General features: G+C 68.8%; 109 protein-coding genes and 3 tRNA genes (1 of these 112 running past the window's edge). 54 read left to right on the top strand and 58 right to left on the bottom strand.

Going from position 1 to position 110,563, the window contains the following annotated elements:
• From ACWHMB_RS08615 to ACWHMB_RS08595, 5 genes are all read right to left on the bottom strand, one after another.
• Window positions 1-819, bottom strand: partial view of a molybdopterin molybdotransferase MoeA gene (locus ACWHMB_RS08615; protein WP_377479833.1) — the 5' portion only. The gene continues 456 nt to the left of window position 1, outside the view; the window shows 819 of its 1,275 coding nt (coding positions 1-819); its start codon is at window positions 817-819; its stop codon lies off the left edge, out of view.
• Window positions 820-897: 78 nt separating this feature from the next.
• The gene (gene mobB / locus ACWHMB_RS08610; RefSeq protein ID WP_377479836.1) at window positions 898-1,428 is read right to left on the bottom strand and encodes a molybdopterin-guanine dinucleotide biosynthesis protein B; all 531 of its coding nucleotides are present in this window, start codon (window positions 1,426-1,428) and stop codon (window positions 898-900) included.
• A gap of 68 nt (window positions 1,429-1,496) precedes the next feature.
• On the bottom strand, window positions 1,497-2,924 hold the full coding sequence (gene thrC / locus ACWHMB_RS08605) for a threonine synthase (protein WP_377479839.1): 1,428 nt from the start codon (window positions 2,922-2,924) through the stop codon (window positions 1,497-1,499).
• A gap of 43 nt (window positions 2,925-2,967) precedes the next feature.
• Complete coding sequence (locus ACWHMB_RS08600) at window positions 2,968-4,320, bottom strand: homoserine dehydrogenase (protein WP_377479843.1); 1,353 nt, start codon at window positions 4,318-4,320, stop codon at window positions 2,968-2,970.
• A gap of 43 nt (window positions 4,321-4,363) precedes the next feature.
• Entirely contained in the window at window positions 4,364-5,638 is a 1,275-nt protein-coding gene (locus ACWHMB_RS08595; protein ID WP_377479846.1) for a pyridoxal phosphate-dependent aminotransferase, read from the bottom strand.
• Between the two features lie 79 nt (window positions 5,639-5,717).
• Between ACWHMB_RS08595 and ACWHMB_RS08590 the strand changes: the two genes are divergently transcribed.
• The 3 genes from ACWHMB_RS08590 to ACWHMB_RS08580 all read left to right on the top strand — a co-directional run bounded on the left by ACWHMB_RS08590 (window position 5,718) and on the right by ACWHMB_RS08580 (window position 8,564).
• Window positions 5,718-6,113 (top strand): Mth938-like domain-containing protein, encoded by a 396-nt coding sequence (locus ACWHMB_RS08590; RefSeq protein ID WP_377479849.1) that lies wholly within the window; start codon window positions 5,718-5,720, stop codon window positions 6,111-6,113.
• Window positions 6,114-6,263: 150 nt separating this feature from the next.
• Complete coding sequence (locus ACWHMB_RS08585) at window positions 6,264-6,740, top strand: peroxiredoxin (protein WP_293221461.1); 477 nt, start codon at window positions 6,264-6,266, stop codon at window positions 6,738-6,740.
• Window positions 6,741-6,887: 147 nt separating this feature from the next.
• Window positions 6,888-8,564, top strand: coding sequence for a PhoH family protein (locus ACWHMB_RS08580; RefSeq protein WP_377479852.1), 1,677 nt, complete (start codon window positions 6,888-6,890; stop codon window positions 8,562-8,564).
• 42 nt (window positions 8,565-8,606) lie between these two features.
• On the opposite strand, the gene ACWHMB_RS08575 is transcribed toward ACWHMB_RS08580, so the two are convergent.
• From ACWHMB_RS08575 to ACWHMB_RS08555, 5 genes are all read right to left on the bottom strand, one after another.
• Complete coding sequence (locus ACWHMB_RS08575) at window positions 8,607-9,305, bottom strand: ABC transporter ATP-binding protein (RefSeq protein ID WP_293221465.1); 699 nt, start codon at window positions 9,303-9,305, stop codon at window positions 8,607-8,609.
• Window positions 9,305-11,131, bottom strand: coding sequence for a branched-chain amino acid ABC transporter ATP-binding protein/permease (locus tag ACWHMB_RS08570; RefSeq protein WP_293221467.1), 1,827 nt, complete (start codon window positions 11,129-11,131; stop codon window positions 9,305-9,307). Before ACWHMB_RS08570 ends, ACWHMB_RS08575 begins: the two co-directional genes overlap by 1 nt.
• Window positions 11,132-11,150: 19 nt before the next feature.
• Window positions 11,151-12,026 carry a branched-chain amino acid ABC transporter permease gene (locus ACWHMB_RS08565; RefSeq protein ID WP_293221469.1) on the bottom strand — a complete coding sequence of 292 codons (876 nt, stop codon included), beginning with the start codon at window positions 12,024-12,026 and terminating at the stop codon, window positions 11,151-11,153.
• Between the two features lie 172 nt (window positions 12,027-12,198).
• Window positions 12,199-13,563, bottom strand: coding sequence for a substrate-binding protein (locus tag ACWHMB_RS08560; protein ID WP_377479856.1), 1,365 nt, complete (start codon window positions 13,561-13,563; stop codon window positions 12,199-12,201).
• Between the two features lie 308 nt (window positions 13,564-13,871).
• Window positions 13,872-14,630 carry a 3-hydroxyacyl-CoA dehydrogenase gene (locus tag ACWHMB_RS08555; RefSeq protein ID WP_377479859.1) on the bottom strand — a complete coding sequence of 253 codons (759 nt, stop codon included), beginning with the start codon at window positions 14,628-14,630 and terminating at the stop codon, window positions 13,872-13,874.
• A gap of 231 nt (window positions 14,631-14,861) precedes the next feature.
• Between ACWHMB_RS08555 and fdnG the strand changes: the two genes are divergently transcribed.
• From fdnG to ACWHMB_RS08510, 9 genes are all read left to right on the top strand, one after another.
• Entirely contained in the window at window positions 14,862-17,942 is a 3,081-nt protein-coding gene (gene fdnG / locus ACWHMB_RS08550; RefSeq protein ID WP_447648507.1) for a formate dehydrogenase-N subunit alpha, read from the top strand.
• A gap of 2 nt (window positions 17,943-17,944) precedes the next feature.
• Window positions 17,945-18,859 (top strand): formate dehydrogenase subunit beta, encoded by a 915-nt coding sequence (gene fdxH / locus ACWHMB_RS08545; RefSeq protein WP_377479865.1) that lies wholly within the window; start codon window positions 17,945-17,947, stop codon window positions 18,857-18,859.
• Entirely contained in the window at window positions 18,856-19,503 is a 648-nt protein-coding gene (locus ACWHMB_RS08540; RefSeq protein WP_377479868.1) for a formate dehydrogenase subunit gamma, read from the top strand. The genes fdxH and ACWHMB_RS08540 overlap by 4 nt, the downstream gene beginning before the upstream one ends.
• Before the next feature lie 61 nt (window positions 19,504-19,564).
• The gene (gene fdhE / locus ACWHMB_RS08535) at window positions 19,565-20,566 is read left to right on the top strand and encodes a formate dehydrogenase accessory protein FdhE (RefSeq protein ID WP_377479871.1); all 1,002 of its coding nucleotides are present in this window, start codon (window positions 19,565-19,567) and stop codon (window positions 20,564-20,566) included.
• Window positions 20,566-22,050 carry an L-seryl-tRNA(Sec) selenium transferase gene (gene selA, locus ACWHMB_RS08530; protein ID WP_377479874.1) on the top strand — a complete coding sequence of 495 codons (1,485 nt, stop codon included), beginning with the start codon at window positions 20,566-20,568 and terminating at the stop codon, window positions 22,048-22,050. Before fdhE ends, selA begins: the two co-directional genes overlap by 1 nt.
• Window positions 22,051-22,071: 21 nt before the next feature.
• Window positions 22,072-23,985: a selenocysteine-specific translation elongation factor gene (gene selB / locus ACWHMB_RS08525; protein WP_377479877.1), complete on the top strand. Its 1,914-nt coding sequence runs from the start codon at window positions 22,072-22,074 to the stop codon at window positions 23,983-23,985.
• Window positions 23,986-23,992: 7 nt separating this feature from the next.
• Window positions 23,993-24,088: transfer RNA gene (locus ACWHMB_RS08520), tRNA-Sec, on the top strand.
• 179 nt (window positions 24,089-24,267) lie between these two features.
• On the top strand, window positions 24,268-24,747 hold the full coding sequence (locus ACWHMB_RS08515; RefSeq protein ID WP_293223380.1) for a glycine cleavage system protein H: 480 nt from the start codon (window positions 24,268-24,270) through the stop codon (window positions 24,745-24,747).
• Entirely contained in the window at window positions 24,744-25,136 is a 393-nt protein-coding gene (locus tag ACWHMB_RS08510) for a DsrE family protein (protein ID WP_377479881.1), read from the top strand. Before ACWHMB_RS08515 ends, ACWHMB_RS08510 begins: the two co-directional genes overlap by 4 nt.
• Before the next feature lie 210 nt (window positions 25,137-25,346).
• Here ACWHMB_RS08510 and ACWHMB_RS08505 read toward each other — a convergent pair whose 3' ends face one another.
• Genes ACWHMB_RS08505 through ACWHMB_RS08480 form a run of 6 tightly spaced genes read right to left on the bottom strand, consistent with a single transcriptional unit; the run spans window position 25,347 to window position 29,873 of the window.
• Window positions 25,347-25,877: a hypothetical protein gene (locus ACWHMB_RS08505; RefSeq protein ID WP_377479884.1), complete on the bottom strand. Its 531-nt coding sequence runs from the start codon at window positions 25,875-25,877 to the stop codon at window positions 25,347-25,349.
• Window positions 25,878-25,912: 35 nt separating this feature from the next.
• Window positions 25,913-26,659, bottom strand: coding sequence for an SDR family NAD(P)-dependent oxidoreductase (locus tag ACWHMB_RS08500; protein ID WP_377479886.1), 747 nt, complete (start codon window positions 26,657-26,659; stop codon window positions 25,913-25,915).
• Between the two features lie 22 nt (window positions 26,660-26,681).
• Window positions 26,682-27,275 (bottom strand): HdeD family acid-resistance protein, encoded by a 594-nt coding sequence (locus ACWHMB_RS08495; protein WP_377479889.1) that lies wholly within the window; start codon window positions 27,273-27,275, stop codon window positions 26,682-26,684.
• Entirely contained in the window at window positions 27,275-28,891 is a 1,617-nt protein-coding gene (locus tag ACWHMB_RS08490) for a hypothetical protein (RefSeq protein WP_377479892.1), read from the bottom strand. The genes ACWHMB_RS08495 and ACWHMB_RS08490 overlap by 1 nt, the downstream gene beginning before the upstream one ends.
• A gap of 56 nt (window positions 28,892-28,947) precedes the next feature.
• Entirely contained in the window at window positions 28,948-29,364 is a 417-nt protein-coding gene (locus tag ACWHMB_RS08485) for a PRC-barrel domain-containing protein (protein ID WP_377479895.1), read from the bottom strand.
• A gap of 56 nt (window positions 29,365-29,420) precedes the next feature.
• Entirely contained in the window at window positions 29,421-29,873 is a 453-nt protein-coding gene (locus tag ACWHMB_RS08480) for a DUF1269 domain-containing protein (protein ID WP_377479899.1), read from the bottom strand.
• A gap of 207 nt (window positions 29,874-30,080) precedes the next feature.
• Here ACWHMB_RS08480 and ACWHMB_RS08475 point away from each other — a divergent pair, with 207 nt between their 5' ends.
• Window positions 30,081-31,196 (top strand): AraC family transcriptional regulator, encoded by a 1,116-nt coding sequence (locus ACWHMB_RS08475; RefSeq protein WP_377479902.1) that lies wholly within the window; start codon window positions 30,081-30,083, stop codon window positions 31,194-31,196.
• A gap of 62 nt (window positions 31,197-31,258) precedes the next feature.
• On the opposite strand, the gene acpS is transcribed toward ACWHMB_RS08475, so the two are convergent.
• From acpS to msrA, 24 genes are all read right to left on the bottom strand, one after another.
• Entirely contained in the window at window positions 31,259-31,669 is a 411-nt protein-coding gene (gene acpS / locus ACWHMB_RS08470) for a holo-ACP synthase (RefSeq protein ID WP_377479905.1), read from the bottom strand.
• A 51-nt stretch (window positions 31,670-31,720) separates the two neighbouring features.
• Window positions 31,721-32,461: a pyridoxine 5'-phosphate synthase gene (locus ACWHMB_RS08465; RefSeq protein ID WP_293223386.1), complete on the bottom strand. Its 741-nt coding sequence runs from the start codon at window positions 32,459-32,461 to the stop codon at window positions 31,721-31,723.
• Window positions 32,458-33,246, bottom strand: a complete 789-nt coding sequence (gene recO, locus ACWHMB_RS08460) for a DNA repair protein RecO (RefSeq protein WP_377479908.1) — start codon at window positions 33,244-33,246, stop codon at window positions 32,458-32,460. Before recO ends, ACWHMB_RS08465 begins: the two co-directional genes overlap by 4 nt.
• A 99-nt stretch (window positions 33,247-33,345) precedes the next feature.
• A complete protein-coding gene (gene era / locus ACWHMB_RS08455; protein ID WP_377479911.1) occupies window positions 33,346-34,341 on the bottom strand; it encodes a GTPase Era in 996 nt (331 codons plus the stop codon).
• Window positions 34,338-35,021 (bottom strand): ribonuclease III, encoded by a 684-nt coding sequence (rnc, locus tag ACWHMB_RS08450; protein WP_377480778.1) that lies wholly within the window; start codon window positions 35,019-35,021, stop codon window positions 34,338-34,340. Before rnc ends, era begins: the two co-directional genes overlap by 4 nt.
• Window positions 35,022-35,046: 25 nt before the next feature.
• The gene (locus ACWHMB_RS08445; RefSeq protein ID WP_293223392.1) at window positions 35,047-35,415 is read right to left on the bottom strand and encodes a DUF4845 domain-containing protein; all 369 of its coding nucleotides are present in this window, start codon (window positions 35,413-35,415) and stop codon (window positions 35,047-35,049) included.
• A gap of 14 nt (window positions 35,416-35,429) precedes the next feature.
• On the bottom strand, window positions 35,430-36,398 hold the full coding sequence (gene lepB, locus ACWHMB_RS08440; RefSeq protein WP_293223394.1) for a signal peptidase I: 969 nt from the start codon (window positions 36,396-36,398) through the stop codon (window positions 35,430-35,432).
• Window positions 36,398-38,206: a translation elongation factor 4 gene (lepA, locus tag ACWHMB_RS08435; protein ID WP_377479914.1), complete on the bottom strand. Its 1,809-nt coding sequence runs from the start codon at window positions 38,204-38,206 to the stop codon at window positions 36,398-36,400. Before lepA ends, lepB begins: the two co-directional genes overlap by 1 nt.
• Window positions 38,207-38,699: 493 nt before the next feature.
• Window positions 38,700-40,190, bottom strand: coding sequence for a DegQ family serine endoprotease (locus ACWHMB_RS08430; protein ID WP_377479917.1), 1,491 nt, complete (start codon window positions 40,188-40,190; stop codon window positions 38,700-38,702).
• A gap of 67 nt (window positions 40,191-40,257) precedes the next feature.
• The gene (locus ACWHMB_RS08425; RefSeq protein WP_377479920.1) at window positions 40,258-41,271 is read right to left on the bottom strand and encodes a MucB/RseB C-terminal domain-containing protein; all 1,014 of its coding nucleotides are present in this window, start codon (window positions 41,269-41,271) and stop codon (window positions 40,258-40,260) included.
• Window positions 41,272-41,348: 77 nt separating this feature from the next.
• Window positions 41,349-41,975: a sigma-E factor negative regulatory protein gene (locus ACWHMB_RS08420; RefSeq protein ID WP_377479922.1), complete on the bottom strand. Its 627-nt coding sequence runs from the start codon at window positions 41,973-41,975 to the stop codon at window positions 41,349-41,351.
• Between the two features lie 18 nt (window positions 41,976-41,993).
• Entirely contained in the window at window positions 41,994-42,620 is a 627-nt protein-coding gene (gene rpoE / locus ACWHMB_RS08415; protein ID WP_377479925.1) for an RNA polymerase sigma factor RpoE, read from the bottom strand.
• Window positions 42,621-42,650: 30 nt separating this feature from the next.
• On the bottom strand, window positions 42,651-43,133 hold the full coding sequence (locus ACWHMB_RS08410) for a hypothetical protein (RefSeq protein ID WP_377479929.1): 483 nt from the start codon (window positions 43,131-43,133) through the stop codon (window positions 42,651-42,653).
• Between the two features lie 45 nt (window positions 43,134-43,178).
• Window positions 43,179-44,423 (bottom strand): beta-ketoacyl-ACP synthase II, encoded by a 1,245-nt coding sequence (gene fabF, locus ACWHMB_RS08405; RefSeq protein WP_377479932.1) that lies wholly within the window; start codon window positions 44,421-44,423, stop codon window positions 43,179-43,181.
• A gap of 6 nt (window positions 44,424-44,429) precedes the next feature.
• Window positions 44,430-44,666 carry an acyl carrier protein gene (gene acpP, locus ACWHMB_RS08400; protein ID WP_106703654.1) on the bottom strand — a complete coding sequence of 79 codons (237 nt, stop codon included), beginning with the start codon at window positions 44,664-44,666 and terminating at the stop codon, window positions 44,430-44,432.
• A 103-nt stretch (window positions 44,667-44,769) separates the two neighbouring features.
• Window positions 44,770-45,522, bottom strand: coding sequence for a 3-oxoacyl-ACP reductase FabG (gene fabG / locus ACWHMB_RS08395; protein WP_293224976.1), 753 nt, complete (start codon window positions 45,520-45,522; stop codon window positions 44,770-44,772).
• Between the two features lie 27 nt (window positions 45,523-45,549).
• Window positions 45,550-46,500 carry an ACP S-malonyltransferase gene (fabD, locus tag ACWHMB_RS08390; RefSeq protein ID WP_447648506.1) on the bottom strand — a complete coding sequence of 317 codons (951 nt, stop codon included), beginning with the start codon at window positions 46,498-46,500 and terminating at the stop codon, window positions 45,550-45,552.
• Window positions 46,501-46,562: 62 nt separating this feature from the next.
• A complete protein-coding gene (locus ACWHMB_RS08385; protein ID WP_377479941.1) occupies window positions 46,563-47,543 on the bottom strand; it encodes a beta-ketoacyl-ACP synthase III in 981 nt (326 codons plus the stop codon).
• 21 nt (window positions 47,544-47,564) lie between these two features.
• Window positions 47,565-48,596: a phosphate acyltransferase PlsX gene (gene plsX / locus ACWHMB_RS08380; protein WP_377479944.1), complete on the bottom strand. Its 1,032-nt coding sequence runs from the start codon at window positions 48,594-48,596 to the stop codon at window positions 47,565-47,567.
• A 160-nt stretch (window positions 48,597-48,756) separates the two neighbouring features.
• Complete coding sequence (gene rpmF, locus ACWHMB_RS08375) at window positions 48,757-48,939, bottom strand: 50S ribosomal protein L32 (protein ID WP_293220633.1); 183 nt, start codon at window positions 48,937-48,939, stop codon at window positions 48,757-48,759.
• A gap of 167 nt (window positions 48,940-49,106) precedes the next feature.
• Window positions 49,107-50,972, bottom strand: a complete 1,866-nt coding sequence (locus ACWHMB_RS08370) for a hypothetical protein (RefSeq protein ID WP_377479947.1) — start codon at window positions 50,970-50,972, stop codon at window positions 49,107-49,109.
• Between the two features lie 127 nt (window positions 50,973-51,099).
• The gene (locus ACWHMB_RS08365; RefSeq protein ID WP_447648505.1) at window positions 51,100-53,205 is read right to left on the bottom strand and encodes a TonB-dependent receptor; all 2,106 of its coding nucleotides are present in this window, start codon (window positions 53,203-53,205) and stop codon (window positions 51,100-51,102) included.
• 176 nt (window positions 53,206-53,381) lie between these two features.
• Window positions 53,382-53,759, bottom strand: coding sequence for a hypothetical protein (locus ACWHMB_RS08360; protein WP_377479953.1), 378 nt, complete (start codon window positions 53,757-53,759; stop codon window positions 53,382-53,384).
• A gap of 42 nt (window positions 53,760-53,801) precedes the next feature.
• Window positions 53,802-54,341, bottom strand: coding sequence for a peptide-methionine (S)-S-oxide reductase MsrA (gene msrA, locus ACWHMB_RS08355; RefSeq protein WP_377479956.1), 540 nt, complete (start codon window positions 54,339-54,341; stop codon window positions 53,802-53,804).
• Between the two features lie 204 nt (window positions 54,342-54,545).
• On the opposite strand from msrA, the gene ACWHMB_RS08350 reads away from it, so the two are divergent.
• The 6 genes from ACWHMB_RS08350 (at window position 54,546) to ACWHMB_RS08325 (ending at window position 62,810) form a co-directional block, all read left to right on the top strand.
• A complete protein-coding gene (locus ACWHMB_RS08350; RefSeq protein WP_377479959.1) occupies window positions 54,546-55,592 on the top strand; it encodes a serine/threonine protein kinase in 1,047 nt (348 codons plus the stop codon).
• 214 nt (window positions 55,593-55,806) lie between these two features.
• The gene (locus ACWHMB_RS08345; RefSeq protein WP_377479962.1) at window positions 55,807-56,955 is read left to right on the top strand and encodes an efflux RND transporter periplasmic adaptor subunit; all 1,149 of its coding nucleotides are present in this window, start codon (window positions 55,807-55,809) and stop codon (window positions 56,953-56,955) included.
• Between the two features lie 98 nt (window positions 56,956-57,053).
• The gene (locus ACWHMB_RS08340; RefSeq protein ID WP_377479965.1) at window positions 57,054-60,311 is read left to right on the top strand and encodes an efflux RND transporter permease subunit; all 3,258 of its coding nucleotides are present in this window, start codon (window positions 57,054-57,056) and stop codon (window positions 60,309-60,311) included.
• A gap of 39 nt (window positions 60,312-60,350) precedes the next feature.
• Window positions 60,351-61,025 (top strand): protein-L-isoaspartate O-methyltransferase family protein, encoded by a 675-nt coding sequence (locus ACWHMB_RS08335; RefSeq protein ID WP_377479967.1) that lies wholly within the window; start codon window positions 60,351-60,353, stop codon window positions 61,023-61,025.
• A gap of 44 nt (window positions 61,026-61,069) precedes the next feature.
• The gene (locus tag ACWHMB_RS08330; protein ID WP_293223236.1) at window positions 61,070-61,411 is read left to right on the top strand and encodes a rhodanese-like domain-containing protein; all 342 of its coding nucleotides are present in this window, start codon (window positions 61,070-61,072) and stop codon (window positions 61,409-61,411) included.
• 16 nt (window positions 61,412-61,427) lie between these two features.
• Window positions 61,428-62,810, top strand: coding sequence for a TolC family outer membrane protein (locus ACWHMB_RS08325; RefSeq protein ID WP_447648504.1), 1,383 nt, complete (start codon window positions 61,428-61,430; stop codon window positions 62,808-62,810).
• Window positions 62,811-62,866: 56 nt separating this feature from the next.
• On the opposite strand, the gene ACWHMB_RS08320 is transcribed toward ACWHMB_RS08325, so the two are convergent.
• Together ACWHMB_RS08320 and xrtH are read right to left on the bottom strand one after the other, a co-directional pair.
• Window positions 62,867-63,502 carry an exosortase H-associated membrane protein gene (locus ACWHMB_RS08320; protein ID WP_377479971.1) on the bottom strand — a complete coding sequence of 212 codons (636 nt, stop codon included), beginning with the start codon at window positions 63,500-63,502 and terminating at the stop codon, window positions 62,867-62,869.
• A gap of 13 nt (window positions 63,503-63,515) precedes the next feature.
• Complete coding sequence (xrtH, locus tag ACWHMB_RS08315; RefSeq protein WP_377479974.1) at window positions 63,516-64,028, bottom strand: exosortase H; 513 nt, start codon at window positions 64,026-64,028, stop codon at window positions 63,516-63,518.
• A gap of 333 nt (window positions 64,029-64,361) precedes the next feature.
• Here xrtH and ACWHMB_RS08310 point away from each other — a divergent pair, with 333 nt between their 5' ends.
• Entirely contained in the window at window positions 64,362-65,141 is a 780-nt protein-coding gene (locus tag ACWHMB_RS08310) for an IPTL-CTERM sorting domain-containing protein (RefSeq protein WP_377479977.1), read from the top strand.
• 45 nt (window positions 65,142-65,186) lie between these two features.
• On the opposite strand, the gene ACWHMB_RS08305 is transcribed toward ACWHMB_RS08310, so the two are convergent.
• From ACWHMB_RS08305 to ACWHMB_RS08280, 6 genes are all read right to left on the bottom strand, one after another.
• Window positions 65,187-65,474 carry a hypothetical protein gene (locus ACWHMB_RS08305; protein WP_377479980.1) on the bottom strand — a complete coding sequence of 96 codons (288 nt, stop codon included), beginning with the start codon at window positions 65,472-65,474 and terminating at the stop codon, window positions 65,187-65,189.
• A 2-nt stretch (window positions 65,475-65,476) separates the two neighbouring features.
• Window positions 65,477-66,340 (bottom strand): ABC transporter permease, encoded by an 864-nt coding sequence (locus ACWHMB_RS08300; protein ID WP_293221611.1) that lies wholly within the window; start codon window positions 66,338-66,340, stop codon window positions 65,477-65,479.
• Entirely contained in the window at window positions 66,340-67,107 is a 768-nt protein-coding gene (locus ACWHMB_RS08295; RefSeq protein WP_377479983.1) for an ABC transporter ATP-binding protein, read from the bottom strand. The genes ACWHMB_RS08300 and ACWHMB_RS08295 overlap by 1 nt, the downstream gene beginning before the upstream one ends.
• Window positions 67,108-67,123: 16 nt before the next feature.
• The gene (locus ACWHMB_RS08290; RefSeq protein ID WP_377516387.1) at window positions 67,124-68,119 is read right to left on the bottom strand and encodes an ABC transporter substrate-binding protein; all 996 of its coding nucleotides are present in this window, start codon (window positions 68,117-68,119) and stop codon (window positions 67,124-67,126) included.
• 353 nt (window positions 68,120-68,472) lie between these two features.
• Window positions 68,473-69,801, bottom strand: coding sequence for a 3-deoxy-D-manno-octulosonic acid transferase (locus ACWHMB_RS08285; protein WP_377479989.1), 1,329 nt, complete (start codon window positions 69,799-69,801; stop codon window positions 68,473-68,475).
• Between the two features lie 71 nt (window positions 69,802-69,872).
• Complete coding sequence (locus ACWHMB_RS08280; RefSeq protein WP_447648503.1) at window positions 69,873-71,261, bottom strand: phosphomannomutase/phosphoglucomutase; 1,389 nt, start codon at window positions 71,259-71,261, stop codon at window positions 69,873-69,875.
• Between the two features lie 115 nt (window positions 71,262-71,376).
• On the opposite strand from ACWHMB_RS08280, the gene ACWHMB_RS08275 reads away from it, so the two are divergent.
• Entirely contained in the window at window positions 71,377-72,294 is a 918-nt protein-coding gene (locus ACWHMB_RS08275; protein ID WP_377479994.1) for a DMT family transporter, read from the top strand.
• Between the two features lie 7 nt (window positions 72,295-72,301).
• Here ACWHMB_RS08275 and ACWHMB_RS08270 read toward each other — a convergent pair whose 3' ends face one another.
• Window positions 72,302-72,928: a riboflavin synthase gene (locus ACWHMB_RS08270; RefSeq protein WP_377479997.1), complete on the bottom strand. Its 627-nt coding sequence runs from the start codon at window positions 72,926-72,928 to the stop codon at window positions 72,302-72,304.
• A gap of 140 nt (window positions 72,929-73,068) precedes the next feature.
• Between ACWHMB_RS08270 and ACWHMB_RS08265 the strand changes: the two genes are divergently transcribed.
• From ACWHMB_RS08265 to arsB, 6 genes are read left to right on the top strand one after another with little or no spacing between them, the layout of a single operon-like run.
• Window positions 73,069-73,398 (top strand): ArsR/SmtB family transcription factor, encoded by a 330-nt coding sequence (locus ACWHMB_RS08265; RefSeq protein ID WP_293221625.1) that lies wholly within the window; start codon window positions 73,069-73,071, stop codon window positions 73,396-73,398.
• An 11-nt stretch (window positions 73,399-73,409) separates the two neighbouring features.
• On the top strand, window positions 73,410-73,853 hold the full coding sequence (locus ACWHMB_RS08260) for an ArsI/CadI family heavy metal resistance metalloenzyme (protein ID WP_377479999.1): 444 nt from the start codon (window positions 73,410-73,412) through the stop codon (window positions 73,851-73,853).
• 12 nt (window positions 73,854-73,865) lie between these two features.
• The gene (locus ACWHMB_RS08255) at window positions 73,866-74,363 is read left to right on the top strand and encodes an arsenate reductase ArsC (RefSeq protein ID WP_293221629.1); all 498 of its coding nucleotides are present in this window, start codon (window positions 73,866-73,868) and stop codon (window positions 74,361-74,363) included.
• A gap of 42 nt (window positions 74,364-74,405) precedes the next feature.
• Window positions 74,406-74,765: an arsenite efflux transporter metallochaperone ArsD gene (gene arsD / locus ACWHMB_RS08250; RefSeq protein WP_447648501.1), complete on the top strand. Its 360-nt coding sequence runs from the start codon at window positions 74,406-74,408 to the stop codon at window positions 74,763-74,765.
• A 13-nt stretch (window positions 74,766-74,778) separates the two neighbouring features.
• A complete protein-coding gene (gene arsA / locus ACWHMB_RS08245) occupies window positions 74,779-76,545 on the top strand; it encodes an arsenical pump-driving ATPase (protein WP_293221633.1) in 1,767 nt (588 codons plus the stop codon).
• Window positions 76,542-77,621, top strand: coding sequence for an ACR3 family arsenite efflux transporter (arsB, locus tag ACWHMB_RS08240; RefSeq protein ID WP_377480006.1), 1,080 nt, complete (start codon window positions 76,542-76,544; stop codon window positions 77,619-77,621). The genes arsA and arsB overlap by 4 nt, the downstream gene beginning before the upstream one ends.
• 12 nt (window positions 77,622-77,633) lie before the next feature.
• Here arsB and ACWHMB_RS08235 read toward each other — a convergent pair.
• Both ACWHMB_RS08235 and hrcA read right to left on the bottom strand, forming a co-directional pair.
• Window positions 77,634-77,710: transfer RNA gene (locus ACWHMB_RS08235), tRNA-Ile, on the bottom strand.
• A 14-nt stretch (window positions 77,711-77,724) separates the two neighbouring features.
• On the bottom strand, window positions 77,725-78,741 hold the full coding sequence (gene hrcA / locus ACWHMB_RS08230) for a heat-inducible transcriptional repressor HrcA (RefSeq protein ID WP_377480009.1): 1,017 nt from the start codon (window positions 78,739-78,741) through the stop codon (window positions 77,725-77,727).
• 77 nt (window positions 78,742-78,818) lie between these two features.
• On the opposite strand from hrcA, the gene ACWHMB_RS08225 reads away from it, so the two are divergent.
• Genes ACWHMB_RS08225 through rapZ form a run of 3 tightly spaced genes read left to right on the top strand, consistent with a single transcriptional unit; the run spans window position 78,819 to window position 82,309 of the window.
• Window positions 78,819-79,712, top strand: coding sequence for an NAD kinase (locus ACWHMB_RS08225; RefSeq protein WP_377480012.1), 894 nt, complete (start codon window positions 78,819-78,821; stop codon window positions 79,710-79,712).
• A gap of 4 nt (window positions 79,713-79,716) precedes the next feature.
• Entirely contained in the window at window positions 79,717-81,435 is a 1,719-nt protein-coding gene (gene recN, locus ACWHMB_RS08220; RefSeq protein WP_377480015.1) for a DNA repair protein RecN, read from the top strand.
• A gap of 10 nt (window positions 81,436-81,445) precedes the next feature.
• Window positions 81,446-82,309, top strand: a complete 864-nt coding sequence (rapZ, locus tag ACWHMB_RS08215) for an RNase adapter RapZ (RefSeq protein ID WP_377480018.1) — start codon at window positions 81,446-81,448, stop codon at window positions 82,307-82,309.
• Here rapZ and mutY read toward each other — a convergent pair.
• The 3 genes from mutY to mutM are packed head-to-tail and all read right to left on the bottom strand — an operon-like array spanning window position 82,278 to window position 86,199.
• The gene (mutY, locus tag ACWHMB_RS08210; RefSeq protein WP_377480021.1) at window positions 82,278-83,366 is read right to left on the bottom strand and encodes an A/G-specific adenine glycosylase; all 1,089 of its coding nucleotides are present in this window, start codon (window positions 83,364-83,366) and stop codon (window positions 82,278-82,280) included. The genes rapZ and mutY overlap by 32 nt on opposite strands.
• Window positions 83,363-85,339 (bottom strand): dynamin family protein, encoded by a 1,977-nt coding sequence (locus ACWHMB_RS08205; RefSeq protein WP_377480023.1) that lies wholly within the window; start codon window positions 85,337-85,339, stop codon window positions 83,363-83,365. The genes mutY and ACWHMB_RS08205 overlap by 4 nt, the downstream gene beginning before the upstream one ends.
• Window positions 85,340-85,383: 44 nt before the next feature.
• A complete protein-coding gene (mutM, locus tag ACWHMB_RS08200) occupies window positions 85,384-86,199 on the bottom strand; it encodes a bifunctional DNA-formamidopyrimidine glycosylase/DNA-(apurinic or apyrimidinic site) lyase (protein WP_377480026.1) in 816 nt (271 codons plus the stop codon).
• Between the two features lie 39 nt (window positions 86,200-86,238).
• Between mutM and ACWHMB_RS08195 the strand changes: the two genes are divergently transcribed.
• The 15 genes from ACWHMB_RS08195 to ACWHMB_RS08125 all read left to right on the top strand — a co-directional run bounded on the left by ACWHMB_RS08195 (window position 86,239) and on the right by ACWHMB_RS08125 (window position 100,050).
• Window positions 86,239-88,074, top strand: coding sequence for a tetratricopeptide repeat protein (locus ACWHMB_RS08195; RefSeq protein WP_377480029.1), 1,836 nt, complete (start codon window positions 86,239-86,241; stop codon window positions 88,072-88,074).
• On the top strand, window positions 88,071-88,592 hold the full coding sequence (locus ACWHMB_RS08190; protein ID WP_377480031.1) for a lipoprotein insertase outer membrane protein LolB: 522 nt from the start codon (window positions 88,071-88,073) through the stop codon (window positions 88,590-88,592). Before ACWHMB_RS08195 ends, ACWHMB_RS08190 begins: the two co-directional genes overlap by 4 nt.
• 12 nt (window positions 88,593-88,604) lie before the next feature.
• Window positions 88,605-89,465 (top strand): 4-(cytidine 5'-diphospho)-2-C-methyl-D-erythritol kinase, encoded by an 861-nt coding sequence (ispE, locus tag ACWHMB_RS08185; protein ID WP_377480034.1) that lies wholly within the window; start codon window positions 88,605-88,607, stop codon window positions 89,463-89,465.
• 37 nt (window positions 89,466-89,502) lie between these two features.
• A tRNA-Gln gene (locus ACWHMB_RS08180) sits at window positions 89,503-89,579 on the top strand.
• A gap of 79 nt (window positions 89,580-89,658) precedes the next feature.
• The gene (locus tag ACWHMB_RS08175; protein ID WP_447648500.1) at window positions 89,659-90,636 is read left to right on the top strand and encodes a ribose-phosphate pyrophosphokinase; all 978 of its coding nucleotides are present in this window, start codon (window positions 89,659-89,661) and stop codon (window positions 90,634-90,636) included.
• A gap of 94 nt (window positions 90,637-90,730) precedes the next feature.
• Window positions 90,731-91,384 carry a 50S ribosomal protein L25/general stress protein Ctc gene (locus ACWHMB_RS08170; RefSeq protein ID WP_377480039.1) on the top strand — a complete coding sequence of 218 codons (654 nt, stop codon included), beginning with the start codon at window positions 90,731-90,733 and terminating at the stop codon, window positions 91,382-91,384.
• Window positions 91,385-91,474: 90 nt separating this feature from the next.
• On the top strand, window positions 91,475-92,110 hold the full coding sequence (gene pth, locus ACWHMB_RS08165) for an aminoacyl-tRNA hydrolase (RefSeq protein WP_377480042.1): 636 nt from the start codon (window positions 91,475-91,477) through the stop codon (window positions 92,108-92,110).
• 40 nt (window positions 92,111-92,150) lie between these two features.
• A complete protein-coding gene (locus tag ACWHMB_RS08160; RefSeq protein ID WP_293226259.1) occupies window positions 92,151-93,119 on the top strand; it encodes an ABC transporter permease in 969 nt (322 codons plus the stop codon).
• 94 nt (window positions 93,120-93,213) lie between these two features.
• On the top strand, window positions 93,214-94,086 hold the full coding sequence (locus ACWHMB_RS08155; RefSeq protein ID WP_293226257.1) for an ABC transporter permease: 873 nt from the start codon (window positions 93,214-93,216) through the stop codon (window positions 94,084-94,086).
• A gap of 74 nt (window positions 94,087-94,160) precedes the next feature.
• A complete protein-coding gene (locus tag ACWHMB_RS08150; protein WP_293226255.1) occupies window positions 94,161-94,424 on the top strand; it encodes a ribbon-helix-helix domain-containing protein in 264 nt (87 codons plus the stop codon).
• On the top strand, window positions 94,421-94,924 hold the full coding sequence (locus tag ACWHMB_RS08145) for a type II toxin-antitoxin system VapC family toxin (RefSeq protein ID WP_293226252.1): 504 nt from the start codon (window positions 94,421-94,423) through the stop codon (window positions 94,922-94,924). The genes ACWHMB_RS08150 and ACWHMB_RS08145 overlap by 4 nt, the downstream gene beginning before the upstream one ends.
• A gap of 9 nt (window positions 94,925-94,933) precedes the next feature.
• Window positions 94,934-95,947: an ABC transporter ATP-binding protein gene (locus ACWHMB_RS08140; RefSeq protein ID WP_377480047.1), complete on the top strand. Its 1,014-nt coding sequence runs from the start codon at window positions 94,934-94,936 to the stop codon at window positions 95,945-95,947.
• Window positions 95,948-95,997: 50 nt separating this feature from the next.
• Window positions 95,998-96,843 (top strand): ATP-binding cassette domain-containing protein, encoded by an 846-nt coding sequence (locus tag ACWHMB_RS08135; protein WP_377480782.1) that lies wholly within the window; start codon window positions 95,998-96,000, stop codon window positions 96,841-96,843.
• A 65-nt stretch (window positions 96,844-96,908) separates the two neighbouring features.
• Window positions 96,909-98,402 carry an ABC transporter substrate-binding protein gene (locus ACWHMB_RS08130; RefSeq protein ID WP_377480049.1) on the top strand — a complete coding sequence of 498 codons (1,494 nt, stop codon included), beginning with the start codon at window positions 96,909-96,911 and terminating at the stop codon, window positions 98,400-98,402.
• A 247-nt stretch (window positions 98,403-98,649) separates the two neighbouring features.
• Window positions 98,650-100,050 (top strand): amidase, encoded by a 1,401-nt coding sequence (locus ACWHMB_RS08125; RefSeq protein WP_377480052.1) that lies wholly within the window; start codon window positions 98,650-98,652, stop codon window positions 100,048-100,050.
• On the opposite strand, the gene ACWHMB_RS08120 is transcribed toward ACWHMB_RS08125, so the two are convergent.
• Window positions 100,044-100,613 (bottom strand): sterol desaturase family protein, encoded by a 570-nt coding sequence (locus ACWHMB_RS08120; RefSeq protein WP_377480055.1) that lies wholly within the window; start codon window positions 100,611-100,613, stop codon window positions 100,044-100,046. The genes ACWHMB_RS08125 and ACWHMB_RS08120 overlap by 7 nt on opposite strands.
• Before the next feature lie 251 nt (window positions 100,614-100,864).
• Here ACWHMB_RS08120 and ACWHMB_RS08115 point away from each other — a divergent pair, with 251 nt between their 5' ends.
• The 5 genes from ACWHMB_RS08115 (at window position 100,865) to ACWHMB_RS08095 (ending at window position 105,352) form a co-directional block, all read left to right on the top strand.
• Window positions 100,865-101,719, top strand: a complete 855-nt coding sequence (locus ACWHMB_RS08115; RefSeq protein WP_377480058.1) for a 3',5'-nucleoside bisphosphate phosphatase — start codon at window positions 100,865-100,867, stop codon at window positions 101,717-101,719.
• Between the two features lie 257 nt (window positions 101,720-101,976).
• Window positions 101,977-102,600, top strand: a complete 624-nt coding sequence (locus tag ACWHMB_RS08110) for an L-threonylcarbamoyladenylate synthase (protein WP_447648499.1) — start codon at window positions 101,977-101,979, stop codon at window positions 102,598-102,600.
• A 24-nt stretch (window positions 102,601-102,624) separates the two neighbouring features.
• The gene (locus tag ACWHMB_RS08105; RefSeq protein ID WP_293220535.1) at window positions 102,625-103,293 is read left to right on the top strand and encodes a site-2 protease family protein; all 669 of its coding nucleotides are present in this window, start codon (window positions 102,625-102,627) and stop codon (window positions 103,291-103,293) included.
• The gene (locus ACWHMB_RS08100) at window positions 103,290-104,606 is read left to right on the top strand and encodes a tryptophan--tRNA ligase (RefSeq protein ID WP_377480064.1); all 1,317 of its coding nucleotides are present in this window, start codon (window positions 103,290-103,292) and stop codon (window positions 104,604-104,606) included. Before ACWHMB_RS08105 ends, ACWHMB_RS08100 begins: the two co-directional genes overlap by 4 nt.
• 152 nt (window positions 104,607-104,758) lie before the next feature.
• The gene (locus ACWHMB_RS08095) at window positions 104,759-105,352 is read left to right on the top strand and encodes a response regulator transcription factor (protein ID WP_377480066.1); all 594 of its coding nucleotides are present in this window, start codon (window positions 104,759-104,761) and stop codon (window positions 105,350-105,352) included.
• Here the strand turns inward: ACWHMB_RS08095 and ACWHMB_RS08090 are convergent.
• The 3 genes from ACWHMB_RS08090 to ACWHMB_RS08080 are packed head-to-tail and all read right to left on the bottom strand — an operon-like array spanning window position 105,327 to window position 107,490.
• Window positions 105,327-106,010, bottom strand: a complete 684-nt coding sequence (locus ACWHMB_RS08090) for a sensor histidine kinase (protein ID WP_377480069.1) — start codon at window positions 106,008-106,010, stop codon at window positions 105,327-105,329. The genes ACWHMB_RS08095 and ACWHMB_RS08090 overlap by 26 nt on opposite strands.
• Window positions 106,011-106,016: 6 nt before the next feature.
• Window positions 106,017-107,105 carry a chorismate synthase gene (gene aroC / locus ACWHMB_RS08085; protein WP_447648498.1) on the bottom strand — a complete coding sequence of 363 codons (1,089 nt, stop codon included), beginning with the start codon at window positions 107,103-107,105 and terminating at the stop codon, window positions 106,017-106,019.
• 43 nt (window positions 107,106-107,148) lie between these two features.
• Window positions 107,149-107,490: a hypothetical protein gene (locus tag ACWHMB_RS08080; protein ID WP_377480075.1), complete on the bottom strand. Its 342-nt coding sequence runs from the start codon at window positions 107,488-107,490 to the stop codon at window positions 107,149-107,151.
• Window positions 107,491-107,693: 203 nt separating this feature from the next.
• Between ACWHMB_RS08080 and ACWHMB_RS08075 the strand changes: the two genes are divergently transcribed.
• From ACWHMB_RS08075 to ACWHMB_RS08060, 4 genes are all read left to right on the top strand, one after another.
• Window positions 107,694-109,517: a glutamine--tRNA ligase/YqeY domain fusion protein gene (locus ACWHMB_RS08075; RefSeq protein ID WP_377480078.1), complete on the top strand. Its 1,824-nt coding sequence runs from the start codon at window positions 107,694-107,696 to the stop codon at window positions 109,515-109,517.
• A complete protein-coding gene (locus ACWHMB_RS08070; RefSeq protein WP_377480081.1) occupies window positions 109,505-109,783 on the top strand; it encodes a DUF4160 domain-containing protein in 279 nt (92 codons plus the stop codon). Before ACWHMB_RS08075 ends, ACWHMB_RS08070 begins: the two co-directional genes overlap by 13 nt.
• On the top strand, window positions 109,776-110,027 hold the full coding sequence (locus tag ACWHMB_RS08065; RefSeq protein ID WP_377480084.1) for a DUF2442 domain-containing protein: 252 nt from the start codon (window positions 109,776-109,778) through the stop codon (window positions 110,025-110,027). The genes ACWHMB_RS08070 and ACWHMB_RS08065 overlap by 8 nt, the downstream gene beginning before the upstream one ends.
• A 262-nt stretch (window positions 110,028-110,289) precedes the next feature.
• Window positions 110,290-110,466: a hypothetical protein gene (locus tag ACWHMB_RS08060; protein ID WP_377480087.1), complete on the top strand. Its 177-nt coding sequence runs from the start codon at window positions 110,290-110,292 to the stop codon at window positions 110,464-110,466.
• Window positions 110,467-110,563 lie beyond the last annotated feature (97 nt).

Raw genomic sequence — 110,563 nt, 5'->3', positions numbered from 1 at the left:
CTCGCCCACCGACACGCCGCCACTGGTCAGGATCAGATCGTGCCCGGCCGCCGCGCCGCGCAGGGCATCCACCGTGGCGTCCAGGCTGTCGGGCACGATGCCCAGGTCGGTCACCTCGCAGCCCAGGCGCTGCAGCAGCGCGCGCAAGAAATAGCGGTTGCTGTTGTAGATGGCGCCGGGCGGCAGGGCCTCGGGGGCCACCGTGCCGGGCGTCACCAGTTCGTCGCCGGTCGAGAACATGGCCACCCGCGGGCGGCGCGCCACGCTCAGGCGATCCAGGCCGATTCCGGCCGCCAGCCCGGTACTGGCGGGCGTGAGCAGCTCCTCTTTCGAGAGCACCACGGCACCGCGCATGACATCCTCGCCGGCGCGGCGAATCGACTGGCCGGCCTTGGGCACGACGCGGATGCGCACGCGCGCGCCGCCCTGCAGCGCCTCGGTGTCTTCCTGCATCACCACTGCGTCGGCGCCGGGCGGGATGGGCGCGCCGGTGAAGATGCGCGCCGCGCTGCCCGGCGCCAGTGGCCGGCCCACGCTGCCGGCCGGGATGCGCTGGCTGACCGGCAACTCGACGCCGGCCGTGGCGCAGTCGGCGCTGCGCACGGCGTAGCCGTCCATGGCGCTGTTGTCGGCCGGCGGCACCGTCAGGCCGGAGATCACGTCCTGCGCCAGCACGCGGCCGTCGGCGTCGAAGGTGGACACCGACTCGACCCCCAGCACGGGCTGGGCGCGGGCCAGCAGGCGCCGGATGGCGTCGTCCAGCGGCATCAGGGGCGCGCGGACGGCGGGCTTGGCGGGCGGTTCGGCAACTGGGGGCATGAAAGCGCTGCAATGAGGAATGCGATGACGGTCGATCTTATCGGCCCGTGCCGGCGCCCGCTCACCGGGCGGCGAAAGTCACTGCGCCGGCGCTGCGTAGGCCAGGCGCTCGCCCTGGTCGATCAGCCAGTCCGCCACGGCCGCGCCCCGGTTCAGGTCCAGCACCGGCCGCCCGGCGGGCTGGGGCAGGCGCGCGGCATCGTCGGTGGCAACGGCGATCACGTGCTCGTCGTGCGGATACAGCACCGCGTGGCCGGTGGGGGCGCGCCAGACCTCGATCTTGCTCAGGTCGCTGCCGCGAAATCCTTCGACCAGCACCCAGTCCACCCCGGCGTCCAGGCGCGCGATGAGCTGGTGCACGCTGAGCTCGGTCTCGCGCTCGAACTCGCGCATCAGCGCCAGCCGATGGCGCGAGGCGATCAGCACCTCGACGGCGCCCGCCTCGCGGTGGCGAAAACTGTCCTTGCCGGGGCGGTCGATGTCGAAGCGGTGGTGCGCGTGCTTGATGACCGACACGCGCAGGCCGCGCGCGCGCAAGGCGGCGATGACCTGCTCGATCAGCGTTGTCTTGCCGGCGCCGGAATAGCCGGCAAAGCCCACCACCTTCATCCGTTCGATCCGATCACTATCAACTCAATAGCTTGTTGCGCTTGACTGGCGGGCGCCAGAGCCACATTTCATTCACATTCTTGCTCGATCAGCCGCTTGACCTGCCCCGCGTCGGCCGGCAGCACGCGCACGCGGCGCGGCAGCTGCTCGATGCCCTCGAAGGCCGGCGGGCGCTCGGGCGGGTGGCCCAGCGCCTCCTCGATGGTGACGGCGAACTTGATGGGCAAGGCCGTCTCCAGCGCGATCATGGGCACGCCGGGGCGCACCTGCTCGCGCGCGACCTTCACGGCGTCGGCGGTGTGCGGATCGATCGTCAGGCCCTGCTGCGCGTGCACGGCGCGGATGGTGGCCAGGCGGTCGGCGTGCGTGCTCTTGCCGCTCACGAAACCGTAGTGCTCATGGGCCTGCTTGAAAGCAGGATCGCCGCTCAGATCAAAGCGACCGCCGTGGCGCAGCGCATCGTCGAACAACGCCTTCACGCGCGCGCCGTCGCGCCCCAGCAGGTCGAACACGAAACGCTCGAAGTTGCTGGCCTTGCTGATGTCCATGCTGGGGCTGCTGGTCTCGTGCGTGTCGGCGCTGCCGCGCACGCGGTACACGCCGGTGCGGAAGAACTCGTCGAGCACGTCGTTCTCGTTGGTGGCCACCACCAGCTGCCCGATCGGCAGGCCCATCTGCCGCGCCACGTGGCCGGCGCAGACGTTGCCGAAGTTGCCGCTGGGCACGGTGAAGTCGACGTGCTCGTCATTCCTCCGCGTCGCCTGGACGTAGCCCGCGAAGTAGTACACCACCTGCGCCAGCAGCCGCGCCCAGTTGATCGAGTTGACGGTGCCGATGCGATATTTGCGCTTGAACTCCAGATCGTTGCTGACGGCCTTGACGATGTCCTGGCAGTCGTCGAACACGCCCTCGATGGCGATGTTGTGGATGTTGGGGTCTTGCAGACTGAACATCTGCGCCTGCTGAAACGCGCTCATGCGCCCGTCGGGGCTGAGCATGAACACGCGGATGCCCTTCTTGCCGCGCATGGCGTATTCGGCTGCGCTGCCGGTGTCGCCGCTGGTGGCGCCCAGGATGTTGAGTTGCGCGCCCCGGCGTGCCAGCTCGTACTCGAACAGGTGGCCCAGCAGCTGCATGGCCATGTCCTTGAAGGCCAGCGTGGGACCGTTGGACAGGGCCTGCAGCCAAAAGCCCTCGCCCAAAGGCTTCAGCGGCGTGATCTGGGGCGTGCCGAAGACCTGTGCGGTGTAGGTCTTGTCGCAAATGGCCTTCAGGTCGGCGGCCGGAATGTCGTCGATGTAGAGCGACAGGATTTCAAAGGCCAGCGCGGCATAGCCGTGGCTTGCATGCACCTGGCGCAGGCGCTGCAGCTCGGCGGCGTCGATGCGTGGGTAGCGCTCGGGCAGATACAACCCGCCGTCGGGCGCCAGGCCCTCCAGCAGGATGTCGCAAAAACGGCGTGATGCGCCTTCACCGCGCGTGGACAGGTATCTCATGGGGTCGGTCGAACCAGCGGCGCCCGCGGCGCCGCCCGTCAATTCAATTCAGCTCTTCCTTGCGGATGCGCACGATCGGCGCCAGCACCGTGGGCAGGGCCTGCAGCTGCGTCAGCGCGCCGTTCATGGCGCCTTCGCGCGCCTCGTGGGTGAGGATGATCAGGTCGGTTTGCGTGCTGCCCTCGCCGCCCACCTCGTCGGCCTCGCGCTGCAGCAGTGCGTCGACGCTGATGCCGGCGTCGGCCAGGATGGTGGCCACGCGCGCCAGCACGCCGGCCTCGTCGGCCACGGTGAGGCGCAGGTAGTAGCTGGTGACGATCTCGTCCATGGGCAGCACGCTCACGTCGCGCATCGCGCCGGGCTGGAAGGCCAGGTGCGGCACGCGGTGCTGCGGGTCGCTGGTGGCCAGGCGCGCCACGTCCACCAGGTCGGCGATCACCGCGCTGGCGGTGGGCTCTGCTCCGGCGCCCTTGCCGTAGTACAGCGTGGTGCCCACCGCATCGCCGTTGACCACCACCGCGTTCATGGCGCCCTCGACGTTGGCGATCAGGCGCTTGGCCGGCACCAGCGTGGGGTGCACGCGCAGCTCGACCCCCCTGACGGCCGGTGAGGACGTCAGTTCGTTTCCCTCGCGCCGCTTGGTGAAGCCCAGCAGCTTGATGCGGTAGCCCAGCTGCTCGGCATATTTGATGTCGGTGGCCGCCAGCTGGGTGATGCCCTCGACGTGGGCCTTGTCGAACTGCACCGGAATGCCGAAGGCGATGGCGCTCATCAGCGTGGCCTTGTGCGCAGCGTCCACGCCCTCGATGTCGAAGGTCGGGTCGGCCTCGGCGTAGCCCAGGCGTTGCGCGTCCTTCAGGGCGGCGTCGAAGTCCAGGCCCTTGTCGCGCATCTCGGAGAGGATGAAGTTGGTGGTGCCATTGATGATGCCCGCGATCCACTGGATGCGGTTGGCCGTCAGGCCCTCGCGCAGCGCCTTGATGATGGGGATGCCGCCGGCCACCGCGGCCTCAAAGGCGACCATCACGCCCTTGTCGGCGGCGGCCTGGAAGATCTCGGTGCCGTGCACGGCCAGCAACGCCTTGTTGGCCGTCACCACGTGCTTGCCGGCGGCAATGGCCTCCAGCACCAGGGTCCTGGCAATGCCGTAGCCGCCGATCAGCTCGATCACGACCTCGATGTCCGGGTTGGCGATGACGGCGCGCGCGTCGCCCACCACCTGTACGTGCTCACCCACCAGCGCCTTGGCGCGCGCGGTGTCCAGGTCGGCCACCATGGTGATCTCGATGCCGCGGCCGGCGCGGCGGCGGATTTCCTCCTGGTTGCGCTGCAGCACGGCAAAGGTGCCGCTGCCCACGGTGCCGATGCCCAGCAGGCCGACTTGAATGGCTTTCATGATTCGGTTGTTATGAATGAAATTGGCCTCTTGCGCCCGTCAATCAAGCGCGAGCAGCTTCTTTTTTGGTAGCAATTGGAAGCACGTTGGCGGGCTTGGCGCGGCGCTGGCGGTACTGCTCCAGGAACTTCGCCAGGCGCTCGACGGCCTCGCGCAGGTCGCCCTCGTGCGGCAGAAAGACGATGCGAAAGTGCTGGTTGTCCGGGTAGTTGAAGCCCGAGCCCTGCACCAGCATCACTCGCGTGGCGCGCAGCACCTCCATGAAGAACTGGCGGTCGTCCTCGATCGGGTACAGCGCCGGGTCCAGGCGCGGAAACATGTACAGCGCCGCCTGCGGCTTGACGCAGCTGACGCCGGGGATCTGCGTGATCAGCTCATAGGCCAGGTCGCGCTGGCGGCGCAGGCGCCCGCCTTCCTTGACCAGGTCGTTGATGCTCTGGTAGCCGCCCAGCGCCGTCTGGATGGCCCACTGCCCCGGCACGTTGGAGCCGAGCTTGAGGTTGGCCAGCATGTTCAGGCCCTCGACGTAGTCGCGCGCCGCCGCCTTGTCGCCCGACACCACCATCCAGCCGGCGCGGTAGCCGCAGGAGCGGTAGGCCTTGGACAGCGAGTTGAAGGTGAGCGTCAGCACGTCGGTCGACAGCGAGGCCATCGCGGTGTGCCGCACGCCGTCGTACAGCACCTTGTCGTACACCTCGTCGACCAGCAGCACCAGGCCGTGCTCGCGCGCCAGTTGCACGATGCCCAGCAGCAGCTCGTCGCTGTACAGCGCGCCGGTCGGGTTGTTGGGGTTGATGACCACGATGCCGCGCGTGCGCGGCGTGATCTTGGCTCGCATGTCGGCCAGGTCGGGCATCCAGCCGTCCTCCTCGCGGCACATGTAGTGCACGGGGTGGCCGCCGGCCAGGCTGGTGACGGCCGTCCACAGCGGGTAGTCGGGCGACGGCACCAGCAGCTCGTCGCCCTCGTTCAGCAGCGCGTTGGTGGCCATCTGGATCAGCTCGCTGGCGCCGTTGCCCAGGTAGATGTCGTCCAGCGTGACGCCGGCAATGCCCTGCTGCTGCGTGTAGTGCATCACCGCCTTGCGCGCCGCGAACATGCCCTTGCTGTCCGAGTACCCGGCCGAGTCGGGCAGGTTGCGGATCATGTCCTGCATCACCTCCTCGGGCGGATCGAAGCCGAACGGCGCCATGTTGCCGATGTTCAGCTTGATGATCTTCTGGCCCTCGTCCTCCATCTGCCGCGCGGCGTCGACGATGGGGCCGCGCACGTCGTACAAGACGTTGGCCAGCTTGCTGGATTTGGCGATGGTCTTCATGGGCAAAACCTCGAGCGCGCGGCAGGGATCGCGCGCGAAACATAGAATTGGAACACATTTGGTGCACCGCACAAACGCCATGAAGTTCCAGTCCGACCTTTTCGAGACGGCCATCACCGGCTACGGCCCGGGCTGGATCACCGTGCGCGGCGAGCGCATCGCGCACAGCGTGCTGCTGAGCAGCAGCGGCGAGCGGGTCGTTTGGCCCTGCGCGCGTTTCGAGGACTTGGGCAGCCAGCATTTCGAGCCGCTGGCACTGCAGCGCCCCGAGCTGGTGCTGTTTGGCAGCGGCGCGCGGCTGCGCTTTCCGCCGCCGGCCTGGATCCGCCCGCTGATCGAGGCCGGCATCGGCGTCGAAACCATGGACACGGCCGCCGCCTGCCGCACCTACAACATCCTGGCCGGCGAAGGCCGGCGCGTGATTGCCGCGCTGCTGCTGGACGCGGGCGAAGAAGCCCCGGATCGGTTAAAATAACAGCCTTGCAGCTGTTGCGGGCAGCCTCATCGCCAGCCACTCTTGCAACTGCCGGCAGGCCTTGCCCGCCGGCACGGCGTTGCGGGTGAGTGTGCGAGCACGTCGCCCCGCCGCTTTCTGTCCAAAACACGTCCGGAGATCAGCGTTCCTATGGCGATTGTTGTCAACAAACCCCTGCCCGAATTCGAAGCCAACGCCACCGGCGGCGTGAAGGTTACCAACACCACCCATCTCGGGCAAGCACTCATCCTGTATTTTTATCCCAAGGACAACACGCCGGGCTGCACCACCGAGGCGATGCAGTTTCGGGACAAGTACAAGGATTTCGTCAAGGCCGGTGCCATCGTGTTCGGCGTCAGCCGCGACAACATGAAGTCGCACGACGACTTCAAGGCCAAGCTGGAGCTGCCCTTCGAGCTGATCGCCGACACCGAAGAAAAGATGTGCCACATGTTCGGCGTGGTCAAGAACAAGATCATGTACGGCAAGAAGGTCAAGGGCATCGAGCGCAGCACCTTCCTCGTCAACGCCGAAGGCATCTTGGTGCAGGAGTGGCGCGGCCTGAAGGTTCCGGGCCACGTCGAAGAGGTCCTGAAGGCCGTCAAGATCCTCAGGAAGGCCGCCTGATCGACGCACGGACGGCGCCGCCGGCTCATGCATAATGAGCCGCAATGTGCAAGCACACCGCTGTACCCGACTCCGCGTCAAGCCAAGCCGCCCGGCCCAGCCCGGCGGCTTTTTCTTTGCCCCGTTCCTGGTATTGAGCCCGTCCCCATGCCCCTGCCGCCCCCACCCGCCAAGCGTGGCGCCCGCCTGTCTTCCGACGTCATCGACCTGTCCGCCCGCCGCGCGCCGGCCGGCGGCGGCGTCGCAGCGGTCGCGGCGCCCAAGCCCAGCGTGCAAAAGCCTGCCCTGACCAGCCCCGCCGTCGCCCTCGCGCCCAGCCCGGCCGTGGCGCGTGCGCCGCTGGCACCGCCGATCGCCCCGGCCCCTGCGGCGGCGCCGCGCGCACGCGCGCCCAGGGCCGGCGCCGCGCGCCAGCCCAAGGCGCGCAGCAACGGCACGCCGCGCCTGTTCGTGCTGGACACCAACGTCCTGCTGCACGACCCGACGGCGCTGTTCCGCTTCGAGGAGCACGACATCTTCCTGCCGATGATCGTGCTGGAAGAGCTCGACGCCCACAAGAAGGGCATGACCGAGGTGGCGCGCAACGGCCGCCAGACCAGCCGCCTGCTGGACGCGCTGGCGGGCGTCAAGGGCGCCGACATCGCGCGAGGCCTGCTGCTGAGCGCCACCGGCCACGCCGAGGCCACCGGCAAGCTGCACCTGCAGACCACCCCGCTCGAATCCAATCTGCTGGCGGCCCTGCCCCAGGGCAAGGCCGACAACCAGATCCTGGGCGTGGTGGCCGCGCTCAAGCAGCAACAGGCCGGCGTGGACGTGGTGCTGGTGTCCAAGGACATCAACATGCGCGTCAAGGCGCGCGCCCTGGGCCTGATTGCCGAGGACTACCAGAACGACAAGACGCTGGACGACGGCGATTTGCTGTATTCGGGCACCCTGCAGCTGCCGCCCGACTTCTGGACCCGCCAGAGCAAGACCATCGAAAGCTGGCAAAGCGGCAGCGCCACCTACTACCGCATCGGCGGGCCCATCGTGGCCAGCCTGCAGATCAACCAGTTCGCCTTTTTCGAGGCGCCGGGTGAGCCCAGCCTGTACGCCCGCGTGACCGAGATCCAGGGCAAGACGGCGGTGCTGCGCACGCTCAAGGACTACACCCACCTGAAAAACGGCGTCTGGGGCGTGACGGCGCGCAACCGCGAGCAGAACTTCGCCTTCAACCTGCTGATGGACCCGGAGATCGACTTCGTCACCCTGGCCGGCACGGCCGGCACCGGCAAGACCCTGCTGGCGCTGGCCTCGGGCCTGACGCAGGTGCTGGACGACCGCCGCTACACCGAGATCATCATGACCCGCGCCACCGTCAGCGTGGGCGAGGACATCGGTTTTCTGCCCGGCACCGAGGAAGAAAAGATGGGCCCCTGGATGGGCGCGCTGGACGACAACCTGGAGTTTCTGGCCAAGGGCGACGGCGGCAATGCCGGCGAGTGGGGGCGCGCCGCCACCAACGAGCTGATCCGCAGCCGCATCAAGATCAAGAGCATGAACTTCATGCGCGGGCGCACCTTCATGAACAAGTGGATCATCATCGATGAGGCGCAGAACCTGACGCCCAAGCAGATGAAGACGCTGATCACGCGCGCCGGCCCCGGCACCAAGATCATCTGCATGGGCAACCTGGCGCAGATCGACACGCCCTACCTGACCGAGGGCTCATCGGGCATGACCTTCGCCGTCGACCGCTTCAAGGGCTGGTCCCACGGCGGACACGTCACGCTGGCGCGCGGCGAGCGCTCGCGGCTGGCGGATTTCGCCAGCGAGGTGCTGTGAGGCGGCGGGCACGGCGCTGCCGCGCCCAGCCCGCCCGAACCCTCAAACCGACAGGTAGCGCTGCAGCAGCTCGGGCTGCTTCTTGAGCTCGGCCGCCGGCCCCTCGTGCACGATGTGGCCGTTGTTGAGGATGTACACGCGCGTGGCCAGCGCCAGCGTGGCGGCGATGTTCTGCTCGATCAGGACGATGGTCTGACCCGACTTGGCCAGTTCGCGGCACACCCGCACCAGGTTCTGCACGATCACCGGCGCCAGGCCTTCGAACGGCTCGTCCAGCAAAATGATCTTGGGGTCGCGCACCAGGGCGCGGGCGATCGCCAGCATCTGCTGCTCACCGCCCGACAGATCGGTGCCGCGGCTGGTGCGCCGCTCCTTCAGGCGCGGAAAGATCTCGTAGATGCGCTCCAGCGGCCACTTGTTGGGCGCGGTCAAGCCAGCGAGAACGATGTTTTCCTCGACGTTCAAGCTGCCGAAGATGCGCCGCTCCTCGTGCACCAGCTGCATGCCCACGCGGGCGATCTCGTGCGCCTTCTTGCCGGCCAGCTCCTGCCCGTCGAGCTTGACGCTGCCGGTGCGCGGCGTGACCACACCCATCAGGCTCTTGAAGGTGGTGGACTTGCCGGCGCCGTTGCGTCCCAGCAGGGCCACCACTTCGTTCTTGTCCACGTGCAGCGAGACATCGAACAGGATGTGGCTGTCGCCGTAGTAGCTGTTCAGGTCCTTGACTTCCAGCAGGCTCATCACACTTCCTCCATCACGCCGCCGAGATAGGCTTCCTGGACCTGGGGATTGCTCTTGATTTCATCGGGCGTGCCTTCGACCAGCAGGCGCCCTTCCTGCAGCACCGTCACCTTGCTGACCAGCTCGAACAGCGAGTCCATGTCGTGGTCGATGATGACCAGCGTGCGGCCCTGCGCGATCGACCGGAGCAGCGCCACGGTCTCGACGCGCTCCTCCGCGCTCATGCCGGCCAGGGGCTCGTCGAGCAGCAGCAGGCTGGGGGTGGTGGCCAGCGCCAGGCCAATTTCCAGCCGACGCTTTTCACCATAGGCCAGTTCGGAGACATGCGTGTCCAGGCGCTCGGTCAGGTGCACCAGCGCCGCGGTGCCGGCCACGTGCGCATCCAGCTTGGGTACCTTGTGCAGGTCCTTGAACAGGTCGAGCTTGAATTTGCCGCGCAGTTCGCCGAGCGCGGCGATTTCCAGGTTCTGGCGCACCGTCAGCTTCTCGAACAACTGGTTGATCTGGTAACTCTTGGTCAGGCCCAGCTGGCAGGCGTCGATCACGCCCATGCCGGTGATGTCGCGCCCGTCGAACACGATCTTGCCGCTGGTGGGCTGCACCTCGCAGGTCAGCATCTTGAAGAAGGTGCTTTTGCCAGCGCCGTTCGGGCCGATGATGCCGCGAATCTCGCCGTGATCAACGCTGAAGTTGATGTCGCTGTTGGCCAGCAGGCCGCCGTAGCGCTTGGTCAGACCGGTCGCCTGCAGGATCGGGCCCTCGTGCGTCCGCGTGTCCTTGCGCGCCGCCTGCATGTCAGCCGTGTCGGCGCTGCTCGCCTGGGTGGGCTGAGGAGTCGCTGCCACCTTGGCCGACTTGGGCCACACCAGATGCCACAGGTCGATGATCGCTCCCGCCAGGCCGCGGCGCAGGAACACCACCAGCAGCACGAACACCACGCCCAGGATCAACCGCCAGGCAGCGCCCAGCTTCAGGGTGACCTGGAAGAAGTCGCTCAGATAAAGCCACACCGCGGCGCCCAACAGGGGGCCGAACAGCGTGCCGGCACCGCCGATGGCCGTCTGCATGACGATCTCGCCCGAGGTGGCGAACATGAAGGCGTCGGGCGGCATGAAGCCCTGCATCATGCCCAGCAAGCCGCCGGCAAAGCCCGCGTACATCGCGGCCACGACGAACACCGCCAGCTTGTATTTGCGGATGTCGTGCCCCAGCGCCTCTGCCCGCAGCGGGTTCTCGCGAATCGCGCGCAGCACCAGCCCGAAGGGCGAGCGCACGATGCGCAAGGCCAGCGCCAGCGCCACGAAATACCAGAAGGCGAAGAACACGTACATCGACAGGTTGCTGTCGAATTCGAGCGTGGTGAAACCCAGGCTCACGCTGGGCGTGGGCACCCCGGCCAAGCCGTTCTCGCCGCCGGTGAAGTCGGACAGCGGATTGAACTCCAGGTAGAAGAACACCTCGGCGATGGCCACGGTGATCATGGCAAAGTAGATGCCGGTGCGCCGCAGCGCCACCAAGCCCACCAGGTAACCCAGCACGCCGGCGGCAATGGTGCCGATCAGCAGCGCGAACAGGGTGTTCTGCATCGACGTCTGCGTCAGCAGGTAGGCGGCGAACATGCCGCCCGAACCGAAGAAGGCCGACTGGCCGAACGACAGCAGCCCGGTGTAGCCAAACAACAGGTCGAAGCCGATGCCGACCATGCCCCAGATCAGGATCCGGTTGATGGTGGTCGGCGTGAAACCCAGGTGCGGCAGCACGAACGGCGCCGCGATCAGGGCCAGAATCGTCAGTACCTCGGCACGGTATGGAAATGGTCTGCGCATCGAAAATTCCACCCTGTTCTTATTCACGGCCCACCGCGCCCAGCAGACCGCGGGGACGGAACATCAGCACCAGCGTCATCACCACGAACAGCACGACGTAGGAATACGCGGGGTTGATCATCGAGGTCAGGCTGATCAGCTCACCGGCGATCAGGCCACCCAGCACGGCGCCCGGGAACGAACCGACGCCTCCGATCACCACCACGACAAAGGTTTGCACCAAAATCGCTTCGCCCACGTCCGGCGCCAGCGACACCACCGGCGCATTCACGATGCCGGCAAAGCCCGCGGCCATGGCGCCGATGCCGAACACCAGCATGAACACGCGATAGACGTTGATGCCCAGCGAATCGACCATCACCGCGTCCTCGATGCCGGCGCGCACGATCATGCCGATGCGCGTTCGATAGAGCACGAAATAAAGCGCCAGCAGAGCCACGGTGACGATGGCCAGCAGGCCGATGCGGTAGGTCGGGTAGACCATGAAGCCCAGGTTCGTGATGCCCATCAGTGGCCCCGGTGGCGGCACCGCCTTGGACAGGCTGCCAAAGGCAAAACGCACCAGTTCCACCATCACGATGCTCAGGCCGAAGGTCACCAGCAGTTGGTCTTCGGGTGGGCGCGAGTAGAAGTGGCGGATGATGACCCGCTCGATCACGATGCCGACCAGCATCACGAACAGCGCGCCGCAGATCACGGCGACGACGAAGGAGTTGGTGTAGGTGAACGCCACCCAACCGGCGTAACCACCCAGCATGAACATCGCGCCATGCGCGAGGTTGAGCACGCCCAGCGTGCCGTAGATGATCGTCAGGCCAGAGGAGATCAGCGCCAACAGGGCGCCGAGCACCAGCCCGTTGAACAGTTGTGAAATGAAGTTGGCCCAGTTAAGCACGCGCGACCGTCCTGATGCTGGTTGGTGAAATGTGAGTCAGGCAGGCGCGAATGTGGCGCTGCGATCGGTCCGACGGCAACCGATCGCACGCGGCTTCGCCGCCCGACATGACGGCAAGAGACAACCGAACCCATCGCCCGCAAAGAAGCGGACGACGGGATCCGGATGGCGGTCAGGTGTAGCTGCCGAGCTTGCAGCCGAAGGCCGTGGGCGACTGGATCACGTCCTCGCCCTTCTGCGTGTCGACCACCGTCCAGAAGTCCTCGGGGTTCTTCATGTCCTTCTTGGCCTTGCCGCGAACGACGAACACCGGGCGCACGCACTGGTGATCCTCGGGCCGGTAGTAGACGTCGCCAAACAGCGACGGCATCTTCTCGCCCTTCTCCCACTGCTTGATCACGTCGGGCGGATAGAAGCTGCCGGCCTCGGTGACCATGCGTGCCCAGTGGGCAAAACTGACGTAGGCATTTTCAGCGCCCCACTCCGGGGCGTAGCCATATTTCTTGCGGAAGGCGTCGACGAACTCCTTGGCCATCGGATACTTGTCCTCCAACTCCCACCAGAATTCGGTGGCGGCAAACACGCCTTCGCTGATGTCCACCCCGGCTTCCTTGGCGAAGAACGGGATCTGGTAGGGCAGCACCAGGGTCATCTTGGGCAGCAGGCCGAACTGCTTGGCCTGCTGGCTCGACAGCACGGCGTCGCGGCCCCAGTTGACGTTCATCAGGAACTCGGCGCCCGAGTTGGCGATGTTGGTCAGATACTGGCTGAAATCCTGCGTGCCCAGCGGCGAAACCTGGTTGGTCACCGTCGTCCAGCCGCCCTTTTCCTTCAGGTATTTCTCGGTCGACGCCGTCGTCGTGTGACCGTAGGTGTAGTCGGGCGTCATGAACGCCATCTTGCGGTTCTTGCCGAAGGTCTTGACCAGGATCGGGCCGATGGAATTGGCCGCCATCTCGCCGAAATACCCCTGGCGGAAGCCGTAGCGCACGCAGTCCTTGCCGGTGGTGTCGTTGGAGCCCGAGATGCCGGGCATGTACATGAGTTTTTCACGGTCGCAGAACTTGTTCAGCGCCACGGCCACGGCCGACGAGGTCGAACCCGTTGCCAGGATGATCTTGTTCTGGTTGATGAAGGTCTGGATCGACTGCACCGCCTGGTTGGGCTTGGCCGCCGAGTCGGCCGAAACCAGCGCCACCTTCTTACCGAGCACGCCCTTGTTGATCTTGGGCGCGATCTTCTTCATCAACGGATGGTCCGTGTTCATGTGCTCCACGGCCAGTTCCCAGCCCTTGAGCTCGTCGGCGCCCTGCACCGCGTAGGTGCCGGTCAGCGGCACCGCCGCGCCGATGTACACCGTGTCGCCCTGCGAGCCGGCCGGCCAGGTGCCCATGGCGGGCTTGTCGGCGGCAAAGGCCCACTGCACGCCACCCACGCTGGCCAGCACGCCGGCGCCAGCCGCCTGCGCGCCGCGCTTCAGCGCACCGCGGCGCGACAGGGCAAACGCGCCCTCTTGTTCAGACTCAAGCTTCGACATATCGACAGTCTCCTTTCGTGACTTCTTGAACCGGTTGCGGGGCAGCGCCCACCGCCGCCCCGAACGCCTGGCATGCCGAACGAGGCTGCCAAGCTCACCGGAACCGCACCATTGCAGCAACCCACTCAAGGCGGATCGAACACCCGCCCCTCAGGTCAAGTCATGATGTATTGCCAAATGTAGGTCTGTGCAAGACCACAGCAAAAGCTCGAAAACCCTGAACAAAATCAGCTGTTTGCCCCATGATTTGTCAGGCACCTGTAAGGCTTGGCGCGACGGGACTCATCATGGCCAAGCCGATTCGAGACTCATTTGGGTGCCAGACGGATGGCGCCATCCAGGCGAATCACCTCGCCGTTGAGCATGTCGTTTTCGAGGATGTGGCGCACCAGCTTGGCGTAGTCCTCGGGCGTGCCCAGGCGACTCGGGAAGGGCACGCCGGCGGCCAGCGCGTCCTGCACCTCCTTGGGCATGCCGAACAGCATGGGCGTGCCGAAGATGCCGGGCGCGATGGTCATGTTGCGGATGCCGCTGCGCGCCAGGTCGCGCGCGATCGGCAGCGTCATGCCCACCACCCCGCCCTTGCTGGCCGCGTAGGCCGCCTGGCCGATCTGGCCGTCGTAGGCGGCGACGCTGGCGGTCGAGATCAGCACGCCGCGCTCGCCGGTGGCCTCGGGCTCGTTGCGGCTCATCGCGTCGGCGGCCAGGCGGATCATGTTGAAGCTGCCCACCAGGTTGACCATGATGGTGCGGGTGTAGACGTCGAGCCGGTGCGGCCCGTTCTTGCCCACGGTCTTTTCGGCCGGGGCAATGCCGGCGCAGTTGACCAGGCCGGCCAGCTTGCCCAGCGACGTGGCCTTGGCCACCACGGCCTGGCCGTCGGCCTCGCTGCTGACGTCGCACTTCATGAAGGCGCCGCCGATCTCGCGCGCCACGGCCTCGCCCTTGTCGGCCTGCATGTCGGCAATGACCACCTTGGCCCCTTCGCCCGCCAGCATGCGTGCCGTGCCTTCGCCCAGGCCCGATGCGCCGCCCGTGACGATGAAAACCTTGCCCTTGATCTGCATGGAATGCTCCTGTCTGTTGGTGCGATGAAAGCCGCATTATTGGCGCGGCCGGGATGGGTCGAGCCGCGCGCGGCAACCCCGTCGCCGCCTTCGGCATTCGCACGAACGTTCGATTGAGGGTTAACCTTAGGTAGTGGAAATCCCGACCCGCGCCTAGACTGTCGCTCAATGCATCCAAAAAGGGCGCATCTCGAGCTCTGGGCGGTGCATGGCAATGAGGAGAAAACGTCCATGGACATGAACCGGCGCCAGTTTTTCCGCGTGAGCGGGGCTGGCTTGGCGGCGTCCAGCCTGGTGGCCCTGGGGTTCTCACCCACGGCGGCGCTGGCTGAAACACGCGCCTTCAAGCTGACCCACGCCACCCTCTCGCGCAGCATCTGCCCCTACTGCTCCGTCAGCTGCGGCATGATGATCTACAAGCTGGGCGACGAGGCCAAGAACGTGCACGAGCGGGTGATCCACATCGAGGGCGACCCCGACAACCCCGTCAGCCGCGGCTCGCTGTGCCCCAAGGGCTCGGGCGTGTTGGACATGATCAACTCGCCCGGCCGCGTCAAATACCCGTCCGTGCGCGAGCCGGGCGGCAAGGAGTGGAAACGCATCAGTTGGGACGAGGCGCTCACGCGCATCGCCAAGCTGATGAAGGACGACCGCGACGCCAACTTCCAGGCCAAGAACGCGGCCGGCACCACGGTCAACCGCTGGACCACCACCGGTTTCCTGATGTGCAGTTCATCCTCCAACGAGTCCAGCTACATCACGGTGAAGGTGGCGCGCGGCTTGGGGATGGTGGGGATCGATACACAAGCACGCGTCTGACACGCGCCGACGGTGTCCAGTCTGGGCCCGACTTTCGGTCGCGGAGCGATGACCAACTCGTGGACCGACATCCGCAACACGGATCTCGTTCTTGTCATGGGCGGCAATGCCGCCGAAGCCCACCCCGTCGGCTTCAAGTGGGTGGTGGAGGCCATGGAAAAGCGCAAGGCCAAGCTGATCTCGGTCGATCCGCGCTTCAACCGCACCTCGGCGGTGGCCGATTTCTACGCGCCGCTGCGCAACGGCACCGACATCGCCTTCCTGGGCGGCGTCATCAACTGGCTGCTCAGCAACGACAAGATTCACCACGAATACGTCAAGTTCAACACCGACGCCACCTTCCTGACCAAGCCCGGCTTCAATCTTGAAAACGGCCTGTTCAGCGGCTACGACGAGGCCAAGCGCAAGTACGACAAGTCCACCTGGGGCTACCAGCTGGACGAGAACGGCTACGTGAAGGTCGATGACACCATGCAGGATCCGGCCTGCGTGCTGCAGCAGCTCAAGAAGCACTACAGCCGCTACACGCCCGAGATGGTCAGCAAGATCTGCGGCACGCCCAAGGACAAGTTCCTCAAGGTATGCGAGATGCTGGGCGAGATGTCGGCGCCCGACAAGACCAGCACCATCCTGTATGCGCTGGGCTGGACGCAGCACACCGTGGGCAGCCAGAACATCCGCACCATGGCCATGATCCAGCTGCTGCTGGGCAACATCGGCCGGCCGGGCGGCGGCGTCAACGCGCTGCGCGGGCACTCCAACGTGCAGGGCGTGACCGACATGAACGCCTATGCCGAGGTGTTTTCGGGCTACCTGAGCGCGCCCACCGACAGCGACGACACGTACGAAAAGTACATGAAGCGCTGCACGCCCAAGCCCATGCGACCCAACCAGTTCAACTACTGGAGCAACTTCCCGCGCTTCTTCAACAGCCTGATGAAGTCCTACTTCGGCAAGGCCGCCACGCCGGAGAACAACTTCTGCTACGACTGGGTGCCCAAGCTGGAAGGCGGCTTCGACGCCATGCACCTGTTCGAGCTGATGCACCAGGGCAAGATGAACGGCTTCCTGTCGCAGGGCTTCAACCCCCTGGCCACGGTGCCCAACAAGAACAAGCTGTCGGCGGCGCTGGCCAAGCTCAAGTACCTGGTCATCATCGACCCGCTGGAGACCGAAACCTCCGAGTTCTGGCAAAACCACGGCGCGTTCAACGACGCCAAGCCCGAGAACATCCAGACCGAGGTGTTTCGCCTGCCCAGCAACTGCTTTGCCGAGGAAGAAGGCAGCCTGACCAACTCCAGCCGCGTGGCGATCTGGAAAGAGGCCTCCATCGGCCTGCCCGGCGAGGCCAAGGTCGACTCGGAGATCATGGCCCTGCTGTTCGTCAAGCTGCGCGAGATGTACGCCAAGGACGGCGGCGCCTTCCCCGACCCGATCGCAGGCCTGGCCTGGGACTACGTGCGGCCCACCGAGCCATCGTCGGCCGAGCTGCTGCGCGAGATCAACGGCAAGGCGCTGGCCGACGTGCTGGCGCCCGCCGATCCCAACAACCCGACCGCCCCGCGCGCGGTGCTGGTCAAGGCCGGGCAGCAGTTGCCGGGCTTCGCCATGCTGCGCGACGACGGCTCCACGGCCTGCGGCAACTGGCTGTACTCGGGCGCCTGGACCGAGGCCGGCAACATGACGGCGCGGCGCAGCCTGGACGACCCGACGGGCCTGGGCGTTTACCAGAACTTCGGCTTTGCCTGGCCGGCCAACCGGCGCATCCTGTACAACCGCGCCAGCGCCGACCCCAACGGCAAGCCCTGGGCACCCAACAAGAGGTACGAGTACTGGAACGGCAAGTCCTGGGGCGGCGCCAACGTGCCGGACATGATGCCCACGGCCGCGCCCGACATGGGCATGGGCTCGTTCATCATGAACCCCGAGGGCGTGGCGCGCCTGCACGCCATGGGCATGACCGAGGGGCCTTTCCCCGAGCACTACGAGCCGTTCGAAACGCCCATCGGCGTCAACCCCCTGCACCCCGACAACCCCAAGGCGCTGAGCAATCCCTGCGCCCGCGTGTTCAAGGGCGACATGGACGCCTTCGGCAAGAAGGAGGAGTTCCCCTACTCGGCCACCACCTACCGGCTGACCGAGCACTTCCACCTCTGGACCAAGCACGCCAGGCTCAACGCCATCATTCAGCCCGAGGCCTTTGTCGAGATCAGCGAGGAGCTGGCCAAGGAAAAGGGCATCAAGCTGGGCGACAGCGTCAAGGTCAGCAGCAACCGCGGGCACATCGTGGCCAAGGCGGTGGTCACCAAGCGCATCAAACCCTGGGACGTGAACGACCAGAAGGTGCACCTGGTGGGCATTCCCTTCCACTGGGGCTTCAAGGGGCAGACCAAGAACGGCTACATCGCCAACACGCTGACGCCCTTCGTGGGCGATGCCAACTCGCAGACGCCGGAGTTCAAGGCGTTCCTCGTGAACATTGAAAAGGTGTAGCCATGTCAAGCCTGCAAACCCAGGACGTGGTTGCCCGCTCGGCCACCACAACCCCATCGCCGCAGGCACGTTCGCACGTGCCCGAGGTCGCCAAGCTCATCGACGTCTCCAAGTGCATCGGCTGCAAGGCCTGCCAGGTGGCGTGCATGGAATGGAACGACCTGCGCGACGACGTCGGCACCAACCTCGGCGTCTACACCAACCCGATGGACCTGACGGCCCAGTCGTGGACCCTGATGCGCTTCTACGAGGTCGAGCCCGAGCCCAACCACCTCGAATGGCTGATCCGCAAGGACGGCTGCATGCACTGCGACGACCCGGGCTGCCTGAAGGCCTGCCCCTCGCCCGGCGCCATCGTCAAGTACGCCAACGGCATCGTCGACTTCATCAGCGAGCACTGCATCGGCTGCGGCTACTGCATCAAGGGCTGCCCGTTCGACATCCCGCGCATGAACCCGGTGGACAACAAGGTCTACAAGTGCACCCTGTGCTCCGACCGCGTGGGCGTGGGCCTGGAGCCGTCCTGCGTCAAGGCCTGTCCCACCGGCGCCATCACCTTCGGCCCCAAGGACGACATGGTCAGCTACGCCGAGCAACGCGCGGCCGACCTGAAGGAGCGCGGCTTCCAGAACGCCGGCCTGTACAACCCGGCCGGCGTGGGCGGCACGCACGTCATGTACGTACTCAAGCACGCCGACCAGCCGGCGCTGACGGGCCTGCCCGCCAACCCCAGTGTCAGCCCCTGGGTGTCGCTGTGGAAGGGCGTGTCCAAGCCGGTCGGCCTGGCCGTCATGGCCGGCGCCGCCTTTGCCGGCTGGTTCCATTACCTGCGCAAGGGCCCGCTGGAAGTGTCGGAAGAAGACGAAGCCGCTGCCGCCGCCGAGGCGCAGGACAGCACCCAAGGAGAGCCGCGATGAAAAAACTCCAACTGCAGCGCTACAGCGCCGGCCAGCGCTCCAACCACTGGGCCGTCGTCACCTGCTTCGTGCTCGCGGCCGTCTCCGGCTTCGCGCTGTTTCATCCGGCGCTGTTCTGGCTGACGGCGCTGGTGGGCGGGCCGCAATGGGCGCGCATCCTGCACCCGTACCTGGGCATCGCCATGTTCGTGCTGTTCCTGGGCCTGTTCTTCGCCTTTGCCGGCGCCAACGTCTGGCGCAAGGAAGACTCGCAGTGGCTGGGCTCGGCCGGCAAGCTGATATCCGAGGGCAATGCGGCGCAGATGCCACCGATCGGCAAGTACAACGGCGGGCAAAAGCTGGTGTTCTGGCTGTTCGCCCTGTGCCTGATCGTGCTGCTGGTCACCGGCGCGCTGTTCTGGCAGGCCTGGTTCGCGCCCAGTGTGCCGATCTGGCTGCAGCGCATCGCCGTGGTGCTGCATGCGCTGGCGGCCTTCGGCCTGGTGCTCACGGTCATCGTGCACGCCTATGCGGCCATCTGGGTGAAGGGCACCGTGCAGGCCATGACGCGCGGCACCGTCAGCGCCGGCTGGGCGCGCCACCACCACCCGCTGTGGTACCGTGACCAGGTGCAGGGCCGCTCGGCCAAGGCCCCGTCCAAGTGAGCTTGTTTCAACCCCTCGACCCGGCCGGCCGGTGCCCGCATCGGCGGCCGTTTGCATTGCCTTGACCAACCCGATCACTCCACCCGAGCTGCCCTCGCCCGAGCAAATCGTCTTGCGCGCGGGACTCGCCGACATCCCGTCCTTCGTCGCCCCCCAGCCCGCCACGCTGTTTGCCGAACGTGCGCTGCGCCTGCGCCAGCAGGCCGCCGGCCATGCGCTGCGCGAGTACCTGCTGTTGATGGCCGTGCTGTGCGAGGCCCTGCACGAGCGCGCGCGAACCCCGCCCGCCTTCGACCTGCCGAGCGCCGACGACATCGCAGCGGCGCTGCAGCGTGGCGAGCCGCCGCTGCCCAGCCGGCACGGGCCGCGCCCCGCGTTGTGGCGCGCCGAACTGCGCGCCGCCCTGCAACAGGTGCTGGCCAGGCTGGCGCCCGACAACCCCGCGCGCAGCGCCGTGCAGACCGTCATCGCCTGGCCGGACGACACGCTGGAGCAGCAGGCCGACCGCCTGCTGGCCGGCATCACCCTGGGCCTGAACATGGCCACCGCGCCGCTGCTGGCCGCCGGCCTGCAGTTGCACTGGGCGCAGCGGGCCGCCGCGGCCGCCGCCGCCCACCCGGAGGCGTTCGCGGCCCTGAGCGGACGCTCGTACTGCCCCTGCTGCGGCAGCCTGCCGACGGCCAGCATCACGCGCTCGGGCCAGGGCTTCAAGGGCCAGCGCTACCTGCACTGCTCGGTGTGCGGCTCGCAGTGGCGCATGGAGATGGTGCACTGCAGCCACTGCGGCGCGCACGAGGGCATCCAGTACCAGGCCCTGCAGCCGGCCGGCGAAACCGGCGCACCGGCCACGCGCGCGGCGGTCGAGGCCGAAACCTGCGAGGCCTGCCACCACTACCTCAAGATCGTGCATCAGGAGCGCGACGCCCACGTCGAGCCGGTGGCCGACGACCTGGCCACGCTCACGCTCGACCTGCTGGTGTCCGAGGCCGGCTATCAGCGCCACGGCACCAACCTGCTGCTGCTGTTCGGTGACAGCGAGAGCGTGCAACCGGAGCCGGCCTGATGAAGCGGCCCGAAGAATCCGTGGTTCACGGTTCGCAGGCCCTCGCAGACCCCCGGCCCCTGGCGCAACCGCAAGACCTGCCCGCCCTCGACAAGCTGCTGCGCCAGCCCGAAGTCGCCGCGCTCGCCGCCGAGCACGGCCACACCCTGGTTGCCGGGGCGGCACGCCAGTTGCTGGCCGGACTGCGCTCGCAGGCACTGGCCGACGCCTTGCCCTCGTCGAGCATCGAGCCCGACGCCCTGGCCACGGCGCTGAGCCGGCGCGTGCACGCGCGCCTGGCGCCGCGCCTGCGCCGTGTGCTCAACCTCACCGGCACCGTCATTCACACCAACCTGGGCCGCACGCGTCTGCCCCGCGCGGCGCTGGAGCAGATTCAGGCCCTGATGGGCGCATCCAGCAACCTCGAATACGACCTGGACAGCGGCGGGCGCGGCGACCGCGACAGCCTGATCGAAGGCCTGCTGTGCGAGCTGACCGGCGCCGAGGCCGCCACCGTGGTCAACAACAACGCGGCGGCCGTGCTGCTCACGCTGGCGGCGCTTGCCGCGCGCAAGGAGGTCGTCGTCTCGCGCGGCGAGCTGGTCGAGATCGGCGGCGCCTTTCGCATGCCCGACGTGATGAAAAGCGCCGGCGCGCGCCTCGTCGAGGTGGGCACCACCAACCGCACCCATCCGGCCGACTACCAGCGCGCCATCGGGCCGCGCACCGCCCTCCTGATGAAGGTGCACACCAGCAACTACGCGGTGCAGGGCTTCACGGCCGCGGTCGATGAGGCCGCGCTCGCCCCCCTCGCCCGCGCCCACGGCCTGCCGCTGGTGACCGACCTGGGCAGCGGCGCGCTGATCGACATGGCCGCCTGGGGCCTGCCGGCCGAGCCGACGCCACGCCACATGATCGAGGCCGGCTGCGACCTCGTCACCTTCAGCGGCGACAAGCTGCTGGGCGGCCCGCAGGCCGGGCTGATCGTCGGCCGCAAGGACCTGGTGACGCGCATCCGCAAGCACCCGCTCAAGCGCGCGCTGCGCCTGGGCAAGCTGCCGCTGGCCGCGCTGGAAGCCACGCTGCGCCTGTACCTGCGCCCCGAACGCCTGGCCGAGGAGTTGCCCACGCTGCGCCTGCTCACGCGCCCATTGGCCGACATCGCGGCCATGGCCAGCGCCGTGCAGCCGGCGCTGCAGGCCGCGCTGGCGCCGCGCTACACGGTCGAATGCGTGCCGCTGCAAGGCCAGATCGGCTCCGGCTCGCTGCCCGTCGAGCGGCTCGCGTCCGCCGGCCTGGGCATCGTCCCGGTCGAGAAGAAGGGCGCCGGCCGCGCCCTGCAGCAGTTGGCCGAGGCGCTGCGCGCGCTGCCCACCCCGGTCATCGGCCGCATCCAGGACGAGCGCCTGCTGCTGGACCTGCGCTGCCTGGAAGAGGCCCACCTGTTGACCGATCAAATCGGCCTCTTGCGCGCTTCAGACAGGCGCCAGCAGCTCTCCGATTGATAGCATCGTGATCATCGGCACATGATTGTTGGAACAGCGGGCCACATCGACCACGGCAAGACCACGCTGGTGCGGGCCCTCACCGGCGTGGACACCGACCGCCTGCCGGAGGAGAAAAAGCGCGGCATCAGCATCGAGCTGGGTTACGCCTTCATGGACACGCCGGGCGGCCAGCGCATCGGCTTCATCGACGCGCCCGGCCACGAGCGCCTGGTGCACACCATGGTGGCCGGCGCCAGCGGCATCGACTGCGCCCTGCTGCTGGTGGCGGCCGACGACGGCCCCATGCCGCAGACGCGCGAGCATTTGGCCGTGCTGTCGTTGCTGGGCATCCGGCGCGGCGCGGTCGTCGTCACCAAGACGGATCGCGCGGCGCCCGAGCGCGTGCAGGCCGTGCAGTCGGAGATGGCCGCGCTGCTGCAGGGCACGGCACTGGCCGGCGCCCCCATCCTCGCCGTGTCGGCCCAGACCGGCGCCGGCATCGACGCCTTGCGTGCTCTGCTTTTCGAAGCTGCTCGCGCAGATGCCGTGCCGGCTGCAACCACGAATGACCCACAAGCGTTTCGCCTGGCCATCGATCGCGCCTTCACCCTGGCGGGCATCGGCACGGTGGTGACCGGCACCATCCATGCCGGCACCGTCCGCGTGGGCGACGAGCTGGCGCTGCTGCCCGCCGCCCGCGGCGCCGTGCAGCGCGCCCGCGTGCGCAGCCTGCATGCGCAGGACCAGGCCGTGGCCAGCGCCCACGCCGGCCAGCGCTGCGCCCTTGCCCTGGCCGGCATCGAGCGCGACGCGGTCACGCGCGGCCAGTGGCTCACCGACCCCGCCGTGGCCCTGGCCACCGAGCGCATGGACGTGTCGCTGCGCCTGTGGCCGGGCGAGGCCAAGGTCCTGCGCTCGGGCGCGCACGTGCAGGCGCACATCGGCGCGTCGCGCGTCAACGCCACCGTGGCGCTGCTGGATGTCGACAGTCTGCCCCCCGGCGGCACGGCGCTGGCCCAGTTGGTGCTCGCCGCCCCCGTGGGCGCCTGGCACGGCGAGCGCGTGCTGCTGCGCGACGCCGCCGCCAGCCGCACCCTGGCCGGCGCCGTGGTGCTCGACCCCATGGCGCCCACGCGCTATCGGCGCACGCCGCAGCGCCTGAGCGAGCTGCAGGCGCTCCTGCACGCCCGCGCCGGCGAACGCTTGCAGGCCCTGCTGGCCGTGGCGCCACACGGCATCGACCAGGCGCGCTTTGCCGCCACCCAGGGTCTGGTCGGGCCACCGCCTATTCATATGCCCAACGAGGCGCTGGCCCATGAAGGACATGCGCTGGGCGCTATTCAAACCGAAGCATTCGGCGCGGCCGTGCTGGGCGCGCTGCAGGCCTTTCACCAGCAGCAGCCCGACGAGCTGGGGCCCGACGCCGCCCGCCTGCGCCGCCTGGCCGCGCCACGCCTGCCGGCGCCGCTGTGGCAGGCGCTGCTGGCGCGGCTGGCCGAGCAAGGCCGCATCGCCCGCCACGGCCCGGTGGTGCACCTGCCCACGCACGGGGCCGAGCTGTCGGCCGTCGAGACGCGCATCGCCCAAAAGGTGGCGCCCACGCTCGAGGCCGCCGGCTTCGAGGGCGCTTGGGCGCGCGACATGGCCCGGGACGCGCGCGAGGCCGAGCCGCTGGTGCGCACCACGCTGGCGCGGCTGGCGCGGCGCGGCGAGCTGCACCAGGTGGTCAAGGACCTGTATTACCCCACCGGCACCATGCAGCGGCTGGCGACCCTGGCCCGCCAGGTGGCAGCCAGCCACACCGACGAGGTGCAGGCGGCCGAGTTTCGCGACGCCACCGGCCTGGGCCGCAAGCGGGCCATTCAGATTCTGGAATACTTCGACCGCATCGGCCTGACCCGGCGCGTGGGCGACACCCACCGGCTGCGCGCCGACAGCGGGCTATTGCAATGAAAAACACGGAAAGGCAACCATCCTGGTGGGTGGGCCGGGCTTCAAACCCGGTGGGTGGCGCCAAGCGTCGCCGGGTGGGTTCGACTCCCATGCCTTTCCGCCAGCATATGACCACCCCCAGTCTCCACTCGCTGCGCGATGTTTCGCCTCCCCCCTCGAGGGGGCACGCCCTCTGTCCGGGGAGACCCCGGCCAGGGGCTCACTGGCATGGCCTGCTCCGCGGCCATTGGGCCCTTTGCGATCCGCGCGTTGCCGGCGATGGATGCGATGCGGATCCCCGCCATGCCTGACCCCGCTGCGTCGTCACTGGTCGCCCTGCCCGCCGATCTGCATGTGCTGATCGAGCACCAGGTGTGGGCGCGCGTGCACGACGACGGCACGGCCACGGTGGGCATCACGCCACTGGGCATTGCGCTGTCGGGCGAGATCTACATGTGCCGGCCCAAGCGGGTGGGCAGTGTGGTGGCGCAAGGCGGCACGGTGGCGGTGGTCGAACTGTCCAAGTCCATCGTGGCGGTCAAGTCGCCCGTGAGCGGCGCGGTGGTCGAAGTCAATCCTGCCCTGGACGAGCGGCCCGACTGGGTGCACCGCGAGCCCTATGGCGCGGGCTGGATCGCGCGCCTGCAACTGACCGACTTCAAAGCCGATCAGGCGCTGCTGCTGCACGGCGCGGCGGCGGACGAGGCCATGGCCGAGCACGCGCGGCGCTTCGCGCCCGACCTGGTTCCCGCCACCAGCGGGCCTGCAAGGGGCAGCCCATGAGCTTCGCCGAAAACAGCGTGGCCGGCGTCGCCATCCTGCTGTGGGCGGCCGACGCCAGCGCGCCCGAGCGCCTGGCCACGCCCTTCTTTCATGCCGCCGCCGCGGCCACCATGGAGGTGCCGGTGGAGATCTACTTCACCGCCGCCAGCGTGAACCTGCTGCGGCCCGGTGTGGCGGCCGGCCTGCGCGCCAGCGCGCGCGTGGACAAGACCATTGCCGATAATTTGCGCGAGGCGGTGGACTTGGGCGCGCGGTTGTTTGCCTGCAGCGACGCCCTGCACGCCCAGGGCATCGAGGCGCGGGAATTGATGCCCGGCGTGCAGCGCGGCGGCGCGGTGCAGTTCATGGCCCGCGCCATCGACCGCGACTGGCGCACGCTGATCTTTTAGTCTTTCGGTGTCATCAATGGCACCATCAAAATCTCTCGACGTCGCGTCGGAGAATCGATGAATGCAGTCGAACGATTGGACCGGTATCCGTGTGCAGCCATGAAAGGAAATGGTCAGCCAACCGGGGCGACGTTGACTATCGACACTTGCATGACGATTTCCAGTGGGCGGGCAACGGATCAGCAACGGGGGATCTCCGACTGCCAGCCCTCACGAGTTGACCACACGCACCGGCATCGCGGCCAGTCGCTCGAACAGTCGCACTTCGGCACGGATCGGCCACCAGTCGTAGAGCAGCAATTCCATCGGCCGCCACATTGCCACCCAGCCGGCGATCGACAGGCTTTCGCGCAGCACCTCGAGCATGCCGCCCGGGTCGAGCCAGTTCTCCGCCAGCTTGCTTGCAGCCAGGGCGACGGCGAGGAAAGCAATGCCGATCAGCAGGCTGATGCGGGCACGGCGCAGCAGCTCGCGCAGCCGCCGCCGCGCCGACGTGGCTTGCTGGCGGAAGTGTCGATGAACCGCCTCGCCGAGGAAGGCCGTATCAGTCGCCGGCTGCTCGACATGCACCACCAGGCCCAACGCCGCGTCATGCGGCAAGTCCTTGGCCGAGTCGACGATGAAGCGCTCGGTGCGAGGATCGAGGTCGCGGCTGGCGAGCGGCGACGGGTCGAGGTGATCGAAGAGCTGCCCCAGCTCCGACACGTGGACGTCGATCTCGGACACAGCGGGGCCGGTCATGAGGCGCGCCCTGGGTGCGTCGCGGCGCGCACTCGCTATCGTGCCAGCGTGCCACCATCGACCGGAAAGAACGCTCCGGTGACGAAACTGGCCTTCGGGCTGGCGAGCCAGATCACCATTTCGGCGACCTCACCGACCTCGCCCAAGCGTCCGAGAGGATGGATTTTGTCGAGCTTGGCCCGCTCTTCCGGCGGAAAGAAGTTGATGAGTTCGGTCTTGATGAAGCCCGGACCGACGGCGTTGGCCCGTATGCCGCGCTCGGCGTAATCCAGCGCGATGGTTTGGGTCAGGCCGACGACGCCGTGCTTGGCGCTGCAGTAGGGGCTGAGCCCGGCCGAGCCGACGGCGCCGCCCACGCTGGCCATGTTGACGATGGCGCCGCCACCGGCCTCCAGCATGGCAGGAATCTGCGCGCGCACGCCGTAGAACACACCCGACAGGTCGATGCGAATGACGCGGTCCCAGGTTTCGACCGGGATGTCGGCCGCCGGCGCCAGGTCGTGGCTCACCCCCGCGTTGTTGACGGCGATGTCCAGGCGGCCGTACTCGGCCTTGGCGCGTGCCACCACTTCCAGGTGATAGGCCGGGTCGGCCACGTCGCCCTGCACGAAGATGGCGCGGCCGCCGGCGCCCTGAATGGCGGCCAGGGATTCCTGCCCGCCCTTGGCGGAGATGTCGGCCAGGACAACGTTGGCGCCTTCGCGCGCGAACGCCTGCGCGATGCCTCGGCCCAGGCCGGAGCCCGCGCCGGTGATGATGGCGGTCTTGTCTTTCAGCAGCATGGCATTTCCTTTTGCGATGAACTCAGTTCGTGGCGCTGCGCATCAGTCTGCGCACCCGAAAGGCGAACAGCACCCGCAGGATGCCGATCACCAGCGACCAGGCCCCCGCCATCAGGGACACGCTCAGTCCACCGATGCCTGGCGCCCACACCAGCAGCAGGCCGAACAGAACCGAGACCACGCCGGTGACATACAACACCCATTCGCCGCTGACGGCCTTGCGAATGTTGACGCCGAACATGAAGACCGTCACGCCGAACAGGATGGCCTGGAAGGCGATCACGTAGACGAACAGCAGCACCGTATTCACCGGCCCGAGCAGCGCGTACAGCCCGACCAGAATGCTGAGCAGTCCGCCGAAAAACACCCACCAGCGGCCATCGGCGCCCTTGGCCGCCAACGCACGCACGACGCTGAACACGCCGTCCACCAGCAGGAACGCGGCGAAGATCACCGCCAGCGCCAGCAGCGCTTCGGCCGGCCGCGCCAGCGCCAGCACGCCGAACAGGATGTAGAGCACCCCACCCAGCAAAAACATCCACCAGTTGGCTTTGGCGAAGTCCAGGGCGTCCGTCATCGGCGATTGCTTGTCCATGGTGTCCTGTTCAAAGTTCATCAACGGCAAATGGGATTGTCCGCATGCGCCAGCGCCAGGAAGGTGATCGACGCCGGCTCGAACGAAAGCTCGCCCGCTGGGGTGGGCGTGCCGCCGAGCTGGGGCAGCCCGTCGTTGGGCCCGAGTGCCAGCAGCTCGTCGTTCAGCGCGACGCGACTGCCCTGCAGCTCGGGCGCGCTGAGTGTATAGCGCAGCGAAGTCGTGGGCACGCTGATTGTCCGCGCCCGCGCCTTGTCGTTGTTGATCACCAGCAGCGCGACGCCGCCTGGCACCCCGCGCAGGCAGTGCGCGTAGACATGCTGGCCCTGCGCGATCGGCACGCCCGCATCAAGCACGGTGGTTCCCATCAGCTGGCGCCACAGCAACGCGGCCCAGTAGCTGGGTTTGGGCTCGAAGCTCTGGTCGTTCAGCAGCCCGTAGTCACTCGCGACCAGGGTGTTGTGCATGACGACCTCCACCTCCTGCCGAGCGAGCCGGCCGAGCTGGTCGAGGTAGCGAAAGGTGTCCAGGAAAGTTCCGGCCCAGGGGTTGCCGCCACAGGCGGCCTCCGCCGTCTCGGTGTTCCAGAACGGCTTTCCGGGCATGTACTTATCGCGCACGCTGCGGTAGTAGGCCAGCGTCTGGTCGGTGCGGCCCAGCCAGTCCTCGGACAAGGCCTGCTCGGCGCTGGTCTGGTGGCCCATGGCCGCACAGCGCCGCGATGCCGCGCCGTAATGGTGGTAGGAGAACGCATGGGCATCCCGGGTATGGGCGGCCAGATCGGCGGCCGTCAGCACCTTCATGTCGCCATAGCCGCCATGGGCGACACCCCAGTCGGCGGTCGATTCGCCCACCGATCCGGGCGCCAGGATCTTGATGCCCGGGACTTCCTTGCGGATAAAGGCTTCGAAAATCTTGTGATCGCGCCCATACGCCGCGGCGTCGTAGTCCTTGGGTGCACCCCCCATCGATGCCAGCGTCGGTTCGTTGAAATATTCGGCGGCGGCGATTTTTCCGCCGTGCGCCTTGGTGAAGTCGAGCCAGATGCGCGCCTGGTCCGGCTTCCAGACACCATCAGAGCCGCGGGCGCCGTCGCCGTCCGGCATCGAGGTGACGATCGGCGCGTCGACCGCGTTGGAAAAGGCGATCGCGCCCAGCCACTGCTGCCGCGTGAGTACGCCGCCGTAGCCCGGTGGCGGGTCCTTGGGCGGCGCGTCGGTGTCGGCAAAGTACGTCGTGTTGGCCCAGGTGCCGCTGATCCGTACATAGGCCGGACCCAGGGCGGCCGCCAATCTGCGTAGCCGCTTGTTGCTCAGATCGATGGGCGGGCGGTACTGATAGAGGTCCGCACTCATGCCGGCTGGCGTGTCGCCGGTGGTGGGCCCGGTCTGCCCCCCGGTGTTCGACGGCAGGGTCGCGATGTCCTTGTACGGCTTCCAGAAGCGGCCGCCGGTGACTTCGAGCATCTCGACGTTGTACGACTGGTAGCGTTCGCTGACGCTGCCGATGCGTGCCATCTTCGCGGGTGCCAGCGCGACCGGCGCCGCCTGCGCCACGCCCACCTGCGGCGCTGCGGCGGCAGCCACGCCGAGCAGCGTCACTGCCAGCGGCTTTTTGGTGCCCATGTTCTTCGGCATGAATGATGACTCCTGTTGAGTAGCGGACCGAAGCATGGTCCAGCAGCGCCCTGAGCCTACTTGCGCGCGTACTCGAACTGCGGCAGCGCCTTCAACGCGTCCTTGGTCGCGCCCGGCAGCACGATCTTGTCCCCGGCGATCTGCAATTGCTTGACGGGCACGGCGATCAGATGCCGACCAACCCCCAGGAAGCCTCCGACATCGAGGATCACGTAACTGACCCAGTTCTCGGGGGCGATGATCAGGTCGCCGATCGACCCGACCGCCTTGCCGTCCTCGCCCAGGACCTTCTTCTTGAGAATCTGGCGCTCGACGCTCCAGCCCTCGGCAACCGCCCTGGACTCGGCGACCGACACGCCGACCAAGGTGCTGCCCGCAACCTGGGACATCGCGGCGGGACTGGTCAGCAGTCCCGCCAGTGCAATCACTGCGGCGCCGGGTATCAGGCGCCTGTTCATGATGGCTCCTTTCATGGTGTTCTCCTTGACGTCGAAATGGGTCGAACAGCGTTGCGCTGGTTTCACCGAGGTCAGATGTAGGAACGGTACACGCGGCCACCGTGAATCCGCACGATATCGTCCACAGGCCGGGTATAGCCTTCATCCGCTTCCACGACGATGGCGGTTTCACCCGGCCTGACCTGAGTCGCAACGTAACCCACGAAATCGGCATCGTAGGAACCGCCGATGGCGTCAGCGACCAAGCCCCCGGTCGCACCCAGCGCAGCGCCTGCAACGCCGCCGGCAGGTCCCGCCAGAAGGCCGATCAACGCACCCGCCACACCGCCGGCCAGTGTGCCCCACAAGGGACAATCCTTCTCCTCCAGGCGGATCACGTTGCCCTTTTGGTCCTTGCTGAACATGGCGCCGGCCTTGAGCGAGAAGTCGACCTGATCGGACTTCTTGAGCGAGTGGATGGCACTGGCGGCCTCATAGGCAGAATTGCTGTTGTTGAACACGGCAACGATGATGCGAACAGTCATGAAATTCTCCTTGGATGAGTGCAGGAAAGCGGCCAGGCAAGGGGCCATCGGCCGCAGTCCGGAATCTGGGCCTTGCCACCCGCGCCGACAAGGTCGCAATCGGCACGGCCGGACCGCCAATCTGGCCGAAACTGACCGCGCACGCTCCGCGCTGGACGCCTCCCCGAGCCGCTGCCAGGCCATGGCCAAGGCGAGAGGGGTTTCAGCTTGAACGACCGGTCCGCGCCCGAGGGCAGTGCCGCCCCATGGCCGGTGCAGTGGAACCTGCGCCTGTATCCGGCCACGCCGGTCGTGCTGCTGCACGACGTCTTGGCCGAAGACGGCATCGACGGTGCGCCCGTGCTGGCCGCCACGGGGCTGAGCCTCGCGCAGGCACAATCCCCCCAGACCCTCATCTCGCGACAGCAACTGCTGGATGCGTGCAAGACCATCGTCGGCATGGCCGTGGCGCCGACTTTTGCATTCCGCAGCGGTTTGCGCACGCGCCTGAGCTACTTCGGCATGTACGGCTTTGCGCTGATGAGCGCGCCGGACTTGCACACCATGTTGCACTTCGCGATCGAGCAGCAGGGCTTGACGGCATCGCTGGTCCACCTGTGGGGGCAGCAACAAGGCGATGAAGTCGAGATTCGCATCGATCCGCTCGCGCACCGGGAGCTCGACGTGCGCCTGTACCGCTTCCTGGTCGAATTGCACTTCGGCATGACCCACCGCGGCTGGCGCGACCTGACCGGCGCGGACTTCAAGCCGCTGCGCCTGTGCGTCACTTTTGCGGAATGCGCCTCAACGCGCGAGGTCGCCGCATCGCTCGGCGCCGAGGTGCTGTTCGAGCAGCAGGCCAACACCTTCGTGTTCGATGCCTCGTGGCTGGATGCCCGCCCGCAGTTCGGCAACCTGATCGCGCACGATTCGGTGTGCGACGCCTGCGCGGAGCTCGCAGCACAGTTGAAGATCAAGTCCGGATTGGCGGGCCGTGTCGGCAAGTCAATGGTCGACCACTTCGGGGGCAACCCAGGGGTCGAAGGCTTGGCCGCGACCCTGGGCATGTCCGAGCGCGAGTTGCGGCGCAAGCTGCATGCCGAGGGCACCAGCTACCGCCAGATCCACGATGACGTGCGCGCTCAGGTGGCCATGAAGTACCTGCGCGATACGACGCTGCCGGTGGAATCGATCGCCGCCTCGATCGGATTCGACGATGCCGCCAATTTCCGGCGCGCGTTCCGACGCTGGACCGGACAGACTCCCGTTGAATACCGCGCCTCGATCTCACCGCTGGAGCCGGGCAAACCGGGGTCGGTCATTGGCGGCATTGGGGTCTTGTGAAATCCGCTCCAGCTTGATCTGCTTCATCGGTGTTCTCCGTTTGACCGTTTCAATCGGAGAACTTATGCGGATGTTCCTTCGCGGCTGCGTTCGACCACGCAAAAGCTGACGGCGTAGTCGCTCTCGTCGCTCAGGGTGATGTGCGCCATCAGGCCCCTGGCCTCGAACCAGGTCTTGAGCTCGCCGTGCAGCACGATGCGCGGCGCGCCGCTGGGCGCGTTGCCGATCTCACAGCGCCGCCAGTGCATGGGCAGGCGCATGCCCAGGCCGACGGCCTTGCTGAACGCCTCCTTGGCCGAAAAGCGCGTGGCCAGAAAGCGTACGCCGCGCTCGGGCCAGCGGGCGCTGCGCCGGCGCCAGGCCGCCAGCTCGGCCTCGCTCAGGATCTTTTGCGCGAAGCGCTCGCCATGGCGCTCGAAGCTGGCGCGGATGCGGCGGATGTCGCAGATGTCGGTGCCGATGCCGTAGATCATGCAAGAAAAATGGCTCTGGCGACCGTGCAACAAGCGCGAGCAGCTATCAAATCAGGAATTGTCAAGCAGACAGCGCAGGTACGCCCGCGTCGTGGCCGCATAGCCCTGCTCCAGCGCGTCGGCAATGAAGGCGTGGCCGATGGAGACCTCGGCCAGGCCGGGCACGGCGCGCACGAAGGCGGGCAGGTTGTCCAGATTCAGGTCGTGCCCGGCGTTGACGCCCAGGCCCGCATCGAGCGCCGCCTGCGCCGCGGCGGCGTAGCGCTGCAACTGCACCGCCTGATCGGGCGTGCCCCAGGCGGCGGCGTAGGGTTCGGTGTAGAGCTCGACGCGATCGGCGCCGACGGCGCGCGCGGCGGCCATCTGCTGAGGGGCAGGGTCCATGAACAGGCTCACGCGCACGCCCAACTGGCGGCATTCGGCAATCAGGGGCTGCAGGCGCTGGGCATCCGGCGGAAAGCTCCAGCCGTGGTCGCTGGTGAACTGGTCCTCGCTGTCGGGCACGAAGGTGGCTTGGTGAGGATGCACGCGGCGGATGAAGTCCAGCAGGTTCTGCGTCGGGTTGCCCTCGATGTTGAACTCGGCCCGCGGCCAGCGCCGCATCAGCTCGGCCAGCTCATCCACGTCCTGCGGGCGGATGTGGCGCTGATCGGGCCGCGGGTGCACGGTGATGCCGTTGGCGCCCGCCTGCAGGCACAGCTCGGCGGCGCGCGTGACGCTGGGGATGCCCAGGTGGCGCGTGTTGCGCACCAGGGCGACCTTGTTGACGTTGACGGACAGCTGGACGGTCATGAAAAAGCCACCGGGGATTTCAGGCGCTGCAGCTCCAGCATGAGCTGGCGCGTGCGCAAGGTGTTGCCGCCGCAATGGTAGTGCAGCAGCGCGCGCAACTGCTGGCGCAGGCGGGCCTGCTCGCCGGCGGGCCAGCCGGCCACGGCTTGCAGCGCGGCGGTGAAGGCGGCTTGCTCGTCCAGCGCGGCGGACAGCGCGAGCCAGGCCGCGCCGGCCAGCCAGACCTCGTCGTCGCCGTGCGCGGCGCGCAGGCCACCTTCGACCACCAGGCGATACGGCGCGTCGTCCTGCAACGGCGCCAGGGTCAGGGTCTGCACATCCAGTGCCGGCAGGTGCCCGGTGTGGCGCAGCAGCAGCAGCTCGAACGCACGCAGGGCCGCGGCGCCCAAGGCTTCGGCATCGGGCGAGGCCAGCACGTGCACCAGCGCGGCGTAGGCGTCGAACAGGCGCGGGTGCGCGTCCTCGCGCGCCAGCAGCTTCATCAACAGCTCGTTGGCGTAGTAGCCCGACAGCAGCGCGTCGCCCGTGGGCATCACCAGGCCGCCACCCCACTCCGCGCCCTTGAGGGTGCGGATCTCGCCCTCGCCGCCCCAGGACAGCAGCAGCGGCTGCAGCGGCAGCAGCACGGGGCGGAAGTTGGACGACGGCCGCTTGGCCCCCTTGGCCACCAGCGCCATGCGCCCGTGCCCGCGCGTGAAGGCCTCCACGATCAGGCTGGACTCGCTCCAGTCGTGGTGGTGCAGGACGTAGGCCGGCTCGTGGGTGACCCGCTTCACGGCAGGCACGCGGTCCGAGACACTGCTCGCCGCCGCCGGGCCGCCCCAAGGCGGCGACGGCCCCCTCGGGGGGCAGCGCACCATGCGAAGCAGGGGAGCGTGGGGGCCCTATTCATATCCGAACGAACGCACGCGCGCCTCGTCGTCGGCCCAGCCGGAGCGCACCTTCACCCACAGCTCGATGAAGACCTTGCAGTCCATCAGCTTTTCGAGTTCTTGCCGTGCCTCGGTGCCGATGCGCTTCAGGCGCTCGCCCTTCTCGCCGATGATCATGGCCTTGTGGCCGTCGCGCTCGACCACGATGGTGGCGGCGATGCGCACCAGGCGGCCGTGGGCGCGGCTTTTCTCTTCGGCAAACTGGTCGATCACCACGGTGGAGGTATACGGCAGCTCGTCGCCCGTCAGGCGAAACAGCTTCTCGCGCACCACCTCGCTGGCCAGGAACTTCTCGCTGCGGTCGGTCAGTTCGTCTTCGCCGTACCACCAGGGCTGCTCGGGCAGGTAGCGCGCGCACACGTCCAGCAGGTGCGCCACGTCGCGCGGGTTCTTGGCCGACATGGGCACGAACTCGGCAAAGGCGTGGCGCTCGGCCATGCCCTTGAGCCAGGGCGCCAGCTCGGCGCGGCGGTGCACGGCGTCCAGCTTGTTGGCCACCAGCAGCGTGGGCGTGCCGGGCCTCAGCAGCGACAGCACCTTGGCGTCGCCCAGGGTGAAATTGCCGGCCTCGACCACGAACAGCACCAGGTCCACGCCGTCGATGGCACCCAGCACGGTCTTGTTGAGCGACTTGTTGAGCGCGCTGCTGTGGCGCGTCTGAAAGCCGGGCGTGTCGACAAACACGTACTGCGTGCCGCCGCCCTGCTCATCCGCCCGCGTGCGAATGCCGGTGATGCGGTGGCGCGTGGTCTGGGCCTTGCGGCTGGTGATGCTGATCTTCTGGCCCACCAGGGCGTTCAGCAGCGTCGACTTGCCCACGTTGGGCCGGCCCACGATGGCGATCAGGCCGCAGCGCTGGGCCGCGCCGGTCTCCGCCGATTTCAAGTCGAATGAGGCCTCAGCCCGCTCGGGGTGAGCGTCAGTAGCTATTTTTTCAGTAGCAATCATGATGACTTTGCTTCCAGCTGCCGCAGCATGGCCGCCGCGGCATCCTGCTCGGCGGCGCGGCGCGAGGGGCCCTGGCCCTGGGCCTGCAGGTCGAGCTCGGCAATGCGGCACATCACCTCGAAGGTCTGCTTGTGCGCCGCTCCCAGCACCTGCGCCACCTCGTACTGCGGCACATGCATCTTGCGGCCTTGCAGCCATTCCTGCAAGCGGGTCTTGGCGTCCTTGGCGGCGGCCGACAGCGCCGGCGTGATCTCCACCCGCTCGAACAGGCGGCGAATCAGCGCATCGGCGGCAGCGTGCCCGCCGTCCAGGTAGACGGCGCCGATGATGGCCTCCAGCGCGTCGGCCAGGATCGAAGGCCGGCGCTGGCCGCCCGAGCGCATCTCGCCCTCGCCCAGGCGCAGCAGCGCGGGCAGATCCAGCTCGAGTGCCAGGCGGTGCAGGCTGTCCTGGCGCACCAGCTGCGCGCGCAGGCGCGACAGGTCGCCCTCGGCGCCGTCGCCCAGGGCCTCGTACAGCATGTGGGCCACGCCCAAGCCCAGCACCGAGTCGCCCAGGAATTCGAGGCGCTCGTTGTGGTCGGCCGAAAAGCTGCGGTGCGTCAGCGCGCGCTGCAGCAGGGCCGGGTTGGCGAAGCGGTGATGCAGGCGCTGCTGCAGCGCCTGCCATTCGGGCGGCAGCGCCGGCGCGCCGGCGCGCCGCGACTTAGTCGTACCCACCCGCGGAAGAGCCCCGGTACTTGATCAGCAGGTAGGCCGGGCCGAACAAGGGGATTTCCTTGTCGTAGGCAAAGCGCACCACCACCTTGTCGTCGACCTTGGTGACCTCCAGGTCCTTGCCGCTGATGGAGTCGATGTAGTCCACCGAGGCGGTGCGGTCGAACGAGGCGCGCACCGCCGGCACCGTGTCGCCGTCGGCGGCGGCCTTCTTGACCGCCTTGACGATGGACATGTATTCGCTCGCCGTGGGCACCACCTTGGCGCCGACGATGGCCACGAAGGCCAGCACCACGCCCAAAAACAGCAGGCCGACGAACGAGATGCCGCGCTGCGACGCCGGTGACGTGTGCTTCATGTTTGCTCTCTCCCTCATTTGAAAGGCCCGATGCGGCCCAGGTTGCCGAAGTTCATCCAGACAAAGAAGGCCTTGCCGACGATGTTGCCGTTGGGCACGAAGCCCCAGTAGCGCGAATCGAGCGAGTTGTCGCGGTTGTCGCCCATCATGAAGTAATGCCCCTCGGGCACCTTGCAGGTGACGCCCTCGATGCTGTAGCGGCACTGGTCGCGGTACTGAAACTGGTCCGGGTTGCCGATGAAGGCCGCGCGGCGCGTGTCGACGATGATGTTGTGATGCACGTCGCCGAGCTGTTCGTTGAACTGCTTGAAGTACTCCATCGTCGACTCGTCGAAGAAGTCCGACACCGCCGTCTGCGGCACTTCCTTGCCGTTGATGGTCAGGCGCTTGTTCAGGTAGGACACCTCGTCGCCCGGCAGGCCGATCACGCGCTTGATGTAGTCGACGCTGGGCTTGGGCGGATAGCGGAACACCACCACGTCGCCGCGCTGGATGGGGTTGCCCTGGGTCACCTGGGTGTTGACGACGGGCAGGCGCAGGCCATAGGTGAACTTGTTGACCAGGATCAGGTCGCCGATCAGCAGCGTCGGGATCATCGAGCCCGACGGAATCTTGAACGGCTCGACCACGAAGGAGCGCAGCAGAAAGACGATCAGGATGACCGGGAACAGCCCGGCCGTCCAGTCCAGCCACCAGGGCTGGGCCAGCAGGCGCTCGCGCGCCGTGTCCAGGTTCTCGTCGTCGACCTTGGTGATGCCCTGCGCCGCCAGCTCGGCGCGCCGGCGCGCGCGCTGCTCGGTCAGTGCCTGCGCGGCGGCGCGACGGCGCGGCAGAAAGATGAAGCGGTCGGCCAGCCAGTACAGGCCGGTGACGACGGTGGCCAGAAACAGCAGCAGGGCAAAGTTGCCCTCGATCGACCCGGTGTACCAGGCGGCGCCGTAGCCCACGAAGGCGGCCAGGACGATGGCGGTCAAGATCGGCATCATTCCTCCACTTGCAAGATGGCTAGAAATGCCTCTTGTGGCACCTCGACCGAGCCGATCTGTTTCATTCGCTTCTTCCCTGCCTTCTGTTTTTCGAGCAATTTGCGCTTGCGGGTGATGTCGCCACCGTAGCATTTTGCCAGCACGTTCTTGCGCAGCGCCTTGATGTTCTCGCGCGCGATGATGTTGGCGCCGATCGCGGCCTGGATGGCAACGTCGAACTGCTGGCGGCTGATGATCTCGCGCATCTTGGCCGCCACCGCACGGCCGCGGTACTGCGCCTGGCTGCGGTGCACGATGATGGACAGCGCGTCCACGCGCTCGCCGTTGAGCAGGATGTCGACCTTCACCACGTCGGAGGCGCGGTACTCCTTGAACTCGTAGTCCATCGACGCATAGCCGCGCGAGACGCTCTTGAGCTTGTCGAAGAAGTCCAGCACGATCTCGCCCAGCGGCAGCTCATAGGTCAGCATGACCTGGCGGCCGTGGTATTGCATGTTGAGCTGCACGCCGCGCTTCTGGTTGCACAGCGTCATCACCGGGCCGACGTAGTCCTGCGGCATGAACAGATGCACGGTGACGATGGGCTCGCGGATTTCCTGGATGCGGCCCTGGTCGGGCATCTTGGACGGGTTCTCGACCAGGATCACTTCGCCGTCGGCCTTTTCGACCTGGTAGACCACGCTGGGCGCGGTGGTGATCAGGTCCTGGTCGAACTCGCGCTCCAGGCGCTCCTGCACGATCTCCATGTGCAACAGGCCCAGGAAGCCGCAGCGAAAGCCGAAGCCCAGCGCCTGGCTGACCTCGGGCTCGAAGCGCAGCGACGAGTCGTTGAGCTGCAGTTTCTCGAGGCTGTCGCGCAGCTGGTCGTACTGGTTGGCCTCGGTCGGGTACAGGCCCGCGAACACCTGCGGCTGCACTTCCTTGAAGCCCGGCAGCGGATGCTCGGCCGGGCCCAGGTTGTTGGGCAGCTTCTTGTCCAGGGTGATGGTGTCGCCCACCTTGGCCGCCTTCAGCTCCTTGATGCCGGCAATGATGTAGCCCACCTCGCCGGCCTTGAGCTGCTCGCGCTGCTCGGTGGCGGGCGTGAACACGCCCAACTGGTTGGCCTCGTAGGCGGCGCCGGTGGCCATCATGCGAAAGCGCTCGCCCTTCTTCAGCTCGCCATCGACCACGCGCACCAGCATCACCACGCCCACGTAGGCGTCGAACCAGCTGTCGATGATCATGGCGCGCAGCGGCGCATCGCGCTTGCCGCGCGGCGCGGGCACCTTGGCGACGATCTGCTCCAGCACCTCGTCGATGCCCATGCCGGTCTTGGCCGAGATGGCGATCGCCTCGCTGGCGTCGATGCCGATCACGTCCTCGATCTCGGCCTTGGCGGTTTCCGGATCGGCCTGCGGCAGATCCATCTTGTTGAGCACCGGCAGCACCTCCACGCCGAGGTCGAGCGCCGTGTAGCAGTTGGCCACCGTCTGCGCTTCGACGCCCTGCGAGGCATCGACGACGAGCAGTGCACCTTCGCAGGCCGAGAGCGAACGCGAGACTTCATACGAGAAGTCGACGTGGCCCGGCGTGTCGATCAGGTTGAGGTTGTAGACGCGGCCGTCGCGCGCCGTGTAGTGCAGCGCGGCGGTCTGCGCCTTGATGGTTATCCCCCGTTCCTTCTCGATGTCCATCGAGTCGAGCACCTGCGCCTGCATCTCGCGCTCGGCCAGGCCGCCGCAGCGCTGAATCAGGCGATCGGCCAGCGTGGATTTGCCGTGGTCGATGTGCGCGATGATTGAAAAATTTCTGATGTGATCCATCAAGGAACGAAGGCAAGTGTTTGATCGCGCACGCTCGGCGCATGAAAAAAGGGCGCGCCCTGAATGTGACGCGCCCTCAACCAACAATCTATGGCAACTGCGATAGTTGGAGCTTCATTGTAGGCAAAAACCGCTGGGGCCAAGATTGAAAATCCAAAATCGGAGGGCGTTGCAGGCTCACAACGGAATATTTATCAACATCTTATCCACAAACATCTTTGGATGAGCCGTGAACAAGCTGTGATTTGACTGGGCATGGCTTGTGAAAAAGCCGGGCGTCTTGCGCATCGTGGGCTCAAGCCGCCCTGATATTCCGAAATCCGTAGAAAGTTGGGCGCGATTTTACCGAACTCCATCTGAGCGCCCGGCGTTTGATCCACACCGTCCGGCATGGGCCAAACCCGGGATCGCCACCCCAAACCGATCGCCGGCCGTGGCAAAGCCGCCAAAACCCAGTAAATCGTAGGGGCTTTCAGCTTTTGTCCGGCTCCCGTCAGCGCGCCGCCCGAACCAGCACGAACTGCACCAGGTCGCCGCGCTGCACCAGCATGTTGACGGGCTTGCTGCGGTCGGCCTTGGCCACGGCCGCCTCGAACTCGCGCACGCTGGCGACCTCGACGTTGCTCACGGCCAGGATCACGTCGCCCTCGCGCAGGCCGGCGCGCGCCGCCGCGTCGGCCACCGCCGTCACGCGCACACCGTGCTTGGCCTTGAGCTCCTTGCGCTGCGCGTCCGTCAGGTCGGTCACCGTCACGCCGAGCGCCTGCGCGGTGTTGGCGGCCTTGGCCGGTTCGCTGCTGCGCGCGGCCGGCTTGCCGCTGGCCGCCACGGCATCGGGCTCCAGCTCGGCAATGGTCATCGTCAGGTCGCGGTTCTGGCCGCGGCGAAACACCGTCACCGTGCTGCGCGTGCCGGGCTTGGTGTTGCCCACCAGGCGCGGCAGGTCGCTGGCCTTGTCGATGGTCTTGCCGTCGAAGCGAACGATGATGTCGCCCGCCTCCACGCCCGCCTTCTCGGCCGGCGAGCCGCCTTCCACGTTGCGCACCAGCGCGCCCTGCGGCTTGCCCAGGCCGATGGACTCGGCCACCTCGCGCGTCACCTGGTCGATGCGCACGCCGATGCGCCCGCGCGTGACGTGGCCGCTGGCGCGCAACTGGTCGCTCACGCGCATGGCCTCGTCGATCGGGATGGCGAACGAGATGCCCATGAAGCCGCCCGAGCGCGAATAGATCTGGCTGTTGATGCCCACCACCTCGCCGCGCATGTTGATCAGCGGTCCGCCCGAGTTGCCGGGGTTGACCGCCACGTCGGTCTGGATGAAAGGCAGGTAGTCGCCGGTGTCGCGCTGCTTGGCGCTGACGATGCCGGCGGTAACGGTGTTTTCCAGCCCGAAGGGCGAGCCGATGGCCATCACCCATTCGCCGACGCGCAGGCGGCTGACATCGCCCGTCTTCACGAAGGGCAGGCCGCTGGCGTCGATCTTGACCAGGGCCACGTCGGTGCGCTTGTCGGCACCGACGATGCGGGCCTTGAACTCGCGCTTGTCGGTCAGCGTGACGATCACCTCGTCGGCGCCGTCGACCACGTGCGCATTGGTCATGACGTAGCCGTCGGCCGACAGGATGAAGCCCGAGCCCACGCCGCGCGGCACCTCCTCGTCGGGGGCCTGGGGCGCCGGCCGGTTGGGCTTGCCGGGGCGCGGCAGGTTGGGCATGGGCACGCCGAAGAAACGCCGGAAGAACTCCTGCATCTCCGGATCCATCGCCCCATCGTCGCCGCCCCTGGCGCGCGCGCGCTCCATGGTGCGGATGTTGACCACCGCCGGGCTGACCAGGTCGACCAGGTCGGTGAAGTCCGGCAGGGTGCGCACCACGGGCGCCGGCTGGGCTGCCGCGGGCAGCGTGACGGTCCAGGCGCCGGCGCTCAGCAGCAGGGGCACGATGAGGCCCGCAAGCTGGGCACGGCGGAAGACGGCAGTTTTCATGTCGGGGTTCGGTCGATGTCGGTTGGAAGAAGGCGCGCCACCAGGCTGGGGCCGTGGGCGCGATGAATCACTTGTCGTGGCGCAGATTGTCGAGCAGGGCGGTCAGGGTCTGGCGCGGCACCTCGCCGATCAGGGTGACCCACCAGGGCCCTTCGGCGCCGGGCCAGCGGCGGCTCATGGCATGCGTGGCGCCCAGGCTGGACACCCCGGCATGCACGTGGCGCTTGGCGTCGAAGGGCTCGATGAATATCGACACCGTGGCCAGGCCGTCCGAAAACACCCATTGCACGACCGAGTTCGACGCCCCCATGGACTGCCGAAAGCAACCCTGCGGTTCGAAGCCCGGCACCGGCTGCTCCAGTCGCCAGCCCTCGCGCGCGGCGTCGATGCGCACGCGCTCGATGCGCACCTTGCGCCAGCCCTCGGTGCTGGGCATGGCCAGCTGGGTCTTGACGGCCGGCTCGGGCGGATCGAGCTGTACCTCGGAAAACGCCGACTGCTCCAGCACCTTGCCGGCGCCGTCCAGCGTCTGCGTCTTGAGCACCAGGCCCGTGCGGCGCTCGCTCCAGATGCGGTAGCCGAAGCGCCACTGATCGACCGGCTTGAGCACCACCACGTCGGTGGTCATGCCGGCCACGCGGTCCTGGCCCGTCTCCTGGGCCGTGTAGTGCTCGGCCGCGGCCTGATCGGCGCCCGGGCGCAGCAGGTTGGGAAAGCGCCCGCCGGGCGCGCGCTGCTCGGAACGCAGCACATGGGCATCAGGCAGCAGCAGGCTGACCTCGTCGTTGCGCCGGAAGGTCGAGCGCGGCGGGCCCGACAGCGCGTCGACGCGCTCGAACTGCACGTCGCCCTCGCACAAATGCCAGATGCGCGCACTGGCCATAGCGCCGTTGGACGCGCTGACCACGTAGGTGCCGACAAACGACGGCACGCTGGAGCCCTGCTGCAGGCGCACCAGCCACTCGTCGACGCTGCGCTGCGGCGGCCCCACGGGTCGGCCCGCACCGCCGCCGAACGCCCCCTGCGCGGCAGCACAGCTCAGCACGCCGCCGGCGCACCACAACAGCGCCAGGGCGCTCATGCGGCGCATCCAGCCGCGGCGCCACGGCGCGTCGGCCCAGCCTGCCGGGCGCCAGGCGCCCTCCCCGGCCAGCCGGCTCAACGCGTCGACCCTTCAAACGTGGCGGCGCGCAAGAAGCCCGCCGTGTTGCCGAACGCCGACACCCCGGCCGCCTGGCGGTGCGCGGCCAGCAACTGGTCGAGTTCGGGGTCGCGCAGCATCACGGGCGTGGTCGGGGCTGGCGCAGCCGCCGGGTTTTGTTGTTGTGCCACCTGCACCACGGCCGTGGCGGGCGCCACCGGGCCGGTGTTCGAGGCCAGTTGCGCCCCGCCCGTCGGCGCCTGCGGGCCGATGCCGCCCAGCACACCCCAGCCGATGGCCGCCACGGCCGCCAGCGAGGCGAAGCCGGCCGCCATCTTCCAGCGAAACACGCCATCGTTGGCCGCCTCGTGCCGGGTTTCGGCCACGACCGCGACCGCCGGCGCATCGACCAGCCCCTGCGGCGCCAGTTGCGGCGGCAACTGCTGGCGCAGGCGCGCGACGAAGGCCGCGTCGCCCCGGCCATCACCCAGGTCGGGCGCGCGCAGCACGTCGCCGATCAGGTGGTACAGGTGCCAGCTCTCGCGGGCTTCGGCGGCGTCGGCCGCCGCCAGCACGGCCGCCGCCTGAGCGGGCGTCAGCTCGCCATCCATCAGGGCAGAAATTTGTTCACGATCGCAGTTCATGACAACACACCTCCAGCGTCACCAGCGTTTGCCGGACTGGTGACTGAGCAAGGGCTTGACCTTGGCCGAGATCGCCTCGCGCGCCCGGAAGATCCGGCTGCGTACGGTTCCGATGGGGCAGTTCATGGTCTCGGCAATTTCTTCGTAACTGAGGCCTTCGATCTCGCGCAGGGTGATGGCCTGGCGCAAATCCTCGGGCAGGGCTTCCATGGCGGCGTTGACGGCGGCGGCGATTTCACGGGCCGCCAGCTCGGATTCCGGCGTGGATTCGGAAATTAGTTCGTTCTCGCGGCGCGAAGTTTCATCGTCGTCGTCGACCGAGCGCAAGGCGGCCTCGGTGACGATGGGATCGCGCTTGAGCTCCAGCAGCGCCTTCTTGGCCGTGTTGACGGCGATCCGGTACAGCCAGGTGTAGAACTGCGCGTCGCCCCGAAACTGCGGCAGCGCCCGCCAGGCGCGGATGAAGGTCTCCTGCGCGATGTCGTCCACCAGGTCGACGTCGCGCACCAGGCGCCCGATCAGGCGCTGGATGCGGCGCTGGTACTTGATGATCAGCAGCTCGTAGGCCCGGGCGTCGCCCGCGGCGGCGCGCTGCACGATCAGCGCTTCGTTTTCGGGGGGTGGGGTGGGAGATGACACCGACACGGTTGACTCGGAACCCGGCGCAAGCAGCGCTCAGGCCCGCGCGCCCTCCCCCAGGTCGGCCGCCGGTGCCGGCGCGCCGGCATGCACGGCGCAGCGCAGCAGGTGCCAGCCGGCCGCATCGCGCCCGGCCTGCGCCCACAGCCAGCGGCTGCGCCCCGCCTCGGGGCCGCTCGCACGCAGCAGCAGGGCCCATTGCAGGTCCAGGCGCGGCTCCAGCCGCTGGAGGGCGGCATCCTCGCGATCATTCGGGGCATCGGCGCCCAGCCGCCACTGCGCGCCGTCCCAGCTCAGGCGCCGCGGACGCTGCGCCCACCACCAGTGGGCCAGGGCGGCACCGGCCAGCAGCGGCGCGCCCAGCAGCGCGGCCGCCGGCCAGCCCGGGGCGGCCAGGTCCGGCTGCAGCATCAGTGCCACGGCGACGGCCACCCAGCCCACGGCCCACAGCCTCAGCAACAGGGCTGCCAGCTGCGGTGTGCGACCGGTGGGATGGGTGACGGCGGGGGCAGCGTGCATGAGGTTCGCCGCGCAGGCAGCGCCAGGCCAGCGCCGCCTACGCCGTCAGATGCGCTTGAACACCAGGCTTCCGTTGGTGCCGCCGAAGCCGAAGTTGTTTTTCAGCGCCACGTCGATCTTCATGTCCCGCGCCGTGTTGGCGCAGTAGTCCAGGTCGCATTCGGGGTCCTGGTTGAAGATGTTGATGGTGGGAGGGCTCTTCTGGTGGTGAATGGCCAGCACGGTGAACACGCTCTCGATGCCGCCGGCGCCGCCCAGCAGGTGGCCGGTCATCGACTTGGTGGAGTTGACCACCACGCCGCGCGCCGCGTCGCCCAGCGCCGCCTTGATGGCGTTGGTCTCGTTCACGTCGCCCAGCGGGGTGCTGGTGCCGTGGGCGTTGAGGTAGTGCACCTGGTCGGCGTTGATGCCGGCATCGCGCAGGGCATTGACCATGGAACGGCGCGGGCCATCCACGTCGGGCGCGGTCATGTGAAAGGCGTCGCCGCTCATGCCGAAACCCAGCAGCTCGGCATAGATGCGCGCGCCGCGGGCCTTGGCGTGCTCGTATTCCTCCAGCACCACCACGCCGGCGCCCTCGCCCAGCACGAAGCCATCGCGGTCCTTGTCCCAGGGGCGCGAAGCGGTCCTGGGGTCGTCGTTGCGCGTGGACAGCGCGCGCGCCGCCGCGAAGCCGCCCACGCCCAGCGGCGAGACGGTGGATTCGGCACCGCCGGCCACCATGGCGTCGGCGTCGCCGTGCTGGATCATGCGCGCCGACACGCCGATGGCGTGCAGGCCCGTGGTGCAGGCGGTCACGGTGGCGATGTTGGGGCCCTTGAAGCCGAAGCGGATCGACGCGTGGCCCGAGATCATGTTGATGATCGAGGCCGGCACGAAGAAGGGCGAGATGCGGCGCGGCCCGCGCGCGGCATATTCGCCCGCCGTGGCTTCGATCAGCGGCAGGCCGCCGATGCCCGAGCCGATGTTGCAGCCGATGCGCTGCGCCAACTCGGGGTCGAGCGCCTCGCCCGTGGGCAGGCCCGAATCGGCCACGGCCTGCGCCGCGGCGGCCAGGCCCAGGTGGATGAAGCGGTCCATGTGCCGGGCTTCCTTCTCGGGGATGTAGTCCCCGACCTTGAAGCCCTTGACCTCGCCCGCGAAACGGCAGGAAAACGCCGCCGCGTCGAACTGCGTGATCGCGTCGATGCCCGAACGCCCGGCCAGCAGACTGTCCCAGGATTCGGCCACCGTGTTGCCCACGGGGCTGACGCAACCCAATCCGGTGACGACGACTCGGCGCCGGCTCATGGGCGATCAGGCCTTCTTGCTGTTGGCGTAATCGATCGCGGCCTGCACCGTGGTGATCTTCTCGGCGTCCTCGTCGGGAATCTCGATGCCGAACTCATCCTCCAGCGCCATCACCAATTCGACGGTGTCGAGCGAGTCGGCGCCCAAGTCGGCCACGAAGGCCTTCTCGTTGGTCACCTGGGACTCTTCCACGCCGAGCTGCTCGGCGATGATTTTCTTGACACGTGCTTCGATATCGCTCATGGGTTCCCTCTGAGGGTTGTAAAAGATGCGGATTTTACCCGGGCTTGCGCCCGAAAAGGCCGGTTATACCGGATGAAGAAAAGGGGGCGGCCTGCCTGGACGTTCAGGCCATGTACATGCCGCCGTTGACGTGCAGCTCCTGCCCCGTCACGTAGCCGGCCTCGGGCGCGGCCAGGTAGGCCACGGCGTGGGCGATGTCGGCCGGCTGGCCCAGGTGGCCCAGCGGGATGGTGGCCGTCAGCGCCGCCTTCTGCTCGTCGGACAGCGCCGCCGTCATGTCGGTGGCGATGAAGCCCGGCGCCACGCAGTTGACGGTGATGGCGCGGCTGCCCAGCTCGCGCGCCAGCGCGCGCGTCATGCCGGCCACGCCGGCCTTGGCCGCCGCGTAATTGGCCTGGCCGGGGTTGCCCGAGGCGCCGACCACGCTGGTGATGTTGACGATGCGGCCGTAGCGCTGCTTCATCATCGGGCGCATGACGGCGCGGCTCATGCGGAACACCGCCTTCAGGTTGGTGTCGATCACCGCGTCCCAGTCCTCGTCCTTCAGGCGCATGGCCAGCATGTCGCGCGTGATGCCGGCGTTGTTGACCAGCACGTGCAGCGCGCCGTGCTCCTTGACGATGCCGTCGATCAGCGCCTCGGCCGCCGCCAGGTCCCGGACGTCGAGCGCCGCGCCGCGGCAGCCGGCAAAGTCGGCCAGCGCCGTGCCGATGCGCGCCGCGCCCTCGGGGGTGGTGGCGGTGCCGATCACCTTCAGGCCGCGCCGCGCCAGCTCGTGCGCCACGGCGGCGCCGATGCCGCGCGAGGCGCCGGTCACCAGGGCCACCTGGCCTGCCATTTGCGTCGTGTCGGACATGGGTTTGCTCCTAGTCTGTCGCGGCGATCAGGCCAGCAGGGCCTTGACCTCGGCGAGGGTGGCGGGGTCGTACAGCGCGGCGGCGTTCAGCTCGGGCGCGATGCGCTTGGCCATGCCCGTCAGCACCTTGCCCGGGCCGCATTCGATGATGTGGGTCGCGCCCCGCGCCTGCAGGGCCTGCACGCATTCCACCCAGCGCACGGGGCCCGCGGCCTGGCGCACCAGGGCGTCACGGATGCGCGCGGGCTCGCTTTCGACCGCCACGTCCACGTTGTTGAGCACCGGAATGCGCGGCGCGGCCAGCTCGATGTCGGCCAGCGCGGTCTTCAGGCGCTCGGCGGCCGGCTTCATCAGGCTGGAGTGGAACGGCGCCAACACCGGCAGCGGCAGCGCGCGCTTGGCGCCCAAGCCCTTGAGCACCTCGCAGGCCTTGTCCACCGCGGCCTTGCTGCCGGCAATCACGGTCTGCATCGGGTCGTTGAAATTGACGGCCTCGACCACTTCAGTGCCGTTTTGGCCCATGGCGGCCGTCACATCGGCGCAGCCAGCCATCACTTTCTGAGCATCGAGCCCCAGGATGGCGGCCATGGCGCCGGCGCCGACCGGCACCGCCTGCTGCATGGCGGCGGCGCGCAGGCGCACCAGGGGCACGGCCTGCACCAGGCTCAGCACCTCGGCCGCCACCAGGGCCGAATACTCGCCCAGCGAATGGCCGGCCACCGCCGCCGGCAGCGCCCCACCCTCGGCGCGCCAGGCGCGCCAGCAGGCCACACCGGCCACCAGCATCACGGGCTGGGTGTTGGTGGTGAGCGCCAGTGCCTCCTTGGGGCCCTGGGCGATCAACGCGCCGATGTCCTCGCCCAGCGCGGTCGAGGCCTCGGCCAAGGTCTGGCGCACGGCCGGGTGGTCGCCCCAGGCGTCCAGCATGCCCACGGACTGCGAGCCCTGGCCGGGAAAGACAAAAGCAAAGGAAGTCATGACCTCGGATACGAAATAGGAGTCAAATTGGCCTGTAGCCCGCGTCAACCAAGCGCGAGCAGCTACATTTTCAAGAGTACGGCGCCCCAGGTGAAGCCACCGCCCACACCCTCCAGCAGCACCGTCTGGCCCGGCTTGACCTGGCCGGCGCGTACGCCGTGGTCCAGCGCCAGCGGGATCGACGCGGCCGAGGTGTTGCCGTGCTCGTGCACCGTCACCACCACCTTTTCGGGCGGCAGGTGCAGCTTGCGGGCGGTGCCCAGCATGATGCGGATGTTGGCCTGGTGCGGAATCAGCCAGTCGATGTCGCCGGCCTGCATGCGGGCCTTGTCCAGCACCGCGCGCGCGGCCTTGTCCAGCACGCCCACGGCCAGCTTGAACACCGCCTGGCCGTCCATCTTGAGCAACGGATCGCCCAGCACCTGCCCGCCCGCCACATGGCCCGGCACGCACAGGATGTCGACGTACTTGCCGTCGGCGTGCAGGTCGGTGGCCAGGATGCCGGGCGTGTCACTGGCCTCCAGCACCACGGCGCCGGCGCCGTCGCCGAACAGCACGCAGGTGCCGCGGTCATCGAAGTCGAGCAGGCGCGAGAACACCTCGGAGCCGATCACCAGCGCCCGCGTGGCGGTGCCGTTGGCGATCATCGCGTCGGCCACCGTCAGCGCGTAGATGAAGCCGCTGCACACCGCCTGCACGTCGAACACCGGGCAGCCAGCGATGCCCAGCTTGTGCTGCACGATGGCGGCGGTGGACGGAAACACCATGTCGGGCGTGGACGTGGCGACGATGATGAGGTCGATGTCGGACGCCTGGCGGCCCGCCGCCTGCAGCGCGGCCTGCGCGGCCGGCACGGCCAGGTCGCTGGCGCCCTGGTCGGCCGCCGCGAAGTGACGGGCGCGGATGCCGGTGCGCTCGACGATCCATTCATCGGAGGTTTCGACGCCACGCTGGGCCAGCTGGGCCACCAGATCGTCGTTGGTCACGCGGCGCGCGGGCAGGTGGCTGCCGGTGCCCGTGATGCGGGAAAAGCGTCGCGTCATCGGTGGTGCTTGAAATCTTGATCAGACCCCGGCGCCAGCGGCCCGGGGGTGCAGCAGGGGCAAGGCATGGGCGATGCGGCCCTGCACGCGCTCCAGCAACTGGTTGCGCGCCGCATCATACGCGCGGGCCATGGCCTGCTCGAAGGCCAGCGCGTCGGCCGAGCCGTGGCTCTTGAACACCAGCCCGCGCAGGCCCAGCAGGGCCGCGCCGTTGTAGCGCCGGTGGTCCATGCGGCGCTTGAGCGCCGACAGCACGGGGTAGGCCAGCAGGGCCGAGGCCTTGGTCAGCAGGTTGCGCGAGAACTCTTCCTTCATGAAGCCGCCGATCATCGTGGCCAGGCCCTCGATGGTCTTGAGCGCCACGTTGCCGACAAAGCCGTCGCACACCACGATGTCGGCCGTGCCCTTGAAGATGTCGTTGCCCTCGACGTTGCCGAGGAAATTGAGATCGCCCGTGGCGGCGGCGGCGCGCAGCAGTTCGCCCGCGCGCTTGATCTCGTCGCTGCCCTTGATGGCCTCAGCGCCCACGTTGAGCAGGCCCACGGTGGGCTGCGGGTCGTTGTTGAGTACCGACACCAGGGCCGAGCCCATGACCGCGAACTGCAGCAGGTGCTCGGCCGTGCAGTCGACATTGGCGCCCAGGTCGAGAACGGTGGTGGCGCCGCCCCTGGCGTTGGGAATCTGGGTGGCGATGGCCGGCCGGTCGATGCCGTCCAGCGTCTTGAGCAGGTAGCGCGCGATGGCCATCAGCGCGCCGGTGTTGCCGGCCGACACCGCCACCTGCGCCGTGCCGTCCTTGACCTGCTGGATCGCCACGCGGGTGGACGAGTCCTTCTTCTTGCGCAGCGCCACCTCGATGGCGTCGTCCATGCCCACCACCTCGCTGGCGGCGACCACGCTGGCGCGCTCGTGGCGAAAGGCGCCGAGGGCCTCGGGCTGGCCCACCAGCAGCACGCGGGCGTCGGCATGGCGATCGAGAAACTGGCGGCAGGCTGGCAGGATGACCCGGGGGCCATGGTCACCACCCATGCAATCGACAGCCAGGACGATCATGCAAGCTCCCGCGAATGCCGGCGCCGGCACCCGCTGATTCGGTCAGGAAAAACGCGCTGCAAACGACACAGGCCCGAGGCTACGACGGCGTAGCACCGGACCTGGAAAGTATAGAGGGGCCGAACCACCGACCCGCGGGGCCGGCGGCCCAATCAGCCGATCAGGCTTCGGCCTTGGGCTTGATCACCTGGCGGCCACGGTAGTAGCCGTTGGGGCTGATGTGGTGGCGCAGGTGCGTCTCGCCCGTGGTGGGCTCCAGCGCGATGCCGGGCACGGCCAGCGCGTTGTGCGAACGGTGCATGCCGCGCTTGGACGGCGACTTCTTGTTTTGCTGAACAGCCATGATGGCTCCTTCTTCGTTGGCGGGATCCGCGCACGCAAGTCATGTCGACCCGCCGCCCGAAGACCCATGAATGGTTGAATTCGTCGCGCCCCGCTGCAGCCCAGCCGGCCAGCATGGCGCGAAAAGCCTTTGATTATAGTGCGAAATTCAGAGCAGGCCAAGGCCCGTCACCGCAGCAGCGCCTGCGTGGCGGCGTACAGGCGATCCGAGCCGAAACGCGGGTTGTGCGGGTCGAACGCGAACGGGTTGGCCGGCGCCTCGCCGGGCGCGACGGGGTGCAGAAAGAAAGACAGCGTGCGCGCGCCGTGGCGGCGATGGTCCTCGAACACGGCGCCCAGCTCGGCCGCGCTCAAGGCCCGCAGGGGGTGGAACTCGGTCACGCTGTAGCCCGGTTGGCGCGAGCGCGCCAGCCAGTCGAAGAAGCTGGCGTCGTCGGTGGCCTCGCCGTACAGGTTGATGCCCAGTTGCACCTGGCCGAAGGGCAGCAGCGACTGGCCGGCGGCAAAGCGGCTGGCGTCCCAGCCGGCCTTCTCGGCCGGGTAGATCTGCTGCGTGCGCCGCGGCACGTCGGCCAGGCAGGTGGCGGCCAGCAGGCGGTCGAAATGCTCCAGGTAGCGCACCACCTGCCGGGCGCGAAACTCGTCCCACAGCGGCACCAGCGGGTTGTAGAACAGCGCGCGCTCGTCGGCCGGCGCGTCGATCCAGAACGCCACCCTGGCACCGGCCGGGCGCATCGGCGGCAGGTCCAGGCGCATGGGCAAGGCCACGGGCGGGCGCTGCTCGCGCCCCATGACGTTGATGTGGCGCGTGCCCAGGTGCTGCAGGCCGCCGCCGGCGCCTTCCAGCGCCACGTCCAGCCGGTGACGGCCCGGCGGCAAATCGGCAAAGCGCAGGTCGTAGCGCCAGCCCAGGCGCGAGGTGCCCAGCTCGGGCCGCGCCTGCGCCACGTCCTGCCGCTCGAAGCGCGCCGGCACGCGGCCGACCCACTGGCCGTCCAGGTAGATGCGCACCCAGGACGAGCGCCCCACCGGCTGCGCGCCGTCGTGCACCCAGCCGCTCACGGCCACGCGGCCGGCGGCGGCATCGTCGATGTGCTGCCAGAAGTTGTCCAGCCGCTGGCGGCGGATGTCGCGCGACGGCGGCTGCACGGCGTCGAAGTCGGCAAACGAGGAACCCAAATAGCGGTTGAGCGCCGCCACGGTGCCGAAGCGCTGGCGCAGCGCGGCGGCAAAACCGGCGCGCGAGGTGGGCGAATAGTCGGTGACGACGTAGGGCTGGTCGGTGCCCATGCCGGTCTCGAAGGCGGGATACAGCTGGTGCGTCTCGCCCAGCAGGTTGATGCCCGCCAGGCGCGCTCGCGTGGCCGCGGGCAAGCGGCACAGCGCGCCGCTGACGGCACGCATGGCCTCGTCGCGCCGCTGGGTGATGCCGTTGTCCAGCCGCGCCACGCTCCAGGGGTACATGGGCTGGCCCATGTAGCGGTCCACCGGCAGCGGGCCCCGCGGGGTCTGCGCCAGGTTGGCCGGGTCGCTGGCCAGCACCGGCTCGATCGGCGCGCCCTCCGAGAAGTGCGACGAAAACAGATACAGCACCACCGGCCGGTCGACACCCTGCACCGTGCGCGCCACGCGCTGCACGGCTTCATCGTCGATGCGCCAGCCGCCCGCCGCCGCCGCGTCGGGGCGAAACAGGTTGAGCAGCGGCACCACCAGGGTGTAGCCGACCAGCAGACGCCCATCGGGGCTGTGGCGCGGCCCCAGCGCCGACAGGATGGATTCCACCTGCCCGGCCGCCGAGCCCTGGGCGCCGGCGCAGGCGGCCTCGGGCGGCGGCGCGCCGGGCGCGGGCGCGGGCGCGGGCGCAGTCATGTCCAGGCAGGGGTTCAGCCCGCCGATGGCGGGCGCCAGCAGCAAGGGCCGGCGCTGGCCCTGCCACAGCCAGATCGACACGCCGATCAGCAGCGCCAGCACGGCCAGCGCCAGCGCCGCGCACACGGCATCGGGGCCGCGCCCGGCCTGTCGCGCCCCATTCATCGCCTGTCCTGCCTTGATGACATGGGGCGATTGTCGCCGGGCGCCTGGGCAGCTTCGAGAAGCTACCGTATCGATAGCTGCCCGCGCTTTGCCATCGGGCGCTGCAGTCCGATTTGGCTTGCAAATGTCAGAACGTCGCCTGCACGCCCACCCGCACGCTGCGCCCCGGCAGCGGCGCGTTGGGAAACACCGTCTGCGTCAGGATCGAGGTGGCGCTGTAGGCCAGGCGGTTGCCGAGGTTGTCGACCCGCGCATACCACTGCAGCTGCGCGTGGCCGAGCTTCTGACGCCAAGTGAGCGATGCGTTCCACAGCGTGTAGCCGGCGGTGGCGCGGCTGCCTTCGGGCACGCGGTGCTGCGCCATGGCGTGGTCGAACCCCAGGCGTGCGCCCCAGGGCCCGTTCGCCCAGCGCAGCGTGGCGCCGACACGCGCCGGCGCGATCAGCGGCAGCGGCTGGCCGGTGCCGGTGCTGGTGTTGGTGTTGGTGGCGCGCACCGTATCGGCGCGCAGGTTCAGGTCCAGCACCGAGGCATCGGCCGCGCTGCGCCACAGGCCCTGCCGCCCCAGCAGGCGCACCGTGCCGCTGGCCTCCAGCCCGGCAAAGCGCGCCTTGACGCCGGTGTAGGCGTACTCGGGCAACTCGTCCACCGTGCGGCCGGTGGGCAGCAGGCCGATGTAGTTGCCGTAGCGGCTGGCAAAGGCCGTGACGGCAAAGCGGTGCGCGCCGTCCTTCCACTGCGCGCCGACGTCGACGCTGGTCGAGCGCTCCAGCCCCAGCGCGGGGTTGCCCAGCTCCCAGGCGGCGGTCGCCACGTGCGGGCCGTCGGCGAACAGCTCGTAGTCCTTGGGTGCGCGCTGCGTGTAGGCCAGGTTGCCGCTCAGCTGCCAGCCGCCGCCGGCGTGCACCAACGCGCCCAGCGCGGCGCTGCCAGGGGTGAAGCGGCGGCTGCCGGCGGCAAAGCGCGGCTCGCCCGCCGCGTCCAGCGCGCCTTCGGTGCGCACGCGCACCTGCTCGACGCGCGCGCCGAAGGTGAGCTTGCCCCAGTCGGTGCCCAGCTCCTCGTGCGCGAACAGCGCCAGCGCGCGCGTGCGGCTGGGCGGCAGGAAGGCCTCCTCGCCCAGCGCCGAGAAACGCGTGCCCTCCCATTGCAGGCCCCAGACGCCGGTGAGGCGGCCGAACGCGCGGTGCTTCGCCTCGATGCGCCCTTCGCTGCCGCGGTTCTTGAACACGGTGCCGACCGCGTCGCCCTCGAACTCGGTGTGCTGGTAGTCGCCGTGGCTGAACTGGCCCTTGACGCTCTCGATCAGCCCGCCCGGCAAGCGCCACAGGCCTTCCAGCGCGGCGCGCGTGGAGCGCATGCCGATGCTCACGTCGTCCTCGGCCACGGTACCGTAGTCGCTGCGGTAGCCGGCCAGCGACGCGCCCAGGTAGCCGCGGTCGAAAAAGGCCGTGCCGCCCACGGCGCCGCCCCAGGCACGGTTGGCCGAGTTGCAGATGCGCCGCGCCGACTCGGGCGAGCCGGGCCGCGCGCAGCCCAGGGTGATGGGCACGGCGGTGTCACCGGCGTCGCGGCTGAACGCGTCCACGTGCAGCGCGTAGCGGTCGTTGCCGCCTTCGATCAGGGCGGCGCCGCTGCTCGCGCGCGCGCCGCTGGCGTACGACGCGTCGGCGCGGCCGGTGACGCCGCCCTCGGGGCCGGCCACCGGCTCGCGCGGGATGCGGTTGTCGATCACGTTGACCACCCCACCCTGCGCGCTGCCGCCGTACAGCAGCGCGGCCGGGCCGCGCAGCACCTCCACGCGCTCGATGGTCAGCGGGTCGATGGGCGTGTTGTGGTCGTAGCTCAGGGACGAGGCGTCGATGCTGGCGCCGCTGTTCTGCAGGATGCGCACGCGGTCGCCGTCCAGCCCGCGGATCACCGGCCGTCCCGCGTTGGGGCCGAAGTAGGAGCTGGCCACACCGGGCTGCTCCTGCAGCGTGTCGCCCAGGGTGGCGGCGCGCTGCAGGAGCAGGTTCTCGCCTGTCAAGGTGCTCGATGGCGCGACGGTCTGCGCCGCGCCCAGCGGGTTGCCGGTGACGGTGACCTCGGACAGCGAGGGCGTTGCGCTGGCATCGGTGCGCGGGTTCGCATCCTGGGCGCGAGCGTCCAGGGCGGTCAGCGTGGCCGCCAGCGATCCGCACAGGGCGGCGGTGCGCCAGCGTGGGCGCGGGTGAGGGGTGATGGAATGCATGATTGAAAAACAAGGTTCGGGTGGATGACGGACCCGGCTGCGCGTCTCGCGCGCGGCATCGATCCACGTCAGACAGGCTGCGCGCGCCGCGACGGGGCTTGCGCTGCCGGCAACGAACGCACGGACAGCCGCGAGCCGCCGCTGCACGACGCGGGAGCTTCAAAGGCGAGGAGAGATCAGGCGGCCAGCGGTGGGGCGCGGGCGCTGAAGTGCGGCACCAGCCGCGCCGCCCAGGCGCGCTGCACCCAGCGCGGCGCCGGGCTGGGGGCGCCGCAGGCCGGCAGGTCGGCCGCGGCCACGGCGGGCGCGTGGTCGCCGCCGGCCGACTGGTCGTACAGCCGGCAGGCGCCCGAATCGTCGTGCTGGCCGAGCAGCCGCGCAAGCCATGACGTGGCCGCGCTTTCCTGCACGTCGGCCGCCCCGGACACCGCCGCCTGTATGGGGAGCATGCCGCGCACGTGCAGCACGCCGTGCGCCAGCGCCAGCCACTGCGCGCCGATCAGGACGGCGGGCAGCAGCCAGGTCCAGAACAGGCGGCGGCGCGGCGGGTGCATGGCTTCAAGTGTAGGGCGGCCCGCGCCGGCCCTTGGCCGCGTTCAAGCCTTGGCCCATTCGCGAAAGGTCTTGCGAAACTTGGCCACCTTGGGCGCGGCCACCGCCATGCAGTAGCCCTGCTCGGGGTTGTTCTCGAAGAAGTCCTGGTGGTAGTCCTCGGCTGGCCAATAGTGGGCCAGCGGCTGCACCTGGGTGACGATGGGGCGCGCGTAGAGCTTCTCGCGCGTCATCTCCTCGATCATGTCCTGCGCCAGCGCCTGCTGCGCGGGCGTCAAAAAGTAGATGCCGCTGCGATACTGCGTGCCGCGGTCGTTGCCCTGCCCGTCCACCTGCGTCGGGTCGTGCACCAAGAAGAAAATTTCCAGCACCTGGCGCAGGCCGATCTGCGCCGGATCGAAGGTCAGCTTGATCACCTCGGCGCAGCCGGTGCGGCCGGTGCAGACCTCTTCATACGTGGGGCGCGCGGCCTGGCCGTTGCTGTAGCCCGACTCGACGTCCAGCACCCCGCGCACTTCCTTGAACACCGCCTCGGTGCACCAGAAGCAGCCGCCGGCCAGAACGATGGTTTCACTCGTGCTCATCTCGAACTCCAATCGGTGGGCGCTTCACCGCGCTGCTTGCCCATTGCTGCAGGCGTTCACATCACCTCGATGCCGTACACGCCCAAGGCGGGCCGCAAGGCGATCCTTCAGCGGCTTGTCGGCGTCGTACACCGCACGCTGCGGGGTGACGCGCACACAGGCGAATCATGCCACCCGCGCGGCGCCTGCGCCGACAATGCGCGCATGACCGATCCCGCCGCCTTTGCCGCCCTCACCCCCGACGACGTGCTCGACGCGCTGGCCGGCATCGGCCTGATGGGCGATGGGCGCCTGAGCGCGCTCAATTCGTACGAGAACCGCGTCTACCTGGCGCACCTGGAACCCGGCACGACGCTGGCCGACACGCACCCGGCCGTGGTCCTCAAGTTCTACCGCCCCGGGCGCTGGAGCGTGGCGCAGATCGAGGAGGAGCACGCCTTCGCGCTGGAGCTGGCCGCCGCCGAGGTGCCGGTGGTGGCGCCGCTGCAGATTGCTGGCCGAACCCTGCACGCCCACGGCGGCTTTGCCTTCAGCGTCAGCCCGCGGCGCGGCGGGCGCACGCCCGAGCTGGGCGATGCCGAGGCGCTGGAGTGGATCGGCCGCTTCATCGCCCGCCTGCACGGCGTGGGCGCGCAGGCGCCATTTGCGCACCGGCCGGCGGTGGACCTGGACGGCTACGGCCGCGAGCCGCGCCAATGGCTGCTGGCGCACGGCGCGCTGCCGCTGGAGGTGGAACGCGAATGGGCCGACGTCAGCCAGCAAGCTATCGATGTCATAGCTGGAAGCGATTTGTCCACCTGCGCTGCAGCCCCATTCGACCCCGAATCGTCGGCCATCGCCACGCTGCGCCTGCACGCCGACTGCCACCCCGGCAACATCCTGTGGACGCCCACCGACCGCCCCGGCGGCGGCCCGCACTTCGTCGACCTGGACGACTGCCGCAGCGGCCCGGCGGTGCAGGACTTGTGGATGCTGCTGCCCGGCGAGCGCGCCGAGCGCCAGCAGGCCCTGGGCGCGCTGCTGGACGGCTACGAGCAGGTGCGCGACTTCGACCGGCGCGAGCTGGCACTGATCGAGCCGCTGCGCACGCTGCGCCTGATCCACTACAGCGCCTGGGTGGCGCGGCGCTGGGACGACCCGGCCTTTCCGGCCGCGTTTCCGCACTTCGGCACGCCGGCCTACTGGCGCGAGCAGATCGACGTGCTGCAGGCGCAGCTCGAAGCCATGCAGGAGCCGCCGCTGGTCGCCTGAAGCCGGCTGCCCGCGCGCTATAGTTTGCGCTGCATCGGCGTCGGCACGCAGCGCGCGTCACGACGGAACCCGTCCATCGCCGCCCCGGCCGAATCCGGTGGGCAACTCAAACCCCGGGCCATGGCTGGTCCTACCACGAAAAAGACGCAGGCATGGCCTTGATCGACTTGCACGCGGACACGGCGATTCGAGCCCTGCGCGCCGAGGACGCGCCATGACGCGCCGCGCGCTCACCACGCTGATCGTGCTGCTGGCGCTGCTGGCGCTGCTGGCCGCGGCCGCGCTGGCCTGGCGCGGCATTCGCCCGCGCCAGGCAGTGCAGCAGGCGCAGAGCGCCCCGGCCCCAGCGCCGGTGATCGAGCTGCGCGCGCTGGACCTGGCCACCGTGCAGCCGCGCGAGCTGGCGCTCGAGGTGCCGCTGTCGGGCACGCTGCGCGCCGTGCATTCGGCCATGGTCAAGGCGCGCGTGCCGGGCGAACTGCAGGGCCTGACGCTGCGCGAGGGCGACCGCGTGCAGGCCGGCCAGGTGATCGCCCGCGTCGAGTCGACCGAGTACGACGACCGCCTGCGCCAGGCGCAGCAGCAGGCCAGCGCCGCGCAGGCGCAGGTGGACATCGCCCAGCGCCAGTACGACAACAACCGCGCGCTGGTCGACCAGGGCTTCATTTCGCGCACCGCGCTCGACGCCTCGGCCGCCAGCCTCGATGCCGCGCGCGCCAACTTGCGCGCCGCGCAGGCGGGCGCCGGCGTGGCGCGCAAGTCGGTCGCCGACACGGTGCTGCGCGCGCCCATCGGCGGCCAGATCGCCCAGCGCCTGGCGCAGCCGGGCGAGCGCGTGGCGCCCGACACCCGCATCGTCGAGATCGTCGACGCCAGCCAGCTGGAGCTGGAGGCCGCGCTCAGCCCGGCCGACTCGGTGGCCGTGCGCGTGGGCCAGCGCGCCACGCTGCAGGTGGAAGGCGCCAGCGTGCCCGTCGTGGCCACGGTGGCACGCATCAACCCCAGCACCCAGGCCGGCAGCCGCAGCGTGATGGTCTACCTGACGGTGCAGCCCGCGCCCGGCCTGCGCCAGGGCCTGTTCGCGCAGGGCCAGCTGGCGGTGGGGCAGGAGCGCGCGCTGGCCGTGCCGCTGGCGGCCGTGCGCACCGACAAGCCCCAGCCCTACGTGCAGGTCGTCGAGGGCGAAGGCGAGCAGGCGCGCATCGCGCACCGCACGGTGACGCCGGGCGCGCGCGCCGCGGCCGAGGGCGAAACCTGGGTCGCCGTCACCGGCCTGGCCGCGGGCGATCGCGTGCTGCGCGCCGCCGCCGGTGCGCTGCGTGCCGGCACCCGCGTGCGGCTGGTTGCCGGGGCCGCTTCATGAGGCCATCGAAAACTACGATTTTGATAGCCGTTCGCGCTTGCCCCACGGGCGCCAGCGGTCATTTTTGCTTGAAAACCCGCTGACCTGCCCGCCCCGCCATGTGGTTCACCCAGGTCAGTCTGCGCAATCCGGTATTCGCCACCATGGTGATGCTGGCCTTCGTGGTGCTGGGCCTGTTTTCGCTGGCGCAGCTCAAGGTCGACCAGTTTCCCAACGTCGACTTTCCGGTGGTGGTGGTCACCACCGAATACCCCGGCGCGGCGCCCGCCATCGTCGAGAGCGAGGTGACCAAGAAGATCGAGGAGGCGCTGAACTCCATCGCCGGCATCAACGCGCTGTATTCGCGCAGCTACGAAAGCCAGTCGGTGGTGATCGTCGAGTTCCAGCTGCAGATCGACGGACGCAAGGCCGCCGACGACGTGCGCGAGAAGATCGGCCAGGTGCGCCCGCTGCTGCGCGACGAGGTGAAAGAGCCGCGCGTGCTGCGCTTCGACCCGGCCAGCCGCGCCATCTGGTCGCTGGCCGTTCTTCCGGTCGACCCGACCAGCACCCCGAGCGCCGCCGGGCCGCCCCAAGGCGCGAGCGCCCCCTCGGGGGGCAGCGCAGCACGCGCAGCGGGGGAGCGTGGGGGCATTGTTTCCTCCGTTGAACTGACGAACTGGGCCGACCAGGTGCTGAAAAAACGCCTGGAAAACGTGCGCGGCGTGGGCGCCGTCAACCTGGTGGGCGGCACCCGGCGCGAGATCCACATCGAGCTGAACCCCGCCGCCATGGAGGCGCAGGGCGTGACGCCCGATCAGGTGATGAACGCCGTGCGCGGCGACAACCAGGATGTGCCGCTGGGCACCCTGCGCACCGCCACGCAGGAGCTGGTGGTGCAGCTGGACGGGCGCATCGAGCGCCCGCGCGAGTTCGGCCGCATCATCGTGGCGCGGCGCGGCGGCGCGCCGGTGTTTCTGGAGCAGGTGGCCAGCGTGCGCGACGCCGCGCAGGAGCTCGATTCGAGCGCGCTGTACAACGGCCAGCGCACCCTGCTGCTGACGGTGCAAAAGGCGCAGGACGAGAACACCATCGAGGTGGTCGACGGCCTGGAGCGCGCCGCCACCGCGCTGCAGACCGAGCTGCCCGCGGGCGTGCGGCTGGTGCCCATCCAGGACGCCTCGCGCCCGATCCGCGTGGCGGTCAGCAACGTGCGCCAGACCCTCATCGAAGGCGCCCTGCTGACGGTGCTGATCGTCTTCCTGTTTCTCAACTCCTGGCGCTCCACCGTCATCACCGGCCTCACGCTGCCGATCTCCATCATCGGCACCTTTTTCTTCATGCAGCTGCTGGGCTTCACCATCAACATGATCACGCTGATGGCGCTGTCGCTGTGCGTGGGCCTGCTGATCGACGACGCCATCGTGGTGCGCGAGAACATCGTGCGCCACGCGCAGATGGGCAAAAACTCATTCTTGGCCGCCCTGGAGGGCACCAAGGAGATCGGCCTGGCGGTGCTGGCCACCACGCTGTCGATCGTGGCGGTGTTCTTGCCGATCGGCTTCATGCAGGGCATCGTCGGCAAGTTCTTTCACGAGTTCGGCCTGACCATCGTGGCGGCGGTGCTGATCTCGATGTTCGTCAGCTTCACGCTCGACCCCATGCTGTCCTCGGTCTGGCACGACCCGGCCATGCACGCGCACGGCCAACCCGGGCCGCCGCGCACGCTGTACGAAAAGACCATCGGCCGCGTCACCGCCTGGTTCGACCGCACAACCGACCGGCTGGCCGCCGGCTACCAGCTCATCCTGGGCTGGGCGCTGGTGCACAAGCTGCTGACGCTGCTGATCGCCGCCGCCATCTTTGCCGCCAGCATCGTGATGGTGCCGCTCTTGGGTACCGAATTCGTGCCCAAGGCCGATTTCTCGGAGACCAACGTCGCCTTCTACACCCCGCAGGGCTCCTCGCTGGAGGCCACCGAGGCCAAGGCGCGCGTGGTCGACGAGATCATCCGCGGCTACCCTGAGGTGCGCTACACCCTGGCCACGCTCAACACCGGCGCGGCGCAGGGCAAGACCAATGCCAGCATCTACATCCGCCTGACCGAGCGCGACCAGCGCCAGCGCAGCGCCGAGGCGCTGTCGGCCGAGTTGCGCCAGCGCCTGCGCCAGGTGCCGGGCATCACCGTCACCCAGGCCGGCCTGCTGGAGCCGGTGGGCGGGCAAAAGCAGATCGAGTTCTCGCTCACCGGCCCCGACCAGGCCGAGCTGGAGCGCCTGGCCGCGCCGCTGATGCCGCAGCTGGGCGCCATTCCCGGCCTGGTCGACCTGGACACCAGCAGCAAGCCCGACAAGCCCACGCTGGACATCGTCGTCAAGCGCCAGGCCGCCTCCGAGCTGGGCCTGTCCACCGCGCAGATCGCCACCCCGCTGCGCACCCTGCTGGCCGGCACCACGGTGGGCAACTGGCGCGCGCCCGACGACGAGACCTACGACGTGGTGGTGCGCCTGCCGCCCGAGCTGCGCCGCACGCCGGCCGAGATCGAGCGCCTGCCGCTCACCGCCGGCCTGAATGCCGACGGCACGCCACGCATCGTGCGCCTGAACCAGCTCGCCAGCCTGCACGAGAGCAGCGGCACCAACCAGATCAACCGCCGCGCCATGCTGCGCGAGATCCAGATCACCGCCAACACCTGGGGCCGCGCCACCGGCGAGGTGTCGGGCGACATCCGCACGCTGCTGCAGCGCATCGCCTTTCCGCCCGGCTACGGCTACAGCTTCGGCGGCGCCACCAAGAACATGCAGGAGTCCTTTGCCTACGCGCTGCAGGCGCTGGCCATGGCGGTGATCTTCATCTACATGATCCTGGCCAGCCAGTTCAAGAGCTTTCTGCAGCCCATGGCGCTGATGACCTCGCTGCCGCTCACGCTGATCGGCGTGGTGCTGGCGCTGCTGATGTTCGGCTCGGCGATGTCGATGTTTTCCATCATCGGCGTCGTCATGCTGATGGGCCTGGTGACCAAGAACGCCATCCTGCTGGTGGACTTCGCCATCCGTGCGCGCGCGGGCAGCGTGAGCGAAGGTGGCGTGACGGAGCCGCTGCCGCGCGAGCAGGCGCTGCTGGCGGCCGCGCGCGTGCGCCTGCGCCCGATCCTGATGACCACGCTGGCGATGGTGTTCGGCATGGTGCCGCTGGCCTTCGCCGTGTCCGAGGGCTCGGAGCAGCGCGCGCCCATGGGGCAGGCCGTCATCGGCGGGGTCATCACCTCCTCGCTGCTGACGTTGGTGGTGGTGCCCGTGGTCTATTGCTACCTGGACGACCTGGCCGGCTGGCTCAAGCGCCGCCTTGGCCCAAGGCCGCCGGCGCCTGACCGATAATCCATGGTTGATTTGAATACGCCTACCGGAGCCTTTGAGATGAACGTCGAGCAAGCGCGCTTCAACATGATCGAGCAGCAAATCCGTCCCTGGGACGTGCTGGACGCCCGCGTGCTGGAACTGCTGGCCGTGGTGCGGCGCGAGGAATTCGTGCCGCCGGCCCACCGCGCCCTGGCCTTCGCCGACCTGGAGCTGCCGCTCAAGCCCGGCGAGGCCGCGGTGGTCGCCGGCCAGGTGATGCTGCCGCCGCGCGTGGAGGCGCGCATGCTGCAGGATCTGCAGGTGGCCAAGCACGAGAAGGTGCTGGAGGTCGGCGCCGGCTCGGGCTTCATGGCGGCGCTGCTGGGCCACCGCGCCCAGCGCGTCTTGAGCCTGGAGATCGACACCGAGCTGGCCGCCACCGCGCGCGCCAACCTGCAGCGCGCCGGCGTGCTGAACGTCGAGGTGCGCCAACAGGATGCGGCCCACGCCGACCTGTCGGCCGACGGCCCGTTCGACGTCATCGTGCTGTCGGGTTCGGTGGCCGACGTGCCCGAGACGCTGCTGGATTTGCTCAAGCCCGGCGGGCGCCTGATGGGCATCGTCGGCGACGAGCCGGTGATGCGCGCCACGCTGGTGCAGCACGCCGGCAACGGCATGATCGTCACCCAGCCCTGGGACTGCAACGCACCGCGCCTGCTGCACTTTCCCGAGCCCGAGCGCTTTCGTTTTTGAAGCGCCTTGCGCAAGCCAGGCCAGCGCTGCAGCCCCATTTGATCATGATCGAGCAAGTGCCCCCCACCGCCCTGCCCGCCTGGTTGGCCACCGCCGCCGGCGCTGGCCAGCCCCTGCTGCTGGACGTGCGCGAGCCGGCCGAATGGCACACCGCCAGCGTGCACCCCGAGGGCGCCGAGCTGCGCCAGTGGCCCATGCACACCATCCCGGCGCGCCTGGCCGAGCTGGACCGCGCCCGGCCCATCGCCGTGCTGTGCCACCACGGCGGACGCAGCATGCAGGTGGCGCTGTTCCTGCAGCAGCAGGGGTTCGACCACCTGGCCAACGTGGCCGGCGGCATCGACGCCTGGGCCCTGCAGCTCGACCCCAGCCTCCCCCGCTACTGATCTCTCATCGCCCTACATGCGCCTGCCCGCCCGCCCCCCACGCCGAATTGCATTGACGTTGGCGGCGCTGCTGGCCCTGGCCGGCGGCGGCGCGCACGCCCAGTCGCTGCTGCAGCTGTACCAGCAGGCGCAGGGCTACGACGCCGCCGTGCAGTCGGCCCGCGCGCAGCTGCAGGCCAGCCAGGCACGGGCCGAGCAGGCGCGCGCCGGCCTGCTGCCACAGCTGGGCCTGCAGGCCGGCGCGCAGCACAACTGGGCCGACACCAGCATCGGCAGCGGGGGCAGCAGCAGCTCATTCAACGTGCTGACGGCCGGCCTGGTGGGCAGCCAGCCCTTGTACCGCCCGGCCAACCGCATCGCCTGGGACCAGGGCCAGCGCGCGTATGAGTCGGCGCGCGTCAACCTGGCCGGCGCCGACCAGGACTTGATGGTGCGCCTGGCGCAGGCCTACTTCGACGTGCTGGCCGCGCAGGACGCGCTGGCCTCGGTGCGCGCGCTCAAGGCCTCGGTCAGCCAGCAGCTGGCCGCCGCGCAGCGCAACTTCGAGGTCGGCAACGCCACCATCACCGACAGCCGCGAGGCGCAGGCGCGCTTCGACCTGGCCAGCGCGCAGGAGATCGCCAGCGAAAACGACCTGCGCGTCAAGACCCTGGCGCTGGAGCAGCTGGTGGGCCAGGCCGGCATCCACCCGCTGACGCTGGCCCAGCCCATCGTGCTGCCGGCGCCGCAGCCGGCCGACGTGCACGCCTGGGTCAACCAGGCGGCCGAGCAGCACCCCGGCGTGGTGCAGGCGCGCATGGCGCTGGACATCGCCCGCATGGAGACCGACCGCGCACGCGCCGCCGGCCAGCCCACGGTCGACCTGCAGGCCAGCGTGGGGCAAACGCGCTACCCCAACGGCAACCCCAGCGTCAGCATCGCGCCCACCACGCGCGCGCGCACCAACAACGCCAGCATCGGCGTGGTGCTGAACTGGCCGCTGTTCGCCGGCTACGCGATCGAGAACCGCGTCAAGGAAACCCTGGCGCTGCAGGACAGGGCGCGCGCCAACCTCGACAACCTGCAGCGCACGGTTTCCCAGTCGGCGCGCGCGGCCTTCTTCGGCGTGCAGTCGGGCCTGTCGCAGGTCAAGGCGCTGGAGGCGGCCGAGCACTCCAGCCAGACCGCGCTGCAGGCCAACCTGATCGGCTACCAGGTGGGCGTGCGCATCAACATCGACGTGCTGAACGCGCAAAGCCAGCTCTACCAGACCCAGCGCGACCTGGCGCGCGCGCGCTACGACGTGCTGGTGGGCCTGCTGCGCCTGAAGCAGGCGGCCGGCGCGCTGTCGGCGCAGGACCTGAACGGCGTCGATGCGCTGCTGGCCAAGGCGGAGCCGGCGGCTGAAAAATCTGAATGAAATCGGGCGCTGGCGCCCGCCGATCAAGCGCTGACAGCTATTTAATCAATAGCTTTCTAGTCGACCGCCTTGGTCGGCGCCTGATGCCGCTGCTCGGGCGCACCCTCCAGCGCGGCTTCCAGCCACAGCGCCGCCACGAAGCGCTTGTTGAAGGCCAGCCACAGCAGGATCGGCGTGACCGGCGGCAGCATCAGAAAGCCGAACTGGTAGCCGTAGGCAATGGCGTTGGCGGCCAGCGGCGAATACTTCAGGTAGGCCGCGCCGTAGGGGCCCGACAGCAGCACCACGTCGCGCAACCACTGAAAGCTGATGCCCCAGGCCTGCACCGGCAACAAGATCAGGCTGCCGATCAGGCCCTTGAGCCACCAGCGCTCGGTGCGCGAGGCCAGCAGCATGGCCCACAGCAGCACCAGGCCGTAGCCGTAGGTGGGGTAGCTGGCCTCGGGCGCCAGCTCGCCCAGCACGTCGCCCTGCGGGCCCTTCATGCGCACCTGCACCAGGGTGTGCAGCACCGCGGTCACGCCGTCCTGGTGCCAGCCTTCGACCCACGAAAAGCAGGCCTTCATCACCGTGCCCGCCAGCCAGATGGCCGGCGCCGCGAACCAGCGCGCCAGCACGTACCACAGCGGCAGCAGCACGATCAGCCACAGGATGGACAGCAGCAGAAAGCGGCCGATCAGCGTGTTGCGCATGCCCGCGCTCCCATCAAGTGGCCGCGCCCGGCGGCAGGGCGTGCTTGTCGCGCTTGGCGACCACGCGCATCCACAGCAGCCACACCACCAGCACGTCCAGCATGATCAGCGCCTGCCACATGTACAGGTGGGCGAACTCGAACACCTTGAAGTTCCACTGCCCGATGAAGAACAGGCTGACGATGCGCAGCAGGTTGACGCCCTGCACCGCCAGAAAGCCCAGCGCGATGCCCCAGAACTTCATCGCCCAGCTGGACGGAAAGGCCAGCATGGCCGCCACCAGCACGATGGTGGCCTCCACCCCGTTGCAGCCGGCCTCGATCGACACGCCAAAGCCCGTCCTGGCGCTCTGCAGCACGCGGTCGTACGAGATGACCGAGGGGTCGATCACGTGCACGATGGCCGCGCTGGCCCGCGCCAGCCAGCCCGTCCACGGGTGCACCACGGCGGCCTGCACCGGGTTCAGCATCTCGATGCCGAACAGCACCGCCTGCACGGTCAGAAAAATCAGGAAAAAACGTTTCAAGACGTCACCCGCGACAAAAGACCCAGAGCATCGCAGCAGCCGTCCCTGCGGCAGCCAGCACCCACCGAGGGGCAGTGTAATGGCTCCGCTTGCAATCCCCTTCAAAGGGTCAGCAAACCATCATCGTTGCCAAAAAGCAACAACGATCGCGAGCACCACCAACCGACAGGCATTGGACAGTTATATTCCAAACGTTGTATCGGCTGTGTTACTTAACTTTGTAAATTGAGATGATGTTTACTCTTTATCCCCCCCCCCGCAACGATTGCGCTCAGCCGCACCCTTGCCGCCGCCTCGCTGATCCTGGCCTGCAGCGCCGCCGGCGCGGCCACGGTGACCACCCCGGCCGGCGTGGTGAACGGGCCTTATAGCGATGCGCCTGCTTTCGATGTGTGGCAACGCGTGAATATCGCCGCGATCGCCTCGGTCGGCATTACGGGCGATTACCCACGCAGCGGCAAGGGCTCCGTGCTCTTGGATTCCGGCGACGTCAACGGCAGGACTACCTGGCAATACTCCCGCACCGGCGGCTTTGGCCCCTTGAGCAGCTTTACCTCGGCCACCTACGAGTGGTATCGCGATGCGAGCAGCACCGTGGCTGCCCATTTCCACCCAACGTACCTGATCCAGGTGGACAACGACGGCAACCCTGCAACAACCGGCGACCAGTCGTGGCTGTTCTTCGAACGCGGCGCCATGGGGCCCTATACAGCGCCCACCGGGACGTTGGTGACGGAGACGATCAACGACAGCACCAAGATGTGGGTATTCCAGGTCGGTGCCGCCAACACACAGAATCCCGTCACCACCATGGCGCAGTTCAAGGCTGGCGCCTACGTCCCTGAAGCCGGTGGTTTTGCCATTCCGGCCACGGCCACGATCTTGCGCATCCGTGTGAGCACCGGCACCGGTTGGCCCGGCACCTTCCGCGGCGCCGTGGACAACATCGGCATTGTGGCCGCGTCCAGCGTGGGCCCGGACAATTTCGAGCTGGCGCCTCCTCCACCCGCTACCGTGGCACCCGTGCCCGCCACCGACCTGTGGGCTCTGCTGAGTCTGTCGAGTCTGCTGGCCGGCGTGGCCGCCTGGCGCCAGCGCCGACGTCGCAGCTGATCGGCAGCGGCTTTTGCGCAACGGCGATCTCCGGGTCGCCGTTTTTCATGGCCCTTTCCGCGACCCGCTCCACAGCGAGCGCAGCATAGCCGCCGCCCGCGCGCGCAAGCCGTTCAGATCGAACGGATCCATGCCCACCAGTGTTGCCTGCAGCGCCTGCGCCAGCCGCAGAAACGCCGCGTCGCCATACGATTCACCCAGGCCGATGACCCCGGTGTCGCTTTCCAGCTCGATGATGGAGCGCAGCGCGTAGGGCTCGTGGATGCCCGCCGCGTTCAGCAGCGGCGGATCCCGAAAGGCAATCGGCGTGAGCTTGACCGCCGCGAGCTTCATGGTCAGCTCTGCATGCCCCAGCGGCGCACGGTCTTCTTCTCGATCAGGCGAAAGAAGAAGTTCTCCACGATGAGGCCGATGATGATCACCGTCAGCAAGCCGGCAAACACCGCCGGAATGTCGAGCAGGTTGCGGTTCTCGAAGATGTACCAACCCAGGCCGCCCTTGCCGGAGGCGACGCCGAACACCAGCTCCGCCGCGATCAGCGTGCGCCAGGCAAAGGCCCAGGCGATCTTCAGGCCCGTCAGGATGGACGGAAACGCCGCCGGCACCAGGATCAGCCACACGTAGCGCAGGCCGGTCAGCTCGTAGTTGCGGCCCACCATGCGCAGGGTTTGCGACACCGAAAGAAAGCCGCCCTGGGTGTTGAGCGCCACCACCCAGACCACCGAATGCAGCAGCACGAAAACGATGCTCGTCGTGCCCAGCCCGAACCACAGCAGGGCCAACGGCAGCAGCGCGATGGCCGGCAGCGGATTGAACATGGCCGTCATGACTTCGAGAAAATCCGTGCCGATCTGCGTGCTGATCGCCAGGATGGTGAGCACGCCCGCGATCAGGATGCCGGTCACGTAGCCGATGACCAGGATGCGCAGCGAGGTCCAGGCGCGATCGGGCAAGACCCCGCTGCGGATGCTGCTGACGAAGGAGTTGAAGGTGTCCGACAGGGTCGGGAACAGCAGGTCGTTGTGCACCACCATGCCGTAGATCTGCCAGGCCAGCGCCAGCACCAGGATGATCGAGAACTTGCGCAGGGCGGTGTGATTCCACAGCCGGCGCGCCAGCGAGAACTGGCGCTCGAGCACGGGCTTGCGCGCACCCTCGTCGGTGCCGGTCTTCTTGAGCGTGATCGTGGCGCGGGCCATCATGCATGCTCCGGCAGGGCCTGCGCGAACAGCAGGTCATGAATCTCGCGCTCCAGCGCCGCGGCGGAGCCGTCCTCGGATGACACCCGGTCCACGTCGCTCACCTCGGCCTTGACCTCGCCCGGATGCGGCGAGAGCAGCAGGATCCGGTTGCCGACCCGGATCGCCTCGGCGATGGAGTGGGTCACGAACAGGATGGTGAACTTGGTGTCGGCCCACAGCTGCAGCAATTCGTCCTGCATCTGCTGGCGCGTCAGGGCGTCGAGCGCGGCGAAAGGCTCGTCCATCAGCAGGATGTCCGGCTCCATGCACATGCCGCGCGCGATCGCCACGCGCTGCTTCATGCCGCCGGACAACGTGTGCGTGTAGCTGTCGGCAAACGCTTCGAGGTGCACCTTGCGCACGTAGTCCATGGCCCGGTCGCGGGCCTCGTTCTTGTTCAGCTTGTGCGTCACGACCAGCGGAAACATGACGTTTTCGAGCACGGTCTTCCAGGGCAGGAGCTGGTCGAACTCCTGAAAGACCATCATCCGGTCGGCCCCCGGCCGCTTGATCTCGGCGCCCTTGATGCGAATCTGCCCCTCATCGGGCGTCAGATAGCCGCCCACGGCCTTCAGGATCGTCGACTTGCCGCAGCCCGAGGGCCCCAGCAGCACGAAGCGGTCCGAGCCGTCGACGTCGAAGCTGACCTTCGACGTCGCCGTGATCACGCTGTCGGAGGTTCGATAGCGCAGCGTGACCGAGTCGACCTCGAGCAAGCGCGGCATGTCACGCCCCGCCCGATCAGTTGCCGTTCAGCGCGGCCGAGGCGGGCAGGAAATAGTCCTTCCAGCTCGCCGGCATGGTCTTGAGGATGCCGACCTTGTGCATGTGCTTGGCAAAAACCATCGAACCCAGCGGCTGCAGCGTGTAGGCGTCCATCATGCCCGGCTGCGCCAGGATGTCCATCACTTCGTCGACGCTGGTCTTGTCCCCGCTCAGTTCGCGGTAGATCGCCACCGATTCACGCGTGTGCGCCTTGATGAAGTCGACCGCCTGCTGCGACGCCGTCAAGACCGCCTGGATGATCTTCGGGTTGGCGTCGGCGAACTTGGTGGTCGTGAACAGCGTGGACTGCGACAGGCCGCCCTTGATGATGTCGGTGGAACGGATCACGACGTGGGCGCCCGGCACGGTCTTGAGCTCACGATACGAGTACGGCGGCGCGCCGAAGTGCGAGCTCACCTCGCCCGCCGGGTTGGCCATCATGGCCGTCGCGTCCGGGTGCCCCATCTGCACCGTGTTGGCATCCAGCTTGGACCACTGATCCGGGCCGAAAACCTGCTCGCACGCCAGCTGCAGCAGCAGGGCCTGGGTCGACACGCGGACCGTCGGCACGGCGATCTTGTCCTTGGGGCCGTAGTCCTTCAGCGAGTGGATCTTGGGGTCGCGCGTCACGAGTTCCTCGGGCAGCGCGGAATTGGTCGCAATGCCCTTCACCTGGCCCTTGGTGCGGTCCCACAACAGCAGCATGTTGCCCAGGCCGCTGTTGACGATCTGCACGTTGCCCGACAGCAGCGCGTCGGTGGCGGCCCCGCCGCTGCTGAACGAGCGCCAGTCGACCTTCAGATCCGCAATCCCTTCCTTTGCCGCGGCCTTCTCGATCAGGCCCTGCTTTTCCATCACCAGCGCCGGCAGGTAAATGATGCTGGGCTGCTTGGTGATCGTGATTTCCTGGGCGGCCTGCGCAGAGCCGAGGCCGCCCAAAGACACCAGCGCGGCACAGATGGCGGTGCTCATTCCAAGCTTGGACAACAGTCTCATGGTTTGTCTCCAATGGTGGCGAAATTTGCAGCGCTTGAAGCGGCCCACCGCGGGAAGACACTGCGGTCAAGGAACCTCGCCATGGACATCCTTGATATCAGACATCATATAACCAATCATCACGCTGATGTTGAAAAAGCTCGGTGTCTTCAATGGGAGTCGCCACGACCCATCGACTCCGCAACGTCAGGACATCATCATATGACGTCCGACTTATAGGAGGGAAAGCCTGTCGTGCTTGTGCGAGAGCGTCGGATCGCGGCCACTGGCGCTGCGCCGCACCGCTCACACGACGACAAGACAGGGCCGCCCGCTCGCCGTTTCTCGGCTCAGCGCGCGCCCTGCCACAGCAACTGCAGCGCCGCCGCCGTGCGCGCCGCCGCACCCTGGTGCTGGCGCGCGAAGGCCCGTCCGGCATCCGCCATGGCCTGGCGGCGCGGCGCATCGCCCGCCAGGGCCTGGGCGGCCTGCAGGCCCTGCGCCAGGTCGGCCACGCGCAGGGCGGCGCCGGCGGCCAGGGCCTGCTCGGCCGCCTGGCTGAAGTTGAAGGTGTGCGGTCCCATCACCACCGGGCAGCCGCAGGCGGCGGCCTCGATCAGGTTTTGCCCGCCCAGCGGCTCGAAGCTGCCGCCCAGCAGGGCCACGTCGGCCAGCGCGTAGTAGGCCGCCATCTCGCCCAGGCTGTCACCCAGCCACAGGTCGGCGGCTTGCGGCGCGCCAGTGCCCCACTGGCTGCGGCGGCTCACGCTCAGGCCCTGCTGCGCGGCCAGGTCGGCGACGGCGTCGAAGCGCTGGGGGTGGCGTGGCACGACCAGCCATTGCGGCCAGTTTACTATGCTATTTATAGCTGCCTGCGCTGATTCTGCGGGCGCTGCAGCCCTGATTTGCTTGAAAAACGCCAGCTCTTCCCCCTCGCGCGAGCTGGCCAGCATCAGCACCGGTCGACTCGGCGCCGCGTCGCGCCAGCGCCGGCCCAGCGCCAGCAAGGGCGCGGCCGGCTGGGCGTCGAACTTGAGGTTGCCCAGCACCTCCACGGTCGGCACGCCCAGGGTGCGGAAACGCGCGGCGTCCGGCTCGGTCTGCGCATAGACGGCCGTCAGCGCGCGGTAGGCCGCGGGCAGCAGCCCGGCCGTGCGCTGCGCGCCGCGCAGGGACTTGGCCGACAAGCGCGCGTTGGCCAGCACCAGGGGCATGCCGACGTCGGTGCAGGCGCGCACCAGGTTGGGCCAGACCTCGGTTTCCATCAACACGCCGATGTCCGGCCGATAGGCCTGCACGAAGCGGCGCGTGGCCGCGCGCGTGTCCCAGGGCTGCCACAGCTGCACGTCGCCCGGCGCCAGCAGCCGGGCGCCCTCGGCGCGGCCGGTGGCCGTGCCATGGGTCAGCAGCAGGCGCATGCCGGGCCATTGGGCGCGCAACTGCGGCAACACGATGGCGGCGGCGCGCGTCTCGCCCAGCGAGACGGCGTGGATCCACACCAGGGGCGCGCCCGCCGTTGGCTGGGGGCGCGCGGGCGCGGCGCCATAGCGGCCAAAGCGCTCGTCCACCGCCTGCAGATACCCCGGCTCGGCCCCGCCCCGTCGGCGCAGCTTGCGGCGCAGCAGCGGCTGGGCCGCCCAGGTGGCCAGGTCGTACAGGACGGGGATGAGGGGCGCCACTCGTCAGCTATCGAACAGGGAGCTGGTCGCGCTTGGCTGGTGCGGGCTGCGGCACGAAATGGCTTGAAATCTCAATGCTGCGCGCCGCCCGGCTGCGCATCCGGTTTGAGCTGCCGCAGCAGGCCCGTCATCTCGGCCTGGATGCGCGCCAGCGCCTCGGGCGTGTGGCCCTCGAAGCGCAGCACCAGCACCGGCGTGGTGTTGCTGGCGCGGATCAGGCCGAAGCCGTCGGGCCAGTCCACACGCAGGCCATCGATGGTGTTGACCTGCGCGGGCGCCTTGAACGCACGGGCGGCCAGCGCCTGCAGCTCGGCCGCCAGGCGGTGCGGCTCGCCCTCGGCGCAGGCCACGTTCAGCTCGGGCGTCGAAAAACTCGTCGGCAGCGCGTTGAGCACCGCGCTGGCGTCGGGCGAGCGGCTGAGGATCTCCAGCAGGCGGGCGCCGGCGTAGGTGCCATCGTCGAAGCCGTACCAGCGCTCCTTGAAGAAGATGTGGCCGCTCATCTCGCCGCCCAGGGGCGAATCGAGTTCCTTCATGCGCGCCTTGATGAGCGAGTGGCCGGTCTTGTACATCAGCGGCACGCCGCCCGCCGCCTCAATGGCCGGGCCCAGGCGCTGCGTGCACTTGACGTCGTAGACGATGGTGCCGCCCGGCACGCGCGACAGCACGTCCTGCGCGAACAGCTGCATCTGGCGGTCGGGAAAGATCGTGTTGCCGTCCTTGGTGACGATGCCGAGCCGGTCGCCGTCGCCGTCGAAGGCCAGGCCCAGCTCGGCATCGGTGTGCTGCAGCACCCGGATGACGTCGCGCAGGTTGTCGGGCTTGCTGGGGTCGGGGTGGTGGTTGGGAAAGCGCCCGTCCACCTCGGTGAACAGCTCGACCACCTCGCAGCCGAGGGCGCGAAACACGGCGGGCGCCAACGCGCCGGCCACGCCGTTGCCGCAGTCGACGACGATCTTCATCGGCCGCGCCAGGTGGATGTCGCCGACGATGCGCTCGCGGTAGGCCGCAAACACGTCCTGCGTGCGCACCGAGCCGCCGGCGCGGCGCTGCCAGCCTTCGGCCTCCATCGTGCGGCGCAGCGCCTGGATGTCCTGGCCGTAGATGGCGCGGCCGGCCAGCACCATTTTGAAGCCGTTGTCGTCGCGCGGGTTGTGGCTGCCCGTGACCTGGATGCCGCTGGCACACAGCGTATGCGCGGCAAAGTACAGCATGGGCGTGGTAACCATGCCGATGTCGATCACCTCCACGCCCGCCGCCACCAGACCGCGCACCAGGGCGGCCGCCAGCACGGGGCCGGACAGGCGCCCGTCGCGCCCCACGGCCACCTGCTGCTGCCCCAGCGCCAGCGCCTGGGTGCCAAAGGCCAGGCCCAGGCCTTCGGCCACGCCCTCGTTCAGCGTGGTCGGCGTGGTGCCGCGAATGTCGTAGGCCTTGAAGATGCTGGGTGTGAGGTGCATGGCCGAAGATTGTAGGCAGCGCCTGCATTGATCGACGGCGCGCATCAATGCCCGGGCCATTCTTCATCAATGCGGGGCGCGGACAGGGCCGGCGCCCGGCGATACTTGGCGCACCATGACCGCGCTTGCCGCCCGCCGACTTCCTGCCCTGCCGCTGGCGCAAGCCTGGCCCTTTCTGCTGCTGTCCATGAGCTGGGGCGCGTCCTTTTTGTTCATGCAGCAGGCGGTAGGCGAATTCGGCCCGCTGCCGACCGCCGCGGTGCGGGTGACGGTGGCGGCGCTGTTCCTGCTGCCGCTGATGCTGGCGCGCGGCCAGGGGCCGGCGCTGCGGCGCCACTGGCGGCCGGTGCTGTTTTGCGGCCTGCTGAACTCGGGCATCCCGTTCGCGCTGTTCAGCTTTGCCCTGCTGCACCTGTCCACCGGGCTGACGTCCATTCTCAACGCCACGGTGCCGCTGTTCGGCGCGCTGGTGGCCTGGTCCTGGTTGGGGCAGCGCCCCGGCCTGTCGCGCAGCGTGGGCCTGGCGCTGGGCTTTGTCGGCGTGGCCATGCTGGCATGGGACAAGGTCGTCCCGCACGGCGGCGGCTCGTCCATCATGGCAGCCTGGGCCGTGCTCGCCTGCCTGGCGGCCGCGCTGTGCTACGCGCTGGCCGCCAGCTTCACCCACAAGTACCTGAACGGCCTGAACCCCCTGATGACGGCCACCGGCAGCCAGATCGGCGCCGCCCTGGGCCTGGCCCTGCCCGCGCTGTGGATGTGGCCCGCCAGGCTGCCCAGCCTGCATGCCTGGGGCGCCGTCGTAGCCCTGGGCGTGCTGTGCACGGGCGTGGCCTACGTGCTGTACTTTCGCCTGATCGAGGACATGGGCCCGGCGCGCGCGCTCACGGTCACCTTCGCCGTGCCCCTGTTCGCCATCCTCTATGGCGCCACCCTGTTGGGCGAGTCCGTCACGCCCTGGATGCTGGGCTGCGGCGCCGTCGTGCTGTGCGGCACGGTGCTGGCCACGGGCCTGGTCAAACTATCGATTCGATAGCGCCCCATCAAGACTGGACGCCCGCCGACAGCATTCTTTCGACATAGCGGGCGATCAGGTCGATCTCAAGGTTGACCGTGCTGCCTGCCGCCAGCGTGTGCAGCGCCGTGTTCTGCACCGTGTGCGGAATCAGGTTGATGCTCAGCTCGCAGCCCTCGGCCCCGTCGGCCACCGCGTTGACCGTCAGGCTGACGCCATTCACGGTGACCGAGCCCTTGTAGGCCAGGTACTTGGCCAGCGCGCGCGGCGCCAGGATGCGCAGCTCCCAACTCTCGCCCACCGGCGCGAAGCGGGTCACGCGACCGACGCCGTCCACGTGCCCCGATACGATGTGCCCGCCCAGCCGGTCGTGCGCGCGCAGCGCTTTCTCGAGATTGACCGGGCCCACCCGGTCCAGCCCGGCGGTGCGTGCCAGCGACTCGGCCGAGATGTCGATGGCGAAGCGCCCCGCCGGCGCGTCGATGGCGGTGGCCGTCATGCATGCGCCGTTGATGGCGATGCTGTCGCCCAGCGCCACGTCGTCCAGGTAGCCCGCCGGCACCTCGATGTCCAGTTGCTTGCCATGCGCGCTGCTGGCGCCCAGCTCGCGCACCTGGGCGATGCGGCCGACGGCGGTGATGATGCCTGTGAACATGGGGGATGACTTTTCCTTGCAGCATGGCATTCTGAATGAGAAGCTGAGAACGCCTGCGATGGTGAGCGTACCCGATCCCCGTGCGTGGCAGTCGAGTACCGAGATGCCTATTAATTCAATATTTATTGTATTATTGAACTATGAATGAAACCGAAACTCTTGCCGCGCTCGCCGCCCTGGCCCACACCCAGCGCCTGCGGGCGTTTCGCGCCCTGGTCGTCGCCGGTCACGATGGGCTGACGCCCAGCGTACTGGCCGAACAGCTCGACATAGCCCGAAACGCCCTGTCCTTCCACCTCAAGGAGTTGGCGCATGCCGGCCTGGTCACCATCGAGCAGCAAGGCCGCAACCTGATCTACCGCGCCGACTTCGGGCAGATGAACGGCCTGCTCGGCTACCTGAGCGAGCACTGCTGCCAAGGCAGTGCATGCGAAGTCACTGAATCTCCCTCCACCTGCCCCTCCTGCTGAAAGGAACTGCCATGAAACGCTTTCACGTCCACCTGCATGTCGATGACCTGAACCGCAGCATCGGCTTCTACTCGCAACTGTTCGCCGCGCAGCCAGCGCGCGTCGAGAGCGACTACGCCAAGTGGATGCTCGAAGACCCGCCGGTCAACTTCGCCATTTCCACGCGCGGCAGCAAGCCGGGCATCGACCATCTGGGCATCCAGACCGACGACGCCGAGGAATTGGCGATGCTGAAGACCCGCGCCGAGGCAGCCGACATGGCACTGCTGGATGAGGGCACCACCACCTGCTGCTACGCGCGCAGCGAGAAACACTGGATCACCGACCCACAGGGCGTGGCTTGGGAACATTTCCACACGCTGGGCAACATCCCGGTCTTCAACGAAGCGGTGCCGACGACGGGCACCGTCACGGCCTGCTGCGCCGCCGCGCCGCGCTCCAAATCCTGCTGCTGATGCAAGGCACTTATGACCACGGGAAAAACCTACAACGCCCTGTTCATCTGCACGGGCAACTCGGCCCGCTCCATTCTGGCCGAAGGCCTCCTCAACGAACTCGGCAAAGGCCGGTTTCATGCGTATTCGGCGGGCAGCCACCCCAAGGGTGAAGTGCACCCATTGGCGCTCGCCACGCTCGAACGCTTGCACATGCCGACTACCAGCTACCGCAGCAAGAGCTGGGACGAGTTTGTCGCACCTGGCGCGCCGGAGTTCGATTTCATCTTCACGGTGTGCGACAACGCCGCTGGCGAGGTCTGCCCCGTCTGGCCGGGGCGCCCGATGTCAGCGCATTGGGGCGTGCCCGACCCTGCGGCCGTCGAAGGTACAGAGGAGCAGCAGCGCAAGGCGTTCACGGATGCGGCGCTGACACTGCGCCGGCGCATCGAGCTATTCCTGTCGCTGCCACTGCAACGCCTGGACGCCATGTCGCTGCAACGCGAGTTGCGAAACATCGGCCAAGAGTGAAGAGCGTCACTTCATCAACAACCAGATTTGAAAGGACATTCCATGCCAAACATCCAGATTTTTGACCCCGCCCTGTGCTGCAGCACGGGCGTATGCGGCGTTAACGTGAACCAAAGCCTGGTGAGCTTTGCCGCCAACGTGGATTGGGCCCGGCAAAACGGCGCCCAGGTCGAACGCTTCAACCTGGCCCAGCAACCCTTGGTGTTCGCCGACAACCCCACCGTGAAGGGTTTTCTGCAACGCTCGGGCCAAGAGGCGCTGCCCCTGGTTCTGGTCGATGGCGAGGTGGCCTTGGCCGGCCGCTACCCCAGCCGCAGCGAACTGGCCCGCTGGGCGGGCATCGAGGCGCCCACAGCCGCCCCAGCCCAAGGCGCCTGCTGCTCCGGCGGCCGTTGCTGCTGAACGAGGAGAGCACATGCACTTCCTGACCCAGCCGCCCCGCTTCCTTTTCTTCACCGGCAAAGGGGGCGTCGGCAAGACCTCCATCGCCTGCGCCACGGCCGTGCAACTGGCAACCCAGGGCAAGCGTGTGCTGCTCGTCAGCACCGACCCGGCCTCCAACGTGGGGCAGGTGTTCGGTGAGACGATCGGCAACCGCATCACGGCGATTTCTGCCATACCGAAGCTGTGGGCGCTGGAGATCGACCCGCAGGCGGCGGCGCAGGCCTACCGCGACCGCATCGCCGGGCCGGTGCGTGGCGTGCTGCCCGACGACGTGGTGCGCGGCATCGAGGAATCCCTGTCGGGCGCCTGCACCACGGAAATTGCCGCCTTCGACGAGTTCACGGCCTTGCTGACCGATGCGGCGCTGACGCAGGACTACGAACACATCATTTTCGACACGGCCCCCACCGGCCACACCATCCGCCTGCTGCAACTGCCGGGCGCATGGAGTGGCTTTCTGGAAGCAGGCAAAGGCGATGCGTCGTGCCTGGGGCCGCTGGCAGGCCTGGAAAAACAGCGCAGCCAGTACAAGGCTGCGGTAGAGGCGTTGGCCGACCCTCTGCGCACCCGGATGGTGTTGGTGGCCCGTGCGCAGCGCCCCACGCTGCGCGAGGCGGCGCGCACCCATGAAGAACTGGCCGCCATCGGCCTGTCGCAGCAATACCTGGTCATCAACGGCGTATTCCCTGCCGGCGAGGCCGCAAACGACGCTCTGGCCACAGCCATCTACCGAAGAGAGCAGGCCACACTGGCGGCCATTCCGCAGGTACTCCAAGCCTTGCCTCGGGATCAAATCGCGCTCAAGCCGTTCAACCTTGTGGGCCTTGATGCGCTACATCATCTGTTGATCGATACCGACATCACGCATAGCCCTGCCGCCATCGAGCTGCCCGACCAGATCAATGCGCCAGACTTGTCCGCCCTGGTCGATGAGATCGCCGCCGATGGACACGGGCTGGTCATGGTGATGGGCAAGGGCGGTGTGGGCAAAACCACGCTGGCTGCCGCCATCGCCGTAGAGTTGTCCAGCCGCGGCCTGCCCGTGCACCTGACCACATCCGACCCGGCCGCGCATCTGGCCGATACGCTGGAAGGTTCACTGCCCAATCTGGCGCTCAGTCGCATCGATCCCCAGGAAGCCACGGCGCGCTATCGCCAGCATGTGATGGACACCAAGGGTGCGCAGCTCGATGCCGAAGGCCGCGCGCTGCTGGAAGAAGACCTGCGCTCGCCCTGCACCGAGGAAATCGCGGTGTTCCAGGCGTTCTCCCGCGCCATCCGCGAAGGGGGCAGGAAGTTCGTGGTGATGGACACCGCGCCCACGGGCCACACCTTGCTGCTGCTCGACGCCACCGGCGCCTACCACCGCGACATCGCCCGGCAGATGGGCGAGACGGGCGTTCACTTCACGACGCCGATGATGCAGTTGCAAGACCCGAAGCAGACCAAGGTGCTTATCGTCACCCTGGCCGAAACCACGCCCGTGCTGGAAGCGGCGAACCTGCAAGACGACCTGCGCCGCGCGGGGATTGAACCCTGGGCCTGGGTCGTCAATAACAGTGTGGCGGCCGCGCACCCGCAGTCCCAGCTACTGCGCCAGCGCGCGCGCAACGAACTGCGCGAAATTGACGCCGTGGTCACGCTACATGCCCGGCGCCACGCCGTCGTGCCGCTGCTGACCGAGGAGCCGGTGGGGGTGGAGCGTCTGCGGGCTTTGGCGAACTGGAAAGCGTCATGAGCCAAGGCAGCCCGCCATCCATGAGCCTGTTCGAGCGCTACCTGAGCGTATGGGTGCTGCTGTGCATCGCCTGCGGCATTGCGTTGGGCCAGCTCGCGCCCGGCGTGTTTCAGGCCATCGGCCGCATGGAAATCGCCCAGGTCAACCTGCCCGTGGGCCTGCTGATCTGGGTGATGATCATCCCGATGCTGCTCAAGGTGGACTTCGGTGCCCTCGGCCAGGTCAGGCAGCACTGGCGCGGCATCGGCGTGACGTTGTTCGTCAACTGGGCCGTCAAGCCGTTCTCGATGGCCTTGCTGGCCTGGATCTTCATCCGCCAGGTCTTTGCGCCCTGGCTGCCGGCCGACCAGCTCGACAGCTACGTGGCCGGCCTGATCCTGCTGGCCGCCGCGCCCTGCACGGCCATGGTGTTCGTCTGGAGCCGGCTGACCGGGGGCGACCCGGCGTTCACGCTGTCGCAGGTGGCGCTGAACGACACCATCATGGTGTTCGCCTTCGCGCCTCTCGTCGGCCTGCTGCTCGGGCTGTCCGCGATCACGGTGCCGTGGGATACCTTGCTGGTGTCGGTGCTGTTGTACATCGTCATCCCGGTCATCCTCGCGCAGCTCTGGCGCCGCGCGCTGCTGCGCCGGGGTCAAGCGGTCTTCGATCGGGCGCTGGAGCGCATCGGGCCGCTGTCGATCGCGGCGCTGCTGCTGACACTGGTGCTGCTGTTCGCCTTTCAAGGCGAGGCCATCCTGCGCCAGCCGCTGGTCATCGCCATGCTGGCCGTGCCGATCCTGATCCAGGTGCTCTTCAACTCTGGCCTGGCCTACTGGCTCAACCGCAAGGCGGGCGAGCAGCACAACATTGCCTGCCCCTCGGCGCTGATCGGCGCCAGCAACTTCTTCGAGTTGGCCGTGGCGGCCGCCATCAGCCTGTTCGGCTTCCAGTCCGGCGCGGCGCTGGCCACCGTGGTCGGCGTGCTGATCGAGGTGCCGGTGATGCTGCTGGTGGTGCGGATCGTCAACCAGAGCAAAGGCTGGTACGAATGCGACCCGGATCTCGCCCGCAGACAAGCGGCACGTCACCCATGAGGCGCATCACCGTGGTAGGGCGTGTTGGACTTGAACCAACGACCAAGGGATTATGAGTCCCCTGCTCTGACCAACTGAGCTAACGCCCCGACCGGGGCCGATTCTAGGGGCTGCCCGGTTTGCCCTGGCTGAGCGCGTTGCTCACCAGGCGCGAGGTGATGTCCACGATCTGGATCATGCGGTCGTAGTGCATGCGCGTGGGGCCGATGACGCCCAGGGTACCGACCACCTGGCCATCGACCTCGTAGGGCGCGCTGACCACCGACAGCTCTTCCACCGGCACGGTCTGGCTTTCGCCGCCGATGAAGATGCGCACGCCCTCGGCCTGCATGGACACGTCCAGCAGCCGCATCAGCTGAGCCTTCTGCTCGAACAGGTCGAACGCGCGGCGCATCTGGCTCATGTCGCTGGAGAAGTCGCTCACGGCCAGCAGGTTGCGCTCGCCCGAGATGACCACCTCGCCCTGCCCCTGGCTGGCCGCCTCGGAGCCGACCTGCACCGCCGCCTGCATCAACGTGGCGATCTCGGCGCGCAGGCGGTCGACCTCCTGCGTCAGGCGCGCGCGCACCTGCTCGAAGGTCATGCCGGAGAAATTGGCGTTGAGGTAGTTGGAGGCCTGCGTCAGCTCCGACCCCGAATAGTCGGCCTCGGTGAACAGCACGCGGTTTTGCACGTCGCCATCGGGCGCCACCATGATGAGCAGCAGACGCCGCTCCGACAGGCGCAGGAACTCGATGTGGTGAAACACCGTGCTGCGCCGCGGCGCCATCACCACGCCGACGAACTGCGACAGGTTGGACAGCAACTGGGCCGCGCTGGCGATGACCTTTTGCGGCTGCTCGGCGGGCAGTTCGGGCGCCCTCAGCTGCGCGCGCTGCGCGGTCAACATGGTGTCGACAAACAGACGGTAGCCGCGCGCCGTGGGCACGCGCCCGGCCGAGGTGTGGGGCGAGGCGATCAGGCCCAGCTCCTCCAGGTCCGACATCACGTTGCGGATGGTGGCCGGCGACAAATCGAGCCCCGAGGCCCGCGACAGCGTGCGCGAACCCACGGGTTGGCCGTCGGCGATGTAGCGCTCGATCAGGGTCTTGAGCAGTCGCCGCGACCGGTCATCGAGCATGGAGCCGGGGGATTTCACCAGTTCAATCTGCACGAAAAAGAGGCCGTCATCGCGGCCCATTATGATGTAATTTCCTCATGGCCCTGAAGTTCACGCGCGTTGCCCTGGTGGGCAAATATCAGGACGCTTCCAGCGCGTCGGCGGCGCAGCCGGCGCGCGAGCTGATGACCGAGATCGGCACCTTTTTGCAGCAGCAGGGCTGCCAGGTCAGCCTCGAAGATCGCACCGCGGCCAGCACCGGCCTGACACAGTTCCAGACGCTCGACCTGGCGGGCATCGGCGCCCAGTGCGAGCTGTGCGTGGTGGTGGGCGGCGACGGCACCATGCTGGGCGTGGGGCGCGAGCTGGCGCGCCACGGCACGCCGCTGATCGGCATCAACCAGGGGCGCCTGGGCTTCATCACCGACATCCCGCTGGGCGACTACGCGCGGCTGCTGCCGGCCATGCTGGCGGGCGCCTTCGAGGACGATCCTCGCGCGCTGATGCAGGGCTGGGTCAAGCGCGAGGGCGCCTGCGTGTTCGAGGCCCTGGCCATGAACGACGTGGTGGTCAACCGCGGCGCGGCCTCGGGCATGGTCGAGCTGAGCGTCGAGGTGGACGGGCACTTCGTGGCCAACTACCGTGCCGACGGCATCATCATCGCCACGCCCACGGGTTCGACGGCCTACTCGCTGTCGGCCGGCGGGCCGCTGCTGCACCCGCTGCTGCCGGGCTTGGCGCTGGTGCCCATCTCGCCGCATGCGCTGTCCAACCGGCCCATCGTGCTGGCCGACCCTGGCGAGATCGCCATCGAGATCGTGGCCGCGCGCGACGCCAGCGCCAGCTTCGACATGCAGACCCTTACCTCGCTGCACCGCGGCGACCGCATCATCGTGCGCCGCAGCGAGCACCGCGCGCGCTTTTTGCACCCCCAGGGCTGGAGCTACTTCGACACCCTGCGCGAAAAGCTGCACTGGAACAAGGGCGGCTGAAGCCATGGCACTGCGTCACCTCAGCCTGCGCGACTTCGTCATCGTGCCCGTCCTCGAACTGGAGCTGCAGGCCGGCTTCTCGGTGCTGACGGGCGAGACCGGCGCCGGCAAATCCATCCTGATCGACGCGCTGCAGTTGGTGCTGGGTGGCCGCGGCGACGCGCTGTGGGTGCGCGAGGGCCAGGCGCGCTGCGAGATCAGCGCCGAGTTCGACGCCCCGCCCGCCTGCACGTCCTGGCTGCTGGCCAACGGCATGGACAGCGCCGACGGCGCCCTGCTGCTGCGCCGCAGCATCGACCGCGCCGGCCGCAGCCGCGCCTGGATCAACGGCTCGGCCGCCACGGTGGCGCAGCTGCGCGAGCTGAGCGAGCAATTGCTGGACATCCACGGCCAGCACGCCTGGCAAAGCCTGACACGCCCCACCGCCGTGCGCGCCCTGCTGGACGCCTACGCCGGCGTCGATGGCGCGCCGCTGCTGGCGGCCTGGCAGGCCTGGCAGCAGGCGCAGGCGGCGCTGGATGCGGCGCGCCGCGCGCAAGACAGCCTGGCCCAGGAGCGCGAGCGCCTGCTGTGGCAGATCAGTGAGCTGGACAAGCTGGCGCCGCGCGAGGGCGAATGGGACGAGTTGAGCCAGCAGCACGCGCGCCTGTCCAACGTCCAGAGCCTGATCGACGCCGCGCTGGCTGCCAGCCGCGCGCTGGAAAGCGACGAGGACGAGGGCGGCGCGCTGTCGGCCCTGGCGCAGGCCCAGGAGGCCCTGCAGGCCTCGGCCGCGATCGAGCCCGAGTTCGGCGCCCTGCTCGAACCCTTGCAAGCCGCCGAGGCCCAACTGCGCGACGCCGCGCGCAGCCTGCACGCCTATCTGCGGCACGCCAACCCCGACCCCGAGCAGTTGGCCGCGCTGGACGAGCGCATCGGCCAATGGCATGCGCTGGCGCGCCGTCATCGCCGCCCGCCCGCCGAGCTGCCCGGCCTGCTGGCCGGCTGGCGCGCCGAACTGGAGCGCCTGGAATCGGCCGGCGATCTGCAGCAGTTGCAAGCCCGGCTGGAGCAGGCCCGATCCGCCTACAACAGCTTGGCCGGCCAGATCAGCCGCGCCCGCGCGCAGGCCGCGCCGCGCCTCTCGGCTGCGGTCACGGCGGCCATGCAGGAGCTGGGCATGGCCGGCGGCGCCTTCGAGGTGCAGCTGGAGCGCCTGCCGACGCCGGCCGCGCACGGGCTGGAAAGCGCGCAATTCCTCGTCGCCGCGCACGCCGGCGTCACTGCGCGTGCCATCGACCGCGTAGCCTCGGGCGGCGAGCTGTCGCGCCTGTCGCTGGCCATCGCCGTCACCACCAGCACGCTGGGCCCGGCCGCCACGCTGATCTTCGACGAGGTCGACGCCGGCGTGGGCGGCGCCGTGGCCGCCACCGTGGGCCGCCTGCTGCAGCGCCTGGGGCGCGATCGCCAGGTGCTGTGCGTCACGCACCTGCCGCAGGTGGCCGCCTGCGCCGACCATCACCTGCGTGTCAGCAAGGCCACGGCCGGCGACGGCAGCCCGCAAAGCCAGGTCGCCCCCATCGCCGGTGCCGCGCGCACGCAGGAGCTGGCGCGCATGCTGGGTGGTGAGCAGATCACCCCCGCCACCCTGGCGCACGCGCAGGAGCTGCTGGAGCAGGCAAGGCCTGCGCCCGCCAGCGCCACCCATGCCCGCCCCGCGGGCCGCCGTGGCGTCCGTGTCTGAGCATGACCCCATGAGCACCGAACTGGTGGTCATCACCGGCATGTCCGGCTCGGGCAAGTCGGTGGCCCTGCACGCGCTCGAAGACGCGGGCTACTACTGCGTGGACAACCTGCCACCCGAGTTGCTCAAGCCCTTCGTCTCGATCGAGGACGGCCTGAAGGCCAGCAAGCTGGCCATCGCCATCGACGTGCGCAGCAGCCGCGCCCTGCCCCAGCTGCCGCTGCTGCTGCACAGCCTGCGCGACAGCGGCATCGACTTGCGCCTGATCTTTCTGGACGCCAGCGACGAGACGCTGGTGCGGCGCTTTTCCGAAACGCGCCGGCGCCACCCGCTGTCCAAACCGAGCGACGCCGATGCCCAGGCCGGGCTGATGCAGGCCATTGCGCGCGAGCGCGAGCTGCTGGCCGACCTGCGCGAGCGCTCGCACCTGATCGACACCAGCCAGCTGCGGCCGGCGCAACTGCTGGACTACGTCAAGACGCTCATTGCCGCGCCCTCGGCGCCGCTCACGCTGGTGTTCGAATCCTTCGGGTTCAAGAACGGCCTCACGCTCGACGCCGACTACGTGTTCGACGTGCGCATGCTGCCCAACCCCCACTACGACCCAGCCTTGCGCCCCCTGACCGGGCGCGACGCACCGGTGATCGCCTTTCTGGAGCAGCATGCCGAGGTGGCGCTGATGTTCGATCAGATCGCCCACTTTCTGCAGACCTGGCTGCCGGCCATGGAGCGCGACCACCGCAGCTACGTCACGGTGGCCATCGGCTGCACGGGCGGGCAGCACCGCTCGGTCTACTTCGTCGAGCGCCTGGCGGCGCATTTCAGCGACCGCTGGCTGGCCCTCAAGCGCCACCGCGAGCTGGACAAGCGCTGACCTCGGGTTGGGACAGAAACCGGCGCACCGGCGCCGGCAGGCCCAGTCGCGGCCAGTCCGACGCGGCAAACCAGGCACCAGCCTCGCCCAGCGTCGTGGCGCTTTTCACAACCCCGCTCATCACATGGATGTGCAATTCCCGGTGCGTCAGGATATGCGTGAACGGCGGGTGTTCGACCACCGACGCTTGCCCTGCCTGGGCCAAGCCATGCAAAGCCCGCGCGCGGGTATCGAATGCGGGCAGGCAGTGCAGGCCGGCCCAGATGCCGCGCGGCGGACGGCGCTGCAGCCAGACCCGCCCCTGATCGTCCACCGCATGCAGCAGCCACAGGGCCACCACCGGGCGCGGCGCGGCCTTGCGGGTCTTGACAGGGTAGCGCTGCGGATTGCCCTGCAGATGTGCCCGACACCCGCTGGCCAAGGGGCAGCGCCCGCATTGCGGCTGCCGCGGCAGGCACACCGTGGCGCCCAGGTCCATCAGGCCCTGGGTATACGCCGGCATGCTCGCCCGCAGCCGCGTGGTCGGCAGCACGGACTCGGCACGCTCCCACAGGGCCCGCACGGCAGCGGCCTGGGCCAGGTCGTCGTCGACGGCCCACACACGCGCCAGCACGCGCTTGACGTTGCCGTCCAGGATCGCGCTGCGCTCGCCGAAGCAGAAGGCCGCAATGGCTGCCGCCGTCGAGCGGCCGATGCCGGGCAAGGTCGCCAGCACGGTAGCCTGCGTCGGAAACTGCCCGCCGAAATCGGCCACCACCCGCTGCGCGCAGCGGCGCAGCTGGCGCGCACGGCTGTAGTAGCCCAGGCCGCTCCACAAGGCCAGCACTTCATCCTCGCTGGCTTGCGCCAGGGCGGCCACGTCGGCGAAGCGCTGCAGAAAGCGCGGGTAGTAGGCCAGCACCGTCGTCACCTGCGTCTGCTGCAGCATGATTTCCGACAGCCACACGCGGTAGGGGTCGCGCGTGCCCTGCCAGGGCAGATCGTGGCGGCCGTGCCGGCGCTGCCAGGCAATCACCCGCGCGGCAAAATCGCCGCGCTCGTCCGGGGCCGCTCTCACGCGAGGGCGGTTTCGACGGCCTGGCCGCTGCGAGCGGGCGCCGCCGAGCTCTGCAGCTCGCGCACCATGCGCCCCAGCCGAAGCTCGAGCGCCTGCAAGCTCTGCAGTTGCTGGTCGAGCTCGGCCAGCCGAGAGTCCAGATTGCTGGCCGCGTCTTGAATACGCTGGATGGTTTCGATGCGGCGGCTGAAGGCCCGGCGTCGCTCGCGCAGTTCCACATCCAGTTGCCCGGACGCGGCCTTGTTCCACAACTCGATCTCGCCCACGGCGGTTTCAAAAATGGCCCGCACGCGGGCGAACAGCGATCGGATCAGCTTGTCGGTGAACTCGGCGCGCACCAGATGCAGCAGGTTGCCGACACCGAGGTACTGCACGTGGCTTTGCTCCACCGCCGCAAGCTCGCTCTCGAGCCGGTGCAGATCGGGCGCGGGCGGCACCTGCAACGAGAAGCCATGCTCGGTGTTGAGCGTGCGAAAGGCGCTGCCCAGCATGGCGTCGATCTCGCCCACCTGCCCGGTCACGCGGCGCACCACGGCGCGCAGCCGATCGAAGCCCTCGGCATACACCTTGCGCACGCCCAGTTTGAGACCCGGTTCGCGCAGGGCCGCGCTCAGGCCCGCCAGCTCGCTCTTGATGCTGGCGCTGCTCAGCAGGGCAAACACCTCGCGCAGCAGCTTGACGTGAACCGAGCGCACGGCCAGCACGCCGGCGGCGCTGCGGTCGAAGGTTTGCTTCTCGTCCTCAACGCGCCGACGCATGTGGCGAATGACCGCGTGGTTCTTGCCGCGCAGGCCCTTGAGCTCCTGCACCTGCTCGACCCATTCGCGCCGCTGCACGCCGATCACGCGCAGGGCGTCGGCCTGCAGGCGCTCCAGGCCGCGGTGTACCGCCTGCTCCAGCGCCTGCTGGCGCTCGCCCAGCGCCATGCGCGCCAGCAGGGCTTCGAAGGCCGGCAGGCGGCTGTCCTGCAGCAGCGCGGCGTCGCCGCGCACCTTGGCCAGCAAACCCTTTTGCGCCGACAAGGCCACGACCTGGTCCGCATCGACGTGCAGCGTCTGCGCGGTCGACGTGCATTGCCGCGCGATCTCCGCCTCGATCTGCTGCGGCGTGCGTAGTCCGTCCCACAGCGCGTCGATCTTGTTGAGCACCACCAGTTGCGCGCCGATGCCGCTGCGCGCCGGCGCCAGGTGTTCCTGCCAGATGGCCAGGTCGGAGCGGGTCACGCCGGTATCGGCACCCAGCACGAACACCACGGCCTGGGCCTGCGCGATCAGGTTCACGGTCAGCTCGGGCTCGGCGCCGATCGCGTTCAGGCCCGGGGTGTCCAGCACCACCAGGCCCTGCTTGAGCAGGGGGTGCGCCATGTTGATCAGCGCATGCCGCCAGCGCGGCACCTCGACCAGCCCCTGGGCATCGACGGGCGGGTTGTCCTGCGGATGCTCATCGTGCCAAAAGCCCAGCGCCCGCGCCTGCTCGACGGACACGAGGTTGACCTCGGCGACCTTCTCCATCGCGCCCGCCAGCTGCGCCGGATCGTTCACGTCCAGGTCCACCCGCGTCCACTGCTCGGGCACCAGACGCCACTCCATCAGCGCCTGCGGCTGCAGGCGGGTTTCGATCGGCAGCAGGCGCAGGCACGGCGGCACGCTGGCGTCATGGCCCAGCTCGGTCGGGCACATGGTGGTGCGCCCCGCGCTGGCCGGCATGATGCGTCGGCCATAGCCGGCAAAGAACACCGCGTTGATGAGCTCGGATTTGCCGCGCGAAAACTCGGCCACGAAGGCCACCATCAGCTTGTCGGACTGCAGTTGCTCGGTCAGCCGCTGCAAGCCCTCGCTGGCGCCGCCGTCCAGCAGTTGCTGCTCGTGCAGCCAGTCGCCCAGCACCTTCAGGCGCAGCGCCGTCTCGCGCCGCCACGCCCCGTGCTGGTCAAACTGCTCGTTGAATCCGGCCACCGCCGCGCCCGTTTGCATGATCGCGCCATCTTATCGCCTCGCGCGGCGGCGTCGGCACGCCATCACGCGCGTTGGCACACCGGGCAATAAAAGCTGGAGCGCTGCCCCTGGCGCAGCAGCCGGATCGGTGTTGCGCACACCACACAGGGCTGGCCGGCGCGGCCATAGACCGCCACGTCGAGCTGGAAATGCCCCGTCTCGCCCATGGCGTTGGCAAAGTCGCGCAGGGTGGTCCCGCCACGCTCCACCGCGCGCCCCAGCACCGCCTGCACCGCGGCATGCAGGCGGTCGGAGCGCGCGCGCGACAGGCGATCGGCGCGCACCGTGGGACGAATGCCGGCCATGAACAGGGCCTCCGATGCATAAATGTTGCCCACGCCCACCACCACGTCGCCCGCCAGCAGCACCTGCTTGATGGGCGCGCGGCGCCGCTTGAGGGCGGCATGAAAAGCGGCGGGATCGAAACCCTCGTCCAGCGGCTCGGCACCCAGGCCGGCCAGCAGCTTGCGCGCCGGCTCCCGCGCCTCGTCCGCCGCCCACACCACGGCGCCGAAGCGGCGCGGATCGTGCAGGCGCAGCACGCCATGGTCGGTCTGCATGTCCATGTGATCGTGCGTGCCCGGCGGCGGCAGGTCAGCCGCGAACTGCAGGCGGCCCGACATGCCCAGGTGCAGTAGCAGCAGGCCCTCGTCCAAGTCCATCAGCAGGTACTTGCCGCGCCGGCGCACGCCGCGGATCAGGTGGCCGGCCAGGGCCTCGGGCGGCACCCCCAGCGGCCAGCGAAGCGGCTTGCCCATGCACACGCGTTCGATGCGGGCGCCCTGGATGCGGTCCGCAAAACTGCGGCGCGTCACTTCGACTTCGGGCAACTCGGGCATCGCGGCAGACCAGGTTCGGGCATGGATTATTATGATTCGATGCCTTACCCCGCACCCGTTCTGGTCTGTTCGACGCTCGCTCTGGCCGCCCTGACCGGGTGCGCGCTCCAGGCGCCCGCCGCGGCGCCGCCGGCCGCCCAGGTCGCGACGTCGAGCAGCGCCCCGGCGGCGCCGGCCAGCGCACCACCCGAGGCTGCGGCCACGCCCAAGGCGGTGGCCAGCCCCCCGTTGCAGTCGGGCCTGTCGGCTCGGCTGATGTACGAGCTGCTGGTGGGCGAGATGTCGTTCGACCTCGGCGATCCGCAGCAGGGCGCGGCCTACCTGCTGGATGCCGCGCGGCGCGCCAACGACGAGGCGGTGTACCAGCGTGCCACCGAAATGGCCATTCAGTCGCGCGCCGGACCGGCCGCCCTGGAGGCGGTGCGCGCCTGGCGCCAGGCCTTTCCGCAATCGCTGCAGGCCACGCGCTTCGAGCTGCAGGTGCTGCTGGCGCTGGGCCGCGTGAGCGAAACCGCCACGCCGGTGAAGACCCTGCTGGACGCGCTGCCCGCAACCGAGAAAATCAGCTTCATCGCGGCGCTGCCCGCTCTCTATCAACGCGTGGCCAACAAGGACGAAGCCCTGCAGGCGGTCGAAACCGCCCTGGCCGACGCCCAGAAGGACCCCGCGCTGGCCCCCGTTGCCTGGACCACCGTGGGCCGCCTGCGCCTGCAACAGGGCGATCGCACGGGCGCCCTGGTGGCCGCCACGCTGGGCTTGAACGCCGGGCCCGAATCGCAGTGGCCGGCGCTGCTGGCACTGCAACTGTTTTCCGGCACCGGAGAAAACCAGGCCGAGCCCCTGATCAAGCGTTACCTGGCGGGTGCCGAGGCCAAGCCCGAGATCCAGCTTGACTACGTGCGCGCCCTGCTCGAGCGCGGCCGTCGCGCCGATGCGCAAACCGAGCTCACGGCCCTGGTCACGCGTTGGCCGCAATACCCCGATGGCTGGCTGCTGCAAGGCCTGCTGGCGGCCGACGATCGGCACGACGCCCCGGCCGAGCAGTCGCTCAAGCACTATCTCGATATGCTGAAAGAGCAGGCCGAGCAACCGGGTGACGTTCGCGCCGCCGGCCGCAACCAGGCCGAGTTGACCCTGGCCCGCATCGCGGCGCGGCGCGGCGACGACGCGACGGCCAAAAAGTGGCTCGATCAGATCGACTCGCCCGAGCAACTGCTGGCCGCGCAGGTCGAGCGTGCCAACCTGCTGGCCCGCCAGGGGCGCCTCGACGAAGCCCGGCAGGCCATCCAGGCCGTGCCCGAGCGCGACCCCGACGACGCCCGCCTGAAGCTGCTGGCCGAAACCCAGTTGCTGCGCGAGAACGGACAGGCGCAGCAGGCCCTGCGCCTGCTGAATGCGGCACTCAAGCAAAGCCCCGACGACGACGCCCTGCTGTACGACGCCGCCATGGCGGCCGAGCGACTGAACCGCACGGACGAGATGGAGCGCCTGCTGCGCCGCGTCATCAAGCTCAAGCCCGACTCGGCCCAGGCCTACAACGCGCTGGGCTATTCGCTGGCCGATCGCGGCGTGCGCCTGCCCGAGGCCAAGTCCCTGATCGAGAAAGCGGTGCAGCTCGCCCCCGACGACGCCTATATCCAGGACAGCCTGGGCTGGGTCGAATTCCGCCAGGGCCAGCTGGGGCGCGCGCAACGCACGCTGCAGGCCGCCTTCGACAAGCGCCCCGACGCTGAAATTGCCGCCCACCTGGGCGAGGTGCTGTGGGCGCTGGGCGAGCGCGACTCGGCGCTGTCGACCTGGCGCGAGGGCCTGCGCCTGGACCCGAACAACCAGACCCTCACCAAGACCCTCAAGCGCCTGCAGGTCACACCGTGAGCGCCACGCCCACGGCGCCCATGCGGCGCCGCGCCATGCTGGCCGCACTGGGCCTGCCCTGGCTGGGACTGGTGGCCTGCGCCACGCGTGCGCCCCTGGCGCCACCGGCCGAGGGCGCGACGCAAAGCTGGAGCGGTCGCCTGGGCCTGGTCATCGCCAGCGATCCGCCCCAGCAGTTTCACGCCGGCTTCGAGCTCACCGGCGACGCCCAAAGCGGCGAACTGCGGCTCAGCTCCCCGCTGGGCAGCATCCTGGCCGAACTGAAATGGCGCCCCGACGAGGCGCTGCTGGTGCAAGACGGCCAGACGCATGCCTTCCCCTCGGTCGACGCGCTGTCGGCTGCCGTTACCGGCACGGCGGTGCCGCTGCAGGCGTTGTTCGCTTGGTTGCGCGGCGTGCCCGAGGAGGTGCCGGGCTGGCAGGCCGATCTGAGCGGCCTGTCGGACGGGCGCCTGCTGGCTCGGCGGCTGAGCCCGCTGCCGGGCGCCGAGCTGCGCGTCATCCTCGACCCCGCCTGAAGGCACCGACCCGTGCAAGCCCTGTACGACGTGCCGGCGCCGGCCAAGCTGAACCTGTTCTTGCACCTGACGGGGCGGCGTGCCGACGGCTACCACCTGCTGCAGTCGGCCTTCATGCTGATCGACTGGTGCGACACCCTGCATTTTGAGTTGCGCCGCGATGGCGGCATCACGCGCGAGGACCTGGCCGAGCCGCTGCCGCCCGACGACCTGATCGTGCGCGCCGCGCGCGCGCTGCAGCAGGCCACGAGCAGCCCCCTCGGCGCGCACATCGCCGTGCAAAAGCGCATCCCCGCCCAGGCCGGCATGGGCGGTGGCTCATCGGATGCCGCCAGCACCCTGCTGGCCCTCAACCGGCTGTGGGGCCTGGGCCTGTCGCGCGGGCAACTGGCGGCCATCGGGCTGCAACTGGGCGCCGACGTGCCCTTTTTCATACACGGCCGCAACGCCTGGGTCGAGGGCATCGGCGAGCAAATCCGACCGTTGAACGTGCCGACGGCGCGCTTCGTCGTTGTCAAGCCACAGGCGGGGCTCGACACCGGCGCCATTTTTCGCGCGCCCGAGCTGAAACGCGATACGGAAGCTGCTACAATCTTGGGCTTTGCTGCAGACCCATTGGGCTTTGGCCAAAATGATCTGCAACCGGTTGCCGAGCGGCTTTGTCCGCAGGTGGCCCAGGCGATCGGGCTGCTCGCGCGGCATGGTCTGAAGGGCCGGATGACCGGGTCGGGCAGTGCGGTGTTCGCACCGCTGGCGCAGGAGGCGGGCGTCGTGTCTCGCCTCGAAGCGCAGCTGCCGTCCGGCTGGTCGGTGCGTCTGTGCAGCAATTTGGAGGTTCATCCGCTGGGCGGCTGGGCCTCCAGCGACAATTGAAGGTGCCTGGTCGGCGGTGTTGACCGGGCTCCTGTGTAGGGGAGTCGCCAAGTTGGTTAAGGCACCGGATTTTGATTCCGGCATGCGAGGGTTCGAGTCCTTCCTCCCCTGCCAAAACCCCATCCCGGGCGGGTAGCCCGTGGGCCGCAATTGATCTGCCGATCAACCGATCTTTCGATCTGCCGCAATCCCCATGCACCCGTCCCACTCTCCCGATTTTCTGGTCTTTACCGGCAACGCCAACCCCGGCCTGGCCGCCGAGATCGCGCGCAGCCTGGACATCAGCCTGGGCGCCGCCAACGTGGGGCGCTTTTCCGACGGCGAGGTCACGGTCGAGCTGATGCAGAACGTGCGCGCCCGCGACATCTTCGTGGTGCAGCCCACCTGCGCGCCCACCAACGACAACCTGATGGAGCTGCTGGTGATGGTCGATGCGCTCAAGCGCGCCTCGGTCGAGCGCATCTGCGCCGTCATCCCCTACTTCGGCTATGCCCGCCAGGACCGCCGCCCGCGCTCCACGCGCGTGCCGATTTCGGCCAAGGTGGTGGCCAACATGCTGCAGGCCGTGGGCGTCAACAGCGTGCTCACCATGGACCTGCACGCTGATCAGATCCAGGGCTTCTTCGACATTCCGGTCGACAACATCTACGCCTCGCCGGTGCTGCTGGCCGACCTGCGACAAAAGAATTACCACGACCTGCTGGTCGTCAGCCCCGACGTGGGCGGCGTGGTGCGCGCGCGCGCACTGGCCAAGCAGCTGGGCTGCGACCTGGCCATCATCGACAAGCGCCGGCCCAAGGCCAACGTGAGCGAGGTGATGCACGTCATCGGCGACATCGACGGGCGCAACTGCGTGATCATGGACGACATGATCGACACCGCCGGCACGCTGGTGAAGGCGGCCGAGGTGCTCAAGGAGCGCGGCGCCAAGAAGGTGTACGCCTATTGCACGCACCCCATTTTCTCGGGGCCCGCGGTCGACCGCATCACGCAGGGCCAGGCACTCGACGAGGTGGTGGTCACCAACACCATCCCGCTCAGTCCATCGGCCGCGCAGTGCCCCAAGATTCGCCAATTGTCCGTGGCGCCGCTGTTTGCGCAAACCATCCAGCGCATCGCGCACGGGCAGTCGGTCATGAGTTTGTTCCGCGAGCAGGAGAACCTGTTCTGAGGAGCATTTCGCGGATGGCGCCAGCCTGTTGGGCAAGCCATCCTTTTCAAACGGGGTCGCACTGGTCGCGGTCGGTCCCATCTAGGAGTTCAACATGAAATTCGTCGCTTTCGAGCGCAGCAAGCAGGGTACGGGTGCGAGCCGCCGTCTGCGCAACGCCGGCAAGGCGCCCGGCATCGTCTATGGGGGCGAAGGCCAGCCCCAGCTGATCGAGCTCGATCACAACGCCCTGTGGCAGGCCCTCAAGAAAGAGGCCTTCCACTCCAGCGTGCTGACCATGGAACTGGCCGGCAAGGAAAGCGCCGTGCTGCTGCGCGACGTGCAGGTGCATCCCTACCGCCAGCAGATCCTGCACGTGGACTTCCTGCGCGTGTCGGCCACGCACAAGATCCACATGAAGGTGCCGCTGCACTACCAGGGCGAGGAAGAGTCGCCCGCGGTCAAGCTGGCCAAGTGCCTGATCAACCACGTGCAGACCGAGCTGGAAGTGAGCTGCCTGCCGGCCGATCTGCCCGAGTCGATCACGATCGACCTGTCCAAGCTGGAGCAGGGCTCCACCCTGACGCTCAAGGACGTCCAGCTGCCCAAGGGCGTCGAGGCCGTGCTGCGCGGCCACACGGCCGAGGGCTTCGTGCTGGTGTCGGTGGCCAACCCGACCGTCGAAGAAGCCGAGCCGGAAGCCGAAGCCGCACCTGCGGCGGCGCCGGCCGCTGCGCCCGCCGCCGCTCCGACTGGCGACAAGAAGTGACGGCCGCGGCCCCTTGACGGCCGCCCGCCCTGCCCGACGGCTCGCCTTGCGCGGGCCGTCGGTCTTTGTGGCGCTCGATAATCGCCTTCCATGATCAAGCTGTTTGTCGGCCTGGGCAACCCGGGCCCCGAGTACGCCGCCACGCGCCACAACGCGGGCTTCTGGTGGATCGACGCCATCGCCCGACGCCTGAACGCCAACCTCGTCCTCGAGCGCGCCTACAAGGGCCGCGTGGCGCGCGCCAGCGTGGCCGGCCAGAGCGTGTGGCTGCTGCAGCCGCAGACCTTCATGAATCTGTCGGGCCAGTCGGTGGCCGCGCTGGCGCGCTTTTTCAAGATCGCACCGGCCGAAATCCTGGTGGCGCACGACGAGCTGGACCTGCCCGCGGGCGAGGCCAAGCTCAAGTTCGGCGGCGGCCACGCCGGCCACAACGGCCTGCGCGACATCCACGCCCAACTGGGCACGGCCGACTACTGGCGGCTGCGCCTGGGCATCGGCCACCCCGGCGCGCGCCACGAGGTGGTGGGCTGGGTGCTCAAAAAACCGCCGCTGGACGAGCAGATCGCCATCGAGCAGGCCGTCGACCGCGCCGCCGCCGCCTTCGAACTGCTGGCCGCGGGCGACATGAACGCCGCCACGCAGCGCATCCACACCAGCAAGCCGCCGCGCCCCAAGCCCGAGCGCAAGCCGCCGCCCGCCGCGCCCGAGCCGCCACCCGAGGAATGAACCCGGCGGCCGGTGTTCATGGTGATAATGCCGGCCACCCATGGGCTTCTTCCTCGTCAAGCGCCTGCTCACGCTGATCATCACGCTGGTGGCCACCAGCGTGATCGTGTTTGCCGTGCTCGAGATCCTGCCCGGCAACGCCGCCCAGGTGCTGATGGGGCCCGACGCCGACCCTGCGGCTATCGCCGCCAAGGCCGTCGAGCTGGGGCTGGACCAGCCCGCGCTGGGCCGCTACCTGCACTGGATCGCCGGGCTGCTGCGCGGCGACATGGGCCTGTCCTACGCCTATGGCTCCTCGGTGTCCGAGCTGATCGGCGAGCGCCTGCAGCTGACGGTGCCGCTCGCCGTGCTGGCGATGGCGCTGACAGCGCTGCTGGCGTTGGTGGTCGGCGTGTACGCCGCCTCGCAGCACAACCGCGCCGGCGACACCGGCCTGATGGCGCTGGCGCAGCTGGGCATCGCGGTGCCCAACTTCTGGTTCGCCATCCTCTTGATCCTGCTGTTTTCGGTCAAGCTGCAGTGGTTTTCGGCTGGCGGCTTCGACGGCTGGATCTTCGACGACGGCGTGTGGGCCGGCCTGTGGGACGGGCTGAAGGCGCTGATCCTGCCCGCCGTGGCGCTGGCCGTGGTGCAGGCGGCGATCCTGGCGCGCTTCACCCGCTCGGCCGTGCTGGAGGTGCTGCGCGAGGATTTCGTGCGCACCGCGCGCGCCAAGGGCCTGTCGCGCCGCGCCACGCTGTGGGGCCACGTGCTGCGCAACGCCATGATCCCGGTCATCACCGTGATGGGCCTGCAGTTTGCCGAACTGCTGGCCGGCACCATCGTGGTCGAAAGCGTGTTCTACCTGCCCGGCCTGGGGCGCCTGATTTTCCAGAGCATTGCCAACCGCGACCTGATCGTGGTGCGCAACTGCGTGATGCTGCTGGCCGGGATGGTGGTGGTGGTCAACTTCATCGTCGACGTGCTGTACGCGGCCATCGACCCGCGCGTGAAGGCCAGCGAAATATGACGCCCGGTCGCCTGCATGAATCTATCATTTCAATAGCTGCTCGCGCTTGTCCTGTGCGGGCCAGTGCCACTTTTGTCTCAAATCTGATCACCGGATGAACGCCGCTGCCCTGCCCGCTCCCGCACAGCGCGCCGCGCCCGGCTTCTGGGCGCGCGCGCGGCGCCACCCGGGCTTCGTCATCGGTGGGCTGCTCACGCTGGCGCTGCTGCTGGCGGCGGCGCTGTCCTACCTGTGGACGCCGCACTCGGTCTACGAGGTCAACATGGGCGACAAGCTGCTGCCGCCCAGCGCGCGCTTCTGGCTGGGCACCGACGCCTTCGGGCGCGACGTCGTCTCGCAGCTGCTGGTGGGCGCGCGCGCCTCCATCCTGGTGGGCGTGATCGCCGTCGGCATCGGCCTGGTCGCGGGCACCGCCCTGGGCCTGCTGGCCTCGGCGCGGCGCGGCTGGGTCGAAGAGGCCATCATGCGCGCCTGCGACTTCGGCTTTGCCTTTCCGGCCATTCTGTCGGCCATCATGCTGACGGCGGTGTACGGCCCCGGCATCGTCAACGCCATCATCGCCATCGGCCTGTACAACATCCCCACCTTCGCGCGCATCACCCGCGCCGCCGGCAACGCCGTGTGGAGCCGCGACTACGTGCTGGCCGCGCGCAGCTGCGGCAAGGGCGCGCTCAGCATCACCTTCGAGCACGTGCTGCCCAACATCGCGGCGGTGCTGATCGTGCAGGCCACCATCCGCTTCGCCATCGCCATCCTGGCCGAGGCGGCACTGTCCTACCTGGGCCTGGGCACCCAGCCGCCGCAACCCAGCTGGGGCCGCATGCTGAGCGAGGCGCAGACGCTGATGTTCGACGCCCCGCTGCTGGCCGTGTGGCCGGGCCTGGCCATCATGCTGTCGGTGCTGGGCCTGAACCTGCTGGGCGACGGGCTGCGCGACGTGCTGGACCCGCGCCTGCAGCGGCGCTGACGGCCGTGGCGCACCCCCTTGCACACGGCTTGGGCATGAAGTAATATTTCATTTATTACATCATCGAATCCGCCATGACCACCACCGTCAAGCTCCCGCCCAGCCTCGAGCAGTCGCTGCGCCGCCAGTGCGCCGTCGAGGGCCGCAGCATCAGCGATCTGATGCGCGACGCCCTGACGGCCTACCTGGCCAAGGTGCCGCAGGCGCCGCCCTCGGCCTGGTCGCTGGGCGCCGACCTGTTCGGCCGCCATGCCGGGCCGGCCGACCTGGCGAGCGCCCGCCACGCCCACGCCGCCGACGTCTGGCAAGAAAAACACGCCCGCCGCCGCCCGCGATGAGCGCCTACGCCGCACCGCCCCCGGCACCCGCCGCGGCACCCCGCGTGGCCGAGCCGCCGCCCTGGTCCTTCGCGCCGCAGGGCCCGGTGCTGGTCGACAGCGGCCCGCTGCTGGCGCTGTTCAACGCCGGCGACGACTGGCATGCGCGCGTGCTGGCCTGGCTGCAGCAACACCCCGGCATGGCGCTGGTCAGCACCTGGCCCGTGCTGACCGAGGTCTGCGCCCTGCTGGCGCGGCGCGTGCACAACCAGGCCGCGCTCGACTTTCTGCTGTGGGCCGAGCGCGGCGGCCTGCAAGTGGACACGCCCAGCGAAGCCAGCCTGCCGCACATGCGCCGCGTGGCCCAGCGCTTCGCCAGCCTGCCGCTGGACCTGGCCGACGCCTCCATCGCCGAGGCCGCCGAACGCCTGGGCCTGCGCCACATCCTGAGCGTGGACACCGACTTCGACGTCTACCGCGACGCGCGCGGCCGCCCGCTCACCAACCTGCTGCGTGCCTGACTGCCCGCCATGCCCCTGCTCGAAGTCCAGAACCTGCGCGTCGACCTGCACACCCACCGCGGCAGTGCGCCGGCCGTGCGCGGCGTCGGCTTTGCGCTGGAGCGCGGCGACACCGTCGGCCTGATCGGCGAGTCGGGCTGCGGCAAGTCGATGACCGCGCTGGCGCTGATGGGCCTGGCGCCCGAGAACGCCACCGTCAGCGGCAGCGTGCGCCTGCATGGCCAAGAGCTGGTGGGCCTGCCCGACCGCGGCTGGCGCGCGCTGCGCGGCAACCGCATCGCCATGATCTTTCAGGAGCCGATGACGGCCCTGAACCCCGTGCACCGCGTGGGCGCGCAGATCGCCGAGCCGCTTCGCCTGCACCAGGGCCTGGGTGCCGCCGCCGCGCGCCGGCAGGCCATCGAGCTGATGGAGCGCGTGGGCATTCCGGAGCCGGCGCGGCGCGTGGACGCCTACCCGCACCAGTTCTCCGGCGGCCAGCGCCAGCGCCTGATGATCGCCATGGCACTGGCCTGCAAACCCGACGTGCTGATCGCCGACGAGCCCACCACCGCGCTCGACGTCACGGTGCAAAAGCAGATCCTGGCGCTTATCCGCGAGCTGGTGGCCGAGCACGGCATGGCCCTGGTGCTGATCTCGCACGACCTGGGCCTGGTGGCGCAGAACGTGCGGCGCATGCTGGTGATGTACGGCGGCAGCGTGGTCGAGGCGGGCCAGGCCGACGAGGTCTTCAAGCACCCGGCCCACCCCTACACGCGCGGCCTGCTGGCGGCGCGGCCCAACCTGGCGCAGCGCCTGCACGCGCACCGCAGCGACCGCCTGCCCACCATTGCCGGCACCGTGCCCGAGCTGTTCGCCCTGCCGCCCGGCTGCCCCTTTGCCGGCCGCTGCCCCTTCACCGAAGAGCCGGCCTGCAGCCGCGACGCGCCGCCGCGGGTCGAACTTTCGCCGACCCACCTGTTCCAGTGCCGGCGCGCCGAGGTGGTGCTGGCCGCTTCCAATTCGATAGCTGATCGCGCATGATGGACGCCGGCCAGAGCCCTATTTCGCCGCAGGGCAGCTCCCAAGGCGAAATCGGCCCCCTCGGGGGGCAGCGAACCACGCGCAGCGGGGAAGCGTGGGGGCATCATTTACTTGAGGTGCGCAATCTCACGCGCGACTACGCGCTGCCGCGCGAATCGCTGCTCGCGCCGCCCGCCGTGCTGCAGGCGCTCAAGGGCGTGTCGCTGCAGGTGACGGCCGGGCGCAGCATGGGCATCGTGGGCGAGTCGGGCTCGGGCAAGAGCACGCTGGCGCGGCTGGTGATGGCGCTGGAGCGCCCCACCAGCGGCCAGGTGCTGCTGGAAGGGCGCGATTTGCACGCGCTGGCGCCGGCCGAGCTGCGCCGCGCCCGGCGCGACTTCCAGATGGTGTTCCAAGACCCCTACGGCTCGCTCGATCCGCGCCGCCCCGTCTGGCGCACCGTGGCTGAGCCGGCCGCCGCGCTCGAGCACGCCAGCCGCGCCCTGCAGCGCGAGCGCGCCGCCGCGATGCTGACCGCCGTCGGCCTGCGGCTGGATGCGCTCGACAAGTACCCACACGAATTTTCCGGCGGCCAGCGCCAGCGCATCGCCATTGCGCGCGCGCTCATCACCCAGCCCAGGCTGATCGTGGCCGACGAGGCCGTGAGCGCGCTCGACGTCTCGGTGCAGGCGCAGGTGCTCAACCTGATGGCCGACCTGCGCGACGCGCATGGCGTCACCTTTTTGTTCATCAGCCACGACCTGGCCGTGGTCAGCCACCTGTGCCAGGACGTGGCCGTGATGCAGGGCGGGCGCATCGTCGAGCACGGCCCGGTGCGCCAGGTGCTGGGCGCGCCCAGCCACCCCTACACCCGCACCCTGCTGGCCGCCGTGCCCGAGATGGTCGTGCCCGCCTGACGCCCCGGCGGCGCAGCGGGCCGCTGCGCTACCATGCTCGCCACCGCTTTCAACCGAGGAGACCCATGCCCATGAAACGCCGCCACTTCGCCCTGTCGCTGCCCACCCTGGCCGCCGCGGCCCAGCTGCCCGCGCTGGCGCAGTCGGGCAAGAGCAGCATGGTGCTGGGCATGGCGCTGGAGCCGCCGGGCCTGGACCCGACCACCGGCGCCGCCGCCGCCATCGCCGAAGTGGTGCAGGACAACGTCTTCGAGACGCTCACCAAGATCAACGCCGACGGCAGCGTCACCCCGCTGCTGGCCGAGCGCTGGGAGGTCTCGCCCGACCTGCGCACCATCACCTTCTACCTGCGCAAGGGCGTCAAATTCAGCAACGGCGAGCCCTTCAACGCGCAGACCGTCAAGTTCAGCTTCGAGCGCGCGGCGGGCGAAAAAAGCACCAACAAGGACAAGCGCACCTTCACCGCCATGGACAGCGTGAGCGCGGTGGACGAGCACACCGTGGTCGTCATCAACAAGGAGCCCGACCCCGACTTCCTGTTCTACCTGGGCCAGGCCACGGCGTCCATCGTCGAGCCCAAGAGCGCCGAGGGCAACAACGCCAAGCCCACCGGCACCGGCCCCTACCTGCTCGACAGCTGGGCCAAGGGCTCGTCCATCACGCTCAAGGCCTGGCCGGGCTATCGCAACGCCGGCGCCATCAAGATCAAGCGTGCCACCTTCCGCTTCATCAGCGACCCGGCCGCGCAGGTGGCCGCCGTGCTGTCGGGCGACATCGACGCCTTCCCGCGCGTCACGCCGCGGGGCCTGGCGCAGTTCAGGCGCGACCCGCGCCTGCAGACGCTGATCTGCGGCTCGCGCGCCAAGACCATCCTGGCGATGAACAACGCCAAGAAGCCCCTGAACGACGTGCGCGTGCGCCGCGCCATCAGCATGGCCATCGACCGCAAGGCCGTCATCGCCGGCGCCGGCGACGGCCTGGGCGTGCCCATCGGCAGCCACTACGTGCCCAGCGCGCCCGGCTACATCGACACCACCGGCATCAACCCCTACGACCCCGAGAAGGCCAAGGCACTGCTGAAGGAGGCCGGCATCACCACCCCGCTGGAGCTGTCGCTGGTGCTGCCGCCGCCACCTTACGCGCGCCAGGGCGGCGAGGTCATCGTCTCCGAGCTGGCCAAGATCGGCATCACCTGCAAGGTGCAGAACGTCGAATGGGCGCAGTGGCTGGCCAACGTCTACGGCGGCGCGCACAACTACGACCTGACCATCATCAGCCACGTCGAGCCGTTCGACCTGGGCAACTTCGCCAAGCCGGGCTACTACTGGGGCTACCACAACCCCAAGTTCGACGAGCTGTTTGCGCGCATCAAGAACAGCCCCACCGAAGCCGAGCGCAACAAGCTGCTGGGCGAGGCGCAAACCCTGCTGGCGCAGGACGCCGTGCTGGCTTGGCTGTACGCCCCGCAGTGGGTGACGGTGGCCAACAAGCGCGTGCACGGGCTGTGGAAGGACATGCCGATCTTCGTCAACGACCTGTCGGCACTCAGCTGGTCTTGATGTGAATCACCCCCAGTCTCCACACGCTTCGCGTTGTTGCGCCTCCCCCCTTCCGGGGGCATCGCCAGTGACCGGGGAAACCCCGGCCACGGCGATCGCTGGCGCGGCCTGCTCCGCGGCCCTCCGACTCTTTGGGTTGGGTGCGCGGCTGACGATGCAACAGCGTCTTTGAAAGCTCCTTGTTCAGTAGCTGCCGGCGCTTGTCCGACGGGCGCCAGCGGCTCTTTTTCCTTGAAGACTCGCCACCATGCCCGAACTGCATGAACTGAGCGCCCAAGATCTGCTGGCCGGCTACGCCCGCCGCGCCTTCTCCCCGCTGGAGGTCTGCCAGGCCCTCATCGCCCACATCGAGCGCTGGGAGCCGCGCCTGCAGGCCACCTACCTGTACCGGCCCGAGCAGGCGCTGCAGCAGGCGCGCGCCAGCAGCGCGCGCTGGCAGCGCGGCGCGCCCTGTGGCCCGCTGGACGGCGTGCCCGGCACGCTGAAGGAAAACATCGCCACCGCGGGCGACCCCATGCCCGCCGGCTCGGCGGCCTCGTCGGCGCCGCTGGCCGCGCAAGATGCCCCACCCGCCGCCCGCCTGCGCGAGGCTGGCCTGGTGCTGCTCAGCAAGACCACCATGCCCGACTGGGGCATGCTGTCCTCGGGCCTGTCCAGCTTTCACCGTCTGGCGCGCAACCCCTGGGACTTGAGCCGCACCCCCGGCGGCAGCAGCGCCGGCGCGGGCGCCGCGGCCGCCGCCGGCTACGGCCCGTTGCACGTGGGCACCGACATCGGCGGTTCGCTGCGCCTGCCGGCCAGCTGGTGCGGCATCTTCACGCTCAAGCCCAGCCTGGGCCGCGTGCCCATCGATCCGCCCTACATGGGCCGCGCCGCCGGCCCCATGACGCGCAGCGTGAGCGACGCCGCCCTGATGCTGCAGGTGCTGGCCCAACCCGACGCGCGCGACAGCATGAGCCTGCCCGTGCAGGCGCTGGACTGGGCCGGCGTGGCCGGCACGCCCGTCGAGCACCTGCGGGGCCTGCGCGTCGGCCTGCTGCTGGAGCCCGGCTGCGGCCTGCCGGTGGCGCCCGAAATCAGCGCCGCCGTGCAGGCCGCGGCGCGGCTGTTCGAGGCCGCCGGCGCCCACGTCACGCCCATGCGCCCCTTCTTCACGCGCGAAATGCTCGACGGGCTGGACCACTTCTGGCGCATGCGCTCGTGCATCGACCTGCAGGCGCTGGCGCCCGCGCAGCGCGAGCGGCTGCTGCCCTACATCCGCCAGTGGGCCGAAAGCGCCGCCGCCTTCGACGGCCCGCACGTCTTCAGGGCCTATGCGCAGACGCACGCCACGCGCGTGGCCACCGTGGCCGCCAGCGCGCCGTTCGACTACGTCATCTCGCCCGTCTCACCCAACCTGCCCGCGCCCGCCGAAGACCCCTCGCCCACCAACGACCCGCTGCGCCCGCTGGAACACATTGCCTTTACCGTGCCCTGGAACATGAGCGAGCAGCCGGCCGCCTCGATCAACTGCGGCCATTCGGCCGGCGGCCTGCCCATCGGCCTGCAGATCGCCGGGCGCCGCTTCGACGACGTGGGGGTGCTGAAGGTGGCGCGCGCCTTCGAGCAGCTGCGCGGCGCGCAGCGCCCCTGGCCGCGGCCTCAGTGAGACGCCGGCCGGGCTTTCGGCTGGTAGCGCGTGCCCAGGATCACGTCCCACAGGCTGCTGGTCACGCCGAAATTCTTGTCGGCGTGCCGGTGGTGCTCGTCGTGAAACGCCACCCAGCGCTGCAGCCGCGGGCTCTTGAAGTGGTGCACGTGAATCAGCACGTGGCTGATGCCGTAGGCCGCGTAACCGGCCGCCACCACGCCCGCCAGCAGCAGCGCGTAGTCGACCGGCAGCACCAGCGCGAACAGGCCCGCCAGCGCGCCCATGAACAGCGGCGGCAAGAAGAACGGCAGCGCGTCGTAGCCCAGCGGGTCGAGGTGGTGATGGCCGTGCCCGCGCTTGAACGGCCCGGTGTGGCGGCCGTGAAACAGCCAGCGGTGGGCGGCGTATTCGATGAAGCTGAACACCCACAGCCCCAGCGCCACCGTCAGCAGCGCCCACGGCCAGCGCAGGCCGCCGTCGGCGATGGCCGCCAGGATCAGCACGGCGGCGGTCAGGCTGTCGGCGCTGAGGCCCAGGCGCAGGTTCAGGCGCGTGGTCGACAGTTGCGCCAAGGGGCGCATCAGCCCTTGAAACGGCGCCAGGGCCCAGCGGGCCAAGCCGGCGCCACGCTTGTGTTTTGCCGGCGATTCGGGTCTGCGCACCATGGCCAAGCCCCTTGTTGTTGGCACCGGTCTTGACCGCCGTCAGGATTCGACGCGCGGCCGCCGGTGCAGGTCAATAAAAAGTATAGCCGTCGCGTCCTTGGCGCGCCGCGCCGCCGGCCATCCCCGCAACATCGGCATACGAACGAGGCGCTTCGTAAAATGGCTCGGTGAACGCTTACACCAACCCCGACCTGCACTGCCACTCCGTCGTCTCCGACGGCACACTGACGCCCGAAGTCCTGGCCGAGCGCGCCAAGGGCGGCGGCGTCGACCTGTGGGCGCTGACCGACCACGACGAGGTCGGCGGCCAGCAGCGCGCGCTGGCGGCGGCCAAGGCGCAGGGGCTGGACTACCTGAGCGGGGTCGAGATCTCGGTCACCTTTGCCGACACCACGGTGCACATCGTCGGCCTGGGCTTCGACCCCACCGACGCGCAGCTGGTGCAGGGCCTGGCCGACACGCGCGACGGGCGCGGGCCGCGCGCGCGCGAGATGGCGGCGCAGCTGGCCCAGGCCGGCATCCCCGGCGCCTACGAGGGCGCGCTCAAGTACGTCGGCAACCCGGCGCTGATCTCGCGCACGCACTTCGCGCGCTTTCTGGTCGACGCCGGCGTCTGCCGCGACACGCAGGAAGTGTTTCGCAAGTACCTGACCGAGGGCAGGCCCGGCTTCGTGCCGCACCGTTGGGCCAGGCTGGGCGACGCCGTGCGCTGGATCACGCAAGCCGGCGGCGTGGCCGTGGTGGCGCACCCGGCGCGCTACCACTTCAGCCCGACCGAGGAGTACGCGCTGTTTTCCGAGTTCAAGCAGCACGGCGGCCAGGGGGTCGAGGTGGTCACCGGCAGCCACACGGCGGCCGAGGCGCTGCGCTACGCCGAGCTGGCGCGCGAGTTCGAGCTGCTCGCCTCGCGCGGCAGCGACTTTCACAGCCCCGACGAGAGCCACATCGACCTGGGCCGCCTGCCGCCGCTGCCGGCCGACCTCACGCCCGTGTGGTCGCTGCTGGCTGATCGCATCCACTGAAATGAACCACCCCCGTTGCTCCACTCGCTGCGCGATGTTTCGCCTCCCCCCTCCAGGGGGCGTCGCCATTGGCCGGGGAAACCCCGGCCACGGCGACCGCTGGCACGGCCTGCTCCGCGGCCATGGGCCTCTTGGCGTTTGACGCACCGCGAAGAGCGCGCAGCGCCGTGAAAAATCAAAATCCAGGCAAAATTCGCCTGCAGCGCCCGTCGAACGGGCGCAAGCAGCTATCGTTTCAATAGTTCATCCAGTCCGTCATGGCCCAACTGTTCACGGTCCACCCCGACAACCCGCAGCCGCGCCTGCTCGAGCAGGCGGCCGAGCTGCTGCACGGCGGCGGCGTGCTGGCGGTGCCCACCGACTCGTGCTATGCGCTGGTGTGCCACCTCGATGACAAGACCGCCGCCGACGCGCTGCGCCGCATCCGCCAGCTGGACGACAAGCAGCTCCTGTCGCTGATCTGCCGCGACCTGGGCGAGCTGGCGGCCTACGCGCGGGTCGACAACGCGCAGTACCGCCTGCTCAAGCTGGGCACGCCGGGGCCTTTCACCTTCATCCTGGAAGCCAGCAAGGAAGTGCCGCGGCGCGTCAGCCACCCGCAGCGCAAGACCATCGGCTTGCGCGTGTCGGCCCACCCGGTGATGCAGGGCCTGATCGAGCTGCACCACGCGCCGCTGCTGGCCACCACGCTGATCCTGCCCGGCCAGGACGAGCCGCTGAACGACGCGCACGAGATCCGCGACGAGCTGGAAAAGCAGGTGGCCGGCGTGATCGACGCCGGCGCCTGCCCCGGCGTGCCCACCACCGTGGTGGACCTGAGCGGCGACGCGCCCGCGCTGCTGCGCCGCGGCCGGGGCGACCCGGCGCGCCTGGGCCTGTGAACCGGCTCTGAGACAATCCGCGCCGTGGACTTCAACGACATCATCCAGACCATCGCCACCTACGCCCTGCCGGTGCTCTTTTCGATCACCGTGCACGAGGCGGCCCATGGCTACGTGGCGCGCCATTTCGGCGACGGCACCGCGTCCTTCCTGGGGCGCGTCACGCTCAACCCGCTCAAGCACATCGACCCCATCGGCACCATCGTCATGCCGCTGGCGCTGTATGTGATGACCAGCGGCGCCTTCATCTTCGGCTACGCCAAGCCGGTGCCGGTCAACTTCGGCCAGCTGCGCAACCCCAAGCGCGACATGATCTGGGTGGCGCTGGCCGGCCCCGTGTCCAACCTGCTGATGGCGCTGGGCTGGGGCATCCTGCTGTATGTGCTGATCGCCGCCGGCGTGGACGAGCGCTTCTTCATCGAGATGTGCCGCGGCGGCGTGCTGGTCAACGTGGTGATGTTCGTCTTCAACCTGTTTCCCCTGCCCCCGCTGGACGGCGGGCGCGTGCTGGTCGGCCTGCTGCCGGCGCGCCAGGCCATGGCCGTCAGCCGCATCGAGCCCTGGGGCTTTTTCATCGTCATGGCGCTGATCGTCGCCGGCGTCATCAGCAACCTGTGGATGCGCCCGCTGATGCAGCTCACCTTTGCCTTTCTCGATGCGGTGCTCACGCCGCTCAAGCTTTTGCTGTCATGAATGTTCCTGCCTCGCGCCGCGTTCTCACCGGCATCACCACCAGCGGCACGCCGCACCTGGGCAACTACGTCGGCTCGATCCGCGCCTCGGTGCGCGCCAGCCGCCAGCCGGGCGTGCAAAGCTTCTACTTCCTGGCCGACTACCACGCGCTCATCAAGTGCCAGGAGCCGGCGCGCGTGCAGCGCAGCACGCTGGAGATCGCCGCCAGCTGGCTGGCCGCCGGGCTCGACCCCGAGCACATCACCTTCTACCGCCAGTCCGACATCCCCGAGATCCCCGAGCTGACCTGGCTGCTCACCTGCGTCACCGGCAAGGGCCTGCTCAACCGCGCCCACGCCTACAAGGCCATGCTGGACAAGAACCAGGCGGCGGGCGCCGAGCCCGACGATGGCGTGACCGCGGGCCTGTACATGTACCCGGTGCTGATGGGCGCCGACATCCTGATGTTCAACGCCCACCAGGTGCCGGTGGGGCGTGACCAGATCCAGCACATCGAGATGGCGCGCGACATGGCCGCCAGCTTCAACCACCTGTACGGTGAGCACCTGGTGCCGCCGGCGGCGCTGATCGACGACAACGTGGCCCTGCTGCCCGGCCTGGACGGGCGCAAGATGAGCAAGAGCTACGACAACACCATTGCCCTGTTCGGCCCGCGCGAGCAGCTGCGCAAGCAGATCATGTCCATCGTGACCGACTCGCGCGCGCCCGGCGAGCCCAAGGACACCGAGGGCTCGGCGCTGTACGCCATCTATCGCGCCTTTGCCGACGACGCCGAGGCCGCCGCGTTCGCGCAGGCCTTCAAGGGCGGCATCGGCTGGGCCGACGCCAAGCAGCAGCTGTTCGAGCGCATCGAGCGCGAGATCGGCCCCATGCGCGCGCGCTACGAGCACCTGATGGCGCACCCCGAGGAAGTCGAGGCCATCCTGCAGGCCGGCGCCCGCAAGGCACGCGCCCTGGCCACGCCCTTCATGCAGACCCTGCGCCAAGCCGTCGGCCTGCGCGCGCTGACCGCGCAGCCCGATCGAGCCCAGGGCGACCAGGCCACGGCGCGCGCCGCACTGCCCAGCTTCAAGCAATACCGCGAAGCCGACGGGCGCTTTTACTTCAAGCTGACCGACGCGCACGGCGCCGTGCTGCTGCAAAGCCAGGGTTTCGAGTCGCCGCGCGAGGCTGGCCAAGCCGTCAAGCGCCTGCAGAGCGAAGGCGTCGCGGCCTTGCCAGCCCTGGCGCCGCGGCTGCAGACCTCGCCCGACCCCGCCGCGCCGGCGCTCCAGCAGGCACTGCAGCAGCTGCTGGACGCCAGCCAGGCGTGAAGGTGGCGCGGGCCCGAAAATGGCGGCCGCGCCCCCGGTTTTCGTGAACTTGTACCGAATTCTGATGTTGTCAACAGCGTCTTAAGCATTTTGGTGTAACAAGCACCACTTTCCGGCCAATAATCCAATCAAACCAACCGGGGAGATCGATTTTGGCCATCTACGTGATTGACGACCACCCGCTGATGCGCGAGGCCATCGTCATGCTGCTGCGTCGCCTGCGTCCGGGCACCGAGCTGGTGGAGCTGAGCCAGTTGTCCGAACTCGAAGCGGCCGTCGCCACGCGTGGCCAGCCCGAGCTGTTCTGCCTGGACCTGAAACTGCCCGACACCCTGGGCCTCTCGGGCGTGCGCCTGGTGTCCAGCCAATACCCCGGCGTGCCGCTGGCGGTGATCTCGGCCACGGCGGCCAGCGACGTCGAGGAATGGTGCCGCGAGGCCGGCGCCGACGTCTACATCGAAAAATCCGCCGGCGCGGCCGAGATCGTCAACACCCTGCGCCTGATGCTGCAGGGCGACAGCGAAATGGGCGGGCTGGACGACGTCACCCGCCTGTCCAAGCGCCAAAAGCAGTTGCTGCTGATGCTGGACGAGGGCCTGTCCAACCGCGACATCGCCGAGCGCCTGGGCATCAGCGAGCACACCGTCAAGGTGCACCTGTGGCGGCTGTTCCGCCGCCTGGGCGTCAAGAGCCGCACGCAGACGCTGCACTACGCCCGCGTCAACGGCCTGCTGACGACCTACTGAAAACCAGCGCGAACACGCTGCCGCGCCCCGAGCGCGAGCGCAGCGTGACCTCGCAGCCCAGGCGCTGCGCGCCCTCGCGCACCACGGCCAGGCCCAGGCCGGCGCCCTCACCCGCCGACGTCAGGCGGACAAAGGGCTCGAAGATGCGCTGCCGGTCGGCTGCCGCCAGGCCGCGCCCGGTGTCCCACACCTCGAAGGCGATGCCCGCCGCGCGCCGGCGCACCGCCAGCAGCACGCCGCCCTGCGCGGTGTAGCGCAGGGCATTGGCCAGCAGGTTGCCCAGCATGCGGCGCAGCCAGGTGGGGTCGGTGTTGAGGGTCGCCTCGATGCCGTGCACGCGCCAGCGCAGGCCCTGGCGGCGCGCCAGCGGCTCATAGACCGCCGCCAGCTCGGCCAGCAGCGTGGGGATGTGGATGTCGGCGCGCACCGGCGTTGCGCCTTGCTCGCGCCCGGCGGCAAAGTCCTGCAGCGACTGCGCCAGGCCCTGCGCCAGCGCAATGGCGCGCGCCATGCGCGGCGCCAGCTCGGGCGCCTGCGCCGGGTCTTGCGCCAGCAGCTCGAGGTAGATGGCCAGCGCGTCCAGCGGCTGGCGCAAATCGTGGGCCACGGCGGCCAGTTGCCGGGCCTCGTCGGGGTGGCTCAGGTCGGGCGCGGCCACCGGCGTTCAAAAACCGTTGGGCACCGGCACGTCGGCGCACTGCGCGCGCCAGCGCAGCGCGTGCTCCATCACCACCAGCACCAGCAGCGCCTCGGCAATCGGCGTGGCGCGAATGCCGACGCAGGGGTCGTGCCGGCCCTTGGTGATCAGCTCGACCGGCGCGCCGGTTTCGTCGATCGAGGCGCGCGGCACCAGGATCGAGCTGGTGGGCTTGATGGCGATGGCCACCTCCAGGTCCTGCCCGGTGCTGATGCCGCCCAGTACGCCGCCGTCGTGGTTGCTGGCAAAGCTGCCGCACGGGTCGGCCCGCAGCGAATCACCGTGCGTGCTGCCCTTGTGCGCCACGCTGGCAAAGCCGTCGCCGATTTCCACGCCCTTGACGGCGTTCAGCCCCATCAGCGCGTGGGCGATGTCGGCGTCCAGCCGGTCGTAGATGGGCTCGCCCAGGCCCACGGGCATGTGCTGTGCCGTCACGCGCAGGCGCGCGCCGCACGAGTCGCCCGCCTTGCGCAGCGCGCCCATGTAGTTTTCGATGGCCGACACGTCGGCTATCGGAGCGAAGAAGGGGTTTTGATCGACGTGCTGCCAGTTCTCGAAGCCGATGGCCAACTCGCCCACCTGGGTCATGCAGCCGCGAAAGGTGGTGCCGTATTTTTCGCGCAGCCACTTGCGCGCCACCGCGCCGGCCGCCACCGTGGGCGCCGTCAGCCGCGCCAACGAGCGCCCGCCGCCGCGCGGGTCGCGCAGGCCGTACTTGCGCCAGTAGGTGTAGTCGGCATGACCGGGGCGAAAGCGCTGGGCGATGTCGCCGTAGTCCTTGCTGCGCTGATCGGTGTTGCGGATCAGCAGCGCGATCGGCGTGCCGGTGGTGCGGCCCTGGTACACGCCCGACAGGATCTCGACCTGGTCGGCCTCCTGCCGCTGGGTGACGAACTTGCTGGTGCCCGGGCGGCGCCGGTCCAGCTCGGGCTGGATGTCGGCCTCGGACAAGGCCATGCCCGGCGGGCAGCCATCGATCACGCAGCCGATGGCCGGCCCGTGCGATTCGCCGAAATTGGTGACGGCAAACAGGTTGCCGAGGGTGTTGCCGCTCATGACGCCCGATTATTCCAGAGCGCCCGGCAGCCTCAGCAGGAGCTCAGTCCCAGTCGCGATGGTGCTTGCGCCACTTGCGGTGCTTGTAGTGGCCGGGCGGGCCGTAGTACACCGGCGCCGGGCGATAGACCACCGGCGGCGCATAGTAGGCCGGCGGCGGCGCCATGTAGACCGGGCGCGGCTGCACATAGACCGGCTGCGGCGCGACGTAAACCGGCGGCGGTGCATAGACCACCGGCGGCACGTTGCCCACACCCACAGCCACGCCGGGCGCGCCCACGCCGACCGACCAGAACACGTTGTCGCGCGCCTGCGCCGTGCCGGCAAAGCCGAGCGCGCCGATGACCAGGGTGCCGACAGCGGCCAGAGCTTGCATGGATTTCATGATTTTCTCCATTGAATGGACATCTGACTGCACGATCGGCAGCCGTGTCTCGATTAAACGCGCCAATGGGCCCTGCCGAGCACTTAGCGGACGTGAAACCCGTATCGACGCGTAACCCGAAAGACCACGCGCAGCGCCGCCATGATCGCACACGCGGGGACTTGACAGCCGCTGCAGGCACCCCGGCCACCTAGAATCCAAGCATGTCAAACCCCAAAACGGCAGCGCCGGCCGAGGCCGCCAAGCCCAGTCATTTCATCCGCCAGGCCATCGAGCACGACCTGGAAAAAGGCAGCTACGCCAGCCGCCGCTGGGGCGGCGGCCCCGGCGACGGCCCGCACCACCAGGCCGGCGCGCCCGACCCGGCCAAAATCCGCACCCGCTTTCCGCCCGAGCCCAACGGCTACCTGCACATCGGCCACGCCAAGAGCATCTGGCTCAACTTCAGCCTGGCGCAGGACTACGGCGGCGTGTGCCACCTGCGCTTCGACGACACCAACCCCGAGAAGGAAGAGCAGGAATACGTCGACTCCATCCGCGAGATGGTGCACTGGCTGGGCTGGAGCCACGCCTTTGCCGACAACCCCGCGCAGCCCGGCGTGCCGCAGCCGCACGAATACTTCGCCAGCGACGACTTCGATTTCATGTACCGCGCGGCCGAGTATTTGATCGAGGCCGGCCACGCCTACGTCGACGAGCAGACGCCCGAGCAGATGCGCGCCGGCCGCGGCGACTTCGGCACGCCCGGCACCGACAGCCCCTTCCGCGCCCGCCCGCCGGCCGAGAACCTGGCGCGCTTTCGCGAAATGCGCGCCGGCCAGCACCCCGACGGCGCCATGGTGCTGCGCGCCAGGATCGACATGGCCAGCCCCAACATCAACCTGCGCGACCCCACGCTCTACCGCATCCGCCGCGCCACGCACCACCGCACGGGCGACACCTGGTGCATCTACCCCATGTACACCTACGCGCACCCCATCGAGGACGCGCTGGAGCAGATCACCCACAGCATCTGCACGCTCGAATTCGAAGACCAGCGCCCCTTCTACGACTGGCTGCTGGAGCGCTTGACCGAAGGCGGCCTGCTGGTCGCCCCGCCCCCGCGCCAGTACGAATTTGCGCGCCTGAACGTCGGCCACGTCATCACCAGCAAGCGCAAGCTGCGCCAGTTGGTCGAAGAGCGCCACGTGAGCGGCTGGGACGACCCGCGCATGCCCACCCTGGCCGGCCTGCGCCGCCGCGGCTACACGCCCGAGGCGTTGCGCCTGTTTGCCGAGCGCTCGGGCGTCACCAAGACCAGCAACGCCTGGACCGACTACGCCGCCCTCGACGCCGCCCTGCGCGAGACGCTGGACCCGCACGCCCCGCGCGCCATGGCCGTGCTGGAGCCCGTCAAGCTCGTCATCGAGAACTGGGCCGAGGTGTTCGGCAGCGACGCGCACCTGGAGCCCTGCCACGCCCCCGTGCACCCGCACCACCCGGAGCTGGGCCAGCGTCCATTCATGCTGGGCAAGGAGGTGTGGATCGAACGCAGCGACTACGAAGAGACGCCGCCCAAGGGCTTCTTCCGCCTGTTCCCTGGCAACAAGGTACGCCTCAAATACGGCTACGTCATCGAGTGCCTGGGCGCTACAAAAGACGAAGCTGGCCGCGCAAGCGTGGTGCGGGCCAACCTGATAAAAGACACTAAATCCGGCACCCCCGGCGCCGACAGCGTCAAGGTCAAGGGCGTCATCACCTGGGTCGGCGTGGCCGACGGCGTGAGCGCCACCGTCAACCTCTACGACCGCCTGTTCACCGAAGAACAGCCCGACGCCGGCGGCCGCGACTTTCTCAGCGTGCTCAACCCCCACAGCCTGCAGACCGTGCAAGCCGTGGTCGAGCCGTCCCTGGCCACCGCCCAGCCCGAAGACCGCTTCCAGTTCGAGCGCCACGGCTTCTTTGTCGCCGATCGGCGCGAGCACCAGGCGGGCGCCAAGCTGGTGTTCAACCGCATTGCGGGGTTGAAGGATTCGTGGGGGAAGTAGTGCCGACCATTGCCATCTTCTTCGGCATCGTCGTGCGCATGTGGCACGACGACCACCCGCCGCCCCACATCCACGTCGAATACCAGGGCTTCGAGGCGCTGGTCGTCATCCAGACCGGTGAAATCAGCCAAGGCACGCTGCCCCGCAAGGTGGCGGCGATCGTCAAGGAATGGTGCTTGGTGCACCAGGGCGAACTGATGAACAATTGGCACAAGGCTCAGCGCTTCGAGCCGCTGGACCGCATTCAAGGAGCCGATCGTGATTAAGTTGTTGAACGCCAAACCACTGGCCTCGCATCAGCTGGAACTGAGCTTCAGCGACGGCACGCAAGGCGTTTTCAATGGGGCCGCCTACCTGGCCACACGCAGCGGCCCCTTGCTGGAGGCGTTGCGTGACCCGGCTTACTTTGCCCGCTGCTTCATCGAGGCCGGCGGACTGTGCTGGCCCAACGGCCTGGAACTGCCGGCCGCACGTCTGAAAGAACTGTCCGAGGTCGAGCAAACCACGTGAGCAAGAGTGCCACGCCAGCCATGCGGTCTCAACCGATCGCCCCTTCGCCGCCCTTCCCGCCTCAAATCGACCGTGGCGAGCGGCGCTGCCGCGTCAGCGACGAGCGTCTGCGTGAATTCGCAAAACTCACACCCTACGAACGCCTGAAGTGGGTGGAGGACTGCTCCACCTTCGTGCGGATAGGGCAGCAGGCGATGGCGCGGCAAACCGCTCACGTGGCCGATCGGCAGGGCGATAAACTGACCGTCAAGGAACCCGAGACATGGCAACGATTCCGCCCAAACCCGCCCCGTTGATTCCGCCCGCCCGCCAACTCAACGCCGCGCTCAAACAATCGGCCGCGCGCGCTCAGCGCATTGCGGATGCCTTCGGGAAAGCTGTGCCGAAAGCACGCGAGGCCGCGCCGCGCGACAAGGCCACACATCAACCCAAACACTGAACGTCAGAAGCCATCTCCAAGCGGAGTCTTCCAGATTTTTCTTTCCCTTCATGCGACGACGCCGAACGAAAGAATCCCCGCTCTCCATCGGTTTGAC

Source organism: Ottowia pentelensis (assembly GCF_964341695.1).
Note: the sequence above shows the minus strand (reverse complement) of the source record. Positions and strands in the feature narration are given on the sequence as shown.

Excerpts from the sequence above, each read along its gene's own strand:
- ACWHMB_RS08410 (WP_377479929.1), bottom strand. The coding sequence starts at position 43,133 with ATGCACGCTGCCCCCGCCGTCACCCATCCCACCGGTCGCACACCGCAG.
- ACWHMB_RS08075 (WP_377480078.1), top strand. The coding sequence starts at position 107,694 with ATGTCAAACCCCAAAACGGCAGCGCCGGCCGAGGCCGCCAAGCCCAGT.
- ACWHMB_RS08580 (WP_377479852.1), top strand. The coding sequence starts at position 6,888 with ATGCCCCTGCCGCCCCCACCCGCCAAGCGTGGCGCCCGCCTGTCTTCC.
- thrC (WP_377479839.1), bottom strand. The coding sequence starts at position 2,924 with ATGAGATACCTGTCCACGCGCGGTGAAGGCGCATCACGCCGTTTTTGC.
- ACWHMB_RS08275 (WP_377479994.1), top strand. The coding sequence starts at position 71,377 with ATGACCGCGCTTGCCGCCCGCCGACTTCCTGCCCTGCCGCTGGCGCAA.
- ACWHMB_RS08360 (WP_377479953.1), bottom strand. The coding sequence starts at position 53,759 with ATGCACCCGCCGCGCCGCCGCCTGTTCTGGACCTGGCTGCTGCCCGCC.
- ACWHMB_RS08290 (WP_377516387.1), bottom strand. The coding sequence starts at position 68,119 with ATGAGCACCGCCATCTGTGCCGCGCTGGTGTCTTTGGGCGGCCTCGGC.
- ACWHMB_RS08300 (WP_293221611.1), bottom strand. The coding sequence starts at position 66,340 with ATGGCCCGCGCCACGATCACGCTCAAGAAGACCGGCACCGACGAGGGT.
- ACWHMB_RS08600 (WP_377479843.1), bottom strand. The coding sequence starts at position 4,320 with ATGAAAGCCATTCAAGTCGGCCTGCTGGGCATCGGCACCGTGGGCAGC.
- ACWHMB_RS08585 (WP_293221461.1), top strand. The coding sequence starts at position 6,264 with ATGGCGATTGTTGTCAACAAACCCCTGCCCGAATTCGAAGCCAACGCC.
- ACWHMB_RS08205 (WP_377480023.1), bottom strand. The coding sequence starts at position 85,339 with ATGCAAACGGGCGCGGCGGTGGCCGGATTCAACGAGCAGTTTGACCAG.
- ACWHMB_RS08570 (WP_293221467.1), bottom strand. The coding sequence starts at position 11,131 with ATGCGCAGACCATTTCCATACCGTGCCGAGGTACTGACGATTCTGGCC.
- ACWHMB_RS08265 (WP_293221625.1), top strand. The coding sequence starts at position 73,069 with ATGAATGAAACCGAAACTCTTGCCGCGCTCGCCGCCCTGGCCCACACC.
- hrcA (WP_377480009.1), bottom strand. The coding sequence starts at position 78,741 with ATGCTCGATGACCGGTCGCGGCGACTGCTCAAGACCCTGATCGAGCGC.
- ACWHMB_RS08120 (WP_377480055.1), bottom strand. The coding sequence starts at position 100,613 with ATGCGCCCCTTGGCGCAACTGTCGACCACGCGCCTGAACCTGCGCCTG.
- lepA (WP_377479914.1), bottom strand. The coding sequence starts at position 38,206 with ATGGATCACATCAGAAATTTTTCAATCATCGCGCACATCGACCACGGC.
- ACWHMB_RS08125 (WP_377480052.1), top strand. The coding sequence starts at position 98,650 with ATGCCCGAACTGCATGAACTGAGCGCCCAAGATCTGCTGGCCGGCTAC.
- rapZ (WP_377480018.1), top strand. The coding sequence starts at position 81,446 with ATGAGCACCGAACTGGTGGTCATCACCGGCATGTCCGGCTCGGGCAAG.
- ACWHMB_RS08130 (WP_377480049.1), top strand. The coding sequence starts at position 96,909 with ATGCCCATGAAACGCCGCCACTTCGCCCTGTCGCTGCCCACCCTGGCC.
- ACWHMB_RS08295 (WP_377479983.1), bottom strand. The coding sequence starts at position 67,107 with ATGCCGCGCTTGCTCGAGGTCGACTCGGTCACGCTGCGCTATCGAACC.
- ACWHMB_RS08425 (WP_377479920.1), bottom strand. The coding sequence starts at position 41,271 with ATGAGCGCCCTGGCGCTGTTGTGGTGCGCCGGCGGCGTGCTGAGCTGT.
- ACWHMB_RS08485 (WP_377479895.1), bottom strand. The coding sequence starts at position 29,364 with ATGAAAGGAGCCATCATGAACAGGCGCCTGATACCCGGCGCCGCAGTG.
- ACWHMB_RS08430 (WP_377479917.1), bottom strand. The coding sequence starts at position 40,190 with ATGAAAACTGCCGTCTTCCGCCGTGCCCAGCTTGCGGGCCTCATCGTG.
- ACWHMB_RS08335 (WP_377479967.1), top strand. The coding sequence starts at position 60,351 with ATGAACGTCGAGCAAGCGCGCTTCAACATGATCGAGCAGCAAATCCGT.
- selB (WP_377479877.1), top strand. The coding sequence starts at position 22,072 with ATGATTGTTGGAACAGCGGGCCACATCGACCACGGCAAGACCACGCTG.
- ACWHMB_RS08280 (WP_447648503.1), bottom strand. The coding sequence starts at position 71,261 with ATGCACCTCACACCCAGCATCTTCAAGGCCTACGACATTCGCGGCACC.
- arsB (WP_377480006.1), top strand. The coding sequence starts at position 76,542 with ATGAGCCAAGGCAGCCCGCCATCCATGAGCCTGTTCGAGCGCTACCTG.
- ACWHMB_RS08340 (WP_377479965.1), top strand. The coding sequence starts at position 57,054 with ATGTGGTTCACCCAGGTCAGTCTGCGCAATCCGGTATTCGCCACCATG.
- ACWHMB_RS08110 (WP_447648499.1), top strand. The coding sequence starts at position 101,977 with ATGGCCCAACTGTTCACGGTCCACCCCGACAACCCGCAGCCGCGCCTG.
- fabD (WP_447648506.1), bottom strand. The coding sequence starts at position 46,500 with ATGACTTCCTTTGCTTTTGTCTTTCCCGGCCAGGGCTCGCAGTCCGTG.
- ACWHMB_RS08320 (WP_377479971.1), bottom strand. The coding sequence starts at position 63,502 with ATGCGCAACACGCTGATCGGCCGCTTTCTGCTGCTGTCCATCCTGTGG.
- ACWHMB_RS08345 (WP_377479962.1), top strand. The coding sequence starts at position 55,807 with ATGACGCGCCGCGCGCTCACCACGCTGATCGTGCTGCTGGCGCTGCTG.
- fdxH (WP_377479865.1), top strand. The coding sequence starts at position 17,945 with ATGTCAAGCCTGCAAACCCAGGACGTGGTTGCCCGCTCGGCCACCACA.
- ACWHMB_RS08155 (WP_293226257.1), top strand. The coding sequence starts at position 93,214 with ATGAACGCCGCTGCCCTGCCCGCTCCCGCACAGCGCGCCGCGCCCGGC.
- arsD (WP_447648501.1), top strand. The coding sequence starts at position 74,406 with ATGCCAAACATCCAGATTTTTGACCCCGCCCTGTGCTGCAGCACGGGC.
- era (WP_377479911.1), bottom strand. The coding sequence starts at position 34,341 with ATGATTGCTACTGAAAAAATAGCTACTGACGCTCACCCCGAGCGGGCT.
- ACWHMB_RS08140 (WP_377480047.1), top strand. The coding sequence starts at position 94,934 with ATGCCCCTGCTCGAAGTCCAGAACCTGCGCGTCGACCTGCACACCCAC.
- ACWHMB_RS08595 (WP_377479846.1), bottom strand. The coding sequence starts at position 5,638 with ATGAAGACCATCGCCAAATCCAGCAAGCTGGCCAACGTCTTGTACGAC.
- ACWHMB_RS08510 (WP_377479881.1), top strand. The coding sequence starts at position 24,744 with ATGAGCTTCGCCGAAAACAGCGTGGCCGGCGTCGCCATCCTGCTGTGG.
- ACWHMB_RS08560 (WP_377479856.1), bottom strand. The coding sequence starts at position 13,563 with ATGTCGAAGCTTGAGTCTGAACAAGAGGGCGCGTTTGCCCTGTCGCGC.
- ACWHMB_RS08225 (WP_377480012.1), top strand. The coding sequence starts at position 78,819 with ATGGCCCTGAAGTTCACGCGCGTTGCCCTGGTGGGCAAATATCAGGAC.
- ACWHMB_RS08270 (WP_377479997.1), bottom strand. The coding sequence starts at position 72,928 with ATGTTCACAGGCATCATCACCGCCGTCGGCCGCATCGCCCAGGTGCGC.
- rpmF (WP_293220633.1), bottom strand. The coding sequence starts at position 48,939 with ATGGCTGTTCAGCAAAACAAGAAGTCGCCGTCCAAGCGCGGCATGCAC.
- ACWHMB_RS08260 (WP_377479999.1), top strand. The coding sequence starts at position 73,410 with ATGAAACGCTTTCACGTCCACCTGCATGTCGATGACCTGAACCGCAGC.
- ACWHMB_RS08465 (WP_293223386.1), bottom strand. The coding sequence starts at position 32,461 with ATGACCGTCCAGCTGTCCGTCAACGTCAACAAGGTCGCCCTGGTGCGC.
- ACWHMB_RS08350 (WP_377479959.1), top strand. The coding sequence starts at position 54,546 with ATGACCGATCCCGCCGCCTTTGCCGCCCTCACCCCCGACGACGTGCTC.
- ACWHMB_RS08080 (WP_377480075.1), bottom strand. The coding sequence starts at position 107,490 with ATGAAATCCATGCAAGCTCTGGCCGCTGTCGGCACCCTGGTCATCGGC.
- ACWHMB_RS08540 (WP_377479868.1), top strand. The coding sequence starts at position 18,856 with ATGAAAAAACTCCAACTGCAGCGCTACAGCGCCGGCCAGCGCTCCAAC.
- ACWHMB_RS08420 (WP_377479922.1), bottom strand. The coding sequence starts at position 41,975 with ATGAACTGCGATCGTGAACAAATTTCTGCCCTGATGGATGGCGAGCTG.
- mutM (WP_377480026.1), bottom strand. The coding sequence starts at position 86,199 with ATGCCCGAGTTGCCCGAAGTCGAAGTGACGCGCCGCAGTTTTGCGGAC.
- msrA (WP_377479956.1), bottom strand. The coding sequence starts at position 54,341 with ATGAGCACGAGTGAAACCATCGTTCTGGCCGGCGGCTGCTTCTGGTGC.
- ACWHMB_RS08330 (WP_293223236.1), top strand. The coding sequence starts at position 61,070 with ATGATCGAGCAAGTGCCCCCCACCGCCCTGCCCGCCTGGTTGGCCACC.
- ACWHMB_RS08495 (WP_377479889.1), bottom strand. The coding sequence starts at position 27,275 with ATGAACTTTGAACAGGACACCATGGACAAGCAATCGCCGATGACGGAC.
- ACWHMB_RS08170 (WP_377480039.1), top strand. The coding sequence starts at position 90,731 with ATGAAATTCGTCGCTTTCGAGCGCAGCAAGCAGGGTACGGGTGCGAGC.
- recN (WP_377480015.1), top strand. The coding sequence starts at position 79,717 with ATGGCACTGCGTCACCTCAGCCTGCGCGACTTCGTCATCGTGCCCGTC.
- ACWHMB_RS08365 (WP_447648505.1), bottom strand. The coding sequence starts at position 53,205 with ATGCATTCCATCACCCCTCACCCGCGCCCACGCTGGCGCACCGCCGCC.
- ACWHMB_RS08575 (WP_293221465.1), bottom strand. The coding sequence starts at position 9,305 with ATGAGCCTGCTGGAAGTCAAGGACCTGAACAGCTACTACGGCGACAGC.
- ACWHMB_RS08195 (WP_377480029.1), top strand. The coding sequence starts at position 86,239 with ATGCCTTACCCCGCACCCGTTCTGGTCTGTTCGACGCTCGCTCTGGCC.
- fabG (WP_293224976.1), bottom strand. The coding sequence starts at position 45,522 with ATGTCCGACACGACGCAAATGGCAGGCCAGGTGGCCCTGGTGACCGGC.
- arsA (WP_293221633.1), top strand. The coding sequence starts at position 74,779 with ATGCACTTCCTGACCCAGCCGCCCCGCTTCCTTTTCTTCACCGGCAAA.
- aroC (WP_447648498.1), bottom strand. The coding sequence starts at position 107,105 with ATGAGCGGCAACACCCTCGGCAACCTGTTTGCCGTCACCAATTTCGGC.
- pth (WP_377480042.1), top strand. The coding sequence starts at position 91,475 with ATGATCAAGCTGTTTGTCGGCCTGGGCAACCCGGGCCCCGAGTACGCC.
- mobB (WP_377479836.1), bottom strand. The coding sequence starts at position 1,428 with ATGAAGGTGGTGGGCTTTGCCGGCTATTCCGGCGCCGGCAAGACAACG.
- plsX (WP_377479944.1), bottom strand. The coding sequence starts at position 48,596 with ATGATCGTCCTGGCTGTCGATTGCATGGGTGGTGACCATGGCCCCCGG.
- ACWHMB_RS08505 (WP_377479884.1), bottom strand. The coding sequence starts at position 25,877 with ATGACCGGCCCCGCTGTGTCCGAGATCGACGTCCACGTGTCGGAGCTG.
- ACWHMB_RS08150 (WP_293226255.1), top strand. The coding sequence starts at position 94,161 with ATGACCACCACCGTCAAGCTCCCGCCCAGCCTCGAGCAGTCGCTGCGC.
- ACWHMB_RS08325 (WP_447648504.1), top strand. The coding sequence starts at position 61,428 with ATGCGCCTGCCCGCCCGCCCCCCACGCCGAATTGCATTGACGTTGGCG.
- ACWHMB_RS08555 (WP_377479859.1), bottom strand. The coding sequence starts at position 14,630 with ATGCAGATCAAGGGCAAGGTTTTCATCGTCACGGGCGGCGCATCGGGC.
- ACWHMB_RS08175 (WP_447648500.1), top strand. The coding sequence starts at position 89,659 with ATGCACCCGTCCCACTCTCCCGATTTTCTGGTCTTTACCGGCAACGCC.
- ACWHMB_RS08370 (WP_377479947.1), bottom strand. The coding sequence starts at position 50,972 with ATGAATGGGGCGCGACAGGCCGGGCGCGGCCCCGATGCCGTGTGCGCG.
- ACWHMB_RS08515 (WP_293223380.1), top strand. The coding sequence starts at position 24,268 with ATGCCTGACCCCGCTGCGTCGTCACTGGTCGCCCTGCCCGCCGATCTG.
- ACWHMB_RS08305 (WP_377479980.1), bottom strand. The coding sequence starts at position 65,474 with ATGAAGCTCGCGGCGGTCAAGCTCACGCCGATTGCCTTTCGGGATCCG.
- ACWHMB_RS08590 (WP_377479849.1), top strand. The coding sequence starts at position 5,718 with ATGAAGTTCCAGTCCGACCTTTTCGAGACGGCCATCACCGGCTACGGC.
- ACWHMB_RS08385 (WP_377479941.1), bottom strand. The coding sequence starts at position 47,543 with ATGACGCGACGCTTTTCCCGCATCACGGGCACCGGCAGCCACCTGCCC.
- ACWHMB_RS08480 (WP_377479899.1), bottom strand. The coding sequence starts at position 29,873 with ATGACTGTTCGCATCATCGTTGCCGTGTTCAACAACAGCAATTCTGCC.
- lepB (WP_293223394.1), bottom strand. The coding sequence starts at position 36,398 with ATGCCGATCTTGACCGCCATCGTCCTGGCCGCCTTCGTGGGCTACGGC.
- ACWHMB_RS08145 (WP_293226252.1), top strand. The coding sequence starts at position 94,421 with ATGAGCGCCTACGCCGCACCGCCCCCGGCACCCGCCGCGGCACCCCGC.
- ACWHMB_RS08100 (WP_377480064.1), top strand. The coding sequence starts at position 103,290 with ATGAATGTTCCTGCCTCGCGCCGCGTTCTCACCGGCATCACCACCAGC.
- ACWHMB_RS08160 (WP_293226259.1), top strand. The coding sequence starts at position 92,151 with ATGGGCTTCTTCCTCGTCAAGCGCCTGCTCACGCTGATCATCACGCTG.
- ACWHMB_RS08060 (WP_377480087.1), top strand. The coding sequence starts at position 110,290 with ATGGCAACGATTCCGCCCAAACCCGCCCCGTTGATTCCGCCCGCCCGC.
- selA (WP_377479874.1), top strand. The coding sequence starts at position 20,566 with ATGAAGCGGCCCGAAGAATCCGTGGTTCACGGTTCGCAGGCCCTCGCA.
- ACWHMB_RS08490 (WP_377479892.1), bottom strand. The coding sequence starts at position 28,891 with ATGCCGAAGAACATGGGCACCAAAAAGCCGCTGGCAGTGACGCTGCTC.
- ACWHMB_RS08255 (WP_293221629.1), top strand. The coding sequence starts at position 73,866 with ATGACCACGGGAAAAACCTACAACGCCCTGTTCATCTGCACGGGCAAC.
- ACWHMB_RS08445 (WP_293223392.1), bottom strand. The coding sequence starts at position 35,415 with ATGAAGCACACGTCACCGGCGTCGCAGCGCGGCATCTCGTTCGTCGGC.
- acpS (WP_377479905.1), bottom strand. The coding sequence starts at position 31,669 with ATGATCTACGGCATCGGCACCGACATCTGCGACATCCGCCGCATCCGC.
- acpP (WP_106703654.1), bottom strand. The coding sequence starts at position 44,666 with ATGAGCGATATCGAAGCACGTGTCAAGAAAATCATCGCCGAGCAGCTC.
- ACWHMB_RS08500 (WP_377479886.1), bottom strand. The coding sequence starts at position 26,659 with ATGCTGCTGAAAGACAAGACCGCCATCATCACCGGCGCGGGCTCCGGC.
- fabF (WP_377479932.1), bottom strand. The coding sequence starts at position 44,423 with ATGAGCCGGCGCCGAGTCGTCGTCACCGGATTGGGTTGCGTCAGCCCC.